The 112,561-nt window shown below is 66.1% G+C and carries 112 protein-coding genes (2 of these 112 only partly in view); 76 read left to right on the top strand and 36 right to left on the bottom strand.

What is annotated here, in order from left to right; translation table 11 throughout:
- The 3 genes from ACTDXD_RS25840 to bioD form a co-directional block, all read left to right on the top strand.
- On the top strand, nucleotides 1-740 hold the 3' portion of the coding sequence (locus tag ACTDXD_RS25840; RefSeq protein WP_440124996.1) for an adenosylmethionine--8-amino-7-oxononanoate transaminase. Its footprint begins 541 nt before the window's first position; the window shows 740 of its 1,281 coding nt (coding positions 542-1,281); its start codon lies off the left edge, out of view; its stop codon occupies nucleotides 738-740.
- Between the two features lie 96 nt (nucleotides 741-836).
- Nucleotides 837-1,976 (top strand): 8-amino-7-oxononanoate synthase, encoded by a 1,140-nt coding sequence (locus ACTDXD_RS25835; RefSeq protein ID WP_440124995.1) that lies wholly within the window; start codon nucleotides 837-839, stop codon nucleotides 1,974-1,976.
- Nucleotides 1,973-2,683, top strand: coding sequence for a dethiobiotin synthase (gene bioD, locus ACTDXD_RS25830; protein ID WP_440124994.1), 711 nt, complete (start codon nucleotides 1,973-1,975; stop codon nucleotides 2,681-2,683). The genes ACTDXD_RS25835 and bioD overlap by 4 nt, the downstream gene beginning before the upstream one ends.
- A gap of 12 nt (nucleotides 2,684-2,695) precedes the next feature.
- Here bioD and ACTDXD_RS25825 read toward each other — a convergent pair whose 3' ends face one another.
- Nucleotides 2,696-3,328, bottom strand: a complete 633-nt coding sequence (locus tag ACTDXD_RS25825; RefSeq protein ID WP_440124993.1) for a class I SAM-dependent methyltransferase — start codon at nucleotides 3,326-3,328, stop codon at nucleotides 2,696-2,698.
- 119 nt (nucleotides 3,329-3,447) lie between these two features.
- Between ACTDXD_RS25825 and ACTDXD_RS25820 the strand changes: the two genes are divergently transcribed.
- The 5 genes from ACTDXD_RS25820 to ACTDXD_RS25800 are packed head-to-tail and all read left to right on the top strand — an operon-like array spanning nucleotide 3,448 to nucleotide 7,960.
- On the top strand, nucleotides 3,448-3,735 hold the full coding sequence (locus ACTDXD_RS25820; protein WP_440124992.1) for a hypothetical protein: 288 nt from the start codon (nucleotides 3,448-3,450) through the stop codon (nucleotides 3,733-3,735).
- The gene (locus ACTDXD_RS25815; RefSeq protein ID WP_440124991.1) at nucleotides 3,732-4,541 is read left to right on the top strand and encodes a hypothetical protein; all 810 of its coding nucleotides are present in this window, start codon (nucleotides 3,732-3,734) and stop codon (nucleotides 4,539-4,541) included. The genes ACTDXD_RS25820 and ACTDXD_RS25815 overlap by 4 nt, the downstream gene beginning before the upstream one ends.
- A 40-nt stretch (nucleotides 4,542-4,581) precedes the next feature.
- Nucleotides 4,582-6,513, top strand: a complete 1,932-nt coding sequence (locus ACTDXD_RS25810; protein WP_440124990.1) for a fumarate reductase/succinate dehydrogenase flavoprotein subunit — start codon at nucleotides 4,582-4,584, stop codon at nucleotides 6,511-6,513.
- A gap of 1 nt (nucleotide 6,514) precedes the next feature.
- Complete coding sequence (locus tag ACTDXD_RS25805; RefSeq protein ID WP_440124989.1) at nucleotides 6,515-7,261, top strand: succinate dehydrogenase/fumarate reductase iron-sulfur subunit; 747 nt, start codon at nucleotides 6,515-6,517, stop codon at nucleotides 7,259-7,261.
- A gap of 60 nt (nucleotides 7,262-7,321) precedes the next feature.
- The gene (locus ACTDXD_RS25800) at nucleotides 7,322-7,960 is read left to right on the top strand and encodes an MSMEG_1061 family FMN-dependent PPOX-type flavoprotein (RefSeq protein WP_440124988.1); all 639 of its coding nucleotides are present in this window, start codon (nucleotides 7,322-7,324) and stop codon (nucleotides 7,958-7,960) included.
- Between the two features lie 32 nt (nucleotides 7,961-7,992).
- On the opposite strand, the gene ACTDXD_RS25795 is transcribed toward ACTDXD_RS25800, so the two are convergent.
- From ACTDXD_RS25795 to ACTDXD_RS25765, 7 genes are all read right to left on the bottom strand, one after another.
- Nucleotides 7,993-8,976, bottom strand: coding sequence for an iron-siderophore ABC transporter substrate-binding protein (locus tag ACTDXD_RS25795; protein WP_440124987.1), 984 nt, complete (start codon nucleotides 8,974-8,976; stop codon nucleotides 7,993-7,995).
- 82 nt (nucleotides 8,977-9,058) lie between these two features.
- Nucleotides 9,059-10,189, bottom strand: coding sequence for a VWA domain-containing protein (locus ACTDXD_RS25790; RefSeq protein ID WP_440127804.1), 1,131 nt, complete (start codon nucleotides 10,187-10,189; stop codon nucleotides 9,059-9,061).
- A gap of 98 nt (nucleotides 10,190-10,287) precedes the next feature.
- Nucleotides 10,288-12,477, bottom strand: coding sequence for a DUF5682 family protein (locus tag ACTDXD_RS25785; protein WP_440124986.1), 2,190 nt, complete (start codon nucleotides 12,475-12,477; stop codon nucleotides 10,288-10,290).
- The gene (locus ACTDXD_RS25780) at nucleotides 12,474-13,547 is read right to left on the bottom strand and encodes an ATP-binding protein (protein ID WP_440127803.1); all 1,074 of its coding nucleotides are present in this window, start codon (nucleotides 13,545-13,547) and stop codon (nucleotides 12,474-12,476) included. Before ACTDXD_RS25780 ends, ACTDXD_RS25785 begins: the two co-directional genes overlap by 4 nt.
- Nucleotides 13,548-13,573: 26 nt before the next feature.
- On the bottom strand, nucleotides 13,574-15,007 hold the full coding sequence (locus ACTDXD_RS25775; protein WP_440124985.1) for a DUF5691 domain-containing protein: 1,434 nt from the start codon (nucleotides 15,005-15,007) through the stop codon (nucleotides 13,574-13,576).
- Nucleotides 15,004-16,320, bottom strand: a complete 1,317-nt coding sequence (locus ACTDXD_RS25770; RefSeq protein WP_440124984.1) for an SWIM zinc finger family protein — start codon at nucleotides 16,318-16,320, stop codon at nucleotides 15,004-15,006. Before ACTDXD_RS25770 ends, ACTDXD_RS25775 begins: the two co-directional genes overlap by 4 nt.
- 43 nt (nucleotides 16,321-16,363) lie before the next feature.
- Entirely contained in the window at nucleotides 16,364-16,990 is a 627-nt protein-coding gene (locus ACTDXD_RS25765; RefSeq protein ID WP_440124983.1) for a TetR/AcrR family transcriptional regulator C-terminal domain-containing protein, read from the bottom strand.
- 111 nt (nucleotides 16,991-17,101) lie between these two features.
- On the opposite strand from ACTDXD_RS25765, the gene bioB reads away from it, so the two are divergent.
- Both bioB and bsaP read left to right on the top strand, forming a co-directional pair.
- Entirely contained in the window at nucleotides 17,102-18,115 is a 1,014-nt protein-coding gene (bioB, locus tag ACTDXD_RS25760; protein ID WP_440124982.1) for a biotin synthase BioB, read from the top strand.
- Nucleotides 18,116-18,117: 2 nt separating this feature from the next.
- Nucleotides 18,118-18,318, top strand: a complete 201-nt coding sequence (bsaP, locus tag ACTDXD_RS25755) for a biotin synthase auxiliary protein BsaP (protein ID WP_440124981.1) — start codon at nucleotides 18,118-18,120, stop codon at nucleotides 18,316-18,318.
- A 48-nt stretch (nucleotides 18,319-18,366) separates the two neighbouring features.
- Here bsaP and ACTDXD_RS25750 read toward each other — a convergent pair whose 3' ends face one another.
- Both ACTDXD_RS25750 and ACTDXD_RS25745 read right to left on the bottom strand, forming a co-directional pair.
- The gene (locus tag ACTDXD_RS25750) at nucleotides 18,367-18,885 is read right to left on the bottom strand and encodes a nuclear transport factor 2 family protein (protein WP_440124980.1); all 519 of its coding nucleotides are present in this window, start codon (nucleotides 18,883-18,885) and stop codon (nucleotides 18,367-18,369) included.
- 148 nt (nucleotides 18,886-19,033) lie between these two features.
- A complete protein-coding gene (locus tag ACTDXD_RS25745; RefSeq protein WP_440124979.1) occupies nucleotides 19,034-19,468 on the bottom strand; it encodes a nuclear transport factor 2 family protein in 435 nt (144 codons plus the stop codon).
- Between the two features lie 217 nt (nucleotides 19,469-19,685).
- Here ACTDXD_RS25745 and ACTDXD_RS25740 point away from each other — a divergent pair, with 217 nt between their 5' ends.
- Genes ACTDXD_RS25740 through ACTDXD_RS25720 form a run of 5 tightly spaced genes read left to right on the top strand, consistent with a single transcriptional unit; the run spans nucleotide 19,686 to nucleotide 24,613 of the window.
- Nucleotides 19,686-20,852: an acyl-CoA dehydrogenase family protein gene (locus ACTDXD_RS25740; RefSeq protein WP_440124978.1), complete on the top strand. Its 1,167-nt coding sequence runs from the start codon at nucleotides 19,686-19,688 to the stop codon at nucleotides 20,850-20,852.
- The gene (locus tag ACTDXD_RS25735) at nucleotides 20,849-21,886 is read left to right on the top strand and encodes a bifunctional MaoC family dehydratase N-terminal/OB-fold nucleic acid binding domain-containing protein (RefSeq protein WP_440124977.1); all 1,038 of its coding nucleotides are present in this window, start codon (nucleotides 20,849-20,851) and stop codon (nucleotides 21,884-21,886) included. The genes ACTDXD_RS25740 and ACTDXD_RS25735 overlap by 4 nt, the downstream gene beginning before the upstream one ends.
- Nucleotides 21,886-22,998, top strand: a complete 1,113-nt coding sequence (locus ACTDXD_RS25730; RefSeq protein ID WP_169686534.1) for an acyl-CoA dehydrogenase family protein — start codon at nucleotides 21,886-21,888, stop codon at nucleotides 22,996-22,998. Before ACTDXD_RS25735 ends, ACTDXD_RS25730 begins: the two co-directional genes overlap by 1 nt.
- Nucleotides 22,995-23,435 (top strand): MaoC family dehydratase, encoded by a 441-nt coding sequence (locus ACTDXD_RS25725; RefSeq protein WP_440124976.1) that lies wholly within the window; start codon nucleotides 22,995-22,997, stop codon nucleotides 23,433-23,435. Before ACTDXD_RS25730 ends, ACTDXD_RS25725 begins: the two co-directional genes overlap by 4 nt.
- Entirely contained in the window at nucleotides 23,435-24,613 is a 1,179-nt protein-coding gene (locus ACTDXD_RS25720; RefSeq protein WP_440124975.1) for a lipid-transfer protein, read from the top strand. The genes ACTDXD_RS25725 and ACTDXD_RS25720 overlap by 1 nt, the downstream gene beginning before the upstream one ends.
- 72 nt (nucleotides 24,614-24,685) lie before the next feature.
- Here the strand turns inward: ACTDXD_RS25720 and ACTDXD_RS25715 are convergent, their stop codons facing one another.
- Complete coding sequence (locus ACTDXD_RS25715; RefSeq protein ID WP_440124974.1) at nucleotides 24,686-25,633, bottom strand: aldo/keto reductase; 948 nt, start codon at nucleotides 25,631-25,633, stop codon at nucleotides 24,686-24,688.
- A 69-nt stretch (nucleotides 25,634-25,702) separates the two neighbouring features.
- On the bottom strand, nucleotides 25,703-26,413 hold the full coding sequence (locus ACTDXD_RS25710) for an NUDIX hydrolase (RefSeq protein ID WP_440124973.1): 711 nt from the start codon (nucleotides 26,411-26,413) through the stop codon (nucleotides 25,703-25,705).
- Between the two features lie 83 nt (nucleotides 26,414-26,496).
- Here ACTDXD_RS25710 and nadA point away from each other — a divergent pair, with 83 nt between their 5' ends.
- From nadA to ACTDXD_RS25690, 4 genes are all read left to right on the top strand, one after another.
- Nucleotides 26,497-27,528 carry a quinolinate synthase NadA gene (nadA, locus tag ACTDXD_RS25705; protein ID WP_440124972.1) on the top strand — a complete coding sequence of 344 codons (1,032 nt, stop codon included), beginning with the start codon at nucleotides 26,497-26,499 and terminating at the stop codon, nucleotides 27,526-27,528.
- Complete coding sequence (locus ACTDXD_RS25700; protein WP_440124971.1) at nucleotides 27,525-29,099, top strand: L-aspartate oxidase; 1,575 nt, start codon at nucleotides 27,525-27,527, stop codon at nucleotides 29,097-29,099. The genes nadA and ACTDXD_RS25700 overlap by 4 nt, the downstream gene beginning before the upstream one ends.
- Nucleotide 29,100: 1 nt before the next feature.
- The gene (gene nadC, locus ACTDXD_RS25695; protein ID WP_440124970.1) at nucleotides 29,101-29,967 is read left to right on the top strand and encodes a carboxylating nicotinate-nucleotide diphosphorylase; all 867 of its coding nucleotides are present in this window, start codon (nucleotides 29,101-29,103) and stop codon (nucleotides 29,965-29,967) included.
- Between the two features lie 96 nt (nucleotides 29,968-30,063).
- Nucleotides 30,064-30,543 (top strand): GNAT family N-acetyltransferase, encoded by a 480-nt coding sequence (locus ACTDXD_RS25690; protein ID WP_220667266.1) that lies wholly within the window; start codon nucleotides 30,064-30,066, stop codon nucleotides 30,541-30,543.
- Between the two features lie 18 nt (nucleotides 30,544-30,561).
- Here the strand turns inward: ACTDXD_RS25690 and ACTDXD_RS25685 are convergent, their stop codons facing one another.
- Nucleotides 30,562-31,755, bottom strand: coding sequence for an IS110 family transposase (locus tag ACTDXD_RS25685; RefSeq protein WP_220667265.1), 1,194 nt, complete (start codon nucleotides 31,753-31,755; stop codon nucleotides 30,562-30,564).
- A gap of 372 nt (nucleotides 31,756-32,127) precedes the next feature.
- Between ACTDXD_RS25685 and ACTDXD_RS25680 the strand changes: the two genes are divergently transcribed.
- Entirely contained in the window at nucleotides 32,128-33,546 is a 1,419-nt protein-coding gene (locus ACTDXD_RS25680) for a WS/DGAT/MGAT family O-acyltransferase (protein ID WP_440124969.1), read from the top strand.
- Nucleotides 33,527-33,772 carry a hypothetical protein gene (locus tag ACTDXD_RS25675; RefSeq protein ID WP_440124968.1) on the top strand — a complete coding sequence of 82 codons (246 nt, stop codon included), beginning with the start codon at nucleotides 33,527-33,529 and terminating at the stop codon, nucleotides 33,770-33,772. Before ACTDXD_RS25680 ends, ACTDXD_RS25675 begins: the two co-directional genes overlap by 20 nt.
- Before the next feature lie 45 nt (nucleotides 33,773-33,817).
- Here ACTDXD_RS25675 and ACTDXD_RS25670 read toward each other — a convergent pair whose 3' ends face one another.
- The 5 genes from ACTDXD_RS25670 to ACTDXD_RS25650 form a co-directional block, all read right to left on the bottom strand.
- Nucleotides 33,818-35,008, bottom strand: coding sequence for a glycoside hydrolase family 1 protein (locus tag ACTDXD_RS25670; RefSeq protein WP_440124967.1), 1,191 nt, complete (start codon nucleotides 35,006-35,008; stop codon nucleotides 33,818-33,820).
- 7 nt (nucleotides 35,009-35,015) lie between these two features.
- A complete protein-coding gene (locus ACTDXD_RS25665) occupies nucleotides 35,016-36,137 on the bottom strand; it encodes an alpha/beta fold hydrolase (protein WP_440124966.1) in 1,122 nt (373 codons plus the stop codon).
- A gap of 66 nt (nucleotides 36,138-36,203) precedes the next feature.
- A complete protein-coding gene (locus ACTDXD_RS25660; RefSeq protein ID WP_440124965.1) occupies nucleotides 36,204-36,626 on the bottom strand; it encodes a hypothetical protein in 423 nt (140 codons plus the stop codon).
- A 104-nt stretch (nucleotides 36,627-36,730) separates the two neighbouring features.
- Nucleotides 36,731-38,419: a PHA/PHB synthase family protein gene (locus ACTDXD_RS25655; protein ID WP_440124964.1), complete on the bottom strand. Its 1,689-nt coding sequence runs from the start codon at nucleotides 38,417-38,419 to the stop codon at nucleotides 36,731-36,733.
- Between the two features lie 176 nt (nucleotides 38,420-38,595).
- A complete protein-coding gene (locus ACTDXD_RS25650; protein WP_440124963.1) occupies nucleotides 38,596-38,982 on the bottom strand; it encodes a helix-turn-helix domain-containing protein in 387 nt (128 codons plus the stop codon).
- A gap of 140 nt (nucleotides 38,983-39,122) precedes the next feature.
- Here ACTDXD_RS25650 and hisD point away from each other — a divergent pair, with 140 nt between their 5' ends.
- The 8 genes from hisD (at nucleotide 39,123) to helR (ending at nucleotide 46,773) form a co-directional block, all read left to right on the top strand.
- Entirely contained in the window at nucleotides 39,123-40,445 is a 1,323-nt protein-coding gene (hisD, locus tag ACTDXD_RS25645; RefSeq protein ID WP_440124962.1) for a histidinol dehydrogenase, read from the top strand.
- Nucleotides 40,442-41,572 (top strand): histidinol-phosphate transaminase, encoded by a 1,131-nt coding sequence (locus ACTDXD_RS25640; protein WP_440124961.1) that lies wholly within the window; start codon nucleotides 40,442-40,444, stop codon nucleotides 41,570-41,572. Before hisD ends, ACTDXD_RS25640 begins: the two co-directional genes overlap by 4 nt.
- Nucleotides 41,569-42,183 carry an imidazoleglycerol-phosphate dehydratase HisB gene (gene hisB / locus ACTDXD_RS25635; RefSeq protein WP_440124960.1) on the top strand — a complete coding sequence of 205 codons (615 nt, stop codon included), beginning with the start codon at nucleotides 41,569-41,571 and terminating at the stop codon, nucleotides 42,181-42,183. Before ACTDXD_RS25640 ends, hisB begins: the two co-directional genes overlap by 4 nt.
- 3 nt (nucleotides 42,184-42,186) lie before the next feature.
- Nucleotides 42,187-42,342, top strand: coding sequence for a hypothetical protein (locus ACTDXD_RS25630; protein WP_440124959.1), 156 nt, complete (start codon nucleotides 42,187-42,189; stop codon nucleotides 42,340-42,342).
- Nucleotides 42,343-42,373: 31 nt separating this feature from the next.
- Nucleotides 42,374-43,504 (top strand): MFS transporter, encoded by a 1,131-nt coding sequence (locus ACTDXD_RS25625; protein WP_440127802.1) that lies wholly within the window; start codon nucleotides 42,374-42,376, stop codon nucleotides 43,502-43,504.
- Nucleotides 43,505-43,514: 10 nt separating this feature from the next.
- Nucleotides 43,515-44,150, top strand: coding sequence for an imidazole glycerol phosphate synthase subunit HisH (gene hisH, locus ACTDXD_RS25620; RefSeq protein WP_440124958.1), 636 nt, complete (start codon nucleotides 43,515-43,517; stop codon nucleotides 44,148-44,150).
- Nucleotides 44,147-44,398 (top strand): hypothetical protein, encoded by a 252-nt coding sequence (locus ACTDXD_RS25615; RefSeq protein ID WP_440124957.1) that lies wholly within the window; start codon nucleotides 44,147-44,149, stop codon nucleotides 44,396-44,398. The genes hisH and ACTDXD_RS25615 overlap by 4 nt, the downstream gene beginning before the upstream one ends.
- Before the next feature lie 161 nt (nucleotides 44,399-44,559).
- Nucleotides 44,560-46,773 carry an RNA polymerase recycling motor ATPase HelR gene (gene helR, locus ACTDXD_RS25610; RefSeq protein WP_440124956.1) on the top strand — a complete coding sequence of 738 codons (2,214 nt, stop codon included), beginning with the start codon at nucleotides 44,560-44,562 and terminating at the stop codon, nucleotides 46,771-46,773.
- Between the two features lie 19 nt (nucleotides 46,774-46,792).
- On the opposite strand, the gene ACTDXD_RS25605 is transcribed toward helR, so the two are convergent.
- The 3 genes from ACTDXD_RS25605 to ACTDXD_RS25595 are packed head-to-tail and all read right to left on the bottom strand — an operon-like array spanning nucleotide 46,793 to nucleotide 48,692.
- On the bottom strand, nucleotides 46,793-47,230 hold the full coding sequence (locus ACTDXD_RS25605) for a MaoC/PaaZ C-terminal domain-containing protein (protein ID WP_440124955.1): 438 nt from the start codon (nucleotides 47,228-47,230) through the stop codon (nucleotides 46,793-46,795).
- Nucleotides 47,227-47,673 (bottom strand): FAS1-like dehydratase domain-containing protein, encoded by a 447-nt coding sequence (locus ACTDXD_RS25600; protein ID WP_440124954.1) that lies wholly within the window; start codon nucleotides 47,671-47,673, stop codon nucleotides 47,227-47,229. The genes ACTDXD_RS25605 and ACTDXD_RS25600 overlap by 4 nt, the downstream gene beginning before the upstream one ends.
- Nucleotides 47,661-48,692: a helix-turn-helix transcriptional regulator gene (locus ACTDXD_RS25595; RefSeq protein ID WP_440124953.1), complete on the bottom strand. Its 1,032-nt coding sequence runs from the start codon at nucleotides 48,690-48,692 to the stop codon at nucleotides 47,661-47,663. Before ACTDXD_RS25595 ends, ACTDXD_RS25600 begins: the two co-directional genes overlap by 13 nt.
- Before the next feature lie 61 nt (nucleotides 48,693-48,753).
- On the opposite strand from ACTDXD_RS25595, the gene ACTDXD_RS25590 reads away from it, so the two are divergent.
- The 7 genes from ACTDXD_RS25590 to ACTDXD_RS25560 all read left to right on the top strand — a co-directional run bounded on the left by ACTDXD_RS25590 (nucleotide 48,754) and on the right by ACTDXD_RS25560 (nucleotide 55,472).
- Nucleotides 48,754-51,000 (top strand): ATP-binding cassette domain-containing protein, encoded by a 2,247-nt coding sequence (locus tag ACTDXD_RS25590; protein ID WP_440124952.1) that lies wholly within the window; start codon nucleotides 48,754-48,756, stop codon nucleotides 50,998-51,000.
- 110 nt (nucleotides 51,001-51,110) lie between these two features.
- On the top strand, nucleotides 51,111-51,845 hold the full coding sequence (priA, locus tag ACTDXD_RS25585; protein ID WP_440124951.1) for a bifunctional 1-(5-phosphoribosyl)-5-((5-phosphoribosylamino)methylideneamino)imidazole-4-carboxamide isomerase/phosphoribosylanthranilate isomerase PriA: 735 nt from the start codon (nucleotides 51,111-51,113) through the stop codon (nucleotides 51,843-51,845).
- 5 nt (nucleotides 51,846-51,850) lie between these two features.
- Entirely contained in the window at nucleotides 51,851-52,678 is an 828-nt protein-coding gene (locus ACTDXD_RS25580; protein ID WP_440124950.1) for an inositol monophosphatase family protein, read from the top strand.
- Nucleotides 52,675-53,448 (top strand): imidazole glycerol phosphate synthase subunit HisF, encoded by a 774-nt coding sequence (gene hisF / locus ACTDXD_RS25575; RefSeq protein ID WP_440124949.1) that lies wholly within the window; start codon nucleotides 52,675-52,677, stop codon nucleotides 53,446-53,448. Before ACTDXD_RS25580 ends, hisF begins: the two co-directional genes overlap by 4 nt.
- Complete coding sequence (gene hisI / locus ACTDXD_RS25570; protein WP_440124948.1) at nucleotides 53,445-53,786, top strand: phosphoribosyl-AMP cyclohydrolase; 342 nt, start codon at nucleotides 53,445-53,447, stop codon at nucleotides 53,784-53,786. The genes hisF and hisI overlap by 4 nt, the downstream gene beginning before the upstream one ends.
- A 626-nt stretch (nucleotides 53,787-54,412) precedes the next feature.
- The gene (locus ACTDXD_RS25565; RefSeq protein WP_440124947.1) at nucleotides 54,413-55,243 is read left to right on the top strand and encodes a glycoside hydrolase family 19 protein; all 831 of its coding nucleotides are present in this window, start codon (nucleotides 54,413-54,415) and stop codon (nucleotides 55,241-55,243) included.
- A gap of 49 nt (nucleotides 55,244-55,292) precedes the next feature.
- Complete coding sequence (locus tag ACTDXD_RS25560; protein WP_440124946.1) at nucleotides 55,293-55,472, top strand: tautomerase family protein; 180 nt, start codon at nucleotides 55,293-55,295, stop codon at nucleotides 55,470-55,472.
- 38 nt (nucleotides 55,473-55,510) lie between these two features.
- Here the strand turns inward: ACTDXD_RS25560 and ACTDXD_RS25555 are convergent, their stop codons facing one another.
- Nucleotides 55,511-56,149: a GNAT family N-acetyltransferase gene (locus tag ACTDXD_RS25555; protein ID WP_440124945.1), complete on the bottom strand. Its 639-nt coding sequence runs from the start codon at nucleotides 56,147-56,149 to the stop codon at nucleotides 55,511-55,513.
- A 21-nt stretch (nucleotides 56,150-56,170) separates the two neighbouring features.
- Entirely contained in the window at nucleotides 56,171-56,656 is a 486-nt protein-coding gene (locus ACTDXD_RS25550; RefSeq protein WP_440124944.1) for a MarR family winged helix-turn-helix transcriptional regulator, read from the bottom strand.
- A 139-nt stretch (nucleotides 56,657-56,795) separates the two neighbouring features.
- Here ACTDXD_RS25550 and ACTDXD_RS25545 point away from each other — a divergent pair, with 139 nt between their 5' ends.
- From ACTDXD_RS25545 to ACTDXD_RS25500, 10 genes are all read left to right on the top strand, one after another.
- Nucleotides 56,796-57,572: a dioxygenase family protein gene (locus ACTDXD_RS25545; RefSeq protein WP_440124943.1), complete on the top strand. Its 777-nt coding sequence runs from the start codon at nucleotides 56,796-56,798 to the stop codon at nucleotides 57,570-57,572.
- 66 nt (nucleotides 57,573-57,638) lie between these two features.
- The gene (locus ACTDXD_RS25540; RefSeq protein WP_440124942.1) at nucleotides 57,639-59,222 is read left to right on the top strand and encodes an anthranilate synthase component I; all 1,584 of its coding nucleotides are present in this window, start codon (nucleotides 57,639-57,641) and stop codon (nucleotides 59,220-59,222) included.
- Nucleotides 59,222-59,938: a TIGR02234 family membrane protein gene (locus tag ACTDXD_RS25535; protein ID WP_440124941.1), complete on the top strand. Its 717-nt coding sequence runs from the start codon at nucleotides 59,222-59,224 to the stop codon at nucleotides 59,936-59,938. Before ACTDXD_RS25540 ends, ACTDXD_RS25535 begins: the two co-directional genes overlap by 1 nt.
- Before the next feature lie 90 nt (nucleotides 59,939-60,028).
- Nucleotides 60,029-60,838 carry an indole-3-glycerol phosphate synthase TrpC gene (gene trpC / locus ACTDXD_RS25530; protein WP_440124940.1) on the top strand — a complete coding sequence of 270 codons (810 nt, stop codon included), beginning with the start codon at nucleotides 60,029-60,031 and terminating at the stop codon, nucleotides 60,836-60,838.
- Between the two features lie 137 nt (nucleotides 60,839-60,975).
- Complete coding sequence (gene trpB / locus ACTDXD_RS25525; protein ID WP_440127801.1) at nucleotides 60,976-62,229, top strand: tryptophan synthase subunit beta; 1,254 nt, start codon at nucleotides 60,976-60,978, stop codon at nucleotides 62,227-62,229.
- The gene (trpA, locus tag ACTDXD_RS25520) at nucleotides 62,226-63,029 is read left to right on the top strand and encodes a tryptophan synthase subunit alpha (RefSeq protein ID WP_440124939.1); all 804 of its coding nucleotides are present in this window, start codon (nucleotides 62,226-62,228) and stop codon (nucleotides 63,027-63,029) included. Before trpB ends, trpA begins: the two co-directional genes overlap by 4 nt.
- Entirely contained in the window at nucleotides 63,026-64,117 is a 1,092-nt protein-coding gene (lgt, locus tag ACTDXD_RS25515; RefSeq protein ID WP_440124937.1) for a prolipoprotein diacylglyceryl transferase, read from the top strand. Before trpA ends, lgt begins: the two co-directional genes overlap by 4 nt.
- Nucleotides 64,114-64,971 carry an NINE protein gene (locus tag ACTDXD_RS25510; RefSeq protein ID WP_440124936.1) on the top strand — a complete coding sequence of 286 codons (858 nt, stop codon included), beginning with the start codon at nucleotides 64,114-64,116 and terminating at the stop codon, nucleotides 64,969-64,971. Before lgt ends, ACTDXD_RS25510 begins: the two co-directional genes overlap by 4 nt.
- Before the next feature lie 68 nt (nucleotides 64,972-65,039).
- A complete protein-coding gene (gene pyk, locus ACTDXD_RS25505) occupies nucleotides 65,040-66,461 on the top strand; it encodes a pyruvate kinase (protein WP_440124935.1) in 1,422 nt (473 codons plus the stop codon).
- Nucleotides 66,458-67,345 (top strand): acyl-CoA thioesterase, encoded by an 888-nt coding sequence (locus ACTDXD_RS25500; RefSeq protein ID WP_440124934.1) that lies wholly within the window; start codon nucleotides 66,458-66,460, stop codon nucleotides 67,343-67,345. Before pyk ends, ACTDXD_RS25500 begins: the two co-directional genes overlap by 4 nt.
- Nucleotides 67,346-67,364: 19 nt before the next feature.
- On the opposite strand, the gene ACTDXD_RS25495 is transcribed toward ACTDXD_RS25500, so the two are convergent.
- Together ACTDXD_RS25495 and ACTDXD_RS25490 are read right to left on the bottom strand one after the other, a co-directional pair.
- Nucleotides 67,365-67,820, bottom strand: coding sequence for a MarR family winged helix-turn-helix transcriptional regulator (locus ACTDXD_RS25495; protein ID WP_440124933.1), 456 nt, complete (start codon nucleotides 67,818-67,820; stop codon nucleotides 67,365-67,367).
- A complete protein-coding gene (locus ACTDXD_RS25490; protein ID WP_440124932.1) occupies nucleotides 67,817-68,449 on the bottom strand; it encodes a DJ-1/PfpI family protein in 633 nt (210 codons plus the stop codon). The genes ACTDXD_RS25495 and ACTDXD_RS25490 overlap by 4 nt, the downstream gene beginning before the upstream one ends.
- A gap of 330 nt (nucleotides 68,450-68,779) precedes the next feature.
- Here ACTDXD_RS25490 and ACTDXD_RS25485 point away from each other — a divergent pair, with 330 nt between their 5' ends.
- The 7 genes from ACTDXD_RS25485 to ACTDXD_RS25455 all read left to right on the top strand — a co-directional run bounded on the left by ACTDXD_RS25485 (nucleotide 68,780) and on the right by ACTDXD_RS25455 (nucleotide 74,430).
- Nucleotides 68,780-69,802: an isopenicillin N synthase family dioxygenase gene (locus ACTDXD_RS25485; RefSeq protein ID WP_440124931.1), complete on the top strand. Its 1,023-nt coding sequence runs from the start codon at nucleotides 68,780-68,782 to the stop codon at nucleotides 69,800-69,802.
- Nucleotides 69,803-69,866: 64 nt separating this feature from the next.
- Nucleotides 69,867-70,703 carry a MetQ/NlpA family ABC transporter substrate-binding protein gene (locus ACTDXD_RS25480; RefSeq protein WP_440124930.1) on the top strand — a complete coding sequence of 279 codons (837 nt, stop codon included), beginning with the start codon at nucleotides 69,867-69,869 and terminating at the stop codon, nucleotides 70,701-70,703.
- Entirely contained in the window at nucleotides 70,649-71,722 is a 1,074-nt protein-coding gene (locus tag ACTDXD_RS25475; protein ID WP_440124929.1) for a methionine ABC transporter ATP-binding protein, read from the top strand. The genes ACTDXD_RS25480 and ACTDXD_RS25475 overlap by 55 nt, the downstream gene beginning before the upstream one ends.
- Nucleotides 71,719-72,387 carry a methionine ABC transporter permease gene (locus tag ACTDXD_RS25470; RefSeq protein ID WP_440124928.1) on the top strand — a complete coding sequence of 223 codons (669 nt, stop codon included), beginning with the start codon at nucleotides 71,719-71,721 and terminating at the stop codon, nucleotides 72,385-72,387. Before ACTDXD_RS25475 ends, ACTDXD_RS25470 begins: the two co-directional genes overlap by 4 nt.
- A gap of 22 nt (nucleotides 72,388-72,409) precedes the next feature.
- Nucleotides 72,410-73,189: a 2-phosphosulfolactate phosphatase gene (locus tag ACTDXD_RS25465; RefSeq protein WP_440124927.1), complete on the top strand. Its 780-nt coding sequence runs from the start codon at nucleotides 72,410-72,412 to the stop codon at nucleotides 73,187-73,189.
- Nucleotides 73,190-73,282: 93 nt separating this feature from the next.
- Nucleotides 73,283-73,708, top strand: a complete 426-nt coding sequence (locus tag ACTDXD_RS25460; RefSeq protein ID WP_440124926.1) for a helix-turn-helix domain-containing protein — start codon at nucleotides 73,283-73,285, stop codon at nucleotides 73,706-73,708.
- Nucleotides 73,696-74,430, top strand: a complete 735-nt coding sequence (locus ACTDXD_RS25455) for an RNA-guided endonuclease InsQ/TnpB family protein (RefSeq protein WP_440124925.1) — start codon at nucleotides 73,696-73,698, stop codon at nucleotides 74,428-74,430. The genes ACTDXD_RS25460 and ACTDXD_RS25455 overlap by 13 nt, the downstream gene beginning before the upstream one ends.
- A 103-nt stretch (nucleotides 74,431-74,533) precedes the next feature.
- Here the strand turns inward: ACTDXD_RS25455 and ACTDXD_RS25450 are convergent, their stop codons facing one another.
- Entirely contained in the window at nucleotides 74,534-75,076 is a 543-nt protein-coding gene (locus ACTDXD_RS25450; protein WP_440124924.1) for a hypothetical protein, read from the bottom strand.
- Between the two features lie 86 nt (nucleotides 75,077-75,162).
- Between ACTDXD_RS25450 and ACTDXD_RS25445 the strand changes: the two genes are divergently transcribed.
- A complete protein-coding gene (locus ACTDXD_RS25445) occupies nucleotides 75,163-75,657 on the top strand; it encodes a GbsR/MarR family transcriptional regulator (RefSeq protein ID WP_440124923.1) in 495 nt (164 codons plus the stop codon).
- A 44-nt stretch (nucleotides 75,658-75,701) separates the two neighbouring features.
- On the opposite strand, the gene ACTDXD_RS25440 is transcribed toward ACTDXD_RS25445, so the two are convergent.
- On the bottom strand, nucleotides 75,702-76,760 hold the full coding sequence (locus tag ACTDXD_RS25440) for an iron-siderophore ABC transporter substrate-binding protein (RefSeq protein ID WP_440124922.1): 1,059 nt from the start codon (nucleotides 76,758-76,760) through the stop codon (nucleotides 75,702-75,704).
- Nucleotides 76,761-76,941: 181 nt separating this feature from the next.
- On the opposite strand from ACTDXD_RS25440, the gene ACTDXD_RS25435 reads away from it, so the two are divergent.
- From ACTDXD_RS25435 to nuoN, 19 genes are all read left to right on the top strand, one after another.
- The gene (locus ACTDXD_RS25435; RefSeq protein WP_440127800.1) at nucleotides 76,942-78,645 is read left to right on the top strand and encodes an ABC transporter ATP-binding protein; all 1,704 of its coding nucleotides are present in this window, start codon (nucleotides 76,942-76,944) and stop codon (nucleotides 78,643-78,645) included.
- Complete coding sequence (locus ACTDXD_RS25430; RefSeq protein WP_440124921.1) at nucleotides 78,642-80,441, top strand: ABC transporter ATP-binding protein; 1,800 nt, start codon at nucleotides 78,642-78,644, stop codon at nucleotides 80,439-80,441. Before ACTDXD_RS25435 ends, ACTDXD_RS25430 begins: the two co-directional genes overlap by 4 nt.
- Before the next feature lie 230 nt (nucleotides 80,442-80,671).
- The gene (locus ACTDXD_RS25425; protein ID WP_440124920.1) at nucleotides 80,672-80,974 is read left to right on the top strand and encodes a hypothetical protein; all 303 of its coding nucleotides are present in this window, start codon (nucleotides 80,672-80,674) and stop codon (nucleotides 80,972-80,974) included.
- 114 nt (nucleotides 80,975-81,088) lie between these two features.
- On the top strand, nucleotides 81,089-83,452 hold the full coding sequence (locus ACTDXD_RS25420; RefSeq protein WP_440124919.1) for an Hsp70 family protein: 2,364 nt from the start codon (nucleotides 81,089-81,091) through the stop codon (nucleotides 83,450-83,452).
- Between the two features lie 141 nt (nucleotides 83,453-83,593).
- Nucleotides 83,594-85,408 (top strand): Hsp70 family protein, encoded by a 1,815-nt coding sequence (locus tag ACTDXD_RS25415; protein WP_440124918.1) that lies wholly within the window; start codon nucleotides 83,594-83,596, stop codon nucleotides 85,406-85,408.
- 84 nt (nucleotides 85,409-85,492) lie between these two features.
- Nucleotides 85,493-85,918, top strand: coding sequence for an Rv3143 family two-component system response regulator (locus ACTDXD_RS25410; protein ID WP_440124917.1), 426 nt, complete (start codon nucleotides 85,493-85,495; stop codon nucleotides 85,916-85,918).
- A gap of 200 nt (nucleotides 85,919-86,118) precedes the next feature.
- Entirely contained in the window at nucleotides 86,119-86,478 is a 360-nt protein-coding gene (locus ACTDXD_RS25405; protein ID WP_440127799.1) for an NADH-quinone oxidoreductase subunit A, read from the top strand.
- A gap of 84 nt (nucleotides 86,479-86,562) precedes the next feature.
- A complete protein-coding gene (locus ACTDXD_RS25400; protein WP_440124916.1) occupies nucleotides 86,563-87,117 on the top strand; it encodes a NuoB/complex I 20 kDa subunit family protein in 555 nt (184 codons plus the stop codon).
- The gene (locus tag ACTDXD_RS25395) at nucleotides 87,114-87,809 is read left to right on the top strand and encodes an NADH-quinone oxidoreductase subunit C (protein WP_440124915.1); all 696 of its coding nucleotides are present in this window, start codon (nucleotides 87,114-87,116) and stop codon (nucleotides 87,807-87,809) included. The genes ACTDXD_RS25400 and ACTDXD_RS25395 overlap by 4 nt, the downstream gene beginning before the upstream one ends.
- 14 nt (nucleotides 87,810-87,823) lie before the next feature.
- Nucleotides 87,824-89,125, top strand: a complete 1,302-nt coding sequence (gene nuoD / locus ACTDXD_RS25390; protein ID WP_440127798.1) for an NADH dehydrogenase (quinone) subunit D — start codon at nucleotides 87,824-87,826, stop codon at nucleotides 89,123-89,125.
- Nucleotides 89,122-91,236: an NADH-quinone oxidoreductase subunit NuoF gene (gene nuoF, locus ACTDXD_RS25385; RefSeq protein WP_440124914.1), complete on the top strand. Its 2,115-nt coding sequence runs from the start codon at nucleotides 89,122-89,124 to the stop codon at nucleotides 91,234-91,236. The genes nuoD and nuoF overlap by 4 nt, the downstream gene beginning before the upstream one ends.
- The gene (locus ACTDXD_RS25380) at nucleotides 91,233-93,683 is read left to right on the top strand and encodes an NADH-quinone oxidoreductase subunit G (RefSeq protein WP_440124913.1); all 2,451 of its coding nucleotides are present in this window, start codon (nucleotides 91,233-91,235) and stop codon (nucleotides 93,681-93,683) included. Before nuoF ends, ACTDXD_RS25380 begins: the two co-directional genes overlap by 4 nt.
- Nucleotides 93,680-94,975, top strand: a complete 1,296-nt coding sequence (gene nuoH / locus ACTDXD_RS25375) for an NADH-quinone oxidoreductase subunit NuoH (protein WP_440124912.1) — start codon at nucleotides 93,680-93,682, stop codon at nucleotides 94,973-94,975. The genes ACTDXD_RS25380 and nuoH overlap by 4 nt, the downstream gene beginning before the upstream one ends.
- Nucleotides 94,968-95,522 (top strand): NADH-quinone oxidoreductase subunit NuoI, encoded by a 555-nt coding sequence (gene nuoI, locus ACTDXD_RS25370; RefSeq protein ID WP_440124911.1) that lies wholly within the window; start codon nucleotides 94,968-94,970, stop codon nucleotides 95,520-95,522. Before nuoH ends, nuoI begins: the two co-directional genes overlap by 8 nt.
- Nucleotides 95,519-96,352 carry an NADH-quinone oxidoreductase subunit J gene (locus ACTDXD_RS25365; RefSeq protein ID WP_440124910.1) on the top strand — a complete coding sequence of 278 codons (834 nt, stop codon included), beginning with the start codon at nucleotides 95,519-95,521 and terminating at the stop codon, nucleotides 96,350-96,352. The genes nuoI and ACTDXD_RS25365 overlap by 4 nt, the downstream gene beginning before the upstream one ends.
- Complete coding sequence (nuoK, locus tag ACTDXD_RS25360; protein WP_440124909.1) at nucleotides 96,349-96,648, top strand: NADH-quinone oxidoreductase subunit NuoK; 300 nt, start codon at nucleotides 96,349-96,351, stop codon at nucleotides 96,646-96,648. Before ACTDXD_RS25365 ends, nuoK begins: the two co-directional genes overlap by 4 nt.
- A 53-nt stretch (nucleotides 96,649-96,701) precedes the next feature.
- Nucleotides 96,702-98,594, top strand: a complete 1,893-nt coding sequence (gene nuoL, locus ACTDXD_RS25355; RefSeq protein ID WP_440124908.1) for an NADH-quinone oxidoreductase subunit L — start codon at nucleotides 96,702-96,704, stop codon at nucleotides 98,592-98,594.
- A 15-nt stretch (nucleotides 98,595-98,609) separates the two neighbouring features.
- Nucleotides 98,610-100,310 carry an NADH-quinone oxidoreductase subunit M gene (locus ACTDXD_RS25350; protein ID WP_440124907.1) on the top strand — a complete coding sequence of 567 codons (1,701 nt, stop codon included), beginning with the start codon at nucleotides 98,610-98,612 and terminating at the stop codon, nucleotides 100,308-100,310.
- A complete protein-coding gene (gene nuoN / locus ACTDXD_RS25345) occupies nucleotides 100,307-101,956 on the top strand; it encodes an NADH-quinone oxidoreductase subunit NuoN (protein ID WP_440124906.1) in 1,650 nt (549 codons plus the stop codon). Before ACTDXD_RS25350 ends, nuoN begins: the two co-directional genes overlap by 4 nt.
- Before the next feature lie 19 nt (nucleotides 101,957-101,975).
- Here nuoN and ACTDXD_RS25340 read toward each other — a convergent pair whose 3' ends face one another.
- From ACTDXD_RS25340 to ACTDXD_RS25325, 4 genes are read right to left on the bottom strand one after another with little or no spacing between them, the layout of a single operon-like run.
- A complete protein-coding gene (locus ACTDXD_RS25340; protein WP_440124905.1) occupies nucleotides 101,976-102,752 on the bottom strand; it encodes a glycerophosphodiester phosphodiesterase in 777 nt (258 codons plus the stop codon).
- A complete protein-coding gene (locus ACTDXD_RS25335) occupies nucleotides 102,752-104,140 on the bottom strand; it encodes an ABC transporter substrate-binding protein (RefSeq protein ID WP_440124904.1) in 1,389 nt (462 codons plus the stop codon). Before ACTDXD_RS25335 ends, ACTDXD_RS25340 begins: the two co-directional genes overlap by 1 nt.
- Nucleotides 104,141-104,193: 53 nt before the next feature.
- Nucleotides 104,194-105,093 carry a carbohydrate ABC transporter permease gene (locus tag ACTDXD_RS25330; RefSeq protein ID WP_440124903.1) on the bottom strand — a complete coding sequence of 300 codons (900 nt, stop codon included), beginning with the start codon at nucleotides 105,091-105,093 and terminating at the stop codon, nucleotides 104,194-104,196.
- Complete coding sequence (locus ACTDXD_RS25325; protein ID WP_440127797.1) at nucleotides 105,090-106,052, bottom strand: carbohydrate ABC transporter permease; 963 nt, start codon at nucleotides 106,050-106,052, stop codon at nucleotides 105,090-105,092. Before ACTDXD_RS25325 ends, ACTDXD_RS25330 begins: the two co-directional genes overlap by 4 nt.
- A 318-nt stretch (nucleotides 106,053-106,370) precedes the next feature.
- Between ACTDXD_RS25325 and ACTDXD_RS25320 the strand changes: the two genes are divergently transcribed.
- A complete protein-coding gene (locus ACTDXD_RS25320) occupies nucleotides 106,371-107,219 on the top strand; it encodes a DeoR/GlpR family DNA-binding transcription regulator (protein ID WP_440124902.1) in 849 nt (282 codons plus the stop codon).
- Nucleotides 107,220-107,227: 8 nt separating this feature from the next.
- Complete coding sequence (locus ACTDXD_RS25315) at nucleotides 107,228-107,899, top strand: HAD family hydrolase (protein WP_440127796.1); 672 nt, start codon at nucleotides 107,228-107,230, stop codon at nucleotides 107,897-107,899.
- 65 nt (nucleotides 107,900-107,964) lie between these two features.
- Here ACTDXD_RS25315 and ACTDXD_RS25310 read toward each other — a convergent pair whose 3' ends face one another.
- The gene (locus ACTDXD_RS25310; protein ID WP_440124901.1) at nucleotides 107,965-109,047 is read right to left on the bottom strand and encodes an ABC transporter ATP-binding protein; all 1,083 of its coding nucleotides are present in this window, start codon (nucleotides 109,045-109,047) and stop codon (nucleotides 107,965-107,967) included.
- A 211-nt stretch (nucleotides 109,048-109,258) separates the two neighbouring features.
- On the opposite strand from ACTDXD_RS25310, the gene ACTDXD_RS25305 reads away from it, so the two are divergent.
- Nucleotides 109,259-110,131 (top strand): helix-turn-helix domain-containing protein, encoded by an 873-nt coding sequence (locus tag ACTDXD_RS25305; RefSeq protein ID WP_440124900.1) that lies wholly within the window; start codon nucleotides 109,259-109,261, stop codon nucleotides 110,129-110,131.
- On the opposite strand, the gene ACTDXD_RS25300 is transcribed toward ACTDXD_RS25305, so the two are convergent.
- From ACTDXD_RS25300 to ACTDXD_RS25285, 4 genes are all read right to left on the bottom strand, one after another.
- Entirely contained in the window at nucleotides 110,132-110,863 is a 732-nt protein-coding gene (locus ACTDXD_RS25300; protein WP_440124899.1) for an SDR family oxidoreductase, read from the bottom strand.
- Nucleotides 110,860-111,126, bottom strand: coding sequence for an Atu4866 domain-containing protein (locus ACTDXD_RS25295; protein ID WP_440124898.1), 267 nt, complete (start codon nucleotides 111,124-111,126; stop codon nucleotides 110,860-110,862). The genes ACTDXD_RS25300 and ACTDXD_RS25295 overlap by 4 nt, the downstream gene beginning before the upstream one ends.
- Nucleotides 111,127-111,229: 103 nt before the next feature.
- Nucleotides 111,230-111,802: a hypothetical protein gene (locus tag ACTDXD_RS25290; protein ID WP_440124897.1), complete on the bottom strand. Its 573-nt coding sequence runs from the start codon at nucleotides 111,800-111,802 to the stop codon at nucleotides 111,230-111,232.
- Between the two features lie 242 nt (nucleotides 111,803-112,044).
- Nucleotides 112,045-112,561: the 3' portion of a methylamine utilization protein gene (locus ACTDXD_RS25285; protein ID WP_440124896.1), read on the bottom strand. Its footprint extends 320 nt past the window's final position; 517 of the gene's 837 nt are visible here — the last part of the coding sequence; its start codon lies beyond the right edge, outside the window; it ends in the stop codon at nucleotides 112,045-112,047.

The following is a 112,561-nucleotide window of genomic DNA, read 5'->3' as shown; positions in this document are numbered from 1 at the left end:
TCGCACCTGCGCCACCGGCCGAGTTCGACGAGACATACGTCGAGACCTTCGAATCGATCCTCACCGAGCATGCCGACGAACTCGCTGCGGTGATCGTGGAACCGGTCGTGCAGGGGGCCGGTGGAATGCGTTTCCACGACCCCGCCTATCTGCGTGAACTTCGCCGCATGTGCGATGAGCACGGTGTACTGCTGATCTTCGACGAGATCGCGACCGGATTCGGCCGCACCGGCGAGCTGTTCGCTGCGGACCACGCAGGTGTGTCGCCGGACATCCTGTGTGTCGGCAAGGCCCTCACCGGTGGCTACCTGACCTTGGCAGCTGTCCTGTGTACGTCGGCGATTGCCGAGACGATCAGCGCGGGAGAAGGCGGCGGCGTCATGCACGGCCCGACCTTCATGGGCAATCCACTCGCGTGCGCTGTGGCGGTCGCATCCACAGAGCTGTTGCTCGCACGCGACTGGCGTGGCGAGGTCGGCGCGCTGGCAGCGGGACTCGAAGCCGGTCTCGCGCCTGCGCGGGATCTACCCGGTGTTGTCGACGTCCGGGTTCTCGGGGGAATCGGCGTAGTGGAACTCGCCGACCCCGTGGACATGCGTGCTGCAACCGATGCGGCAGTCGGCGCCGGAGTGTGGCTCCGGCCGTTCCGCAACCTCGTCTACGCCATGCCGCCGTATGTGTGCACTGCCGACGACGTGGCACAGATCTGCGACGGCATGCTCGCCGCCGCCCGCAGCTGACCGCGACGATCGCTCGAACGCACCGTGGTGGTCATGGCCGGGTTCCAGTAGGCCTCCACTCGACTACTTGAACGGTGTTCAAGTATGGTGCCGACCATGACTGCAACCGCTGCGCTCGCGTGGCTCGACACCGCCGCCGAGACTCGGCGCCGCGATGGACTGCACCGAGACCTGATTCCACGCACGCCCTCGGCGAGGGTCGTCGATCTCGCCTCCAACGACTATCTCGGACTCGTCCGCCATCCCGAGGTGCTCGCGGGCGCCACTGCCTCGCTACGTCGCTGGGGCGGGGGCGCCACCGGGTCCAGACTGGTCACCGGAACCACGGCCGAACACGAACTGCTCGAACGTGAACTCGCGGAGTTCATCGGTGCCGAGACCGGGCTGGTGTTCTCCAGCGGCTACGCCGCCAATCTCGGTGCGGTCACGGCGCTCGCGGGACGCGACACCCTCGTCGTATCCGACGCCGGATGTCACGCCTCCCTCGTCGATGCGTGCCGATTGTCGCGCTCACGCATCCAGGTGGTTCCGCACAACGACGTCGACGCCGTTGCTGCGGCCCTCGCTACACGCACCGAATCCCGCGCACTCGTTCTCACCGACTCGGTGTTCAGCGCAGAAGGAGATCTCGCGCCGCTGCTCGCATTGCACAAGGTGTGCCGCGAGCACTGCGCGATACTGCTCGTCGACGAGGCCCACGGGGTGGGGGTTCGCGGCGCAGGCGGCCGCGGACTGGTCCACGAGGTGGGCCTCGCCGGTGAGCCGGATGTGATCGTGACGGCGACACTGTCGAAATCGCTCGCTTCCCAGGGTGGCATGGTGCTCGCCGATGCCCGCGTCCGGGAACACCTCATCGACACTGCCCGCACCTTCATCTTCGACACCGGTCTCGCGCCCGCCGCAGTCGGCGCTGCGCGAGGTGCTCTGAAGGTGCTCCGCGCCGAGCCGGAACGGAAAGGGGCGGTTCTGGACCGGGCACGTCACCTTGCCGCCACGACGGCGGCGGCAGTCCCGGAATCGGCCGTCGTCTCGGTGATCCTCGGCGATCCCCACGTTGCGGTCGGTGCCGCCCGCGAGTGCCGTGAGCGGGGCCTGCACGTCGGCTGCTTCCGTCCGCCGTCAGTGCCTGCCGGAACGTCGCGGCTTCGGCTGACCGCCCGCGCCGACCTCACCGGCGACGACCTGGAGTTGATCGACCAGGTGCTCACCGACGTCCTGGCGGGAGCGCGGTCGTGAGCATGTTGTGCGTTACGGGCACCTCGACCGATGTCGGGAAGACCGTGGCGACCGCCGCACTGGCGGCGCTCGCGCTGGCGTCGGGAAAAACCGTGGCAGTGTGCAAGCCCGCGCAGACCGGAATGGCAGACGGGGAACCCGGAGATCTGCGCGAGATCGAACGGCTCACCGGGTCGAGGGTCGATGTTCTCGAACTTGCTCGCTACCCGGAACCACTCGCGCCCGACACCGCGGCGCGCCGAAGCGGTCGCCCGCCCCTGGAACTCGCCGATGTCGTCCAGGCGATCAGAGGACTCGACGCGACCCACGACCTGACCCTCGTCGAAGGCGCTGGGGGAGTGCTCGTGCGACTCGGCGCCGACGGATTCACTCTCGCCGACGTCGCGGCCGCGTTGGAAGCGCCCGCGGTGATCGTGGCGACGCCCGGGCTCGGCACTCTCAATCACACCGCGCTCACGGTTGCTGCTCTGCGTGCCGCAGGGGTGGACTGCGCCGGGGTGATCGTCGGATCGTGGCCGGCCGAACCGGGTCTCGCGGAACGGTGCAACCTCGACGACCTTCCCGATGTGGCGGGGGCTCCATTGCTCGGCCGCATTCCCGAGTACAGCGGCAGGCTCGCGCCCGAGAATTTCCGTGCCGGTGCTCGGACTTGGTTCGACGAACGACTGCAGACCGTGGTGGGCAATCCTCTGCGCGCCTGGCTTTGACGAACGAACCGTTCAGCCGGGCTTGTGAGCGAGGATCCGGAAGCAGATGCCGCGCAGACCGGTTCGGTCGACTGTGTCGATGACGAAGCCTGCATCCTCGAGGTAGGGGACAGGGTCACGCACGAGATTGTCGGCCATGAACTTCAGGGTCAAGGGCTCGATCGCGCGCATGATCCGGGTCAGGAGCCGATTGGTGGAGGGGCCGTGTTCGACGAGCACGAATCGGCCCTGCGGCACGAGCACCCGCATGGCTTCGGCGCAGGCCGCTGCGGGATCGGGGATCGTGCAATACGACAGGGTCGAGACTACGGTGTCGACCGACTCGTCCTCGAGGTCCAATGCCTGAGCGTCGCCTCGTCGCACCTCGCAGTGCGCGAGCCCGTGATCGGCGATGCGCTGCTGCGCGTGTGCGAGCATCCCCGATGAGAGGTCGATCCCTGTCACCGCAGTGACATCCGGACTGTACAGCGGAAGATTCAGTCCCGTACCGACCGCAATCTCGAGGACGCGTCCCGAGGCGTGTCCGACGGCCCACTTGCGTGGATTTCCGAGCAGCCGTCGCTCCGAGAGCCGGATCTGCCTGTCGTATCTCGGTGCTGTCGCGTCGAAGAGCTCAGCGATTCGGGCGTTGTCGGGTCTTGTCACGGAGGTCCTCCACTCGGTGGCGCGAAACCACGTTCGGTGACGGCGGATCTATCGTACTGTGAAGGATGTCACATCGTCGGCCGGCGTCGACGTGCCGACCGCTGGGTCCGGAGGTACGGATGTCCACCACCGAAATGCGGGAAATGCAACGCACTATCGGTCACCTGCGTCAATGCGTCGGTTCGCTGCGCTCACGCTATGGCGACGTTGCCGCAGTGCAGCGGCTTTCGAACGATCTCGAACGACTCGACATCGACGCGCGTGACCTCGCGCAGCGACCGCCGGCCGAGGTCCAGGCACTTTCGGGTGAACGGATTCCGGTTCCCAACGAGCCGTACGACGACTCGTTGTTCCGCGGGGCGGATGTGGACGACGAAGGCCTCGGCGGACTGCACGGAGATCGGTGAACGCGCCGGCGGCGGGGGGAGTGCGATCGGCTACCCGCGCCCGGATCGCGGCTCGAACGCTCCGAACGGACCGGTGGTGGCAGACACCGCTGCTGACCGTTGCCGGTCTTCTGATCTTCATCGTCTACGCCACGGTGCGCTCGTTCGTCCGCTCGTCATACTACGTCGAGGACTACCACTATCTGACGCCGTTCTACTCGCCGTGTGTGAGTGACTCGTGTGTCGAAGGGGCCCGGCACTTCGGTACCTGGGTCGGCGAACTCCCGATGTGGATACCCCTCGCATTCCTGTCGTTGCCGTTCCTGCTCGGCTTCCGACTGACTTGCTATTACTACCGCAAGGCCTACTACAGATCGTTCTGGCTGGCGCCTGCCGCATGCGCGGTCGCGGAACCGCATGCCCGCTATACGGGCGAGACGCGGCTTCCGCTGATCCTGCAGAATGCGCACCGCTACTTCTTCTACGCGGGTGTCGTCATCTCCCTGATCAACACCTACGACATGGTGGTGGCGTTCCAGAGCCCGAGTGGGTTCGGGTTCGGTCTCGGAAACGTGATCCTGCTGGTCAACGTGATCCTCCTGTGGGGATACACGTTGTCGTGTCACTCATGTCGGCACGTCACTGGAGGACGGCTCAAACACTTCTCGGAACACCCTGTGCGGTACAGGATCTGGACGTTCGTATCGAAGCTCAACACCCGGCACATGCAGTTCGCGTGGATCACACTGGGCACCCTGATGATCACGGACTTCTACATCATGCTCGTGGCCAGCGGAACCATCTCGGACCTGCGGTTCGTCGGCTGACGAACGGTCCGGACACACGTCGACACAGGGGAGGTCACGGATGGCGGAAGTCGAACGGCACAAGGTCGACGTGGTGGTGATCGGGGCAGGCGGAGCCGGACTGCGCGCCGTCATCGAGGCCCGTCAGCGGGGCCTCTCCGTCGCGGTCGTGTGCAAATCCCTGTTCGGCAAGGCCCACACCGTCATGGCCGAAGGCGGGTGTGCGGCCGCCATGGGCAACGCCAATTCGCACGACTCGTGGCAGGTGCACTTTCAGGACACGATGCGGGGCGGCAAGTTCCTCAACAACTGGCGGATGGCCGAACTGCATGCGCGAGAAGCCCCCGACCGGGTGTGGGAACTCGAAACCTACGGGGCGTTGTTCGACCGTACCCCCGACGGGCGCATCAGTCAGCGAAACTTCGGTGGGCACACCTACCCACGCCTCGCACACGTCGGCGACCGCACCGGCCTCGAACTGATCCGCACCATGCAGCAGAAGATCGTGTCGTTGCAGCAGGAGGATCGCGCCGAGTACGGCGACTACGAGGCGCGGGTGAAGGTCTACGCCGAATGCACGATCACCGAGCTGCTGAAGGATCCCGAGGGGCGCATCGCCGGGGCCTTCGGATACTGGCGCGAGACCGGACGGTTCGTGTTGTTCGAGGCTCCCGCTGTCGTCGTGGCAACCGGCGGTATCGGCAAGTCCTGGAAGGTGACCTCCAACTCGTGGGAGTACACCGGCGACGGGCATGCCCTCGCGCTTCGGGCAGGCGCCGCGCTGATCAACATGGAGTTCGTCCAGTTCCATCCGACCGGCATGATCTGGCCGCCCAGCGTGAAAGGGATTCTCGTCACCGAAGGCGTGCGCGGAGACGGCGGGGTCCTGAAGAACACCGACGGAGATCGCTTCATGTTCTCGTACATCCCGCCGGTGTTCAAAGGCCAGTACGCCGAAACGGAGGAGGAAGCCGACCGCTGGTACGACGATCAGGAGAACAATCGCCGCACACCCGACCTGCTGCCACGTGACGAGGTGGCCCGCGCGATCAACTCCGAGGTCAAAGAAGGGCGCGGGACACCCCACGGTGGTGTCTTCCTCGACATTGCATCCCGGATGCCCGCGGCCGAGATCATGCGGCGACTGCCGTCGATGCACCACCAGTTCAAGGAACTCGCGGACGTCGACATCACCGCCGAGGCGATGGAGGTCGGACCCACCTGCCACTACGTCATGGGCGGGATCGAGGTCGATCCGGATACCGGTGCCGCATCGGTGCCGGGTCTGTTCGCCGCCGGGGAGTGCTCCGGAGGAATGCACGGTTCGAACCGGCTCGGCGGCAACTCGCTGTCGGATCTGCTGGTGTTCGGCCGGCGAGCGGGCCTCGGTGCGGCCGACTACGTGCTGGGACTGAGCTCCCGACCCAGGGTCTCCGATGATGATGTCACCGCAGCGTCGCGCGTCGCGTTGGTTCCCTTCGACGCAGCCGATGATGAACCCGGGACTCCCGGCGCCGTCGAGAATCCGTACACCCTGCACACCGAGCTTCAGCAGTCGATGCACGACCTCGTGGGGATCATCCGCCGCGCCGACGAGATCGAGCGTGCGCTCGGCGAACTGCAGACGCTGCGCGCCAGAATTCGCCGTGTCGCAGTGGAGGGACACCGGCAGTTCAATCCCGGCTGGCATCTCGCGGTCGACCTGCGCAACATGCTGCTGGTGTGTGAATGTGTGGCCCAGGCCGCCTTGCGACGCACCGAAAGTCGTGGTGGCCACACCCGCGACGACCATCCGTCGATGGACCCGCAGTGGCGTCGCACCCTCCTCGTGTGCCGTGTGAGCGGTGGCGATCCCGTGATTCCCGATGTGTCGGTGACCGCGCATCTGCAGGAGGCGATGCGCCCGGATCTGCTCGAACTGTTCGACATCGACGAACTCGGGAAGTACTACACCGACGAGGAACTCGCGGACCATCCGGGACGGAAGGGCTGACATGGGTTATCGAGCGGCGTTCAGGATATGGCGCGGGGATGTCGGCGGCGGCGACCTTCAGGACTACACCGTCGAGGTGAACGAGGGCGAGGTAGTGCTCGATATCCTGCATCGACTCCAGGCCACACAGACCCCGGACCTCGCGGTGCGGTGGAACTGCAAGGCCGGCAAGTGCGGATCGTGCTCGGCCGAGGTCAACGGTCGCCCTCGGCTCACCTGCATGACGCGGATGTCGGTATTCGACCCGGACGAGACCGTGACCGTGACCCCGATGCGCACCTTCCCGATCATTCGCGACCTGGTGACCGACGTGTCGTTCAACTACGCGAAGGCCAGAGAGATTCCCTCGTTCACACCGCCTGCGGATCTGGCACCGGGGGAGTACCGCATGCAGCAGATCGATGTGCAGCGGTCCCAGGAATTCCGCAAATGCATCGAATGCTTCCTGTGCCAGAACGTGTGCCACGTCGTGCGTGACCACGAAGAGAACAAGGAAGCGTTCGCCGGTCCGCGCTTCTTCATCCGGCTCGCGGAGCTCGAAATGCATCCGCTCGACGTGGCCGACCGCCGAGATGCTGCACAGGACGAGGACGGACTCGGGTTGTGCAACATCACCAAGTGCTGTACCGAGGTATGCCCGGAGAACATCCACATCACCGACAACGCGATCATCCCCATGAAGGAACGTGTCGCCGGTCGCCGTTACGATCCGATCGTCTGGTTGGGCAACAAACTCTTTCGCCGCTGACGGTGCTGGACGATCTGCGCACCGGACCGTTGGGTATCGTCCGGGGTGGAGGTGGCGCCCGTGGAGGCAAGCAGGATCGATGATCTCGTCCGCGAGAGAATCACTACGATCGAACAGCTCGAGGCAGCGGTCGGCGAACCGTTTCCGGCGATGAAAGAGAAAACGACGCCGTTCACGACGCCGCTGATACGCGAGTTCATCGCACAGGCGCGGTTCTTCGTGCTCGCAACATCCGACGCGGCGGGCAACTGCGACAGCTCACCGCGCGGGGACCTGGTCAGCACGGTGCTCTTCCCCGACGAGCGGACGCTGATTCTTCCGGACCGCCCAGGGAATCGCCGCGCAGATTCGTACCGGAACATTCTCGAGAATCCGCACGTGGGAATTCTGTTCATCGTCCCGGGCAACGAAGAGGTCGTCCGGGTCAACGGCACCGCGTCGCTGTCGACGGAGCCGGATTTGCTTGCGGAACTGGCGATGTCCGGCAAACCTGCCCAGCTCGCGGTGATCGTGAGGATCGACGAGGCCTACCTGCACTGTGCACGGGCGTTGCTCCGTGCGAAGGTGTGGGAGCCGTCGACGTGGCCCTCCCAGGAGTCCGTGCCCGCGATCCGCGAGATGATCGCCGAGCAGCACCACCTCGATATCGAGACACTCGAACCGGCCCGGCAGGAGTCGTACCGCGAACTGCTGTACTGACCCCCGCCGGGGCCGGGACGAAGCTGCCGAGGTCAGGCGCCGACGCGCTCGGTCACCTGCGGCAGGAGGTTCTCGAGGGCGAACGGGATCGACAACGCGGTGTTCACCGACATCGCGTTCGCGATGTCGGATCCGCTGTCGAGCACGATCGCTCGTCCGTCGCGCACCGCAGGAATCTGCTGGAACAACGGATTGTCGGTCACTTCGGCGGAGTCGACGTAGATCGGCATCACGATCAGCAGGTCGGAGTCGAGCATGCCGAGGTTCTCGTCCGAGATCGGGATGAAGAAGTTCTCGGTCGCGGTGGCCTCGACCTCCGGATTGTTTACGAACCCGAGATCCTGCATGAACTGCACACGGGCGTCCCGTGAGACGTAGGCGCCCCACCCGTCGGCGGTGTACGACGCAACCGTGACCGTCTTGCCCTCGAACTCAGGGTGCTCGGCCGCGGCCTGCGCGAACTGCGCATCGATCTCGCTGATCAGTTCGTCGCCCTTGTCCGGAACGCCGAGCGCGGTCGCGACCATCGTGATCTGGTCGTCGCGGGGCGTCAGATACGCCGTGGCCCCCTCCGGCGGCCCGATTGTCGGCGCGATCTGGGAAAGCGTGTCGTATCGTGCCTGCTCGCCCGAACCGGCCACGTCGAGTATCACGTCGGGAGCGACCGTCGCGATCTGCTCGAACGACGGCTCGATGGTTCCGATGATCTCCGGGGACTCGGTGTAGAGGCCGTCGGCCCAAGGACCGACCCCGTCGCCGCCGAAGGCAAGCCAGTCGCTCGCCGCGACGGGCTGAACGCCGAGCGCGAGCGCGGTTTCCGCGTCGCCCCACCCGAGTGCCGCCACCCGCTCGGGTGCGGATTCGACGGTGATCGCGCCGAACATCGTTTCGATGGTGGCGGGGAATGCGCCGTCCCCGGCAGTCGCGGTGTCGCCGGAGGGCTCGTCGCCGCCGGAACCGCAGCCGGCCACGATCAGAGCCGCGGCGGCGATGAAGGCCGCACTTCGAAGTTTCACGGGTGTCCTCGTTCCGTCGACCAAGTCAGAGTGGGATAGGTCAGGACATCCTAACTCCACGGTCGGTGCCATCGAGGTGAGGTCACAGAGACTGCGCCCACCTACCGATGTCGCCGCGTTCGAGCGCGAGAGCCAACAGCTCCGGGAACTTGTCCGGTGTGCACGCAAACGCCGGAATCCCGAGTCCGGCCAGCGCCAGCGCGTTGTCGCGGTCGAACGACGGAGCACCGTCGTCGGACAACGCGAGCAGCACCACCACCTGGACTCCCGCGTCCTTCATCGCCGCCATCCGTGTGAGCATCTCCGCGCGGATACCACCTTCGTACAGGTCGGAAATGAGCACGAACATCGACTCGGAGGGGCGTGTGATCAGTGACTGGCTGTACGCGATTGCCCGATTGATGTCGGTACCGCCGCCGAGCTGGGTTCCGAACAACACATCGACCGGATCGGCCAGCTTGTCGGTCAGATCCACCACGGCGGTATCGAACACGACCATCGATGTCCGGAGCGCCCGCATCGACGCGAGCACCGCACCGAACACGGACGCATACACCACGCTCGACGCCATCGACCCCGATTGGTCGATCGCCAGCACCACGTCTCGCTGTACCGCCTGCGATCGTCGTCCGTAGCCGACGAGACGCTCCGGGACCACAGTTCTATGTTCCGGCAGATAGTGAGCGAGATTCGCGCGAATCGTGCGGTTCCAGTCGATGTCCCGCAGCTTCGGGTTCGTCGTGCGCGCGGAGCGATTCAATGCGCCTGTCACTGCTGTACGGGTGTTCTGGGCGATACGTTCCTCGATTGCGCGGACCACCTTCTCGACCACCGACCGCGCGGTGGCCTTGGTGGTCTCGGGCATGACCCGATTCAGGCTGAGCAGGGTTCCCACGAGATGAACGTCCGGTTCGACGGCGTCGAGCATCTCGGGTTCGAGCAACAGCTGGGTCAGACTCAGCCTGTCCATCGCGTCGCGCTGCATCACCTGCACGACCGAGGTGGGGAAGTAGGCTCGGATGTCGCCGAGCCACCGTGCGACCCGTGGCGCCGACGAGCCGAGCCCAGCGCTCCGCGGACCGTTTCCTTCGCCGGAGTCGCGACGGTCGTAGAGGGCGGCGAGGGCACTGTCCATCGCGGCATCGCTCGACGATCCGAGGGCACATGTCGATTCCTGCGCGGCCTCGCCGAGGAGCAGCCGCCATCGGCGCATCCGCTCCTGGCCTGCTGTTCCTGCAGCGACCGGGGGCGCAGAACTCTCCGGTGTCACTGCATCGACCGGTCCGGCGGGCGTCGAAGGTGTTGTCATGCTCACACTCCCAGGATCAGGGCCGTTGCGGCGGTGGCCCGCGTGCCGCGTTCGACATCGACAGCGGCGGTTGCGCGGACCGCTGCCCCACCACGCAGGATGGCGCCGAGTGTCGCCCGTTCGGCCGATTCGAATCCCCCGAACGTGCGCCGCAATACCGGCAGGATGTCGACGAAGTCTTGTTTGTGCAGCCCCGACACCCAGCGGTCGATCAGGGTCAGCAATCCTCGATCATGGATGAGCAACAGCGCGCCATCGCCGACGAATCCGTCGATCCAGCGTGCTTTGGCCGCGGGTTCGCTGCCGATCGACAACGCACGGGACACACGCACCGCGGTGTCCTGTTCGTCGATGCGACCCATATCGCGCAGTAGTCGGGCGGTCCGGCCGGTGAGCATGCCATCGACCTCGTCGCGATCGGCGATGCCGGTGAGGGTGTCGAGCCAGCGCCTCGTGGATGCGGCGTCATCACGCAATGCGAGCGCGGAGTGGACCGCATCGATCTCGCGCCGGAGTACGTCGGCCGCGTCGGTGTCGAGACCGGCCGTCGCAGCGGGCAGGCCCGCGCAGATCCGCACGAGGAGAGCATCGGCAACGTGCGAGAGCGACGACAGGTCGGTGCCGCGTACGTCGCCGTACCGCAAAGTGCGGATCAATGTGGGCAAGGCCGCCATCAGGTGCGCGATGTCGTGATCGAGCGCCGCTGCGGTGTCGATCGACCGGAGGAGTTCGGGAATCGCGTCGCGCAGATCGGCGAGAAGCGCCTCGTCGAGGAGAACCACCACCTGTGCCAGAGTGACGTCGCGGTCGCAGGCACGCTCGAGAACGAGCGCGTGGGCCGCTGATTCGACAGTGGTGCCCCAACGGGACGCCTCCACGATCGAGACCGACAACTCGGGTTCCCACTGCAGCGTCCAACTCTCACGAAACGTACCAGTCGATCGCACATCGCTGACCCGCGGCGTGCCCCAGGGGATTCCGAGTACCCGCAATCGGTGCAGCAGCCGCGAGCGCGCCAGGTCGGTCTGTTTGCGCAGATCCAGATCGAGAGCCTTGCTGTGCGCAGAGCGCTTGAGCCGCAGCGTCTTCGAGGTGGCCTGTAGATCGGCATCGAGAGGCACCGTGGGAGTGGTGTCGGGGACACTGCCGAGGGCCTCTCCGACGACGAGCGTGCGGGTGACGAAGTCGAGCAGCACATCGTCGCCGTCGCAGAGCACCGCGCGGGTGGCTTCGGTGACCTCGGCGAGTCCGGCCAGCGGTCGATTGCGCAACGCCGCGAGGGATCCGGCCAGCCGGGTTGCTTCGATCACGTGTGCGCTCGACACCGGAAGGTCGTGTTCTCGCAATGTCCACGCGACCCGGGTGAGCCACCGTGTGACCGTGTCCTCCTGCTGGGTGAACAGATGGTGATACCAGCCGGGGGAGGTGATGCCTGCGCCGTAACCCGAGGCCGATGCCAGTCGCGAATGAGTCCACGGAACCCACGTCAGCGATGTTCTGACCTTGGGCAGACCCTTGAGCAGCCGCACATCAGGCGCCGCCGGACCGAGTGCGCCCGTCAGCGCGGGAGCGTGCATCGCACCGCAGACCACCGCGATCTTCAACGCTCCGGCCTTGACGGTGCTGCGCAGCACCTGGCGCATGTGCGCCTCGCGCCGCGCCGTGTGGCCGTCGAGTTCGATGTCCTCGCGGAGCGCGCCCATGGCTTCCGCGATCGCGTCGAAATCGGCCGAATGGTCGTGGTCGCCGTCCGTCGTTCCCGACTCGATGACGGTGTCCCACCACTGTTCGAAGTCGTCGTATCCACCGGCAGCCGCGAGCGCACCGAGCGGATCCGGCCGATCCTGTCCCGGCTCCCTGTCGAGGGCGAGCTGCTGTGTCGCTGGCAGGTCGCAGAATCGCACGTCGGCGTCGTGCATGATTGCCCAGCGCAGCGCCTGCCATTCCGGTGAGAATGCGGCAAACGGCCAGAACGCTGAGTTTGCGGGCTCGCCTGTGGCATAGGCGAGCAACGCCACAGGGGGTTGCATATCGTCGGAGGCGATCAGTGCAGCCAGCGGATCGGCATCTGACGGACCCTCGATGAGGACGGTATCGGGTTCGAATTCGGCGAGGGCGCGCATGACCGCGCGGGCGGAACCGGGGCCGTGATGACGGATACCGAATACGCGTACCTGAGCAGACTCCGTCACCCGGTGACCTCACGGCAGGCCCGGTAGAAGCCGGCCCAGTCCTCGCGCTCACGGACCACGGCCTCGAGGTATTCGATCCACACCTGCCGGTCGGCGGTCGGGTCCTTCACGACCGCACCGAGGATCCCCGCCGCGACGTCGGACGGGCGCAGTACACCGTCGCCGAAATGCGCCGAGAGTGCAAGACCGTTGGTGACCACCGAGATCGCTTCGGCAGTGGACAGCGTGCCCGACGGAGACTTGAGCTTGGTACGTCCGTCGGTGGTCACGCCTGAGCGCAACTCCCTGAAGACGGTCACGACGCGGCGGATCTCCTCCGCGGCAGCAGGTACCCGGGGAAGCTCGAGCGACATTCCGAGTTGCTCTACTCGGCGTGTGACGATCGCGACCTCGTCCTCTTCGCTGCCGGGCAACGGCAGGACGACGGTATTGAATCGTCGGCGCAATGCGGAGGACAGATCGTTGACTCCGCGGTCGCGATCGTTGGCAGTGGCAATGACATTGAATCCCTTGGCCGCTTGCACTTCCATGTTGAGCTCGGGTACCGGCAACGTCTTCTCCGACAGCACGGTGATCAGCGCGTCCTGCACGTCCGCCGGTATGCGAGTGAGCTCCTCGACGCGTGCGATCGCGCCGTCGCGCATCGCGGTCATGATCGGTGACGGCACGAGCGCTGCCGGAGACGGTCCCTCGGCGAGTAGCCGCGCATAGTTCCAGCCGTACCGGATCGCTTCTTCTGAGGTGCCTGCAGTGCCCTGCACCAGCCGGGTCGACGATCCGGAGACGGCCGCCGCGAGGTGTTCCGAGACCCAGGTCTTCGCTGTGCCGGGAACGCCGAGGAGCAGCAACGCGCGATCGGTCGCGAGGGTTGCCACGGCGACCTCCATCAGGCGTCGCGGCCCGACGTACTTCGGCGAGATCACCGTGCCGTCGGAGAGCTCGCCTCCGAGCAGATAGGTCACGACCGCCCACGGGGACAGTTGCCACGACGGTGGGCGCGGGCGGTCGTCGAGCCGGGCGAGTGCCGCGAGTTCGTCTGCGTACTGCTGTTCCGCATGGGGACGCAGCATGCTCTGTTCGTCGATGACGTTGTCGGTCAACTCAACTCCTCGTGAAGGGTACGGCGTTGGCTCAGGATGTCTGCGGCGGTGGCGAAGCGGTTCAGCCGGTCGAGATCGTCGGTGCGGGTCGCGGCGTCGGCGAACAGATCGCCGACCTCGTAGGGCGCGCGGTGTGCCAGAAGGGCAGTCAGCGAACGAAAGGTGTTCGACTTCGGCGCCGCGGCGGAGTAGAGCGCTGCGAGAACCTTCTCGGCGACATCGGTCGGCCACGGAGCAGGGAGCGCGTCGAGCAGGATCGTGTCGAGCAACTGCTCGCCGGAGCTCCGGCGCAGGTGCTCGACGAGAACGGGGCGGGGGAGTGCCTCGGCAACGTGATCGCCGACCTTCCCGTCGCGGTGGAGCATCGCACTCGCCCATTGTTCATTGCGGTGGCAGGCGGTGGCGGTCTCCCAGCCTCTTCGAAGTGGGACGTCGAGACCGTCGGCGACCTGCAAAGCGAGGACCTCGGTGGGGGTGCGGTCGGAGTCGCACCATGCCGAGAGCGGCGCTGACGCCGCCAGCGACCACAGTCGATGTGCGGCGACCGTCGCCAGACCGCCCGGGCCTCGGAGATCGAGGCCGTCCCGGACGGCGTCGGCGTCGAGGGTCTCGGGGACAGCGATCTGCAGGGTCGAGCCGCACACCTGTGCCCAGTCGCGTACGCGCTGCGTCATGCGGCGACCGAACGCGGAGTCGGGTAGTCGGCGCAGGAACCGGATGGCAACCTCGCGGACTCTTCCGCTGCGATCGTCCAGGGCTCGTTCGAGCAACTCTTCGTCGTAGGGGCCGAGTCCGGGGGACAGTGCTTCGAGCAGGGCGAGTCGTGTCGCTGCGTTCTCCGATTTCCACACGGCTGCCAGCCGTGCGGTGGCACAGGCAGGGTCGGCTGCGCGCAGGTTCTCGAACCACGAGCGCCGCTTGGCCGGAGTGCCGTGCAGCCACGGGTCGTCGTCGGTCAAATCGGGTGCGACCAGCGGCGCCCACGCCGGATTCTGTGCCGCGACCCATTGGCCGCGTGGGCCTGCAAGTGCGAGCAACGCTGCGCGGTGGGTGCTGCCTCCGAGCGAGGCTCCACTGAGCAGATCCACGATGAGTTCGGCGGGAGCCTTGAATCGTTCTGCAGCACAGAACCATTCGTCCAGCAGATCGGATCGGACGGTGAGCAGGCCGCGTAGTCTCTCCGTCGCTGCGGGTGGAAGTTCGGGGCGAGGATCGTCGGGGGCGGACGCGGGGCGCGGGTGCGGGGTCGGCAGGGTTCCGCCTGCGAGAAACACCGCTTCGAGTGCTGCGGCGGCGAGCAGTCGGTGCTCGGCAGTACCGATCACCGCACCTGCAGCGTCGGCGGTGTACAGGGCATCGAAGGTAGATGTTGCGCGCGCGGTACCGAGAAGGGCAGTCGTGGTGAGTGTTTCGATACCGGTACTGCTCACGGCGTTGACCCTTCGGCGGTGGTGGACAGGCGGGTGGGGGTGAACATCGTGGCGGGGACAACACTGCGACCGTCCCAATCGCCACACACCGTCAACGGGCGTCCGCCCGCGACCGCGAGTAGCCGCCACCGGTCGGTGTCGTCGCCTCCGAGGGGCAGTGCCCTGCCGTGCTCGTCGACGAGATGCCAGCCGTCGTCGGTGTGGGTGGGGGTCACGGCATCGAGAAGCATGGGCCACGACCGGGTCCATGGATCTGCGGCGAGCGCATCGGCGTAGTCGGCCAGAGCCTCGTCGAGATCGGTCCCCGGTAGCGTCGAGATCGACGCCGGTGGCCCGTGGCGGGTTCCGAGCTGAGCGCGCAGGGGCGCGCCGGCGGGATGGAAGTGCAGGTCGGCATCGATGGTGGTACCGACCACAGGAGCCGCGTCCGGGAACCGTTGTGTGCCGTGGGTGAAGTCGAGCAGGATCGCCCAGCGTCTGCTGTCCCGCCCGCGCAGCCAGACCTTCCTGGTGTACACCCGGCTGTCCTCGGTGACGCGACATGCCAGTACGTGCCAGTGGTCGCGGACGGCCGGCTCCCGGCGAACCTCGTCGATCTTCGTCGGGAAACCGAGATGGCTGTGCACCGACCGGGCCAGCGGCTCCGGGAGTGAGTCCACATCGAGGTATGCGCGGATGAGCAGGTAGATGCGGCTGTACTCGGCCAGTAGTCGTGTCGGCCAGTCGGTTCCGGACGTCGCAACACCCGGCAGGGTGCGCAACATCGCAGCGACTCCCGGCGCCTGGGCGTCGACCATCCGCGAGGCGACGGTCTCGTAGGTGGCGTAGTCGTGCGCAACCGAGCCGAGTCCGCTACGGATCCGGTCTGTGAGCCAGCGTTCTAGGTCGGTGAGCCCTGCCGTGACGCGCTCGGCGCGCCGCAGGGCTGTCGCGGGGTCGGGTGTCTTGGACGTGCCCCCGGAGTCGGTTGCGGTGGTCGTTCTGCCGGCCTTCTCGGCTCGCGTGTCGAGCCACTCCGCTACGTCCTCGGGTTCCGGACTCTCCGGAAGGTTGTCTGCTGCCCACTGGGTCAGGAGGCTCAGAGCGTGCTTGCAGGGGAACTTGCGGCTCGGGCACGTGCACCGGAACGCGGGGCCGGTGAGATCGACCGCGGTGGTGTAGGGCTTCGATCCGCTGCCGCGACACAGTCCCCAGAGTGACCGCTCGGAACGTCCGGTGCCGGACCATACGGCCGAGAGTCGACGGGCTGCTGACATCGACGCCGGATCCGGGGCCGCTGCGGTGATCTGTTCGAGGGACCAGGGGACTGTCACGGTCAACGAACGTACGGCAGAGCTCCGACAGAGTCGTAACCGATCAGGACGTTGCGTGCTCGGTACGGCGCCGACGGATCCCGTCCACGAACAAGGTCAGCCCGAAATCGAACCGGACCGCCGGATCGCCGTCGAGCAGGTCGTCGTCCGACGTCGCGACCTCCTCCGCCGTCGCGCCCGGGGTGAGCGGCGAGCGAGTGAGAGCGCCGAGTTCCGTCAGTTGGAGGCGAGACTGCTCGTCGACGGTGTGGCCGAGGACATAGTGCAGCAGCGTGTAGCCGGTGAGTTCGGCGTGTGCGCGGGACAGGCCCGCGCGCAGAGCGGCAGAGACGAAACTGTCGCGGGCACCGGAGGTGGTCAAGCGTGAGGCATAGGTCGCGGCGACCAATTCCGCACCGTCGCGGTGGGCGAGTAGTGCGCCCCGGAAGCGGTAGGCGAGTTCGGTGAGCGCGCCGTCCCATGTGTCGGCGGCGGGTGGGGCATCGACGCCATCGAGGATGCGGTCGGCCATCGCGCCGAGCAGGGTCTGTTTGTTGGGGAAGTGCCAGTACAGAGCCCCGGGCTGTACCCCGAGTGAGGTGGCGAGTTTGCGCATGGTCAGGTCGCCCAGGCCGTACTCGTCGAGTATCGCCATGGCGCCGTCGAGGACGTCGCCGCGTCGCAGCTGCACCGGAGTCCGCTCCTGTCTCGTTGTGGTCTGCGTTGACACTATCGGACCTCAACCCTAACCTGAACGGTGTTCAAGTGAACGGTGTTCAAGTTTTGATCCTCAGGAGTCCCAGTGACGCAAGCCCCCGCCCGAGTCGACATCCTCGAACAGGCACGTGACCAAGTACTCCGACGTGGACTCGGACTCGACCGAGCACAGACGCTCGAGGTGCTCCGCCTGCACGATGACCGGCTCGATGAGCTGCTGTCCTTGGCCCATGAGGTGCGGATGACGTGGTGCGGACCCGAAGTGGAGGTCGAGGGCATCATCAGCCTCAAGACCGGCGGGTGCCCGGAAGACTGCCATTTCTGTTCCCAGTCCGGACTGTTCGCCTCCCCGGTCCGCTCGGCCTGGCTCGACATTCCCGCGCTGGTCGAGGCTGCCAAGCAGACTGCAAAGACCGGAGCGACCGAGTTCTGCATCGTCGCCGCGGTCCGCGGCCCCGATGCCCGCTTGATGGCGCAGGTCGCGGCGGGCGTGGAGGCGATACGTGGGGAGGTCGACATCCAGGTCGCGTGCTCATTGGGCATGCTCACCCAGGACCAGGTCGATCAGCTCGCCGCCCTCGGCGTGCACCGCTACAACCACAACCTCGAGACCGCGAAATCCTTCTTCCCCAACGTCGTTACCACGCACACGTGGGAAGAGCGGTGGGAGACGTTGCGCATGGTCCGCGAGGCCGGCATGGAAGTCTGCTGCGGCGGGATCCTCGGCATGGGCGAAACCCTCGAACAGCGTGCCGAGTTCGCTGCAGACCTTGCGGCGCTCGAACCCGACGAAGTTCCCCTCAACTTCCTCAACCCGCGACCCGGTACGCCGTTCGGCGACCTCGACGTTCTCCCTGCCTCGGAGGCGCTCAAAGCCGTTGCGGCATTCCGCCTCGCCTTACCGCGCACGATTCTCCGCTTCGCCGGGGGACGAGAACTCACTCTCGGCGACCTCGGCGCGAAGCAGGGCATCCTCGGCGGGATCAACGCCGTCATCGTCGGAAACTACCTGACGACACTCGGTCGACGGGCCGAGACCGATCTCGACCTGCTCGGCGAACTGAAGATGCCGATCAAAGCACTCGGCGAGAGCATCTGACCATGTTCGATGCCTTCACCGGTGCCGAGAGCGCCGTGGCCGACCCGACACAGCGACCCGTTGCCGCAGTAATGGGTCTCGAGCCGCCCCGCTACTGCACGCAGTGCGGACGCCGGATGATCGTGCAGATCGCACCGGACGGGTGGTGGGCGCGATGTTCCCGACACGGGACGATCGACTCGTGGCGTGACGAGCAACGCTGAGTTCGACCCGGACCGACTCCGCGACCGCATCACCGGTCCGGGGTGAGGTCACATCCGGTTCGCGATGCGGGACCGTAGAACGGTCAGCAGGTCCGATGAGTCCCGGCTTCCGCGCGGACCGCGTCCCTCCGGGGTGATCATCCGGCCCGCGTCCGAGCGGGTCCACTCCCGCACCGCCCACCGTTCGGCGATCGCCCAGCGCCCGTCCCTTCGTTCCATCCGGTCGACGAAACGCGCGCCACTGGTGAAATCGTCGCGATCCGGGTGTCCCCAGTGGGTGTTGGTGGAGTACGCCTCGCTGATCGCGACGTCGCCGAACAATTCGACGAAGTGGTTGCCGACGTGGTGCATCGTGCCCCCCAGCAGCTTCAGTCTCGGTTCCACCCAGGCGATGTACTCGTCCACGTTGCCGTCGAATCCGGTGTGATGATCGATCCCGTCCGGGTGATAACACTCGCGCACCAACTCGAAGTCGAGCCGGTCGATGCCACGGCAGTACTTCAGCACTACCTCCCGGATCTCCTGCTTGTCGACAAGATCCTGTAGTGCTCGTTCTGCGTCGGTCATTGCGATCCCTCCTCGAGCCCGACCATCCGGTCGAGTGGATCCGGCATGCGGTCCGAGTCGATTCCGAACGCCTGCGGATTTCTGCGAAGGATCACACTGGTGCGTCCACGTGCGGAAGCTACTTCCACTGAACGGGACTCGGCCGCCGTCAGAGTCCGGGCACGGTGACCGCGTGGTCCTCGATGTAATCGACGACGAGTTCCCGGCGCGCAATCTTCCAGCTGCCATCCACCTGCCTGTAGTGGTCCCGGTAACGGATGGCGATCGCATTGTCGCGCATGCCGTCGCGACCTCGATACAGGTGATGAGCCATGCAGTACACCGACCCGGATGCCGTGTCGCCGTCGATGTCGACCACCGTCTGGTGCACAGTGTGGTGCGTGGCATGCAGGTGGGCGGTGCCGTCGAGTACGACCGCGACGATCGCGTCGGCCCCGACTGTGACCACGTTCTCGTTTCCGCGGGTCACCGAAGGAGGTTGCACGAATTCGGCGTCCGCGGTGAACAGGGAGATCAAGACGACGCGGTCGCGATCGTCGACTGCAAGTGCGTAGCGACCGGCCAGATCCGATGGATGGTTCATGGCGACGAGTATGCAGTCGGCCGATTTGTCGGTTGCCGTCGAACCCGCTCAGCGGAACCGGGTATCGAGCAGCCGACCGATGCGGCCGTGCGGCTGTTCCGTGCCGGAACGTGACTCGGACGCGAGAATCTACCGCTCAGTGAGACCGGGCGGTACCCGCTGCGAATACCTCCTTAGCGTCCGAGTTTCGCGGATTGCGATGAATGGGAGTGCATCGATGGAGTTGAGGGAGTCGCCGGAGCAGCTCGAGCTGCGACGGGAATTGCGCGCGTACTTCGCGGGCCTGTTACCGGAAGAGAAGCGCCGCAGAGCCGGTGAACAGGGCGTGGGTGGCGAGTATTTTCGCGAAGTCGTCAAACTGCTGGGCCAGGACGGCTGGCTGGGTATCGGCTGGCCCGAGGAATACGGTGGGCAGGGCCGGTCCATCGAGGAGCAGTTCGTGTTCTTCGATGAGGTACAGCGTGCAGGCCTCCCGTTCCCCTTTGTCACCGTCAATACCGTCGGCCCGACCCTGATGAAGTACGGGACCGAGGAGCAGAAGGCACGCTTCCTGCCGGGAATTCTCGCAGGCGACATAGTCTTTGCGATCGGCTACACCGAGCCCGAAGCGGGTACCGATCTGGCATCGCTCAGGACGCGTGCCGTCCTCGACGGTGACGAGTGGGTGGTCGACGGCAACAAGATCTTCACCTCCGGTGCGAACACCGCCGACTTCGTGTGGCTCGCCTGCCGCACCGATCCCGAGGCTCCCAAACACAAGGGCATTTCGATCCTGGTCGTACCCACCGACGATGAAGGATTCTCGTGGTCGCCGATCGACACGGTCGGTGGGCTGATGGTGACCTCCACCTACTACAGCGGAATCCGCATCGGCGCCGAGAACGTGATCGGCGATATCAACGGGGGCTGGCAGTTGATTGCTGCGCAGCTCAACCACGAGCGCATCGGCCTCGCGGCAATCGGGGGGCGTACGTACGGACTCTGGCATCAGGCACTCGAGTGGGCCAGGGAGAACGGTGTCATCGAGATACCTTGGGTACAACAGGAATTCGCACGTACCCACGCCAGGCTTGAAGCGATGCGCCTGTTGAACTGGAAAATGACGGCATCGGTCGCGGCGGATACGCTCTCCGGCGCGGATGCGGGTGCCACGAAGGCTTATGGCACCGAAACCCACATCGACGTCTACCGCACATTGCTCGCGATCCTCGGGGCTGCGGGGCGGATCCGGCCGGAGTCGCCGGGTGCGCTGCTGGCCGGCCAGATCGAACAGATCTCCCGGCAGGGCATGGTCAACACCTTCGGTGGCGGGGTCAACGAGGTGCTGCGCGACATGGTGGGCACGATGGGTCTCGGGCTCGTGCGGGAGAAGAGGGTAAAGTGAGCGAATTCCTCACCAAGCTCGGCACTTTCGAGGGGAAAGTCCTCACCCCTACCGTCTGGGCCCCCGACGAGGTCAACATACCGATGATCCGGCACTGGATCGAGACGATGGGGGACACGAACCCCATCTACCTCGACGACGGCGCTGCTCGCGCCACCGGTCGGGACGGAGTCGTCGCCCCGGCGCTGATGGCGCAGGTGTGGACGATGCGGACGTTCGCCGATAAGATGGCGAACAACGATCCGTCGCAGGTGTGGACCGATCTGATCGCGACGCTCGACTCCGCGGGCTTCACCTCTGTCGTCGCGACCGACTCGGACTTCGAATTCTTCGTGGAACTGCGTCCCGGCGAACGGGTATCGCTCACCGAGGTGATCGAGGACATCTCCGAGGAGAAGAAGACGGGTCTCGGTGTCGGACACTTCGTCACGACCCTCAAGACGTATCGCCGCGGCGGCGGTGCCGCGAGTTCGCACGGCGGCGGTGCCGCGAGTTCGCACCGCGGCGGTGCCGACGCGGATTCGCACGGTGGTGATGACGAGATCGTCGCAACTCAACGCTGGCGCACCCTGCGTTTCAGGCCGAAGGGAAGCGAGACCGCTGAGAAGCCTGCGGCCCAGATCCCGGGCCTGCGCCCACGTCCTGCGCTCAACGCGGACAACGCTTTCTGGTTCGAGGCTGCCAAGGATCACCGCTTGGTGATCCAGCGCTGCACCGACTGTGGTGCGCTTCGCCACCCCACTGGACCGATGTGCGGGGCGTGTCGGTCGCTCGAGTGGGACACTGTCGATGCTTCGGGCCGGGGCACCGTGTACAGCTTTGTCGTCAACCACCACCCTCGTATCCCCGGATTCGAGTACCCGCTCATTGTGGCCACGATCGAACTCGAAGAGGGCACGCGACTCATCGCGAACATGACCGGCATCGCACCGGAGGATGTCGAGATCGATATGCCGGTGGAATTGGACTGGATCGACGCCGACCCGGATCTGACGCTTCCCGCGTTTCGGCCGGCAGCACGGGAGGAGCACTGATGGACTTCAACTTCAGCGAAGAGCAAGAGGCGATTCGCAACCTCGCCGATGAGGTCTTCACCAGCAAAGCCGACATCGAGCGCGTCAAACAGGTCGAACTCGGCGACGAGCGTATCGACCGGGACCTGTGGCGCGAACTCGCGAACACGGGTCTGCTCGGAATCGCGCTGCCCGAGGATCTGGGAGGCGGTGGCCTGGGCCTGTCCGAGCTGTACGTCCTGCTCGAGCAGCAGGGGCGGCACGTCGCGCCGGTGCCGATCTGGCAGTCGGCCCTCGCAGCCCTTGCGGTCGCCGAGTTCGGCACCGACGCCCAGCGCGCGGCGCTGGTTCCCGGTGTCGCCGAGGGCAGCAGTTTCCTGACGATCGGGCTCGAAGAGTTCGGTCCGTACGTCGATGATGAACCGAGGACCACCGCCACCGAGGTCGACGGTCAGTGGACCCTGAGCGGCGCCAAGGCCGTCGTCCCGGTCACGCACGTCGCAGACCATGCAATCGTCGCGGCGACCACTCCCGACGGTGCGGCACTGTTCGTGGTGGATCTGGCCGGTGCGGGTGTTGCGGTGGAGCAGACGCAGTCCACCAACTGGGAGATCTGCGGCAACGTCACACTGGAGTCGGCTCCCGCTGAACTGCTCGGTTCTGTCGACGGCAGCACTGTGCGGTGGCTTCTCGACCGCGTCGAGCTGGCACTGGCCGCGATCCAGATCGGTGTGGGCTCCGGCGCTGTGCAGCAGGCCGTCACCTACCTCAACGGCCGGCACCAGTTCGGCAGGCCGCTCGCGACGTTCCAGGCCGTCAATCATCAACTGGCCGACTGTTACATCGACCTCGAGGCGATGCGTGTCACGCTGTGGCAGGCGGCATGGTTGCTGGCCGAGGGGCACGATCCCGGAACGTCGGTGCTCGTCGCCAAGTGGTGGGCGACCGACGGTGGCCAGCGCATCGTGCACCGTACTACCCATCTGCATGGCGGGATGGGTGTCGACACCGACTACCCTGTGCACCGGCATCTGCTGTGGGGCAAGCAGATCGGTGCAACTCTCGGTGGCTCCGCCTCCGACTTGGCCCGTCTGGGCGCGCTGCTCGCTTCCGGCGTCGAGGTGGTCGCATGACGGCCACCGCCTCGGGCCGGAGCTACGACGACATCGTCGTCGGCGAGGTGCTGCCGGATCTCGCGATTCCGCTGACCCGCACGCTGATCGTGTCCACCGCGATCGCGACCCGCGACTTCCAGGATGTGCACCACGATCCGGAGCTGGCGCGTGAGCGCGGTTCGAAGGACGTGTTCATGAACATTCTCACCAGCAACGGGTTGGCCGGCCGGTTCGTGACGGACTGGGCCGGACCACACCCGACGCTGCGTCGGGTGAAGATCCGTCTCGGTGCCCCGAACTACCCGGGCGACACCATGACCATGACCGGTGAGGTGGTCTCGAAGGACAACGGCCTCGTCGAGGTGAAGGTCGTGGGCGCGAACAGTCTCGGCAACCACCTCGCCGGTACTGTCACCGTCGCCTACTCCGCTTCCGGGGAAGGGAAGGTTTCCTGATGGCTGTCAGTCCGCTCTCGGGTGCCGCCGCGATCGTCGGTATCGGCGCCACCGAGTTTTCGAAGAAGTCAGGTCGCTCCGAGCTGCAACTCGCGTGCGAGGCCGTCACCGCAGCCCTCACGGATGCGGGAATCGACCCGTCCGAGGTCGACGGTCTGACGACGTTCACGATGGAGACCAACGGGGAGATCCTCGTGGCCCGCAACTGTGGACTCGGGGAGCTGAAGTTCTTCTCCCGGATCGGGTACGGCGGCGGTGCCGCGTGTGCGTCGGTGCAGCAGGCGGCAATGGCTGTCGCGACCGGCGTCGCCGACGTGGTGGTGGTCTACCGGGCGTTCAACGAGCGTTCCGGAATGCGCTTCGGCGCAGGTCAGCACGACCGTCCGATGGATTCGACCGCGGACCGCGCAGCCTATGCGTGGCTGACTCCGCAGGGACTGGCGACGCCGGCCCAGTGGGTCGCGATGTTCGCTCGACGGTACATGCACCAGTACGGTGCCACGAGTGAGGATTTCGGCCGGGTCGCGGTCGTGGCGCGCAAGCACGCCGCGAAGAACCCGAATGCGTGGTTCTACGGCAAGCCGATCACGCTGGAGGACCACCAGAACTCCCGGTGGATTGCCGAGCCGCTGCATCTGCTCGATTGCTGTCAGGAGACGGACGGTGGTCAGGCCCTCGTGATCGTCTCTGCCGAGCGCGCCGCGAGCCTGCGTCAGAAGCCTGCGATCATCAAGGGCGCCGCGCAGGGCAGCGGCAAGGATCAGCACATGATGGCGAGCTACTACCGTCCCGACATCACCGGTATTCCGGAAATGGGTCTGGTCGGACGTCAGCTCTATGCGCAGGCCGGTCTGTCGCCGGACGACATCGACGCCGCGATCCTCTACGACCACTTCACCCCGCTGGTGCTTCCACAGCTCGAGGAACTCGGCTTCTGCGGCGTGGGTGAGGCCAAGGACTTCATCCGCGAGGGCAATCTGGAGATCGGTGGACGGCTGCCGAGCAATACACACGGCGGTCAGGTGGGGGAGGCATACCTGCACGGTGTCAACGGCATCGCCGAGGCGGTTCGGTTGTTGCGGGGCACCTCCACCAACCAGCCGGCACACGCCGAGAATGTGGTCGTGACGGCGGGAACCGCGGTTCCCACGAGCGGACTGATTCTCGGCGCCGCCTGAGCAGGAGCATCACCGGAACGGTATGTGTCGACGGCGCCCCGAAAGGGGGCGCTGCGACGCATACCGTTCTGCTTATGCGTCGACGGCGTTCGACAATGAGGTGAGGCGATCGAATTCGAGGTCGGTGAGAACGAGCCTGGTGGAGTCGAGCATTGCCGGAAGCTGCTCGATGCGGCTGGCACTCGCGATCGGCGCGACGATACCGGGTCGCTTCGACAGCCACATGAGCGCGACGGTCGGTATCTCGACGGCGTGCACGGTTGCGATCTCGGCGAGCGCGTCGATCACGGCGAGCCCCGAGGCGGAAAAGTACTGCGATGCCATACGCGCGCGAATGCCGGAGTCGAGATCTGCTGCCGTTCGATACTTTCCGGTGAGGAAGCCGGAGGCGAGTGCGAAGTAGGGCAGGACACCCAGGTTGTGTTCGGCGACCAGGGGTGCGTACTCCCGCTCGTATTCTGCGCGGTGCACGAGGTTGTAGTGCGGCTGAAGCGAGACGGGCCGTGCAAAGCCGCCGTCGTCAGCGATCGCCAGCCATTCGGCGATACGGGAGGGGGAGTAGTTGGACAGACCGATGTATCGGACCTTGCCGCTTCGGACGAGCGCGTCGAATGCTTCGACCGTCTCCTCCAGCGGTGTCTCCGGATCATCGGCATGCGCGTAGTACAGATCGATGTGATCGGACTGCAGGCGCTTGAGCGACGCGTCGGCGGCAGCCGCGACGTTCTGCGGGGCCAGGCCCGCGAACTCGGGGTGCTGCCCGACCTTCGTGGCCACCAGGACCTCGTTGCCGATGCCGCGCGCGGCCTTCCAGTTGCCGATGATGGTCTCGGATTCGCCGCCCGAGTTGCCGGGTGCGAACGCCGAATACGAGTCGGCGGAGTCCACGAAGTTGCCGCCCGCCGCCATGAATGCGTCCAGAATCTCGAACGACGTAGCTTCGTCCGCCGTCCATCCGAGCGTGTTACCGCCCAGCGCGAGGGGGAAGATCTCGAGGTCGGAATTACCGATTGTTGCCACTGCGCTCCCGTCGTAGGTGTTGTGATGTTCTCGCGCACCCTATCCGGAGGTCCGCTCGGGCACCGTTGATCATCCCGGTGGGCGCAATGCGGCAAACTCGTCGGTAACCCGCAGGCGCGAGTCGGTGAATCGATACAGCGCGGGTGGCCGGCCCCCGCTTTTGCCCGACGGAGCGGTGTTGCCGGTTCGGGTGAGGACGTCTCGGCGGGCGAGGACTCGCTGAAGATTTGTGGCATCGACCTGGTAACCGAGTGCAGCGCAATAGATGTCACGCAACGTGGACATGGAGAACTCGGCGGGGGTGAGCCCGTAGGCAATGTTGGTGTACGACAGTTTCGCAGCGAGGCGTGCGTGTGCGTTGGTGACCATGACTCGGTGATCGAACGACATCTCGGGGAGGTCGGCCACGGGATGCCATGCCGTGTCGTCGGGTAGCTGGGGATCGGAGGTGATCGGCACGAGGCCGAGGTAGGTCGATGCGATGGTGCGATCGCCGGGTATCCGATCCGGGGCCGAGAACACCGAGAGCTGCTCGAGATGTGCAACTTCGCGCACGTCGACCTTCTCGGCGAGCTGGCGCCTGGCCGAGGACGTGAGGTCCTCGTCGTCGCGGAGTCGGCCGCCCGGGAGCGACCAGGTACCGGACTGTGGGTCGAGTGCGCGTTGCCATAGCAGAACGCCGAGTTCGGGCCCTGGTCGGGGGGTGTCCGGGGTGGCCGGGAAGTGGCGAACCTGGAACACCGCGATGAGCACTTCGTGACCGGTGTTACTATACGACATGTTTTCGACCCTAAGTCGAAAACCCCGAGAACGGAAATCCGAGCACAGCCCGCCCGGATTGCACTCCACGAAGGAGCAACGCCATGACCACGACCGAGTGGGCAGGAACCGCCGCAATCGTCGACGGACCGAATGGCTACTCCGGCATCGAGGCGACGCCGGAGTGGGCCGACGAAGTTCGCAGGCTCGCCCGCGAACGGAACGCGACACTGCTCGCGCACAACTACCAGCTGCCTGCCATCCAGGACATCGCCGACCATGTCGGCGACTCCCTGGCGCTCTCGCGCATCGCCGCGGAGGCCGAAGAGAGCACCATCGTGTTCTGCGGGGTGCACTTCATGGCGGAGACCGCCAAGATCCTCAGCCCGGACAAGACCGTGCTGATCCCCGACGAGCGGGCCGGGTGTTCACTGGCCGATTCCATCGACGCCGATCAGCTGCGTGAGTGGAAGGCGGACCACCCGGACGCCGTCGTCGTGTCCTACGTCAACACGACCGCCGAGGTGAAGGGTCTGACGGACATCTGCTGCACGTCGTCGAACGCCGTCGACGTCGTCGCGTCCATCGACCCCGACCGCGAGGTGCTGTTCCTGCCCGACCAGTTCCTCGGCGCACACGTCAAGCGGATCACCGGCCGGGACAACATCCACATCTGGGCGGGTGAATGCCATGTGCACGCGGGTATCAACGGCGACGAACTCGCCGCCCAAGCCCGGTCACACCCCGACGCCGACCTGTTCGTCCACCCCGAGTGCGGCTGCGCCACCTCGGCGCTCTACCTCGCGGGTGAAGGATTCGTGCCCGACGACAAGGTCAGAATCCTCTCGACCGGTGGCATGATCGACGCCGCTCGTGAGACCGGCGCCAAGCAGGTCCTCGTGGCAACCGAGGTCGGCATGCTGCACCAGCTGCGCAAGGCTGCGCCCGGCATAGACTTCCAGCCGGTCAACGATCGCGCATCGTGCCCCTACATGAAGATGATCACCCCGGCCGCGTTGCTGCGCTGCCTCCGTGAAGGTAGGGACGAGGTCCACGTCGACCCGCAGGTCGCGCAGCGGGCCCGCCTTTCGGTGCAGCGGATGATCTCCATCGGTAACCCGGGCAGCGGAGAGTGACGTCCACCGTGAGCGCCGGTGTGTGCTGGGAAGAGCACGCCGACCTCGTCGTGGTCGGCGGTGGTGTCGCCGGGCTCACCGCCGCACGCGCCGCCTCCCGGCGAGGCCTGCGGGTGCTCACGGTGAGCAAGGGCGGGCCGACCGACACCGCGACGCAATACGCCCAGGGCGGCATCGCCGTCGTCGCACCGACCGGCGACAGTGTCGGATCCCACGTCGCGGACACCCTCGCCGCAGGCGGCGGGATCTGTGATGAGAACGCGGTCCGCTCGATCGTGACAGCCGGACCCGCCGCGATCGCCGCTCTGACCGATCTCGGAGCAGTCTTCGATCGCGGGCGCGACGGCGATGTCTCCAGGACCAGGGAGGGCGGGCACAGTACCCGCCGGATCATCCATTCCGGTGGCGACGCCACCGGAGCCGAAGTCCAGCGGGCTCTCGGATCCGCCGGGCTCCCGGTTCTGTTCGGCGCCGCCGTCGCACGGGTACTGACCGACGAGCGCGGTGTCACCGGAGTACTCGTCCTCGATGAACGTGGATTCGGTGTCGTCCACGCTCCCGCGGTGCTCCTCGCGACCGGCGGGCTCGGACAACTGTACGCGTGCAGTACGAACCCTTCCGGTGCGACCGCCGACGGAATCGCCCTCGCATTGCACGCGGGCGCGCGGGTCGCCGACATCGAGTTCGTGCAGTTCCACCCCACGGTACTGTTCGCCGCGGACGGCCGCGGGCGCCGTCCACTCATCAGCGAGGCGGTCCGAGGGGAGGGTGCAACCCTGGTGGACTCGCGTGGTCGCTCCGTCACCGACGGCGTGCACCCACTCGGCGATCTCGCCCCACGTGATGTGGTCTCCCGAGCAATCGCCGAGCGTCTCGCCGCACTCGGCGAAGACCACGTGTTCCTCGATGCGCGTGACCTGCAGGGATTCGCAGAGCGGTTCCCGACCATCACCGCGTACTGCGCTGAGGCCGGACTGGATCCCGCGCGGGACCTACTGCCGGTCGCACCGGCAGCGCACTATTCGTGCGGCGGCGTCGTCACCGACGTGCACGGTCGAACAGACACTCCAGGTCTGTACGCGGCGGGCGAGCTCGCGCGCACCGGGCTGCACGGCGCCAACCGTCTCGCGTCCAACAGTCTGCTCGAAGGCCTCGTCGTGGGAGAGCGCGCAGGCGCCGCCGCGGCTGCAGAACGCGGCGGACTGCGCGTCGAAGCTCTCGACGCGACGGCGCCGGTGCTCCCGCGTCTCGAACGCGCCGAACTGCAGCGCGCGATGACGCGTGATGCCCTCGTCGTCCGCGACGAAACCGGTCTCCTCGCGGCGACCACGGCCCTGTCGGGGGCTCGCACACAGCTGTGCGCCAGCGTCTCCGATCTCGAGGATGCCGCACTCACGCTTGCGGCCCGGGCCCTCGTCGGTGCGGCGCTGCGCCGCACCGAGTCGCGCGGCTGTCACACTCGACGCGACCATCCGGCTCCGGATCCCGCGCAGGCCTGGTCCGCCGACCAGCGCCTGGATGACGAGGGAGAACTCGTCCTGACCACACCTCAACTCACAGGAGCGAACTGACATGGCCACCGTGCTGCCCGCCGGGCTCGACATCGATGAGACCCGCGCACTCGTGCGACAGGCACTCGACGAGGACCTGCGGTACGGACCGGACGTCACCACCGACGCGACTGTTCCGGCCGACGCGGTCGCCGTCGCGACGATGGCGCCCCGGCAAGCGGGCACCGTCGCGGGCCTGGACGTGGCCTTGCTCGTGCTCGACGAGGTGCTCGGCACCGGCCGCTACACGGTGCGCAGCCGTGTCGAGGACGGGCACCGCGTGGTCGCAGGCGAGCCCGTACTCACCCTCGAGGCGCCTACACGCGGCCTTCTCACCGCCGAACGCACCATGCTCAACCTCGTGTGCCACCTGTCGGGGATCGCCACCACCACGTCGCACTGGGTCGACGCGGTCGCGGGCACAGAGGCGAAGATCCGGGACAGCCGCAAGACCCTTCCTGGTCTGCGGGCGTTGCAGAAATACGCGGTGCGTGTCGGTGGGGGCGTCAATCACCGGATGGGGCTCGGCGACGAGGCCCTGATCAAGGACAATCACGTGGCCGCCGCCGGGTCGGTCGTCGCTGCGCTGCGCGCGGTGCGGGCGCACGCCCCCGGCATCGCCTGCGAGGTCGAGGTCGACAGCCTCGAGCAGTTCGACGAGGTCCTGGCCGAGAACGTGGAATTGATCCTGCTCGACAACTTTCCGTTGTGGCAGACGCAGATCGCAGTGCAGCGCCGCAACACCCATGCGCCCGGCACGCGACTGGAATCGTCGGGCGGCCTCACCCTCGAAGTCGCAGCGGACTACGCGCGCACCGGCGTCGATTACCTGGCGGTCGGCGCGTTGACCCATTCGGTCACCGTGCTCGATCTCGGCCTGGACATGTAGGGGCCTGCTGCCCCGGGGGGGTGTCCCTATGTTGGTGTCAACCGCTCGGGATGCCACTGGAGTGCGGTCGGGTAGGGGCTGGAATAGTCGACGCGCATGGAATCCGTTGTGACGCTGTCGGGTGGGGACGCGGGTGAGCTGCTGACGTTGCAGCGGGCTGCGTATGTGACTGAGGCTCAGGCCCACGAGGACGTGAACCTTCCCCCGTTGATGCAGTCCCTCGACGAGGTGGTGAGCGAATTGGCGAAGCCCGACGTGATCGCGTTCGGGTTGCGCGATGACTCCCGGCGTCTCGTCGCTGCCGTGCGGGTGTACCTCTCTCTGACGGACCCCCACACCGCCGAGTTGGGAAGGCTGGTCGTGGCCCCGGACATGCAGGGTCGAGGTCGGGGCAGTCGGCTGCTCGAGTTGGTGGAAGAGCGACTGCCTGAGCAGATCACTGATCTGCAGTTGTTCACCGGTGAGCGCAGCCTCGGCAACCTGCGGCTCTACTCTCGGTTCGGGTATCAGGAAACGCACCGAACTCCGACGCCGGGTGGCTATGCGCTTGTCCATCTGGCGAAGCGAGTGCGTTAGCGTGCCTGCTGGGCGTGGTTACGCTGCTTCTGCGGTTGGTGGCCGGTAGAGGGTCTTGTTCTTGAGCATGGCGTGGAGGACGTCGCAGCGGCGTCGGGCCAGGCAGATCAGGGCGGCGTTGTGTCTCTTGCCTTCGGCTCGTTTGCGGTCGTAGTAGGTGCGGCTGGTCGGGTCGTGCAGGGCCGCGAACGCCGACAGGAACAGGGCGCGTTTGAGTTTCCGGTTGCCCGAGCGGGCCGGGTGTTCACCGCGGATCGAGGTGCCGGAGCGGTGGGTGACCGGGGCGATGCCGGCGTAGGCGGCGAGGTGCCCGGCCGTGGCGAAGCCCGAGCCGTCACCGATCTCGATGAGGATGCGCGCGGCGGTCCTGACACCGATGCCGGGCATCGAGGTCAGGACCTGGGAAAGAGGGTGATCGTCGAGAATCCTCTCGACGTCGTCCCCGATGGTTCTGCGTTGATGCAGCACCTCTTTGAGCGAGTCGGCGAGTTTCGGCAACACGATCTCGGCGGCCTTGCTGCCGGGAACCGTCACGGTCTGGGCGTCCAGGGCGGCGAAGATCTCCTCGGCCAGTCGGGTGCCCATCCGCGGTGCGTGTTTGACCGCGAGGGTGGTGATCCGGCGTTTGCCGGCCTGCCGGATCCCGACCGGTCCGCCGTAGCGAGACAGGATCTCGAGGACAGCGGGGTGGCTGATCCGGGGTCCCAGAACTCGTTCGAGGGCGGGGTGGATGCCGGTGAGCAGGCCGCGGATGCGGTTGCTGATGCGGGTGGCTTCACCGGCGAGGTCGTCGTCGAACCCGATGAGCACTCCGAGTTCGGCCAGGGCCTCGTCACCGACGTCGACCCGGCGCAGTGTGTGAGGCATGGTGCGGGCAGTGTCGGCGATGATGAACGCGTCGCGGGCATCGGTTTTCGCCTGCCCCGGATACAGGTCAGCGACCCGGCGCATCGACAGTCCCGGCAGGTAGGCGACGTCGTGGCCGCAGGCGCGGGCGACGGTGACCGGCAGCGCGCCGATCGTGTTCGGTTGATCGACGACCACCAGGATCGGTCCGTGCGCGGCCAGATCAGCGAACACAGCACGCAAGCGGGCTTCGTCGTTCGGCAGTGCCTTGTCGAACAGTCGGCTGCCGGCGGCGTCCAACCCGACCGCGTGATGATCGCTTTTACCCACGTCGATGCCGCAAAACACGGCGTAACTCGTGTCCATGAAGCAGTCTTTCGTCCGGTCCAACCGGTCGCCGATCCAGCATCGATACCCGGCACCCACGTTACAAAGAGACCTACCGTAAATCTGGTGGCCCTGTCCCTATCAGCGGTCCATCGACGCCACCAGGCTCGGCGACACCACCCCCCGGATCATTCGAGAGACAGGGGTAGGAAGTCATACCGAACTTGGCGACCGTGGCCCCGCGGTGCGGGACTACGAAGAAGGTAACGGGGGTGAGCTCGACCTGTGGGTTTCGGGTGGCGCAGCGGGTGACCATGACGTAGAACTACGAGTGGGTCCCGCGTGAGTTCGCTCACCGGAGCTATCGGCGGGTCAGGGGGCTCGCCGCACAGGGGAGTAGAAGGACGAAGCATGCGGCTGCCGATGTCACCGACGGATTCGATGTTCCTGCTCGGTGAGACTCGCGAGCACCCGATGCATGTCGGTGGTCTCGTCATGTTCGAACCGCCCGAGGGACGCACCGCGAGCGATCTGCGGCAGATGTTCGTCGATGCGATCGCCCGGAGCGATGTCGAGGACGCTGCACCGCTGTGGCGTAAGCGGGCGGTACGTACGCTGGCCACTTTCGGTCAATGGGCGTGGGAGGACGACCCGTCGTTCGACCTCGAATATCACGTGAGGTTCACCGCCCTACCGCGCCCGGGTTCCACCGTCGAGTTGCGCGAGCTGGTTTCTCGCCTGCATGCGCCGTTGCTCGATCGTAGTCGTGCCCTGTGGGAGATGTACCTGATCGAAGGGCTCGCCGACGGCAGGTACGGGCTCTACATGAAGATGCATCACGCACTCGCCGACGGCGTGGGCGCGATGCGGCTGCTCCGTCGTGCATTGAGCACGGATCCCCACGAAACGGGTATGCCGGCGCCGTGGGCGGCTTCCGATACCTCGGACCCCCAGCGCTCCGTCATCGGTACCGCCCTCGAAATGCCGGGTACGGCGCTGCGCGCTGCCCGCGGAGTGATCTCGGAGGCGCTCGGGCTCGTGCCCGCGATCGTCGGCACCGTGGACCGTGCCATGCACGATCGGGGTGGATCATTGTCGCTCGCAGCTCCGCAGACGATTCTCAACGTGCCCATCGCCGGATCGCGACGGTTCGCCGCGCGCGCCTGGCAACTCGAGCGCCTTCGATCGGTTGCCAAGGCATCCGATTCGTCCCTCAACGATGTGGTGCTCGCGATGTGTTCGGGAGCGCTGCGAGCATTCCTGGCCGAGCGAGATTCGCTTCCCGATGAATCGTTGGTCGCGATGGTGCCCGTCGCACTGCGCAACGGCAAGGACACCGGGAACGACCTCGGTGTGCTGGTGTGCTCACTCGGCACCGACCGGCCCGAGGCAGCGAAGCGACTCGACGGGGTACGGGCCTCGATGTCGGAAGGGAAGAAGTCGATGAGTGGGATGTCGACCGCGTCCCGTCTCGCCGCCAGCGCAGTCGGAGTGGTTCCGTTGGCGTTGGGTGTACTGACCGGGAATCGTGTGTTGTCGCGTCCCGGGTTCAACGTCATCATTTCGAACGTGCCCGGCCCCGCCACCGCACTTTATTGGAACGGTGCCCGGGTGGACGCGGTGTACCCGCTCTCGGTCCCGCTCGACGGGCAGGCTCTGAACATCACATGTACGAGCACCGATGATCGGATTGCTTTCGGACTCACCGCATGTCGGCGTACCATTCCGGATCTGGGGACACTGCTCGATCACCTCGACGCCGAACTTGCCGCGCTCGAGCAGGCAGTCGGGATCCCGGCAGTGGTGGACATTGCCGAAGTGGGCGTCTGATCCGGTCTCGCGCGCAGCAGTCGGGCCGAGCCCTCAACTCCTCGTCGGATTCTTCGACGTCAGCGACGTCAGCGATCCGGTGACCGCGGGGTCGGGAACCCCGGGGTCGACGGGAAGTGGGCAACCGCAGAGCCTTCGGGATCATGGTGACCAGCTGATCGAGCTTGGTCTCGGATTCGCCCGTGCGCCGCGAGGCTTCGACGCCGGTGTCGCCGAAACCGGGTGAACAGCGACAGCGCCACCCGGTAGCGGACCTCGACCATGGCGCGCGCTACGGGAAGGGAGTCTCGGCGATGATCGTCCTGTAGGTTTCGACGGCGTCGGTCGGTCGGCGGGTGAGGCTCGGATCGCTCTGTACATCGACGGTGTACAGGCCGAATCGCTGTGTGTAGGTTCCCCACTCGTAGTTGTCGGTGAGAGACCAGTAGTTGTATCCGAACACCGGGGCGCCGTCGGCGATTGCGCGGCCCATCGCGTCGACGTGTTCACGCAGGTGTCGCGATCGGGTCCAGCCGTCGGTCCTCGGGGCGCCGTCGGCGGTCGCCATCCCGTTCTCCACGACATACAGCGGGACACCCGGGTAGCGGCGGGTGTAGTCCATGAGGGCGTCGTACATGCCCTGAGGGTGCGGCACCACCGACGAGTAGTCGCCGACTGCAGCATGGACCGCCGTAGGATTCTGCGCCGACACCCCGTAGTAGTAGTCGATGCCGACGTAGTCGAGGTCGGTGCGCACTCGATCGAGAAACCACGTGTCGAGATACGGCTGTGCGCCAGGGATGTACGCGGCATTCGAGGTCACCCACGCATCCGGATCCGCACGGTGGATCGCTGCGTACGCGCCGCGGTGAGCATCGACCAGTCGATCGAACATCGTCGGCACGTCGCGCGGTGCGAGACCGCCGTTCGCCACCTCTTGCCACACGTACTGGCTCGGCTCGTTGAACGTCACCCACAGGGCATCTGCGTCGGCGTAGCGTTCGGCGACCTTCTCTGCATGGACACCCCACGCGCGCACCGTGTCCGGATCCGCCCAGCCGCCGCGGTCGGCGATCCAGCCGGGATACACCCAGTGATCGAGTGTGAGCATCGGCCTCATGCCGTGGGCTCGGATCGTTTCCACCACGTCGTCGTAGTAGGCGAGTTCCGTCTCGTCCCAGCCGTGCGGGGTGGGTTGGATGCGAGCCCACTCCACGGAGATCCGGTAGACGTCCACGCCGAGTTCCGCGGCACGGGCGATGTCCTCACGGTAGCGGTACCGGAAATCGACGGCCGACCCGACCGGATCGTGGTGTGAGTCGTTCGAGTACCGCAGCCAGTTGCTGTCGGGTGGGTAGCCTTCGGTCTGGAACCCGGAACTCGCCACGCCCCAGAGAAATTCGTTCGTCTGAGAATGGGCGAGTGGGGCATGTGGAATGCCGAGTACTGCGATGAGAGCGAGTACCGCGAGGAACGCTCTCATCGCCGTGTCACGAGATCGCGGCGAGCGATCGGGCGAACGGAGTCCATACGTCCGCCAGGGACCGCCGCCCGATGAACAGCCCGATGTGGCCGGTGTCGACGATCGTCGTCACGATCTCCGACGGCGGGGTGGATACCTGCTTCGCCAGCGCGGTCACCTGCACCGGAGTTGCCATCGGATCGGCGTTGCCTGCGATCAGTCGCAGCGGGCACTCGATCGCCGCGAGATCCACGGTGCGTCCCTCTGCCACGAGCGTGCCTGCGATCAGTTCGTTCCCTACGAACAGGCGACGCATGATCCATTCGCGGAACGTGGCGGGAACCTCCTGACGCCACGCGAACCAGCGCCGCTCGGTCTCCATGCGTGAGACTTCGTCGGGGTCGTCGAGGGCTCCGAGCAGGGCCAATGCACGCTCGATCTCGCCGACCGGGTCGGTGGACTGCACACCGGCGGCGCGTGCGGTCCCGTAGAAGAAGTCGACCACGGACGCCGCAGCGCCGGCCGGAGCCTGCGCGAGCGCGGCGAGCGCAGGTTGCTCGGCGTGGAAATCGATGGGGGAGCCGGCGACGGTGAGGGTGCGCACCGCCTCAGGGTGGAGCGCCGCGTAGATCGTGCCGAGCCACCCGCCCTGGCTGTCGCCGACGATGTTCACCAGTCCGCCGAGGTGGGCGACGGCGTCGGCTACCACGGCCAGGTGCTCGTCGATCGAGGCGAAATCCGTACCGGCATTCGCCGGTGTCCAGTCGAGGCAGTACAGGCGGGTGAGGCCTCCGGCGCGCAGTGCTTCGACCTGACTTCGGCCGGGTGTGTGGTCGACGATGCACGAGTGGGTGCCGGCCTGAGGTGGCAGTAACAGTGTGGGCACCGATTCCCGGTCGACGGCATCGCGATCGCTGCAGTCACGTAGAGCCGCGAGCGGCGACCGCCGGGCGACGGGCCACGCGTGTGCCCAGGTCGGCGGGGTGTTGTCGGTCAGAGCTCCGTAGTAGCGGCCGATGTCCGATGCGATGGTCCACGGTGTGGGTCCGCGGCGTGCGAGTCCGAGGAGGTACGAGCTCCAACCGGCGATCGCCGCGGCCCCGATACGTATCGGGGCCGCGGCGATCTGTGTATGCGTCACCGGAGCCATGTACCGCACCGTAGAGCGCCGATCGGGCGCATGGGCGCGATTGCGGTCCGCAAGTGGGATCGTGTCCTACTTGAGAAGGTCGCGTGCCGTGCTGGTGACCGTGCTGGTGAGCTCACGGGCGAAGGAGACCTGCGCCTTGGTGATGTCGGCGACCCACTCGACGGGGGTGGCCTCGGCGAACTTCTCCTGCAGGTCGAGGAGGCTCGTGACGGCCTTCTCGTAGGTGTCGACACCGAGGTTGCCGCTCTGCTTGGCAGCCTCGACGAACTTGCTGTTGAACTCGTTGACGCGCTCGGTGGTCTCGTCGACGACCTTGGTGAAGTCGGCGGCGGCCTTGTCGGCTGCGGCGGTGGCGCTCTCGGTGAGCTTCTCGGCGGTCTTCTGTGCCGTCGCGGCGGCGTCGGTCGCAGCCTTGCTGGCGGCGTCGGTCGCCTTCGCTGCGGCGTCGTTGGCCTTGGCGGCGGGGATGGGCTTGGCGGGAGCAGTCATGGTGTTTCCCTTCGTGGAGCGCGGGGTGGAGCGCTGTAGCAGGTCGGTGCGCCGCGATCGACGCTGTTAGCAGGTTAGCAGAATGAATGCTAACGCGCAACGGGTCAGCTGAAGACGTACGTCCCGGGTGCATCGTCGAGGACGGGATGCTCCTTGCTTCCCATGGATGGAGGTGCAACCAGGGTGCCTGCACGCTTGGTCGACCACACCGTCCAGTCCTCCCACCACGATGCGGCCGCGTGGCGAGTGGCCTTCTCATGCCACGACTTCGGATCCGAGGGAAGTGCGACCGGTTCGTCGTCCGGGGCACCGACAGCCTCGAACCAGGCCTTCGGATTGGGCGGATTGACCGCGCCTGCAACGTGTCCGCCGCTCGTGAGTACGTACCGCACATCGCCACCGAGCAGGTTCACGGCCTTGTACGACGACGTCCACGGCACGATATGGTCGTTGATCGCACCCACGATGTACGTGTCGCAGGTGACATCCGACAGATCGAGGACGGACCCGTCCAGCTCGTACTTCTTCTCGGCGAGTTCGTTGCGCCCGTAGAGGGTTCGCAAATAATGCGAGTGCATCGTCGCGGGCATGCGAGTGCTGTCTTCGTTCCACGCGAGGATGTCGAATGCCGCAGGCTTCTCGCCCTTCATCCACCGGGACACCCAGTAGTTGAAGATCAGGTCCTTCGCGCGGATCATGTCGAAGGTGCCGCCCATCTCCGACCCGGACAGGAATCCCTGCCTGCTCATGCGGAATTCGACCTTGTCGAGAGTCGCAGGATCGGTCAGCAGGGCGAGTTCGCCGACCTCGCTGTAGTCGAGAAGAGTGTTGAGCATCGTGAACGCGCTGATCCGCTTGTCGCCGATCGCGCCCATCTTCGCCGCGGCCATCGCCGCTACCGCCCCCCCGAGGCAGATCGAGAGCACCTCGATCCGCGAGGCGCCGGTGATCTCCTCGACGACGTCCAGGGCGGTGGCGATGCCCAGCCGGTAGTAGTCGTCCATCGTGATGTCCTGCATCGTCTCGTCCGGGTTGCGGTACGAGATCATGAACACCGTGCGATTGCGCTGGATCGCCCACTCTGCCAGGCTGCGCCCAGGCGCGAGGTCGAGGATGTAGTACTTGTTGATCCATGGCGGCGCTGCCAGGATCGGGATCTCATGGACCTTCTCGGTCTGCGGTGCGTACTGGATCACTTCGATCAGATCGTTGCGGAACACGACTTTGCCCGCGGTGGCTGCCATGTTCTCGCCGAGGGTGAACGCCCCACGATCCACCTTCAGTGGAATTCCCTTGCGATGCACCAGATCATCCACGGCAAACTTCGCCCCGCGGAACAGGCTTGCGCCACCGGTGTCGAGTGCGCGCACGAGCACACCGGGATTGATCAGGAAGTTCGACGGTGCCAGCGCATCGAACATCAGATTCGCGAACTGGCGTGCCTTGGCGTCGGCCAGTGCATCACCCTCGCCTGCGTCGACGAGGTCTTCGACGTATTCGCGGGTGGCGAGGTAGCTCTGCAGCAACGAGAAGTACGCGGGATTCTCTTTCCAGGCCGCATCGGAGAAGCGTCGATCCTTCGGGTCCGGCGGCACCGGGGCCTGGGGCTCGCTCGCATTCCACACGCGGGTCGCCGCCGCCGGGATATGCGCGAGACGGTTGGCGTACTCCGTGGTTGCGTCGGCGATCGCACGCGGATTCTTCGCGGCGCGGCCGGCGACGGACGCGACCGCCGGCCCCCACCCGATGGGATCGAGCGACGACGAGATCTTCTTCTGCAGATTGTTGAGCACCGGGGCAACTCCAGAACTGGGTCGGTTGTTACCTCGAGGCTGACACCTCCGCGGCGGCCGCGCACCTTACCGCAAGGTACATGCCGAGTGCACGTTGGGGTCGGCACGGCCCATACCGTCCTGACCTGCCGCCCAACCGTGAGCGAAAGCCCTGACCTGCACAAATGTGAATCTGCTCACTCGGAGTCGGAGTTCGCCGATCCGCCACCGCGTCGTCGCTTTGCAACCGTGACCTCCCGGAACGCGTCGTACATCTCTTCGAGGGACCGCCGCTGGGCATTGGTCAGATCCGGATCCTCGCGAAGTGCCTTGGTCACCGCCGACTCTCCGTCTGTATCCGGCGTCACCTGCGACACCAGTGCATCCGCCGACATGTGCAACTGTTCGGCAATCGCATGGAGGACGCGATCGCTCGGCGCCCGCAGGTTTCGTTCGATCTGCGACAGATACGGATTCGAGATGCCCACCATCGACGCCAATTGGCGCATCGGGAGTTCCGCGAGTTCACGCTGGCGTCGGATGAGTTCGCCCAGAGTGGTCGGGCGCTCGTCGTCCTGGTTCATTCCGCCAGCATAAGGTCGGTGCGGAAACGAACCGGCCGGTCGGGTGACCCACTCGCGCGGGCGCCGCACCCGCGTGTGCTCTATTTACTGTCTATGCGGATAATAGACAGTGCTCCCTGATCAGCGAGAGAGGACACCTCATGCTTGCCCGCACCGACCTGCGCGGTCGTACTCCCACCACTGCGGAGCTGAGGGGCGCACTGCCCCGCGGCGGAGTGGACGTGGACGCGGTGCTGCATCACGTTCGTCCCGTTGTCGAGGACATCCGCGACCGCGGCGCCGACGCCGCACTCGACTACTGCGAGAAGTTCGACGGAGTGCGCCCCGACAGCGTCCGCGTACCCGAGGCCGAGCTGGAACGGGCCCTCGCCGAGATCGATCCCGCGGTACGCGCGGCCCTCGAGGTTGCCATCGAACGCACCCGTAAGGTGCACGCCGACCAGCGACGCGCCGACACCGTCACCGAGGTGGTGCCGGGCGGCACCGTCACTGAACGCTGGGTGCCGGTCGACCGGGTCGGGCTGTACGTACCCGGCGGAAACGCCGTGTACCCGTCGTCCGTCGTTATGAACGTCGTCCCCGCGCAGGCTGCGGGCGTCGAATCGCTCGTGATCGCGTCGCCGCCGCAGAAGAACTTCGGCGGCCTGCCCCACCCGACCATCCTCGCGGCGGCCGCACTGCTCGGCGTCGACGAGGTCTGGGCCGTCGGCGGCGGTCAGGGCATCGCATTGCTGTCCTACGGCGGCACCGACACCGACGGCGCCGAACTCGCGCCCGTCGACATGATCACCGGCCCCGGCAACATCTACGTCACCGCCGCCAAGCGACTATGCCGCTCCGTGGTCGGCATCGATGCCGAGGCGGGCCCCACCGAGATCGCGATCCTCGCCGACCACACGGCCGACGCCGTGCACGTCGCAGCCGACATGATCAGCCAGGCCGAGCACGACGTCATGGCCGCGTCCGTGCTGGTGACCACGAGCCCCGAGCTCGCTGACGCCGTAGACGTTGCGCTCGCCGCACAGCTCGAACTCACGAAGCACCGCGAACGTGTCGCCACCGCACTGTCCGGAAGCCAGTCCGGCATCGTGCTGGTCGACGACATCGCGCAGGGCCTGAACGTGGTCAACGCCTACGCGGCCGAACACCTCGAGATCCAGACGGAGAACGCGTCGGACGTCGCCGCGCAGGTCCGGGCCGCCGGAGCGATCTTCGTCGGCCCGTGGGCCCCGGTCTCACTCGGCGACTACTGCGCCGGCTCGAACCATGTACTGCCCACGGCCGGGTGCGCGCGGCACCAGTCCGGGCTGAGCGTGCAGACGTTCCTACGCGGAATCCACGTCGTCGAGTACGACGAGGCGGCTCTGAAAGACGTGTCCGGCCACGTGATCACCCTCGCGAACGCCGAGGACCTGCCCGCACACGGCGAGGCCGTGCGACTGCGCTTCGAGGCTCTCAAGTGAGCGCGGCGATCCCGGGCGGCGCAATCACACTCGACGATCTGCCGCTGCGCGAGAACCTGCGTGGTAAATCGCCGTACGGTGCTCCGCAGCTGACGGTGCCGGTCCAGCTCAACACGAACGAGAACCCGCACCCGCCGACGAAGGCACTCGTCGACGACGTCGCAGAATCGGTTCGTGAGGCAGCGACACAACTGCACCGCTATCCCGACCGCGACGCCGTCGCCCTGCGCACCGATCTCGCCGCGTACCTCACTCGGCAGACCGGTATCACGGTGGGTCTCGAGAATGTCTGGGCGGCAAACGGATCCAACGAGGTGCTGCAGCAGATCCTGCAGGCGTTCGGCGGACCGGGCCGCAGCGCAATGGGGTTCGTGCCGTCGTATTCGATGCACCCGATCATCGCTGACGGAACACAAACCGAATGGCTGCCCACCTACCGGCGCGACGACTTCACCCTCGACATCGAGGCCTCCGTCACCGCGATCCGCGACCGGCAGCCCGACGTCGTGTTCGTCACGAGCCCCAACAATCCGACGGGCCACAGCATCCCGCTCGACGAGCTGCGCCCGATCCTCGACGCCGCCCCGGGCATCGTGATCGTCGACGAGGCATATGCCGAGTTCTCCGCCGTGCCGAGTGCGCTGGCGCTGATCGACGAGTACCCGGCGAAGATCATCGTCTCGCGAACCATGAGCAAGGCCTTTGCCTTCGCCGGTGGTCGGCTCGGCTACCTCGCGGCGGCCCCGGCGGTGATCGACGCGTTGCTGCTGGTTCGCCTGCCGTACCACCTTTCGGTGATCACACAGGCCGCCGCCCGGGCGGCATTACGGCACGCCGACGCCACGCTCGGGTCCGTCGCCGAACTGGCTGCGCAACGTGACCGCGTCGCAGCCGAACTCGCCCGGTTCGGATACGACGTGATCCCGTCCGATTCCAACTTCATCCTGTTCGGCCGTTTCGCAGACGCCGCCACCACATGGCAGCGGTACCTCGACCACGGCGTCCTGATCCGGGACGTCGGCATCCCGGGGTACTTGCGCACCACAATCGGACTCGCACACGAGAACGACGAACTTCTGCGGGTCAGTGAGATACTCGCCGCAACCGAAATCGAGGTAACCCGATGAGCGACCGCATCGCCAAGGTCGAACGCACCACGAGAGAATCGAGCATCACCGTCGAGGTGAACCTCGACGGCAGCGGACGCACCGACATCGCGACGGGAATTCCGTTCTACGACCACATGCTCACCGCGCTCGGTCAGCACGGCTCGTTCGACCTGACCGTGCACGCCAAGGGCGACGTCGAGATCGAAGCGCATCACACCGTCGAGGACACCGCGATCGTGCTGGGCCAGGCCTTCAACGAGGCTCTCGGCGAGAAGCGTGGTATCCGTCGGTTCGGCGACTGCTTCATTCCGATGGACGAGACCCTTGCGCACGCGTCCGTCGACGTCTCCGGACGACCGTACTGCGTGTTCACCGGCGAACCCGACTACATGGTGCATTCGGTGATCGGCGGCTACCCGGGCGTGCCCTACTCGACCGTCATCAACCGGCACGTGTTCGAATCCTTCGCATTCCACGCGCGCATCGCATTACACGTGCGCGTGCTCTACGGCCGCGATCCGCATCACATCACCGAGGCCGAGTTCAAGGCTGTTGCACGCGCACTGCGTGAGGCCGTCGAACCGGATCCCCGCGTAACCGGTGTGCCGTCGACCAAGGGCAGTCTGTAAGCGATGGATGTTGTCCTCACCTACGCCTGTTTCCTCGCCGCGGGGATCACGGCCGGCGGCACCTGGTCGATGTGGAAGTCCCGGAATCTCCTGTTCGCCGGGGTTCTCCTTGCAATCACGGTGCTTGCCGTGATCGCGGGTGTGCTCAGGTTGGTCTGACGTGACGCAGGACGGTCCGGCACTGCTTCGCGTGCGCGGGCTCCCTGCGGCGTGGATACTGGCTGCCGCAGCGTTCGGCGGATTCTCCCTGCTGCTGCCCGTCGTCCCCTGGGCCATCGCCGAAGCCGGCGGATCCGACACGCTCGCCGGGTCGGTGACGGCGGTGTTCATGCTCACCACGGTTCTCACTCAGATCGCCATGCCGCGACTGATGCGGACGTACGGTCACCGTGCCACGCTCATCGCCGGCTGCCTGCTGCTCGGTCCGCCGTCGTTGCTGTTTCTCCTGTCGGTGGCTCCGGCCGCTGTCCTCGGGATCTCCGCGGTGCGCGGGATCGGATTCGGCATGATCACCGTCGCGGCGTCCGCACTCGTGGGCGAACTCGCCCCTCCACGCCTGCTCGGCCGGGCGACGGGGGCGCTCGGTGTCGGGATCGCTGCGTCGCAGATGATCGGCCTGCCCGCCGGCCTGGCGATCGCCGAACGTTACTCCACCACACCGGTGTTCCTCCTCGGGGCGATCGTCACTTCGGCCGCTCTCATCGCGGCGTTCCGGCTACCGCAGACACCGAAGCGCGCTGCCACGCCGAGCGGCCGCATCCCGCTGCGGGTGCTGCTGTTTCCCATGGTTGCGGTCGGAGCGGGGGCCATCGCCTACGGCGGACTGACCTCACTCCTGCGCATTGCCGTCGCCGATCTCCCCGTCCCGACCGCGCTGGCCGTGCTCAGCGCGTCCACGCTCGTCGGACGTTTCGGCGCGGGTGCCCTCGCCGACCGCTTCGGTGCGGGCAGGATGCTGCCCGTCGGCCTCGGTCTCGCCGCCGTGGCGATGGTGCCGTTCGCTCTCATCGCCGACGACCGAGCGGGCGCAGGAGCCCTGATCGGAGCCTCGGTGTGCTTCGGGCTCGGCTTCGGCATCGTGCAGAACGAGGCACTGCTCGTCGCGTTCCGGCGCGCCGGCTCCGAGCACATCGGATCCGCGAGTGCCGCATGGAACATCGGCTTCGACGCGGGCACCGGCGCCGGATCCTTCGCGCTCGGCGCAGTGGCCGCCGCATCCGGATACCCGGCGGCCTTCGCGGTCGCCGCGCTGCTGGTCCCCACGCTCCCATTGCTCGCGAGGCTCGCCGGCCCGTCCGAACGTCCCCGTCCCTCCACATAGAATCGACAACATGAGCGCAACCACGGTGGCCGTCCTCGACTACGGCTCGGGAAATCTCCACTCCGCGACCCGGGCTCTGGCCCGCACCGGCGCGCACGTCGAGGTCACTTCCGATCCCAAGGTCGCGCTCGCCGCGGACGGTCTCGTCGTCCCCGGCGTCGGCGCATTCGACGCCTGCATGCGGGGCCTGCGCAGCGTAGGCGGCGAGAAGATCATCGGTACCCGGCTGGCCGGGGGACGCCCGGTACTCGGCATCTGCGTCGGCATGCAGATCCTGTTCGAGAAAGGCGTCGAACACGGCATCGAGACCGAAGGCTGCGGCGAATGGCCCGGTACCGTCGAGCGTCTCGACGCCCCCGTTCTGCCCCACATGGGCTGGAACACCGTCGAGGGGGCGAAGGACTCCGTCTTGTTCGCTGGAATGGACGCCGACACGCGTTTCTACTTCGTCCACACCTACGCGGCGCAGACGTGGGAACTGCCCGAACCCGAACGACTCGCACCGCCCCGCCTGACCTGGGCCGAGCACGGCAGCAGGTTCCTCGCCGCGGTCGAGAACGGTCCGCTCTCGGCGACGCAGTTCCACCCGGAGAAGTCCGGTGACGCGGGCGCCGTGCTGCTGCGCAACTGGGTGGGCTCCTTGTGACCACGCCCGACGAGGGGGAGCGGCCGGACGAGCCGACCGGAGACCTTTCGCTCGGCAAGCTCGCGATGTCCTCGCTCGGCGCGGCCGCAGCGGTGCTGCTCGTCGCTGCCCTTGTCATCGTGTTGCTGAAGCCGGAACCGGTGATCGGTCTGATGGTGGCCCTCGTCGGAGTGGTCGGCGCGATTGCTGTGATGGGGATCGTGTCGAAGCGGATGACGCGGAAAGCGTTCGGTCCGGAAAAGAAATAGGACGTTGCACGGGGCAATTCCCACTGCTACGTCCTTCCCTCTCCAAGATATATCTCACTCGGGGGCTTGCGGCAAGACCCCCGGTGTACCCCAGAATCATCCTCCTGGCCGGATCCGTGCACGTCACGGTTGTGCCCGGCCGGGAGAGGGGAAACATCGTCATGACGCTCGACGACATACACACGACTCGACACGAACAGCAGGAGAGGCACGAGAAGGAGCTGAACTCCGAACGGCGGTACGTGGCACGGCTCCACGCACAGCTGGATTCGGAACGGGCCGACGCATCGGCACGATACGAGGCGGCGCTGCGTGACAGCGGGTACTCACCGATGGAACGCGACGTCGAGGTACGCTCGCAGGCCCGGGCGATCGCACGATTGGACGTGGCAGACGCCGGACTGTGCTTCGGCCGGTTGGACGCAGCGTCAGGCGAGCGCTCGTACATCGGCAGGATCGGGCTCCTCGACGAGGCAAACGACTACGAGTCGTTGCTGCTCGACTGGCGGGCGCCGGCTGCACGTCCGTTCTACGTGGCAACCGCGGCGAGTTCCGAGGGCATGCGTCGACGCCGCCAGTTCCACACCCGTGGACGGGAGATCGTCGACTTCACCGATGAATCGCTCGGGCGTCCGTCGGACGACGACACCGGGGACTCGGCGCTGCTTGCCGCGGTGACCGCGCCGCGCGGCGAGGGAATGCGCGACATCGTGGCGACGATCCAGGCTGAACAGGACGCGATCATCCGACTCGACCACCCGGGCGTACTCGTCATCGAGGGAGGGCCGGGCACCGGCAAGACGGTGGTGGCGCTGCATCGTGTGGCCTACTTGCTCTACACCCAGCGCGAACGGATGGAACGCCACGGCGTGCTCGTCGTCGGACCCAACCCGGAGTTCCTGCGGCACATCGGGCACGTGCTGCCGTCGCTCGGTGAGACCGACGTGGTGTTCGCGACCACGGGAGACCTGGTTCCCGGACTGCACGTCACCGCAGAGGACGCGCCGGACGTGGCGCGGCTCAAGGGATCGTCGACAATTCTCGACGTGCTCGCCGCAGCGATCACCGACAGACAACGGCAACCGCACGACCCGATCATGATCGAGTTGACCGACGTCACGGTGCGGATCGACGCCGACACCACCGAATGGGCGATCGACGAAGCGCGGGCGAGCGGCCTGCCGCACAACGAGGCACGCGCGGTCTTCACCGAGATCATCACGTGGGTACCCACCGAACGGGCCATCGCACGGATCGGCCGCGGATGGCTGGACCGGTCTGACAAGCAGGCATGGGAGGACATGCGCTCGGATCTGAGCGTCGAACTCGAAGAGCACGAACGGTTTACGGCCGCGTTGGACGAACTCTGGCCGATCGTCACGCCGGAGGAGTTGTTGGCGCAGCTCTACACGTCGGAGGCACGGCTCCGCGCAGCCGGTGCCGATCAGGCGCTGTGGCGCGCCGACGGCCACGCGTGGACGGTCTCCGACGTGCCGCTGCTCGACGAACTCGTCGATCTCCTCGGACGCGCCGGCCCCGTCGATGACACCGCGGAACGCGAACTCGCGGCCGAGGCCGACTACGCAGCGGGAGTGCTGGACGTCCTGGTGAACCGTGAAGACCACATGGACGACGAAGACCACCTGTTCGCGCAGGACATGCTCTACGGCTCCGATCTGGCGGGGCGCTTCACCGAGCGCGACACCCGCGACCTTGCCGAACGCGCGGCAGCGGATCGGGAATGGACCTACCGGCACGTCGTCGTCGACGAAGCGCAGGAACTGTCCGAGATGGATTGGCGGGTGCTGATGCGTCGCTGTCCGGGACGCTCGTTCACAATCGTCGGTGATCTCGCTCAGTGCCGATCGGCGGCGGGAGCGACGTCGTGGAGCGAGATGCTCGAGCCGTACGTCCCTGGACGGTGGGTGTACCGATCGTTGACCGTGAACTACCGGACACCCGCCGAAATCATGACCGTTGCCGCCGGTGTGCTCGCCGAGTTCGCGCCTGGTATCGCACCGCCGGAGTCGGTCCGTGAGGCGGGGGTGGCACCCTGGTCCAGGCTGGTGAGTAGCGACGAACTAGGCGGCGCCGTAGAGGAATTCGTGCGTGTCGAAGCCCTCGAAGAAGGAACGAGCGTCGTGATCGGACCGTCGGACGTCCCCGGCGCGGTCCTGCCCTCGGAGACCAAGGGCCTCGAATTCGACGCGGTCCTCATCGTCGAACCCGAACGGATCCTCGCCGACGGACCGCGCGGGGCAGCGGACTTGTATGTTGCGCTGACCCGTGCCACCCAGCGTCTCGGGGTCCTGCACCGCGCACCGTTGCCAGAGATCCTGTCCGGTCTCATGGACCGCGCCCCGCTCACACAATGAACTTCGACCGAGCCTCGGGTCAGGCCGGGAGCCGGACCTGGGCCTGCGTCTTTCCGAGGACGGTGCGGCCCTCGCAGCTCACCGTGATGTCGATCCGCGCCGTGTGTTCGTCGGGGTCGAGTCGGGCGACCTTGGCGGAGATCGACAGGGTGGCGCCGTCGACCGGATCGACGACAACGGGACGTGTGAACCTCGTCTCGTACGAGATCACCGCGGTGGGATCGCCGATCCAGTCCACCACCGCCTGCAGCGCAAGGCCCGCAGTGAGCATCCCGTGCGCGAGCACCCCCGGAAGACCGACCTCGACAGCTGTGACCTCGTTGTAGTGGATCGGATTCAAATCGACCGATGCGCCCGCATAGCGAACCAGGTCGTCGCGAGTGATCCTCGGTTCGGCCTTGGCGACGACGGCACCGACCTCGAGGTCGCCGAACGCGCGGCGGGTGGGCAGGCTCATGCGTCGCCTCGATGCAGGAAACTCGAGGTCACCGTTGCGACCAGCGCGCCGGTCTCGTCGCAGACCTCGCAGATCGTCGAGAGGAAGGAATTACCCGCGCGCTCGGACACGTCGACGATGGTCAACGTCGTCGACAGCTCGTCGCCTGCGACGATGGGACGGCGGTATTCGATCTTCTCCGAACCGTGGACGACCCGATGCAGCTCGATGCCGGTGCCGGGGGACTCCATCAGCTGGGTCACGGCCGGACCCAGCACCACGGTGCTGAAGGTCGGTGGTGCGACCACATCGGCGAACCCGGCTGCGCGGGATGTCTCGACGTCGTGATGGAGCGGGTTCGTCGAGCGCACGGCGCGGGCGAATTCACGGATCTTCTCGCGGCCGACGAGATAGTTCGTCGGTGGGAATACCCGACCTGCGAGATCAGGGTTCAGTGGTGCCATCCGCCGAGCTTATCGGGCAGCAAGGCCGGGTCGGTGCGGGAATCGTCCGTTGCGGCAGACAATCGCTGCGCGAACAGCCGGCACGAGCGTAGAAGAGCCTCGCTGCCATCGATCCTGAAGTCGGCATCGACGAAGGCGAGGATGAGGACGAGCCACTGCCACGAGTCCACATCGAGGCCGACAGCGGTGCAATCGTCGTTCGCGGAGCGGACCCGGGCTTCCTGGAACTTCAGTGTGTCGGCGACGTGCTCGACCGGCGCGTCGACCAGCAGATCCACCGGTTCCTTGCCTCGGCGAAGGCTATGGCGAAGGTATTCCGACGCAGAGTCGGCCGGCAGATCCCGTATCGGGTAGCGGTGGCCGGTACGGACCGGTTCGTGCAGGCGGTCGACCCGGAAGACGCGCCAGTCCTTGCGGCGGGTGTCCCATGCCAACAGGTACCAGCGCAGGAGGTGGTGGATCTGGCGGTACGGGTCGACGCGTCGCTCGGTGGTGTTACTCGCTGCGTCGACATAACGGAAGGTGATCGTCTCCCGGCGCGTGATGGCCTCGGCGATGGTGCTCAGGTGCTGTGCGGTCACCGTCGGTGCCTGCTGGGGACTGGTCTCCAGTCCGGCACGGATGGCGGTGAGCAGCGGTCGGAGTCGAGTGGGAAGGAACTGGTCGAGTTTGCCGTACGCGCGGGTTGCCGCATCGTCGATGCCGTCTGTCGCCGCATCGTCGATGCCACCTTCCTCGGGCCCCACAGCGGCCAGTGCGGCGAGTGCCAGCAGTGTGGCGACGGCCTCGTCGTCGTCGAGAACGAGCGGTGGCATCGTTCGCCCGGCGGCGAGTCGGTAGAAACCGCCGGGACCGGGCTGCGTCTCGACCGGGTACCCGTACCCGCGGAGGCGGTCGACGTCGCGGCGCAGCGTCCGCGGACTGACTTCGAGCCGGCGTGCGAGTTCGTTGCCACCGATCGCGCGACCGGTCTGCAGGAGGGACAGCAACTCGAGCATCCGTTCCGTCACGTCGGCCATGTCCCGATTCTCCCCGAAAATGCGGTCAGGATCCGACCGCATCCGGTCGTACCGTCGAGGTATGGCAGCAACGCGACACATCACCGTTCGCAGGGCACACACCAACAACCTGGCCGACCTCGACCTCGACATCCCGCGCCACCGGCTGGTCGTCGTCGTCGGGGTGTCCGGCTCGGGTAAATCCTCCCTGGTGTTCGACACGATCGCCGCCGAAGCGGGATATCAGCTGGGCGAGACGTTCCCGCCGTTCACCAGGAACCGACTGCCGAAATGGGCCCGGCCCGCCGCCGAACACATCGCAGGCCTGACCCCGGTGATCGTCATCGATCAGCGCAGGATCGGCGGAAACGCCCGCTCGACCGTCGGCACCATCACCGACACGTGGACCTACCTGCGATTGCTGTACTCGCGCATCGGGACACCTCACGTGGGCGAATCGAATCGCTTCTCGTTCAACGACCCCGCGGGAATGTGCCCCACCTGCTCGGGCCTGGGGGAAGTCGTCGCCAGTGCGGTCGAACGCTTCCTCGAGGTCGACAAGTCGCTCGCCGACGGCGCCATCGTGCTCCCGGGTTTCGGCCACGGCGGGTACTGGTACTCGTTGTACGCCGACATCGGCACGTTCGACGCCCATACCCCGCTGCGGCAGTGGAGCGAGGCCGAACGCGACGCACTCTTGTACGGCGGTGAGGCCGCGGCGAAACTGGGCCGCAGGACGCCGAAGGAGTACGAGGGCGTCGTCCCGCGATTCGAACGCATCTACCTGCACACCTCCGACAATCTGTCCGAACGCAAGCAGGACACCATCCGCCGCTTCACGAGATCGCAGACCTGTCCCGAGTGCGACGGCGACCGGCTGAACAAAGCCGCCCGCACCGCGGTCGTGCTCGGCCGTACCCCCGGCGAGATGTCCCGTCTCGAGATTGCCGAACTCCTCGACCTCGTCCGCACTATCGATTCAGCCCATGTCGCGCCGGTCGTCGCCGCGCTGACGGAACGGCTCGACGCCATGGTGAAGATCGGACTCGGGTACCTGACACTCGCCCGCCCGACCACAAGCCTGTCCGGCGGCGAATCCCAGCGCATCAAGACGGTCCGACATCTCGGATCGAGCCTGACCGAGATGACCTACGTGGTCGACGAACCGACAGTGGGGCTGCACCCGAGCGATGTCGAGTCGATGGTCGAACTGCTCGAACACCTCTGCAGCAGTGGTAACAGCGTGCTGGTCGTCGAACACGATCCCGCGGTGATGGCCCGGGCGGACGAGGTGATCGAGATCGGCCCGGGCGCCGGCGCGGCCGGCGGCCGACTTGTGTTCCAAGGGGCATTCGACGACCTGCGCCGCGCCGATACTCCGACCGGACGTGCCCTGCGTCGACGAGCACTGCCCGAGCGTGCGCCACGGCTCGCGGCCGGGTGCCTCACCGTCGCCGACGCACGACGCAACAATCTGCAGCATCTCACCGTGCAGATCCCCAGAGGCGTGATGACCGTGCTCACCGGCGTTGCGGGATCCGGGAAGTCCAGTCTGGCCACGGAACTCGTCGACCAACACGAGGCAATCGTGATCGACCAGAAGCCCGTGAGCACCAACCGGCGCTCCACCCCGATCACCTACACCGGCATCGCACCCGCAATCCGGAGACTGTTCGCGCGCCGCAACGACGTGCCCTCGGCTCTGTTCAGTGCCAACTCCGACGGCGGGTGCCCGGATTGCAAGGGCACCGGTGTCATCTACACCGATCTCGCGTTCATGGAGGGACAGGAAGTCGTGTGCGAGACGTGCCACGGACGTCGATTCACACCCGAGGTCCTCGCGCACACTGTCGACGGGCTGTCCATCGCGGACGTCGAGGATCTGACCGTCGAGCAGGCCGTTGCCCGGTTGCCCGACAAGGGCATCGCTCGCGCGCTGGAACAGCTCGCGGCGGTCGGCCTGGGCTATCTGCGTCTGGGGCAGTCGTTGAGCACGCTCTCGGGAGGCGAATGCCAGCGAGTCAAGATCGCCAAGGAACTGCGGCAGGTGGAACAGACCACCACCTATGTCCTCGACGAACCGACCACCGGGCTGCACATGAGCGACATCGACGCCTTGCTGCACGTTCTCGACACGCTCGTCGAGCTGGGGAACGATGTGGTGGTTATCGAGCACAACCTCGACGTCGTCCGCCGCGCCGACTGGCTGATCGACCTCGGCCCCGGGCCCGGCCGACACGGCGGGACCGTCCTGTTCCAGGGACACGTGGCCGACTACACGGGATACGACACGCCCACGTGTCGTGCACTGACGGACGCACTCGAATGAGCCCCGGCGCGCACGCGTCGGTGACGTCGGGCCCGGTGGCGGTCTCCGGTGGTTCGATCCCCGCCGAGTCGCTTTCGAGGTTCGACACGACAGGCACTACTGTAGGCGCAGTGAGCCTGGTCCTTTTGCCTGCAGTCGACGTAGCCAACGGTGAAGCAGTTCGCCTCGTCCAGGGAGAGGCGGGCAGCGAAACCGGCTACGGTTCTCCGCGCGACGCCGCCTTCGAATGGCAGAACGCCGGTGCCGAATGGGTGCACATGGTCGACCTCGACGCGGCGTTCGGCCGCGGCGACAACCGTCAACTGATCGCGCAGGTCGTCGGCGAACTCGATGTGAAGGTCGAACTGTCCGGTGGTATCCGTGACGACGCGACCCTCGCAGCGGCCCTTGCGACCGGCTGCGCGCGGGTGAACCTCGGCACCGCCGCCATCGAGAATCCCGAGTGGTGTGCACGGGTCATCGGTGAGCACGGCGACCGCATCGCCGTCGGCCTGGACGTCAAGCTCATGGACGGCGAATGGCGTCTGCGTGGGCGCGGGTGGGTGTCCGACGGCGGCGACCTGTGGGAGACGCTCGAGCGGCTCAACAGCGAGGGTTGTTCCCGGTACGTCGTCACGGACGTGACCAAGGACGGCACCCTCAGCGGGCCCAACCTCGATCTGCTCGGCTCGGTGTGCAACGCCACCGACGCTCCCGTCGTTGCCTCCGGCGGCGTCTCGACCGTCGACGATCTGCGCGCGATCGCCACGCTCGTCGACGAAGGCATCGAGGGCGCGATCATCGGCAAAGCGCTCTACGCAGGCCGCTTCACTCTGCCCGAAGCACTCGACGCGGTTTCACGCTGACGTCGATGGCCGCGAACACGGACCGCGATCACCTCCTCGCTGTTGCGAGCGAGGTGCTCGACGGTGTGTCCGGGCGGTTCGTCACCGGCCATGGAGCACCGCGGTCGGTGGACAAGGGGCGCAACGACTTCGCGACCGACCTCGATCTCGAACTCGAACGCCGCATCAGTGGTGAGCTCGCCGAGCGCACGGGTATCGCTGTGCACGGCGAGGAGTTCGGGGGGCCATCGGCGAGCAGCGGGACAGTGTGGCTGCTCGATCCCATCGACGGCACCGTCAACTATTCGGCCGGACTCCCCACCGCGGGAATCCTGCTGTCGCTCGTCGAGGACGGCGAACCGGTGCTGGGCTTGACATGGATGCCGCTGATCGGCCACAGGTTCTCCGCGGTGGTCGACGGTCCGCTGCTGTTCAACGGTGAGCCTCGCAAGCGCCTCGAACCTCAGCGGCTCGAGGATCACATGATCGCCGTAGGCAGTTTCGACGTCGACAGTCGCGGTCGTGTTCCCGGACGCACCCGGCTGTCCGTCATCACCGAACTGAGTCGCCGGGTCGCGCGGCTGCGGATGCACGGCTCGACAGGTATCGATCTCGCCTACACGGCGGCGGGGGCGCTCGGCGGAGCGGTCGTGTTCGGTCACCATCCGTGGGACAACGCGGCCGGGGTGGCCCTCGTCCGCGCGGCAGGCGGGATCGCCACCGACTTCGAGGGCAAGCCCTGGCGCATCGGAAGCGGATCGGTACTGGCAGCAGCTCCCGGAATCCACGACGAAATATCGGACATTCTGAGATCCGTGAGGACGGAGTCTCGTTCAGAAGGAGAATCCCAATGACGCTCGCCGTGCGAGTGATCCCCTGCCTCGATGTCGACGCCGGACGGGTCGTCAAGGGAGTCAACTTCGAGAACCTGCGCGATGCCGGCGACCCCGTCGAACTTGCCGCCCTCTACGACGCCCAGGGCGCGGACGAACTGACCTTCCTCGATGTCACCGCCTCGAGCGGTGATCGCGGCACGATGCTCGACGTCGTCACCCGTACCGCCGAGCAGGTCTTCATTCCGCTCACAGTCGGCGGCGGTGTCCGCACGGTCGACGACGTCGACCGCCTGTTGCGGGCGGGTGCCGACAAGGTCTCGGTGAATACTGCGGCGATCGCGCGCCCGGATGTGCTGCGCGAGATGTCCGAGCGATTCGGCTCCCAGTGCATCGTGCTGTCGGTCGACGCCCGCACTGTTCCGGACGGTCAGGAACCCACCCCGTCGGGCTGGGAGGTCACCACCCACGGTGGTCGCCGCGGGACGGGTATCGACGCGGTCCAGTGGGCTCGGCGCGGTGAAGAACTGGGGGTGGGGGAGATCCTGCTCAACTCGATGGACGCCGATGGGACCAAGGCCGGGTTCGATCTGAAGATCATCGAATCCGTTCGTGCGGCGGTGCACGTCCCCGTCATCGCATCCGGCGGCGCCGGTGCGGTAGAGCACTTCGCACCGGCCGTACAGGCGGGTGCGGACGCGGTGCTCGCGGCGAGCGTGTTCCACTTCCGTGAACTCACGATCGGGCAGGTCAAGGACGCGATGCGCGCGGAAGGAATTGTGGTCCGATGAGCAACATCCTGAACCCGGAGATCGCGGCCAGGCTCAAGCGTAACGAGGACGGTCTGTTCGCCGCGGTCGTGCAGGAGAAATCCACCGGGGCGGTCCTGATGATGGCGTGGATGGACGACGAGGCGCTCGCGCGCACGCTCGCCACACGCAAGGCCACTTATTACTCGAGATCGCGCAACCAGTACTGGGTCAAGGGTGAGACATCGGGACACACCCAATACGTGCACGAGGTCCGGCTCGACTGCGATGGTGACACCGTATTGCTCGTCGTCGACCAGGTGGGTGCGGCATGCCATACCGGTACGCACACGTGTTTCGACACCGACGTGCTGCTCTAGCCCGAGAAGAGTACTTCTCCGAAGACGGTGCCCGATTGCCCGCGATGCGGGGTCGGGCACCTTCGTCGTGCGCCGTTCGCGGGCGAAACCTTGTCATTGTTCTGTGATGACGCGTCATGGGCGAGGGGATTTGATCTGTGTGATGTGACACAGAGCAGTGCTGATCGGTGTCTCCGCTCGTCCATGCGGGATCCGGATCCGATGGGGGTGGGCCGGGACGGCACGTGCTGGCACCGCTGTCGGTCGGGGAATGCGGCCCAGTCGTCGACGTCGTTCGATGTTTGGCTGAATTGCTTTGCGGCACAATCGATGATTCCACCTCGGTCGCTCGGGAGCGCGTCCGGAGCGGGCGTGCGGGGTGCTGTGACGCGCAGCGTCCGGACGGTGCATCGGATGTCGCTGATGTGAATGATGGGTCGGGCGTGTGGGGTGGAGCACTTTCGTGGCGTCGAAGTGGGCTCGGGCACGATTGCTTGAAGGTCTTGCCATCTGCGGCGTTACCTGGTTGTGACCTCAAGGCCGCCGAATTGTGATCCGCCGTGGATGGACGACTTCCTTCGGTGAACGTGCGTGGCCCCCATCCCCGGAGGCCGAACCGAATTCGGTCGAATTTTGGAGCACGACCCATGTCACTTACATGCTTGCGGCATGCCCGTGTCGCGATCGCGGCGGCGGCGCTGATCGGTACGGCAACCTCTGCTGTTCTCGGTTTCGGCGCGTCCGATGCCCACGCTACTCCGATGGCTTCGGCGCACACTCGGTACGAAGCGTCGAGCAACGTGCTCGAGGTGCTGGAGCTTTCCACCCTTGCCGAGAGCGGGTGGTCCGTCGCCGACGACTCTTCGGCCCCGGTTCCGGCCGAGGCCTCGGATGCCTCTGCCGGCGCGTCGGAGGCTGCCCCGCCGGAGGCTCCTGCCCCCGCACCACCGGCTGTCACCACCGACGACCTGAGGATGATCGTGCCGGAAATCTCAGCCGAGAGGATCGACCAGTACATCGCTCCGTTGAATGAGGCGATGACACGCAACGGTATCGACACACCGGTCCGCCAGGCGGCGTTCATCGCACAACTCGCGGTCGAGTCCGACTCCTTCCGGACCTTCGAGGAGTATGCGTCCGGTCGTGCCTATGAGGGCAGGGCCGATCTCGGCAACGTTCATCCCGGAGACGGTGAGCGGTACAAGGGCAGGGGAGCGATCCAGGTCACCGGTCGTCACAACTACGAGGAGCTGAGTCGGCACACAGGGGTGGATTTCGTCACGAACCCCGAGTTGCTCGCCGCGCCGGAGAACGCTTTCGTCAGTGCCGCCTGGTACTGGACGTCGCGCAATCTCAACCAGGTTGCGGACACTGCGGGGATCGTGCGGGTATCGGAGGTCGTCAACGGCGGTCACCATGCCCTCACCCGTCGAATCGCAGATTTCGAGCGGGGCTTGCACGTCTTGCTCGCGCCGTAGTCGTCACTCGAGTGTCACCGAGTCGTCTGCGCGTGGTTAGAGTGCGTTCATGCCTCTGATTCGGATCAGTCAGACTCCCGGCCTCACGAGTGAGCAGAAGGCCGAGGTGATCGCCGCGGTGACCCGCGCCTATGCGGAGACTGCAGGCAAGAGCGAGTCGTCGGTGTGGGTGACCATCACCGAGGTGCCGCGCGAGAACTGGGGTGTCGGCGGGACGCCGCTGGGGTGATCGGGTCGGGGCGCCGCTGGGGTGAGGGCGGGTAACGGTCACAACGATCGCACCATGGTGAGTTGGTGCACCCGGGCACCTCTGTAACGAAGTCCGGGAACCGGGAGGGTGCCGCCGTGCGGTGTGAATCCCATCCGTTCGAAGAACCTTGCTGCCCTTGTATTTTCGACCAGCGTCTGCAGGTGGCATCCGGGTATCTGTTCGGAGCGTAGGCGTTCGAACCAGGCATCCATCAGTCCTGATGCTGCTCCGGTGCCGCGTGCTTCCGGCGCAACGTTGACGTGCAGGTGTGCGGGCCACCGGGGGTCGCGGATCTGGCCTGCCGTCGGTGTGCGGAGGATCGCTGCTGCGGCCGCGTCGATCATGCTGCGGCCGAAGAAGGCCACGGCCTGCCTGCTCCGAAACGGCCTGAATCGACGGATCGCGTCGGCGATGAGTGTGTCCTCGCTCGGGAATGCCTCGGTGTCGACGCATCCGGCGAGGTAGCCGACGAGCGCTCCTTTCTGCTCGGCGACGAACAGGGAGGCGGGTTCGAGGTCCATGTACGGATCGAGGTAGACCGCTGCTTCGGAATCGGTGTGACCCCACAGTGTTTCGGTGGGGGACCCTTGCCCCGCGCGTTCGAACAACGTGCGCAGGGCGGCGCGATCGTTGTCGGTGAATGTCCGAATTCGCATTCGGAGAAGCTACCGCAACGCTCAGGCCTTGCCGGTGCCTTCGGCGATGCCTTTGTCGAGTTGCGTCAGCAGGGCGGTTCCGATTGCTTCGAGGGTGCTCACCTGTCCGTCGTCGAGACCGTCGAAGACGAGTCGCTGGACCGTGTCGACATGTGCGGGCGCGGTCTCGACGACCTTGGTGTAGCCGGCGTCGGTGAGGACGGCATATGAGCCGCGGCTGTGTGGGATCGCCTCCCGGCAGACCCAGCCGCGTTTGGTGAGCCGGGTGATCACGTGCGAGAGCCGTGACAACGATGCGTTGGCTTCTTCTGCCAGGGTGGATAGTTGTAGTCGGCGGCCCGGGGCCTCCGACAGGACGGCGAGGACGAAGTACTCGAAGTGGGTGAGGTCGGCGTCGCGCTGCATCTGGGTGTCCAGTGCTGCGGGCAACCGGGTGATCACTGCCACGAGCGAGCGCCAGGCTTTCTGTTGCCGGTGGTCGAGCCACCGGGGTTCGTCGCCGCTCATGCTCAACAGGCCTCTCTCCGAGTCATCGTGATTCGTCCACCTTGCCAAACGGGAGCGCCGTATCTCGCGGTGGGGAATGAAATCGGTTCGGCGCAGTGTTCCCTGTATGATACTTGAAGCTTCAATATGAGGAGAATATGTGACCGCGACGCCCGCCCTGTTCGTCAGCCACGGCGCCCCGCCTCTCGTCGACAGCGCGCTGTGGGTATCCCAATTGCAGACGTGGTCGTCGAATCTGCCGCGTCCCACCGCGATCCTGGTGGTCTCTGCGCACTGGGAATCGGCGCCGCTCACCATCGGCGCGACCACCACGGGCACTCCTTTGGTGTACGACTTCGGTGGCTTCCCGCGTCGGTTCTACGAAGTCACCTACGACTCGCCCGGTGCACCAGACCTGGCCCGCAAGGTGGCGGCCCTCATGCCCGATGACGAGCCGGTAGTGCAGCAACCCCGTCGCGGACTCGACCACGGCGCATACGTCCCCCTCACCGTGATGTATCCGGCCGCCGATATCCCCGTGCTGCAGATCTCGCTGCCCAGCCTCGATCCGAAGCGGCTGCTGGCACTGGGGGAGCGGCTGCGTCCTCTGCGCGACGAGGGAGTCTTGATCATCGGGTCGGGTTTTACCACCCACGGGTTACCGTTCCTGAGGGATATGCGTCCGGAGGCGCCCGCACCGGACTGGTCGGCCGAATTCGACCACTGGACTGCCGAAAGTCTTGCCGCCGGAGACATCGATTCACTGCTCGACTTCCAGCGCCGGGCACCGGGGATGCCGTATGCCCACCCGTCCACCGAGCATTTCGCGCCGCTGTTCGTGACCCTCGGTGCGTCCAGTGACCCCGGGCAGCGACCCGACCAGGTCATCGACGGTTTCTGGCTCGGTCTGGCGAAACGCTCGTTCCAGGTCGGATAGGCCTGTCGACGCGCCGCAGCCACCCGCGGCGCAGCCCCTCTGCTCGGTGCCTGGGATGATGGGCGCATGTCCGGCGAGCCCACCACCATTCCCTCAGCCACCACGACCGCGTCCGCCGGGGGGCGGTCCGATACGACGACCTCCCGTGCGCAGTTCAGGGCCCTCGCAGCCGAGCACCGCGTGGTCCCGGTGACCCGCAAGGTGCTCGCCGACGCGGAGACTCCGCTGTCGGCCTACCGGAAACTCGCGGCCGACCGGCCCGGCACCTTCCTGCTCGAGTCCGCCGAAAACGGCCGGTCCTGGTCTCGCTGGTCGTTCATCGGCGCGGGGAGTCCGGCTGCGCTGACCGTCGTCGACGGTCAGGCTGCATGGTTCGGTCACGTACCCAGTGGTGCGCCATCGGGTGGGAATCCGATCGAGGTGCTCCAGGAAACCCTCTCGTTGCTGCACACGGACCGCCTGCACGGCCTGCCGCCGCTCACCGGCGGCATGGTCGGCTATCTCGGCTACGATATCGTCCGTCATCTCGAGAAGCTGCCCACGCTCGCGGTCGACGATCTTCGAATCCCCGAGATGGTCATGCTGCTGGCGACCGATCTCGCGGCGGTCGACCACCACGAGGGCACGATCTGGCTGATTGCGAACGCGGTCAACTGGGACGGCTCCGACGAGCGCGTGGACGAGGCCTACGACGATGCGCTCGCGCGACTCGACCGCATGACCGCCGACCTGGCGGCACCCGCGCGCTCGACCGTTGCGACCTTCTCGAAGCCGGAACCCGACTACCGGCGTCAGCGCACCACCGAGTCGTTCTGTACGGACGTGCGCAAGCTCATCGGAGATATCGAAGCGGGTGAGGCATTTCAAGTCGTACTCTCGCAGAGATTCGAAATCGATTGTGAAGCAGAACCGTTCGACGTGTACCGAATGTTGCGTGCCTCGAACCCGAGTCCGTACATGTTCCTGATGCACATCCCCGACGCCGATGGCCGAACGGCGTTCTCGATCGTCGGATCGAGCCCCGAGGCGCTCGTGACCGTTACCGACGGCGTTGCCACCACCCATCCCATCGCAGGCACTCGCTGGCGCGGTAAGGACGAAGAGGAAGACATCCTTCTCGAGAAGGACCTCATCGCCGACGAGAAGGAGAACGCCGAGCACCTCATGCTCGTCGATCTCGGCCGCAACGACCTGGGGCGCGTGTGTGAGCCCGGCACCGTCAAAGTGCACGATTACCGGCACATCGAGCGCTACAGCCACGTCATGCATCTCGTGTCGACCGTGACGGGACATCTTGCCGAGGGCAGACACGCCCTCGACGCGGTGACCGCGTGTTTCCCCGCCGGAACGTTGTCGGGCGCGCCCAAGGTGCGCGCTATGGAACTGATCGAGGAACTCGAACCGACCCGCCGCGGCATCTACGGCGGGATCGTCGGATATCTCGACTTCGCGGGTGATGCCGACACCGCCATCGCGATCCGCTCGGCCCTCGTCAAGAACGGCGTCGCCTATGTGCAAGCCGGCGCCGGTGTGGTGGCCGATTCCGTACCGGGGGCGGAGGACACCGAAGCGCGGAACAAGGCGATGTCCGCGCTCGCCGCGGTGGCCGCAGCGGCCACAGTGGCCCCATTCGGAGGCGACGCCGAGTGATGGACCGGGAACCTACGCAGCCGGAACCGGCACCCACCGCAGGCGCCGGTCGGCCGGTGAGGCGCCGTTCACCCGCGCTGGCAGCGCTGCTCCTCGTCGTAGCGGCCGCGGCATTGTGGGCGTCGAGTCGTATGACCTGGGTGCAGGTGGACTCGGCCGATGGCCTCGGAGCCGACCGGGTCACCGACCTGGACGGCGGCACCTGGGCGGCCGCGACCACTCCGCTGGCTCTGGCGCTGCTCGCCGCGGTGGCCGCGGCATTCGCGGTGCGTGGTCGCGCGGTTCGTATCGTGGCGGGCGCAGTGGCGCTGGTGGCGGTGGCGGCGGCGATTCCGGTGGTGCAGTTGCTCGGCTCGGGGGTGGATCCGGACGCTGCCGCGCAGGTTGCCGGCCTCCCCGACCGGGCCACGGTGGTCGCCACCGAGATCTTCCCGCTGCCCGCCATCCTCGCGTGCCTCGGTGCGTGCGTGGCACTCGCGGCGGCTGTCGCACTGTGGCGCACCCCGAGCGCTCGGACCGGTCTGTCCTCGAAGTACGACGCTCCGGCCGCACGCCGTGAAGCCGCCGCGCGCGGCGCCGCGGCGGACGAGCCGATGACCGAGCGAACCCTGTGGGACAGCATCGATGCGGGGCACGATCCGACTGTCGGCGACGAGGATACCGACGCCGATAACGGCGCCGATGAGGATTCGGGCGAATCGGGGACCCGCCGCTGAGTCCTGTCGCGAGACGGACTAGGCTGGGCAGTACTTCCGATGAAGTTGATCACATCGGGATTGACATGGGGCGAAAGGACTCGAGCCACGATGACAGTTCTCGACTCGATTCTCGAAGGAGTGCGCGCAGACGTCGCAGCTCGGGAGGCGGCCGTCGATTTCGCTTCCGTCAAAGCCGCCGCAGCCGCCGCGCCCTCGCCGATCGACGCCAAGGCAGCGTTGCTCGAACCGGGCATCGCGGTTATTGCCGAGGTGAAACGTGCGAGCCCGTCGAAGGGTGCGCTCGCCGATATCGGCGATCCGGCCGAGCTGGCGAAGGCGTACGAGGCCGGTGGTGCACGCGCGATCAGCGTGCTGACGGAGGAGCGTCGCTTCCGCGGTAGTCTCGCCGACCTCGACGCGGTGCGTCGCGCTGTGCGTATTCCGGTGCTGCGCAAGGATTTCGTGGTTGGTCCTTACCAGATTCACGAGGCCCGCGCCCACGGTGCCGACATCGTGTTGCTGATTGTCGCCGCGCTCGAACAGACCGTGCTGCACTCGCTCATCGAGCGCGTCGAATCACTCGGGATGACCGCCCTGGTCGAAGCGCACACCGAGGAGGAGGCCGACCGCGCCCTCGAAGCCGGTGCCAGTGTCATCGGCATCAATGCCCGCAATCTCAAGACCCTCGAGGTCGACAAGAACACCTTCGGCCGCATCGCGCCCGGATTACCCTCCGATGTCCTCAAGATCGCCGAGTCCGGCGTTCGAGGGCCGGCCGACCTGCTCGCGTACGCGGGTGCGGGGGCGGACGCAGTGCTCGTAGGTGAAGGTCTCGTCACCAGCGGGGATCCTCGTCAGGCCGTTGCGGAACTCGTCACGGTGGGCACCCATCCGTCGTGCCCGAAGCCGGCGCGCTGAGCGCAGGCCAGGCCCGGACAATTCGCCGGAACGGACCGGCGCAACCCGGCGGTGAACATGCACCGCCGGTGGGGCAGACTGGATGTGTGACTGCAGACGATCCCGCCCTGTCCGCCGAAGGTCGCGGACTTCCCCTCATGAGCGAAGCCGTCTCGACTTCGACCGCGCATGAACCCGATGCCGGTGGGCATTTCGGTGTATTCGGCGGACGCTACGTCCCAGAAGCGCTCATGGCGGTCATCGAGGAGGTCACCGCAGCGTTCGAGAAGGAGCGCACCGACCCGGGGTTCCTCGCGGAGCTCGACCGCCTCCAGCGCGACTACACCGGACGCCCCTCACCGCTCTACGAAGCCACTCGTCTGAGCGAGCACGCCGGGGGAGCCCGGATCTTCCTCAAGCGTGAAGATCTCAACCACACCGGCTCGCACAAGATCAATAACGTGCTTGGCCAGGTGCTGCTCGCCAAACGCATGGGCAAGACCCGCGTCATCGCCGAGACGGGAGCGGGTCAGCACGGTGTCGCAACTGCGACTGCGTGTGCGTTGCTCGGGCTCGATTGCCTCGTGTACATGGGTGAGGTCGACACCGAACGCCAGGCACTCAACGTCGCCCGTATGCGTCTGCTCGGCGCCGAGGTCATCGCCGCAAAGACCGGTTCGCGCACCCTCAAGGATGCGATCAACGAGGCGATGCGCGACTGGGTCACCAACGCCGACAACACCTACTACTGCTTCGGTACAGCCGCGGGACCCCACCCGTTCCCCGCGATGGTCCGAGATTTCCAGCGCATCATCGGCCTCGAGGCGCGCGCGCAGGTCCGCGAGCAGACCGGCCGCCTGCCCGACGCTGTTGTGGCATGCGTCGGCGGCGGCTCCAACGCAATCGGAATCTTCCACCCCTTCATCGACGACCCGTCGGTCAAGCTGGTCGGATTCGAAGCAGGTGGCGACGGAGTCGAGACCGGCCGTCACGCCGCGACCATCGGCGGTGGTACCCACGGGGCGCTCCACGGTGCGTACTCGTATCTGCTGCAGGACGAGGACGGCCAGACCATCGAATCGCACTCGATCTCGGCGGGGCTCGACTACCCCGGCGTCGGGCCCGAACATTCGTGGCTCAACGACACCGGTCGTGCGGAATACCGAGCGATCACCGACGCGGAAGCAATGAACGCATTCGGACTGCTGTGCCGCACCGAGGGGATCATCCCCGCGATCGAGTCCGCACACGCCGTCGCCGGTGCGCTGAAGTTGGGCCCCGAACTGGGCGCGGGAGCGATCGTCCTCGTGAACCTGTCCGGTCGCGGCGACAAGGACGTCGACACCGCAGCCAAGTGGTTCGGGTACCTGCCCGCCGGCAACGACACCAGCACCGAAGGAGCAGCGCAGTGAGCGCCCCGCACGAACGCCTCAGCGAGATCTTCGCGACCTGCCGCGCCGAGAAGCGTGCTGCACTCGTCGGATACCTGCCCGTCGGATACCCCACGGTCGGCAAGTCGATCGAGGCCATGGGCACCCTCGTCGAGGGCGGGTGCGACCTCATCGAGGTCGGCATCCCCTACAGCGATCCGGTGATGGACGGCACCACCATTCAGGACGCCGCGTTCGAGGCGATCGCCAACGGCGTGCGGGTCCGTGACGTATTCACCGCAGTCGAGGCCATCAGTGCAGCCGGCGGCGCAGCCGTTGTCATGACCTACTGGAACCTGGTGGTCAGATACGGGGTGGAGAAGTTCGCCCGCGACCTGGCCGCGGCCGGTGGACTCGGCATCATCACCCCGGACCTGATCCCGGACGAGGCCGCCGACTGGATCGCGGCCTCCGACAAGTACGGACTCGGACGCACCTTCCTCGTGGCGCCGTCGTCGACGACCGAGCGTCTGGTGAGCACCCTCGAGCAGTGCCGCGGATTCGTCTATGCCACCTCCACGATGGGGGTCACGGGTGCCCGCGACGCCGTCGACAATCGTGCGCCCGAGCTCGTCGCCCGGGTTCGTGCGCACTCCGACATCCCGGTCGGGGTCGGACTCGGTGTCCGCAACGGTGCTCAGGCCGCCGAGATCGCCGCCTACGCAGACGGTGTCATCGTCGGATCGGCGCTCGTCACCGCTGTTGCTCAGGGGCCCGACGCGCTGCTGGCCCTGACGCAGGATCTCGCGAAGGGCGTGCGCTCCGCTACCGTGGCGTCGTGACTTCGACCGCAACAGTCCTGGCCTACCTGCCCAGCCCACCGCAAGGCGTCTGGTACGTGGGGCCGTTGGCCCTCCGTGCCTACGCGCTCTGCATCATCGTCGGCATCATCGTCGCGATCTGGTGGGGTGATCGCCGTTGGGTCGCCCGAGGCGGCCGGGCAGGAACCGTCCTCGACATCGCTGTGTGGGCGGTGCCCTTCGGTCTGATCGGCGGTCGCCTCTACCACGTCGCGACCGACTGGCAGAAGTACTTCGGTGAGGACGGCGAGCCCATCGATGCCTTGAAGATCTGGGAAGGTGGCCTCGGGATCTGGGGTGCGGTGGCGTTCGGCGCGGTCGGCGCCTGGATCGGCTGCCGTCGACGGGGAATTCCGTTGCCTGCCTTCGGCGACGCCCTCGCCCCCGCGATCCTCCTTGCGCAGGCCATCGGACGGCTCGGAAACTGGTTCAATCAGGAGCTCTACGGTCGTGAGACCACGGTGTGGTGGGGTCTCGAAATCTACGAGCGCACCGACGATGCCGGCCGGAGCGCACCGGGGCTGATCGACGGCACCTCGACCGGTGAGGTCGCATTCGTGGTGCACCCCACGTTCCTCTACGAACTACTGTGGAACGTGGCGATCGTCGTCCTGCTCGTCCTCGTCGATCGCAAGTTCGCGATCGGTCACGGTCGTCTCTTCGCGTTGTACGTTGCGGGGTACTGCGCCGGACGATTCTGGATCGAACTCATGCGCGCCGACACCGCGACCGAGATCGCAGGTATCCGTATCAACACCTTCACCTCCGGCATCGTGTTCGTCCTTGCCGTCGCGTATGTGGTCTTCGCACGCAAGGGCAGGGAAGCACCCGAGACTCTCGACCCCTCTGCATCGAAGTCCGACGATGCCGCAGTGAGCAGCACGGCGACCGGGGACGGGCGCGCCGGCGAAGACGGGGACGCAGGTAGGGACGACACCGATACCGAGAAGACCGATCGCGGGCAGCAGCACTCGAACACGAGGGCCGAGACACCGGATCCGGACAAGTCCGATTCCGCCGGTAAGGTCGGGAACGGCACGCCCGGCACCAGCAAGGGGGAGACTCAGTGACCACACCCGATCCCGGTAACTCGGACAAGCACGGCGACTCGTCGGAGCGCGATTCCGTCGACAGGCCGGATCTGCATAAGAAGAGTGATTCCGCCTCGCAGTCGCCTTCGGAGAACTCTGCCGAGGTCACCCACGAGTTCGGCCGGACCTTCGACTACGACGCGACCGCGCAGGCATCACTGTCCGAGCAGCCGCCCACCCCGGAATCACTCGGTGGATCAGTCGGTACGCCGGGGCCGGGGTGGGATACCTACTCGGGAATGGGCAACGGGCCGGGGTGGGGCACTACGCCGAGCTACCCGCCGCCGTCGGAGAACCCGCAATCCGACTATCCTGCGCCCGGAAGCGCAGAGTTCGGTGCTGCTGCACCACACTCGTACTCGAACGGTCCGCAGCAGGGGTTCACGCCCCAGTACGGCACGCCGGGTCCGGTCTACGGCACCCCCGATCCGCAGTACCCGATCGGCGGCGCCCCCGGGTTTTCGCCGCCGAACCCGCTCGGTGTCCCGCAGGATCCCTACGGCAACCCGCAACCATACGGTGCGTACGGGCCACCGCCCGCCTACCCCGGCGGACCGGCCGGATTCGTCGATCCATCTGCCCCCTACGGCCGCGATCCCTACACAGGTGAGCCGTTCTCCGACAAATCGAAGGTCACAGCGGGTCTTCTCGAGATTCTGCTCGGCGCATTCGGTGCCGGCCGCTTCTACCTCGACCAGCCCGGGATGGCGATCGCCCAGATCGCTGTCACGTGGCTGACCTGCGGTATCGGCGGCATCTGGCCGCTGATCGACGGCATCATGATGCTCACCGGCAAGGTACGCGACAACCATGGACGTCCGCTGCAACCTTAGTGAAGTGGCTACCAGCCGGTAACCGATGCGAAATGGTGGCGCAGGATAGAGGGGACTAGGCTCGTGTCGTGACCCGACGCACCAAGATTGTTTGCACCATGGGGCCCGCGACTGCCGATCCCGATGTTCTCCGAGAACTCGTAGATGCCGGCATGAACGTGGCCCGACTCAACTTCAGCCACGGAGAACATTCAGAACACGAGGGCCACTTCAACCGCGTCCGCGCGGCCGCCGAGGCCACCGGGAACGCAGTGGGTGTCCTCGCCGACCTGCAGGGCCCGAAGATCCGCCTCGGACGCTTCGCCGAGGGGCGCACCTTGTGGGAGAACGGCGAGATCGTGCGCATCACCGTCGACGATGTCGAGGGCACGCACGATCGGGTGTCGACCACCTACAAGCAACTCGCGGCGGACGCTGTCGCGGGTGACCGGCTCCTCGTCGACGACGGCAAGGTCGGTCTCGTCGTCGAGTCCGTCGAGGGCAACGACGTGATCTGCCGCGTCACCGAGGGCGGACCGGTCAGCAACAACAAGGGCGTGTCCCTTCCCGGGATGAACGTGTCAGTTCCGGCGTTGTCGGAGAAGGACATTGCCGATCTCGAGTTCGCGCTCCGGCTCGGAGTCGACTTCATTGCCCTCTCGTTCGTCCGCTCCCCGGCGGATATCGAACTCGTGCACGAGGTCATGGACCGGGTCGGGCTTCGCCTCCCGGTCATCGCCAAGCTCGAGAAGCCCGAAGCGATCGAGAACCTCGAGGCCGTGGTTCTTGCCTTCGATGCGGTGATGGTGGCGCGCGGTGACCTCGGTGTGGAGCTTCCCCTCGAGGAGGTGCCGCTGGTGCAGAAGCGCGCCATCCAGATCGCGCGCGAGAACGCCAAGCCGGTCATCGTCGCGACACAGATGCTCGAGTCGATGATCGAGAATTCTCGGCCGACCCGCGCCGAGGCATCGGATGTCGCCAACGCGGTGCTCGACGGTGCCGACGCAGTCATGCTCTCCGGTGAGACCTCTGTCGGCAAGTTTCCGATCGAGACGGTCAAGACCATGGCTCGGATCGTCTCCGCGGTCGAGTCGGACTCGACGGACGTGCCTGCGCTGACCCACGTGCCGCGCACCAAACGCGGCGTGATCTCCTACGCGGCGCGCGACATCGGTGAGCGCCTCGACGCGAAGGCTCTTGTGGCGTTCACGCAGTCGGGCGACACCGTTCGCCGCCTCGCGCGCTTGCACACCCGGCTGCCTCTGCTTGCGTTCACGCCCGTACCGCACATCCGCAATCAGCTCGCGCTGACGTGGGGCACCGAGACGTTCTCGGTCGAACCGGTGGACACCACCGATCAGATGGTCGAACAGGTCGACCTCGCGTTGCTGTCGCTCGGTCGGTACCAACGCGGCGACCTCGTCGTGATCGTCGCCGGTGCGCCCCCCGGGCGATCCGGGTCGACGAACCTCATCCACGTGCACCGACTGGGGGAGAAGGACACTCGGTGACGGACCAGGAGTCCAACGGGAACGCCTCCCGTGACCTCGATGTGCTCCTCGGTCTGCTCGATCTCGAGCAGACCGAGGAGCACATCTTCGTGGGGCAGCACCCGAAGCAGACCGGGGCCCGTACGTTCGGGGGTCAACTCGTCGCGCAGGGGCTCATCGCCGCGGGGCGCACAGTCGGCGATCGGCCGGTGCATGCGCTCAACGCCCATTTCATCCGGGGTGGCGATGTCAAAGCACCGATCGAATACCACGTCACCTCGCATCGTGACGGCCGCGATTTCGCCAACCGTATGGTCACCGCCGTGCAGGACGACCGTGAGCTGTGTGTGATGCTCGTGGCGTTCCAGCGCTGGGGCAAAGGTCTCGAGCATTCGGTCGAGGTACCCGAAGTGCCTATGCCGGAAGCTCTTCCGCCGATCGGCGACCGGCTTCGCGGCTACGAAGAGCAGCTGCCGCACTTTGTCGGCGCGCTCAAGCCCATCGACATGCGCTACGCCAACGACCCGGCGTGGGTGCTTCGGGGCACCGGCGAACGCTTGAACCACAACCGGGTGTGGATGCGCTCCGACGGCGACCTCCCCGACGATCCGATGCTCCATGTCGCAACGCTCGCCTACGGGTCCGACACCACGGTGCTCGATTCGATTCTGACGACGCACGGGCTGTCGTGGGGCCTGGACCGCATCGTTGCCGCCACGGTCAATCATTCGATCTGGTTTCACCGCCCACTATGTTTCGAGAACTGGCATCTGTACGCCACGGAGTCTCCGGTGGCCGCAGGTTCGCGAGGTATGGCGACGGGCCGCTACTTCACCCTCGACGGCGAGCTGGTGGCGACCGTCGTGCAGGAAGGGCTCGTGCGGCACTTCCCACGTCGTTCATGATCGCTGTCGCTGATCCGGATCAGTCCTCGGCGATCGAGTCGAGGGCCGAGCTGAGTCGCCGCATCGAGTCGAGCGCCGCGTCCAGTTCGTCCCTTCCCATCAGCTCGGCGAGTCGCGCGGCGGCGGCCGCGTGAGCGGGGTCCAGCGCGGTGACGGCGTCGAGCCCGGTCTGGGTCGGTGCCACGAGCTTTGCGCGTCGGTGCGCGGGATTCGGCCGGTACTCGGCCATGCCGCGGTCGACGAGTAGATCGGCGATACGCTGCACGCTCTGCCTGGTGATACCCATCTCGCGTGCGATCGAGGCAACGGGCAACGGCTCGCGCAGGATCGCTCCGAGGACCTGCCACCAGGCCGCGGTCAGGCCGACGGGTCGCGCCAGCGTTTCAGCGAGTGCCAGGAACTGACCGTTGAGGCGGAAGGATGTGAGTGCGACACCGCTGAGCAGGTCTTGGTCGGTACGGATGCGGGCGGTCACTGCTGCCGTTCCATCAGCGTGTAGAAGCCTGCGGGATTGCGGTCTGCGTACAGGGCGAACCATGCGTCGAGTACCTCCGGTTCGTAGAGGTCGAGTTGCTCGAAGATGGCTCGCGCGAAATGGATCGGTGCAATCCCGGTCGCGGTGATCAGAGTACCGTCCGTCACTGCCGGCTCGTTGCGGTAGAGGTGGCTGCCCGCGTAGCCGACGTCGTCGAGGAACTCCGCAGCGTTGCTGGTGTGAGCGCGCTCGTCGAGAAGTCCGGCGGCGGCAAGGGCGCCGGTGGCGCCGCAGATCGCAGCGACCGGGACTTCGGCGTCGAGGAAGTCGCGTGCCTTGTCGGTGAACGAGGTGAAGCTATCGGTGTTCCAGATTTCGTTGCCCGGGAGGATCAGCATGGCGCTGTCGCTCGGTCGGATCTCGTCGAGCGTCAGGTCCGGAACGATCCGCAGGCCGCCTTTCGTCGTGATCGGAGCGCGTGTCGCGCCGACCGTGGCCACCGTGAAGTGTCCCGGTCGCTTCTGGAATTCGGGATCGTTGATTCCCGCGACGGCGTATCCGTATTCCCAGTCGGCGAGAGTGTCGTACAGGGCAAGGTGAACTGTCCGTGGTGCGTCGCCATCAGTCATGACAGCAGTCTGTCAAAAAAGCAGCATGCTGTCAATCTGGAGTGAGGTGAACGCGACAATTTGCCCTCGAGTTGTTCCTCGGATTAGCCTTGACCACCATGTTCGGCAATGATCTCGCGCAGTTGGTGAGCGCACGCAGGGTAGGCGTCCATGCCCCCGCGTGTTGTTGTCGCAGTCTCTGATGGTGCCTCCCGGGGCGATTCCAGGATCTCCTCGACGTTCCGGTTCCGCCCGCAGTCATCCGTGCCCCGTATTCGTCCACGGAATGAACCCGCTGCCGAACCCGTTCCTGCATGCGACGGCGCGTCGCGTCCAGAAAGGATCCATCTCATGCCCGACTCGGCAACATTGCCCATCATCGACCTCGCAGACCTCGACCGAGACGGCGACACGCGCACTGCGCTCCTCGACCGGCTGCGAACTGTCACCCACGAGATCGGTTTCTTCCACCTCGCCGGACACGACATCGACGAGTCGAGCGCGCGCCGCCTGATCACCTCGTCGCGAGAATTCTTCGCGTTGCCCGAAGCGGACAAACTCGAGATCGAGAACTCGCGTTCGCCCCATTTCCGCGGTTACACCCGTATCGGCGGCGAACACACCCAGGGATACATCGACTGGCGCGAACAACTCGACATCGGCCCTGAGCGCGACGCCGTCACCGACATCGATCCGGCGCGACCATGGGAGGTGCTGCACGGACCCAACCAGTGGCCCACCCAGGTACCGCACCTTCGCGAAGAGTCCCTCGCCTGGATCACCCGCTGCAGCAACGTCGGGATGCGCCTGCTTCGTGCCTGGGCCGAATCACTAGGAGCCCCAGCCGATTTCTTCGACGATGCGTTCGCCGAGTCGGATCCGCTCCTCAAGATCGCTCGATACCCCGGCCACGACCTGACCGTCACCGGCCAGGGCGTCGGCAGTCACAAGGACGTCGGTGCGCTGACCCTGCTGTATCCCGAACACGGCAGCACCGGATTCCAGGTCGAACGCGACGGCGAATGGGTCGACATCGATCCGATTCCAGGACACTTCATCGTCAACATCGGCGAACTCCTCGAAGTCGCCACCGGCGGGTACCTCAAAGCAACGGTGCACCGGGTCTTACCACCGGCCGCCGGATCCGACCGCGTCTCGCTGCCGTTCTTTCTCAATCCGGGTCTCGACAAGGCGCTGCCCATCGTCGACCTGCCCACAGACCTCGCCGCCGCCGCAAAAGGTGTGGGCACCGACGCCCACGGCGGTACTTTGCATTCTGTGTACGGACTCAACGCCCTGAAGTCGAGGCTGCGGGCACACCCCAACGTCACCGAGCGGTTCCACGCAGAATTGGCACGCTCGTTCGACAGGTGATCCACAGCCGGCTCCACCCGGTACCGCGCCGCGGGCCGGTCTCCACCCATGGAAGGTAGAAACGATGTTCCTGCGCCGCACCGCCGCCGCTTCGGCAGCTGTTGTCCTCGGTCTGGGCCTGGCAGCCTGTGGTTCGTCGGGTGGTGACGAGAACACCCTGGTCATCTCCGCGTCCTCCACGCCGCATGTCGAAATCCTCGAGCAAGTCGTGAGCAGCGGTGCCCTCGGCGATTATTCGCTCGACATCCGCGAGGTCACCGGTGAGATCGATCCCAACGAGCTGCTCTCCGCCGGCGATGTCGACGCGAACTTCTTCCAGCACGAGCCGTACCTCGTGGACTGGCAGAAGCAGAACGGAGTCGACAACCTCGTCGCCGTTGCCGACGTGCACCTCGAACCGATCAGCCTCTACTCGAACAAGGTCACCTCGCTCGACGAGCTCGCCGACGGCGACTCGATCGCGGTCCCGCGCGACACCACGAACTACGCTCGCGCGCTGTACCTTCTCGAATCCGCAGGCCTGATCAAGATGGACGTGCCCTTCACCGAGGCCGACCTGTCCGTCGTCACCGAGGCGAACATCACCGAGAACCCGAAGAACCTGCAGTTCATCCCGATCGAGCGCCCCCAGCTCGCGCGCCAGCTCGACGACCCGCAGGTCACCGCCGCGGTGATCAACTCCAACTACGCGCTCGAAGCAGGGCTCACCCCGGCCGACGATTCCATCTACACCGAAGAGGTCGAGGGCAACCCGTTCTCCAACCTCCTCGTGGTCCGCGCCGAGAACGAGAACGACCCGATCGTGGTTGCGCTCGCCGACGCACTCGAATCCCCCGAGACCGCCGCATGGATCAACGAAACCTACTCGGGTTCCGTGGTCCCCGTGCACCCGGCCAACTGATGATCGTCGTCGACTCCCTCGTCAAGACCTTCCCCGGCGCGGGTGGCGCCGAGGAGGTCGCGGCACTACGCGGCATCGACCTAGAGATCAGCGACGGCGAGATCTTCGGGGTCGTCGGACCGTCGGGGTCAGGCAAATCCACGCTGCTGCGATGCCTCAACCTTCTGGAGAACCCCACCTCGGGGCGGATCCTTCTCGGCGGCGACGACCTGTCGACATTGTCGGGAAGCGAGTTGCGGTCGGCGCGACGCCGCATCGGGACGGTCTTCCAGCAGTTCAACCTGCTGCACTCGCGCACCGTGGTCGGCAACATCGAGTTCCCGCTCGAAGTCGCCGGAGTCGGCAAAGCCGACCGACGGGCACGTGCCAAGGCGCTCATCGATCTCGTGGGCCTCACAGGCAAAGAGAAGTCGTACCCCTCGCAACTGTCCGGTGGACAGCAGCAACGCGTGGGCATCGCGCGCGCGCTCGCCGCCGAACCCGATGTGTTGTTGTGCGACGAAGCGACCAGCGCGCTCGACCCCGACACCACCGACCAGATCCTCGATCTCGTCGCGGAGATCAACCGCCGTCTCGGGGTCACCGTCGTCATCATCACCCACGAACTCGGTGTACTCCGGCGTGTATGTACCTCCGCGGCAAGGCTCGAAGCCGGCCGCATCGTCGAAACCGGCCGCATCTCCGACCTCGTCGCAGACCCCGGCTCGGCGCTCGGCGCCGCGATCGTACCTGTGGGCGACGATCCGTCGGCCGGGGCGATCAGCGACACTGCGCTCGTCACCGCGATCGGCGACTACGCACACGGGCCATGGCTCTCGGAGATGATCCGCGAGCTCGGCACCGACATCGCTGTCGTCGGCGGTCGTGTCGAGAAGGTCGGCGACGTGACGGTCGGCCGCCTCCGGCTGCGCTTCGATGCCGGCGCCGATCGTGACCGCATCGCTCGGTTCGTCGACGAGCGTGAACACCTGACCCTGTCGTGGGGAACCGACACCGACCTCGAGGGGTTGTCCGAATGAACAAGACCGCCTGGTACGAGGTCTTTCCCGAAGTCTGGGTCGCCACACTCGAGACTCTCTACATGGTCGGGGTCTCGTTCGTGCTCACCGTGATCGGGGGAATACTCGTCGGGATCATCCTGCAGATCACCGGGCCGAGCGGCCTGTGGCCCCAGCGTCTGATCAACGGTGTACTCGGAGTGATCGTCAACCTGTTTCGTTCGCTGCCCTTTCTCATCCTGCTCATCGCGCTGATCGGCGTGACGCGGTTCATCGTCGGCACGGCAATCGGCCCCACCGCCGCGATCGTGCCGCTCACCATCGGCGCGATCCCGTTCTTCGCACGCATTGTCGAATCCGCTTTACGCGAAGTGCCACGCGGGCGTGTGGACGCCGCGGAGGCAATGGGCGCAACGAACATCCAGATCGTGCGTAAGGTGCTGTTGCCCGAAGCGACGACCGCACTCGTGGCCGGTGCGACGCTGACGCTCGTGCTTCTCGTCGGTTACTCCGCCATGGCCGGTGTGATCGGGGCCGGTGGCCTCGGCGACTTTGCGCTCGTCTACGGCTACCAGCGCTTCAACACGCCGGTACTGCTCGTTGCCGTGGTCGTGCTGATCGTGATGGTGCAGATCATGCAGTCGATCGGCGACACGATCATCAAACGGATGGCGCACCGACGTTGACGGTCGGATGAACGACAGTCGGATGAACACTGCACACCGTCAGCGTGATTCCCGGATCCGATTCGACTGGGGGCTGCGGGGCGCCGCGGCAATCGCCGAGGGCGCGGATGTAGCGGTCGTAGTGGATGTCCTGTCGTTCACCACCACACTTTCTGTCGCGCTCGACGCCGGCATCGACGTCCTGCCCTATCGGTGGCGCGACGAGACTGCAGCGGCCCATGCGGCCGCACACGACGCGGTGCTCGCGGTGGGGCGGCGGGACGCGACCCCCGGCGAAGTGAGCCTGTCGCCCGGCACGATCAGGTCCGTGCGCAACGTGGAGCGGATGGTGCTGCCCTCACCGAACGGGTCGTCGATCGCATATGACCTGGATTCGCGGGCCTCGACGTGCCTCGGTGCGTCGCTGCGGAACTCCCATGCCGTGGCCGAGTGGATCGCTCGGCATCATCCGACCGCGGTGGTCGCCGTCGTCGCGGCGGGCGAGAAGTGGCCGGACGGCTCTCTGCGGCCGGCAGTGGAAGATCTGTGGGGCGCGGGCGCGGTGATCGCCGAGTTGGTGGAGACATTCGGACCGGAGTCGTTGTCGCCCGAAGCCGATCAAGCACGCTGCGCATGGGTCGCGGTCGCCGATCGGGTCGCCGGTGCTCTGCGGGACTGTGCGTCGGGTCGCGAGCTTGCCCAGATCGGATTCGCCCGCGACGTGGAGATCGCGTCCGAGGTGCGGAGCAGCGACTGCGTTCCGGTCCTTATCGATCACCGGTTCGTCGACGCCGACTCGCCTTCTTTCGCGGACGGCTCGTGACCGCACTATCTTCGGCGCAAGCCCGGTCGTTCACGGCCGGGACAGCCGATCCCTCGAGCGGTGTGTGTCGGTGGTCGCTTGTACGGTGCGGGCGTGCAACTCAGATACCGCTACCGCGTGTATCCGACGCCCGGCCAGCAGGACATGCTGGCCCGGTCGTTCGGATGCGCGCGGGTGGTGTTCAACGATGCGTTGCGCTCCCGGCAGGACGCGTATGCGGCCGGGGTGAAGATCTCGGACACCGCCGTGCAGAAACGGGTGGTCACCGAGGCGAAGAAGACTCCGCAGCGGGTGTGGCTGTCCGAGGTGGCGTCGGTGGTGTTGGTCCAAGCCTGTCAGGACGCGCGTCGCGCGTATCGGAATTGGTTCGAGTCGCTGTCCGGGAAGCGGAAGGGTCGCAGGGTGGGGGCTCCGCGGTTCCGGTCTCGCAAGGGCACTCGGCAGTCGATCCGGCTGACCCGGAACGGGTTCGGTATCCGAGCAACCAGAGGCTGTATATCGCGAAGGTGGGCGAGCTGAAAGTCGCCTGGTCACGGGAGTTGCCGTCGGAACCGTCGAGTGTGTCGATCATCAAGGATGCGGCGGGCCGCTATTTCGTGTCGTTCGTGGTGGAGACCACCGACGAGCCGCTCTCGGAGTGCGACACCGAGGTGGGGATCGACCTCGGGCTCGCCACGTTCGCGGTGCTCTCGGACGGGAAGGTCATCGAGTCCCCGAGGTTCTTCCGACGCGCCGAACGCAGACTCCGCAGGGCGCAGCAGAATCTGTCTCGCAAGGACAAGGGCAGCAAGAACCGGGCAAAGGCCCGCCTCGAGGTCGTCAGAGCTCACGCGAGGGTGGCCGATGCCCGCAGCGGGTGGGCGCACACACATTCCACGATGATCGTCCGCGAGAATCAAGCGGTGTTCGTCGAGGATCTGTGCGTGAAGGGTGTGGCACGGACGCGGTTGGCGAAGTCGGTGCACGATGCCGGGTGGGGCATGTTCACCCGGTTGTTGGAGGAGAAGGCCGCCCGGTATGGGCGGGTGTTGGTGAAGGTGGATCGGTGGTTTCCGTCGTCGCAGCTGTGTTCGGCGTGCGGGCGGGTCGACGGATCGAAGCCGTTGTCGGTGCGGGAGTGGACCTGTCGGGGGTGTGGTGTGGTCCACGATCGCGATGTCAATGCAGCACGAAATATCCTCGCCGCTGGACGGGCGGAGGGGCGAAACGCCTGTGGAGAGATGGTAGGTCTTCCTGTTTAGTGGGGAGCGTGGCTCGATGAAACAGGAACCCACCGAAAGCGCCCAGCGGGCGCTGGTAGGAATCTCGGTCGTTCACGGCCGGGAGGACGTCAACGTCCGCTGATCACCACATCAGGGTCTCGTCGCCCACGCGCACTCTGCCGAAGAAGCGTGTGCCTATGTCGGAGCCGTCGTGGTTGTATCCGTTCATGAGGTCGGCGAGGTCGTCGACGAGTGCTCGGAGCGCCGAACTCGGGGTGTCGATTCCGAATTCCGACACCCACCCCCAATCCTGCGGGACATTCTCCAGAGTGATCACGACCTCGGAATCATGGGGTGTCCGCACGGTATAGGTGACGTCGGCAGGCGCATCTGCAATCGGGTCGTGCACGGCGGGTCGGGACGGCTGTGTCGACGGTGCGAATACGACTCGCGCGAAAGCGATGTCCTCGCGGATCATCTCCGCGATGCGCGACAGGTTCGAGTGTCGGCCGACACGGTGGTACCGGGCACCGTACGTCCGGTCTCCGGAGCGCCGAGGGCTGCGTGACACGGTCAGGGTCCTGTCGAGCATGCGCTGTGCTGCGGCGCGTTCACCGTCACCGGTGCCGGGGTGGTCTATCAGTGTCCGCAGACGCATGATCCGAAGGGCCACGTTGCCTGCCATGCACGCACACTAGCGCTTTCCGTCGATGGCCCACAGACGTACCCACCCGCACAACGGACGAGAAGTGGGTTGCGACAATGGCTGCCATGAGCAGTTCCCGCGGGGCGGACGGCACCGACGTCAGGTCGTGGTTCGTCGAACGATTCGCCGACTATTGGCAGACAGGTGGAGCATCGAGAATTGAAGGGCGCATCGCGGGATACCTCCTCGTCGACGAATCCGGTGGGGTCAGCGCCGACGAACTCGCCCGCGCTCTGGGAACCAGTCGAGGCTCGGTATCGACGTACACACGGCGTCTCGTCGCGCGCGGGTTCGTGCAACGGGTCCGGCGTGCGGGGGAGCGCGCCCACTATTTCGTCATGGCCGACGACGTGTGGGGCGGCTTCCTCGACATCGAGGAAGAGTATCTGCGCAGCCAACGGTCCCTCGCGGAAGAGGCACTCGCGCGGGTGGACCCGGATTCAGCGGCGCACATCCGGGTCGAGAACATGCGCGACTACATGGGATGGTTGCTCGACAACCGGAAACTCGGCGCGGAGTGGAAGCGGTTCAAAGCCGCGCGCGACGACGGAAGAGGGTGAGGGCGGACCATTGTCCGCCCTCACCCTTTCGGTATGTCCGCCTGTTACCGGTCGAGGTTCGAGATCGCCTCGTCGACGAGTGGGACGTAACGGTCGAGGGCCCACGGCACCGTGAGCGGGTTGATGATCGACGACCCGGTGACGAACGGTTGTTCTTCGGGTGCCACGATCGACCCTCGCGAGATCGCCGGGATCTGCTGGTAAACGGGCTGCGCCTCGATCTCTGCGCGGTTGTCCGGGTCGCTGTAGAAGGTGAAGATCAGGTCCGAGTCGGCGAGCAGATGCGCGTTCTCGAGGCCGATGACCGATGAGTCGGTGCCCTCGGTCTCCTCGAGTGTGTCGACAACCGGGTCGACGGTGAGCCCGAGTCCGCGGACCATCGCGACACGCTGCTCGTTCGCGAGGAAGACGCCGAGGGTGGCGGGGCCGGTGTTGTAGATGTAGGAGAAGCTCACGTCCTGGTATTCGGGATGCTCGGCGCGTGCCTTCGCGAAAGTGTCGTCGATCTCGGCGATGAGATCGAGGGCCTCATCGTGCTTGCCCATTGCGGTGCCGATCGTCTCGATCTGCTCTTGCCACGTGATGGTCCACGGCAGTTCCGGGTAGGCGACGGTCGGCGCGATACCGTCGAGCATGTCGTACTGATCCTGGGTGACCCCGGACCACGGAGCGAGAATCAGATCGGGTTCCGCAGCGGCGATCGCTTCGATGTCGACCTCGGTTCCACCGGTGAACTGGACAGGCAGTTCTTCGCCGCGCTCGGTGATCTCTTCGTGGATCCACGGCAGGTAGCCGGTCTCGTCGCTGCCCCACGGATACTCCTCGATCGCCACAGGAACTGTGCCGAGTGCGAGCACGGTCTCCGCCGATCCCATACCGAGGGTAACGATGCGTTCGGGGGCCTCGGTGATCTCGGCTGTGCCGAGAGCGTGTTCGATGGTCACCGGTTCGAAGTCGCCGGACGCGGCGGTATCGGGTTCGCCGGACGCGGCGGTGTCGGATCCGCTGTCGTCGCTCGAGCATGCCCCGAGCAGGAGTGCACCGGCCGCGACCATCGCGATGAGCTGGGGCCGGCGCAGGGCACGGCCGAGTCTGTTGTGCATGGATACCTTTCGACGGGGCGGGGCGAGGGGACGTCCCACCGAACTGTCGGGTCAGCCTAGCCTTACCTAGCTATGACTTTCAAAAATTCTGAAACTTCAGGTGGCGGACGAGTCCTCGGCAACGTCCTCACCTAGGGTGAACCCGGCACAGACAGGAGATTCGGTGGACAAGCGGCACCAGATGTTGCGCGGAAACGCGCTGATGTGGCGGATACTGCGTCGACACCGCGCACGCATGACCGTTGCCGTGGTGCTGTGCGGACTGCACCAGTTGTTCGAGGCACTCGTCCCGGTCGTCATCGGCGCGATCGTCGCGAACGCCATTGCCCCGGGCGACCGGACCGCGATGGTGGCCTGGTTGATCGCACTCGCACTGCTGTTCACTGCCCTCACCTACTCGTGGCGGCTCGGTGCGCGCCTCGTCGTTGCAGCGATGGAAGGTGAAGGCCACCGGCTCCGCGTCGAGGTCACCGACACACTCCTGCGCCCGCGCGGTGTCCGCACCGAGATGCGCGCGGGAGAACTGCTTTCCGTCGCCACCTCGGACGCCGATCGCACAACATGGATCCTCGACCTCGTCGCCCGGGCTGTTGCGAGCGCGGTCGCGGTGATCGCGACGGCAGTGATCCTGTTCGTGATCGATGTGCCGCTCGGGCTCGGCGTTCTGGTCGGCACGGCCGCGCTCCTGGCTGCACTGCACTTCGCCGCACCTGTCATCGCACACCGCACGGCCGAGCAGCAGGCCCGCATCGGAACCGCGTCGGCCGTCGCGACAGACCTCGTCACCGGACTGCGTCCGCTACGCGGCATCGGTGGTGAGACCGTAGCGGGGGAGCGGTTCCGTGCTGTCAGCGCCGACGCTCTGACCGCCACGCTCAGCGCGGCGAAGGTCCGCTCGCTGTTCGCGGGTGTCTCTACCACCTCGAGCGCATTGCTCGCAGTAGCGGTCGCAGGCTGGGCGGGGTGGCTGGCACTCAGCGGCCGGATCGGCCTCGCCGAGGTGATCACGGTCGTGGGTCTTGCTCAATTCCTGATAGAGCCGCTCACCACCTTGGCTCGGGTCCCAGCGATCGTCGCAGCGTCACGAGGGTCGGCCGACCGCGTGGCGCGCGTGCTCGACAGCGCGCCGCTGCTGCACCCCGGCAACAACGACGTGACCCACAGTGAGCGGGGCCCGGTGCTCGAACTCACCGATCTCCGGTACCGGACGCTAGAGGGACTCGACCTCACCGTCGAACGCGGCGAGTTCGTCGGAATCGTGGCATACCGGCCGGAGGACGCCGACGCAGTGTTCGCGCTGCTGTCCTCGCAGGTCCCTGCTGACGACTACACCGGCACGTTCACTGTCGGATCGGTGCTCGCCCGCGATCTTCCGATCGAGCTCGCCCGCACCCTGATCCTTGCCGAACCGCACGATACCTTCCTGTTCGCGGGCACCCTGGGGTCCAACATCACCGCGGGACGCGGTCCTTCCGCGTCGATCGACCTCGAACGCGCGCTCGACGCATCCGCTGCCCGTGACGTCGTGGACCTGCATCCCGCTGGTCTCGATCACCCGGTCGGCGACGACGGCACGACGCTGTCCGGCGGTCAGCGGCAGCGCATCGCACTGGCGCGGGCGCTCGTCGCCGACCCGCCGGTGCTTGTCCTGCACGACCCCACCACCGCGGTGGACTCGGTCACCGAACTGAACATCGCGGAGGGCCTCCTCCAACTCCGGCACGGAACCGACCCGCGTACCACGATCGTCCTCACCTCGAGCCCCGCGCTTCTCGCCGCCGCCGACCGTGTCGTCGTGATCGACGACGGTCGCGCCGTTGTCACCGAGACTCATCACCGACTCGCCGAGACCGACGCGGTCTACCAGGCGGCGGTGATTCGATGACCGAGATGATCCCCGACGCCGACCGCCGCATACTTCCGGTCGCTACCGCCCGCGAATCGTGGGCCTGGCTCGGCCGGGCGGTTCGCCGGAAATCAGCCGTCGCTGCAGCGGCGGTCGTCACGGCCGCGCTGGGCGCCGCAGCCACCGTGCTACCCGTCTACATGTTCGGGGTACTCGTCGACCGCGTTCGAGAGTCGGCGCCGATGTCCGCACTCGGCGGGATCGTCGCGATCATCGCGGTTGCGGCGATCGCAGCGGGCGTATTCACCGGCCTTGCCGGATATTTCGTCGCGGTGCTGGGATCCACTGTGCTTGCGCGCCTGCGCGAAGCGGCGGTGATACGCGCACTGGGGCTACCGATGCGCACAGTCGAGCAGGCAGGCAAGGGCGACGTACTCGCCCGTGTCGGCGACGACGTCGCCGTGATCGACAAGGCGGTCTCCGAGGCCGTTCCGCCGGTGATCTCCGCGCTGTTCCTCGTCGTGGTGAGCCTGACGACGATGGTCGGAATCGACTGGCGCCTGGGACTGGCTGGCGCGATCGCAGTCCCGATGTACACGTTGGCGCTGCGGTGGTACCTGCCCCGGTCCGCTCCTCGATACGCCGCGCAGCGTGTCGCGATGGGAGCGCGATCCCAGGCTCTGATCAGCAGTATCCAGGGTCAGCGCACCGTTCGAGCTTACGGGGCCGAAGCTGTACACCGAGACCTCGTGGACCAGGCATCCGACCGCGCGCGGCTGCTCGGCATCGATGTGTTCTCGATCTTCGCGCGCTTTGCGAGCCGCGGAAATCGCGCCGAGTACGTGAGCCTGGCGTGCATCCTGGCCGCGGGCTTCGTCCTCGTCGACGACGGGTCGGTCTCGGTCGGCCAGGTCACCGCCGCGGCGCTCCTTTTCCACCAGTTGTTCAATCCTCTCGGTGCGATCCTGTTCACCTTCGACGAAGTGCAGTCGGCCGGTGCGAGTCTGGCGCGGCTGGTCGGCGTCGTCTCGATCCAGGACACGCCTCCGGTGGCCGACCCTCGCGTACCCTCCGATTCGGGCCTGCGACTGAGCGGTATCCGCCACGGTTACGACGGACACGAGGTACTTCACGGCATCGACCTGACGATTGCCCCTGGTGAGCGGATCGCGCTGGTCGGCCCGACCGGGTCGGGCAAGAGCACGCTCGCGGCGATTGCGGCAGGCAGCATGACCCCGGACTCCGGTGAGGTGTTGCTGGGCGGCGTGCCGCTCGCCGAGTTCGCAGCAACGCTCCGCGATCGTCTCGTGATCGTGACCCAGGAGGTACACACCTTCGCAGGCACACTGCGCGACGACCTGCGACTTGCCGTGCCGCACGCCGACGATCGGGCGGTCGAGGCTGCGCTCGCCGAGGTGGGTGCGTCCGGCTGGGTCCGCGCACTGCCCGGCGGCATCGACACGGTGGTGGGCGAGGGCGGTCATCGGCTCACTGCCGCACAAGCGCAGCAACTCGCGCTCGCCCGCGTCCTTCTTGCCGACCCCGCGATCGTGATTCTCGACGAGGCGACCGCCGAAGCCGGAAGTGCCGGGGCCAGGGATCTCGAGAGTTCGGCGGCCGTCACGGTGCTCGGCCGGACCTCGTTGGTGGTGGCGCACCGGCTCACCCAGGCGGTCACCGCGGACCGGGTCGTCGTGCTCGAGCACGGTCTCGTCTGCGAGTCGGGAACCCACGAAGAATTGATTGCGGCAGGAGGGCAATATGCGCGGCTGTGGGCCACCTGGTCGGGCAACGATGCGCCCGAGGGCAGGACGTCCGCGGACGGCGACGAATAGGGTCGGTCTTCCCCCCGATGCAACAGCTTGGTGACGCACCACAGGCCAGTTGCGAGATTTTCATCACATTTGGTAGTGTTTTGTTACCCGCTACGATGCCGGCCCGGGCGTAGCGGGTGAAGAGCGGAACTTTCGGTCCATTCGGATACCGCGGTCGCGCGTCGGTCAGGCTCGGTTCTGTCGACGAGATGCGATCGAGTCCGCTCCGGGGTGGGAAACGGGAGGAAATCATGGGCGAACATCGCGCCGAGTCGGGGGACCGGTCGTCACAGGGCAGAGCGTTGGCCATTCTCGTTCTGTCCGCAGCACTCATTGTCGGAACAACGGTGGTCATGGTCACCGGATCGGTTGTGGCCGGTGTTCTCTACGGTGCGCTCACGGGTGTGTGCGTCATCGTGGCGCACCTGATGATCACGCCGGGGCCGGCAGCAGGTCGGCTGCACACCGCTGGCGAGCGAGTCCGGAACCTGCGCCGAACGCACCCGCGGGGAGCCGTCGCAGTACGGGAGCGTGGCAAACACTCCGTCGCCTAGCCACACCGCAGCGGCCGGGGAGAGTCGCCGTGACGCAGCAACGCTCGGTCAGTGTTTCGCGCCCGGGCGCCGCTGGGTCGTATGGTCGCGTGCCCTCGCCTACTCTCGTGAGCCATGAGCATCGGACAATGGTCGCTGGCGATCGATTTCGGTACGTCCAACACAGCTGCGGCCGTGACCGATGCGCGAACCGGCATCCACACGCTCTCGTTGACGCATCAAAGCAATCTCATGGTGTCGTCCGTCTTCGTCCGGTCGGTGCCGGTGCGGTCGCTCGGCGACATCCTCGTCGGCGATGCCGCGGTCAATGCTGCTGATTCGGACCCGGGAGCGTTCGTTCCGTCACCGAAACGACTCGTGAGTCTGCCTGCCGTCTCGGTTCGTGGCACGCCCGTTCCCCGCGCAGCGCTGTTCGCAGCAGTAATCGGCACTGTCTACCACCGCGCACTGCGTCACAGCAACAGCGTCCCGCCCTCCCGCGTCGTACTCACGCACCCCGAAGGATGGTCGGCGGACGTGGTTGCTGTGCTCACCGACGCCGCCGCGCAGGCAGGCATCGATCCATCGACGGTGGTGACGGTGTCCGAACCACGCGCCGCCGCGCACTTCTACTCCCGCAGCACTCCCGTCCGGGCAGGATCCGCGATCGCCGTGTTCGACTTCGGCGGCGGCACCGTCGACGTAGCGATCCTGCGAAGTACCCCGGATGCCGAATTCGAGGTCGTCACCGCCATCGGCGACAATGGACTCGGCGGTAAGAACTTCGACGCACTCGTCCGCAACTGGGCAGAGTCCCAGCTCGCTGATCTCAACCCTGAACTCGCCGAGTACCTGCGCGGCTCCGGCCCCGATCAGTTGCAGGCGCGAAGGGCCCTGGAGGAGTCCGCGCGCCGCGCCAAGGAAGTGCTTTCCGACGCACCGTCCGCGACGGTGTCGGCCGCAGGCGGACCGTGGCGCGAGAACCTGCTCCTGACCCGTGGGGAGTTCGAAGACCTGATCGCCCCCCAGATCGAGCAGGCTACCGCGCTCGTCCGCGCCGCACTGACCCAGGGGCGCGTCCCGCATGATCAGTTGCAGGCGATCTATCTCACTGGTGGTTCCTCGCGGATCCCGTTGGTGCACAGCCTACTCGGGCAGGTCGGCCCCGTTGCGACCCTCGACGACCCGAAAACCGTGGTCGCGCGTGGAGCGCTCGCCGCCACCGGCCGCTCCGGCAGGCCTGCGGCTGCCCCCACCGTGCCGGTGCGTGCGCCCCGGCGGGCGGAAACATCGAACCGTAACCGCATCTCAGGCCGAGCTCTCACGGCGCTCGGTGCGGTGGTGGCGGTGATCGCGGCCGCCGTCGGTGTCGCGGTCTATTGGCCTGATTCCGACGACGGTGAAGGCGCCGTGGCGAGCGGAGGGTCTGCGTCCACGCCTGCGCAGAACGACGTGTTCACGGTCTCCGCAGGCGGGTGGTTCACGTGCGCAGATTCTCGTGGTGATGTCAGTTGCTGGGGACTCAACGCCTCCGGTCAACTCGGAGACGGAACCACCGATTCGCGATATTCACCGGTGCCGGTCGAGCTTCCCTCTCCCGCATCCGCGCTCGGAACGGGCCGTGAGCATGCCTGCGCTGCCCTCGACGACGGCACGACCTACTGTTGGGGCTACAACACTTTCGGTCAGCTCGGCGTGGGTACCACCGACCCCAGCACCGAGCCGGTGCGGATCGACATGCCTGCCTCTGTGACCGCGCTGAGCGCCGGCGAGGACCACACGTGCGCCCTGACGGACGGCGGTGAAGGCTATTGCTGGGGACGCAACACCAACGGACAGGCCGGTGAGGAGGGAACCGAGCTGATCGAATCGCCTCGGCGTATCGACCTGCCCACGATGACGTCGCTGGCTGCCGGAGGAAACCACACCTGCGCCTCCACTGTCGTCGGAGATGTCTTCTGTTGGGGCGCGAACACCTCCGGCCAGCTGGGACGCGGATACACCAACGATTCCGACGTCGCGATCGCTGATCCACTGCAGGTGAAGCTTCCCGCCGCGGCAACCTTCGTCGTGGCAGGGCGCGGGCATACCTGCGCTGCCCTCGAGGACGACCGGACGTACTGCTGGGGTGAGAACGGCTGGGGCCAGCTCGGGGACGGCACCACCGACTCGCGATCCGAACCCGTGCAGGCTTCGCTGTCCGGGGCCGTCGCGCTCGCGGCTTCCCTGCGGCACACCTGCGCGGTGACTGACGACGGTGCCGTCTCGTGCTGGGGTACGACGGACTGGGGTCAGCACACCAGCGCGCCCGGCAGTGTGTCGACCGAAGCGACCTCGGTGACACTGCCCGCGGCGGCAACGACCCTCACCACCGGGGCTGTTCACACCTGCGCGACCACCGTGGACGAGCAGGTGTTCTGCTGGGGAGAGAACGGAAACGGGGAGCTCGGCAACGAATCGACGACGGCGAGTGCGGTACCGGTGCGGGTCCCTGTCTGACCACGTGAAGTACCGGGCCACTGCTACCGACGCTTCGAGGCTTTCCCCCGATCGCGCGGGTCACCGTTGCCTCACGACCCACGGCAACCCGGGCAACGGGAGGAAAGTTCCGTGCGGGGTGTAGTACTAGTCTCCTGAATCATGAGTGATGAACGATGGTGGCTCGCGATCGATTTCGGGACGTCGAACACAGCCGCCGCACACACCCGGACAGGCGACGGTTCGATCCATCCGGTGTCGCTCACCCATCGGTCCAACCTGTTGCCCTCGGCGGTGTTCGTACGCGCGGACAGCGAGATTCTCACCGGCGACGCCGCCCAGAATGCGGCAGCTGTCCACCCGGAGGGTTTCGTGCCCGCGCCCAAACGCCTGATCTTGCAGCCGTTCATCCGGACCGGCCATGTGGACCTGACGCCGCCACAGATGATCGCGGCAGTGTTGCGCAGCGTGATGCGTCGGGCGGCGGTACTGCACAACGACGTGCCGCCCGAGCGTGTCGTACTCACCCACCCCGAAGCGTGGTCGCATGCCACCGTCGCGGTGCTGGTCGACGCGGCCTCGCGTGGGGGAATCGAACCGTCCACGATCACCACCGTGTCGGAACCCCGCGCGGCGGCCTACTACTACACCCGCACCGCTCGGCTGCCGCCTGGTACTTCGATCGCCGTGTTCGACTTCGGCGGGGGAACCGCTGACGTCGCGGTACTGCGGATCGCAGACTCCGGGGCGTTCGACGTCGTGGCCGCGCGGGGCGACAACGCTCTAGGAGGCAAGAACTTCGACGCACTCATCCGACGCTGGGCTCTCGACCACGTGGCCGACCGCGACGCCACAACACGCGCCGAATTCGCCGACGGGGCGCCCGGAAGCATCGAGGCGATCCGTGCTCTCGACGAGGCCGCTCGCGGCGCCAAGGAAGTGCTCTCCGAGACACCCTCGGCTACGATAGCGGTCGTCGGATCCAGATCCCGGACGACTCTGTCGCTGACCCGGCCGGAGTTCGATTCGCTGATCACGCCGCAGGTCGAGTCGGCGGTGGACCTCGTCCGAGACACGCTCGCCGATGCCGGTATCGCGCCCGGTTCCCTGCACGCCCTCTACCTGACCGGCGGATCGTCGCGGATTCCGCTTGTGCACCAGGAACTGTCGCGGATAGCTCGGGTCGCGACCCTCGACGATCCCAAGATCGTGGTGGCGCAGGGTGCTCTGATCGCTGCGCGGCACATGTTCGCGTCGGATAATGACGCTGCAACGGACCGGGACCCGGGTGTAGTCGCGAGTCGTGTCGGCGCCCGACAGTCCACGAACCCAGGGGCGGGTCCGAACGTTCCCGAGCGGTCGTCCATTGCTTCCGCGCGCAACCGTCGTCGAGGACTGATCGCGGGCGCGGTCGCCGCGCTCGTCGCCGTCGGTGTCGTGATCGCGTGGGTCGGTACGCGAAGCGATTCGGACGATCCGCAGACGATTGCCGGTCCATCGACGGGCGTCAGCACAGTGACGGTTGCCCAGGAACCCACGACAACGCGCGCCCCCACGACGACACTTGTGTCGACCACCAGCACCCCACTCACGACCGCATACGTCACCACGGCACGGACCACCAGCGCGAGATCCCCGCGGGGAGCCGTCACGGTGGCCGACGCGGACGCGCAGGGATTCGTCGACGAGGTGGGTCCGCGGTGCAACGCGGACAACGAGGCGCTCGGTATCGCACGCACCGCGGACTCGCTCATCGTCGTGTGCAGGACCGGCGTCGACCGCCTCTACTACAAGGGGATCAGGGTCGAGGACGGATCCGGCATCGAGATCGACGACCCGATCGTGGTCGCGGACGGATTCGAAGTCACCAACGCCGGAGTGACCTACCGGTTCGACGACAGGGTCCTGCTCATCACCGAAGGCGGAACGGAACTGGCGCGAGAACCCATGCTCGAATTCTGGTCGGTATACAACTGAGCAGACCGACCGGTTCGGCACGACACGCCGTACGGGTCCGACCGAACGGTCCGGTGACGTCGGTGACGATCTAGCATCGGGCCCGTGAGTGATGCCGAGAGCCGTCCCGCAACTCTGAAGATCCTCGTGTACAGCGACGACGCCACTGTGCGCAGCCGCGTACAGGCCGCATTGGGCACGATGCTGCACCCGGACCTTCCACCCCTCGAGTACATCGAAGTCGCCACCGCCCCCGTCGTCCTCTCGCACCTCGACGCGGGCGGGATCGATCTGGTGATTCTGGACGGTGAGACCGCGCCCGCCGGTGGTCTGGGAATTGCGAAGCAACTCAAGGACGAAATCGACCCGTGCCCGCCGGTCGTTGTGATCATCGGGCGTCCCGACGACACCTGGCTCGCATCGTGGGCGCGGGCCGAGGCCGTCGTGGCGCACCCGATCGACCCGATGAAGCTCGGCCGCGAGGTCGTCAGGCTCCTGCTACCCGGCGCCGATCCGGCACCCGCACGCTGATCCGATCCGCCCTTGTCGGGGCGCAGAGACTACTCCTCATGAGGGGCTCGAACAGGCGGACACGCCGCGCCGAAGAATGCGTGTCGAATCCTGGACAAGTCCCGCGTCATCAGCACTAGTGTGTGTGCCGTGGCTCACAGGATGTCCGAATGTCCGACGGCCACACGACCGGGGTTCGACGTTCGGAACCGGAGGTGCCGATGAACGTCTACGTGCCGATTCTGGTGCTCGGCGCAGTTGCGCTCGCATTCGCGCTCTTCTCCGTGGTGGTAGCGAGCATCGCCGGTCCGAGTCGCTACAACCGGGCGAAGCTCGACGCCTACGAATGCGGCATCGATCCGACACCGCAGCCCACCGGAGGCGGCCGATTTCCGGTCAAGTACTACCTGACGGCCATGCTGTTCATCATCTTCGACATCGAAATCGTGTTCCTGTACCCCTGGGCGATCCATTTCGATGCACTCGGGATGTTCGGCCTGCTCGCCATGGCCCTGTTCATGTTCAACGTGTTCGTTGCATATGCCTACGAGTGGAGGCGGGGTGGCCTGACATGGGATTGACGGACGACCTCCGAAGAATCACTCCGTAAATCGATTGCGCCCGAATAAGATCCACAATCTTGTCGAAGGTGGTACGAGTCGGATATGGGTCTCGAAGAGAAGGTCCCGAGCGGATTTCTGCTCAGCACGGTCGAAGTCCTCGCCGGCTTCGCCCGTAAAGGGTCGTTGTGGCCCGCCTCGTTCGGTCTCGCATGCTGCGCCATCGAGATGATGTCGACCGCGGGGGGACGCTTCGACATCGCCCGATTCGGTATGGAGGCCTTCCGTGCATCACCGCGTCAGGCCGACGTGATGATCGTCGCCGGACGTGTCAGCCAGAAGATGGCACCGGCTCTCCGCCAGGTCTACGACCAGATGGTCGAACCGAAATGGGTTCTGTCGATGGGCGTGTGCGCATCATCAGGAGGCATGTTCAACAACTACGCGATTGTGCAGGGCGTCGACCATGTGGTGCCGGTCGACATCTACCTGCCGGGATGTCCACCGCGCCCCGAGATGCTGATCAACGCGATTCTCGCGCTGCACGACAAGATCCAGCACATGCCGCTCGGAGTCAACCGTGAAGAAGCGGTGCGCGCGGCAGAACAGGCCGTGCTCGCGCAGCGTCCGCTCATCGAGCTGAAGGTGCCGCGCCGATGACCGACCTCAACCCACCGGATTCGGCTGCGCCGGAGGTCATCGCGCAGCGCCGCGGGATGTTCGGTATCCGCGGGAGCGGGGATACCAGCGGATACGGCCGGCTCGTGCGCCGTATCTCTCTGCCGGGCAGCAGCCCGAGGCCGTTCGGCGGTTACCTCGACGATCTCGCCGACACCATCGAGGATGCCCTCGACGACGTGGAGCCCGACGGATTCGTGGCCGCCGTGGAGAAGATCGTCGTGTTCCGGGGAGAGATGACCGTGCACGTGCGCCGCGAGCACCTCCCACCGGTCGCGCGCACCCTACGCGACCATCCCGCACTACGCTTCGAACTGTGCCTCGGCGTCAGCGGCGTGCACTACCCCGAGGACACCGGCCGTGAGCTACACGCGGTGTATCCCCTGATGTCGATCACCCACAACCGTCGCATCCTCGTCGAGGTCACCGCGCCCGACACCGATCCTCACATTCCGTCCCTCCACGCCGTCTACCCGACAACTGACTGGCACGAACGTGAGGCCTACGACTTCTTCGGTCTGGTCTTCGACGGTCATCCGGCCCTCACCCGGATCCAGATGCCCGACGACTGGAACGGACACCCGCAACGCAAGGACTATCCCCTCGGCGGAATCCCCGTCGAGTACAAGGGCGCACAGATCCCGCCACCGGACGAGCGGAGGGCCTACAGTTGACGAACGACGCTGCGATGGAGTCGGATACGGGAACAACCGTCTACGACGCGGTGGGCCAGGACTGGGACGAGATCAGTGCTGCAGCACGCGCCGCAGGAGAAGACCACATCGTGGTCAACATGGGCCCGCAGCACCCGTCCACCCACGGCGTACTGCGTCTGATACTCGAGATCGACGGCGAGATGGTGACCGAAGCCAGATGCGGAATCGGCTATCTCCACACCGGAATCGAGAAGAATCTCGAGTTCCGCAACTGGACGCAAGGCGTCACGTTCGTGACCCGCATGGATTACCTGTCGCCGTTCTTCAACGAGAGCGCCTACTGCCTCGGTGTCGAGAAGCTCCTCGGCATCACCGACCTGATCCCCGAACGCGCGTCGATCATCCGTGTGATGCTCATGGAACTCAACCGCATCTCGTCTCACCTGGTAGCCCTCGCCACCGGTGGCATGGAACTCGGTGCCACCACACCGATGTTGTTCGGGTTCCGTGAACGCGAACTCGTCCTCGAAGTGTTCGAGATCGTCACCGGCCTTCGCATGAACCACGCCTACATCAGGCCCGGTGGTCTCGTGCAGGACCTCCCCTCCGAGGCCGTACCCAAAATCCGCGACCTGCTGAAACTCATGCCGATCCGATTGCGCGACATGGAGCTACTACTCAACGACAATCCGATCTGGAAGGCGCGGACCGAGGGGATCGGATACCTCGACCTCACCGGGTGCATGGCGCTCGGGGTCACCGGCCCCGTTCTGCGCGCCACAGGACTCCCGCACGATCTGCGCCGGGCACAACCGTACTGCGGATACGAGAATTACGAATTCGATGTCGTCACCCACACCGGAAACGACTGCTACGGTCGCTACCTGATCCGGGTAGGGGAGATGTGGGAGTCCCTCAAGATCGTCGAACAGTGTCTCGATCGGCTGCGGCCAGGGCCGGTGATGGTCCAGGACAGGAAGATCGCGTGGCCGGCGCAACTGGCGCTCGGCCCCGACGGTCTCGGCAACTCGCTCGAATACATCCGCACCATCATGGGCACCTCGATGGAAGATCTCATCCATCATTTCAAACTCGTCACCGAAGGCATCCGGGTGCCCGCCGGTCAGGTCTACGTTGCGGTCGAGTCGCCCCGTGGCGAACTCGGAGTGCACATGGTCAGCGACGGCGGTACCCGCCCCTATCGAGTGCACTACCGCGACCCGTCGTTCACGAATCTGCAGGCGGTCGCCGCGATGTGCGAGGGCGGCATGATCTCCGACGTGATTGCAGCGGTCGCCAGCATCGACCCGGTGATGGGGGGAGTGGACAGATGAGCAGCACTGAGCACATCGTGCCGGCGACGGCCGAACCGGTGTTCGTTCCGCTCGGCCCGCGCCCGGAGGAAGACGTCCTGCTCGTACGGCCCGGAGATCGCCGTAGCTACCCCGACGATGTCCGCGTGCGCCTCGACAGCGACGCCCTGCAGATCATCGCCCGATACCCGCAGAGCAGGTCGGCGCTGCTGCCGCTGCTGCACCTCGTGCAGTCCGAAGACGGTTACGTCTCCCCGGCGGGTATCGAGTTCTGTGCCGGACATCTCGGATTGACCGGGGCCGAGGTAGCCGCCGTCGCCACGTTCTACACGATGTACCGCCGATCTCCGACCGGTACCTACCACGTCGGTGTGTGCACCAACGCGTTGTGCGCGACCATGGGCGGCGACGACATCTACGCCACGCTCTGCGATCGCCTCGGTGTGGACCACGGCGGCACCACATCCGACGGCGCGATCACGCTCGAACACATCGAATGCAATGCCGCATGCGACTACGCGCCGGTGATGACCGTCAACTGGGAACTGTTCGACAATCGCACCGTCGACTCCGCAACGGCGCTCGTCGACGATCTGCTGGCCGGGGCGCCCCCCGAGCCCACGCGCGGCGCGCCGTTGCGGACCTTCCGCGACACGGCGCGTCTCCTTGCAGGGTTCCCGGATGCTCGCCCAGGGGCGCTCGAAGCCGGAGGGAGTGCTGGTAAGCCGTCGGTCGTCGGTCTGCGCGTCGCTCGCGACAAGAACATGAAGGCGCCTCCCGTCACCGACGACCCCGTCGTGCACGATGAGCCACTCGACTCCACCCTGACTCCCGTGCTCACCGAATACTGGGACGAGGACCGGTCCTGGACTCTCGAGACGTACCGGCGCCACAGCGGGTACGAGGCACTGCAGATCGCGCTGCACAAGGATCCCGACGAGATCATCGACGACGTCAAACAATCCGGTCTGCGTGGACGCGGTGGGGCCGGATTCTCGACCGGCACCAAGTGGTCGTTCATTCCTCAGGGCGACGGAAAGCCGCACTACCTCGTCGTCAACGCGGACGAATCGGAACCGGGCACCTGCAAGGACATACCCCTGATGCTCGCGACCCCGCACGCGCTCATCGAAGGTGTCATCATCTCGGCGTACGCGATCCGCGCTGAGCACGCCTTCATCTATCTACGCGGTGAGGCGGTACCGGTGCTGCGCCGACTGCAGGCCGCCGTCGCCGAAGCCTACGACGCCGGATATATCGGCCGCGACATTCTCGGATCCGGATTCGACCTCGAACTGGTTGTACATGCGGGTGCCGGCGCGTACATCTGCGGGGAGGAAACCGCCCTGCTCGACTCCCTCGAAGGCCGCCGCGGACAGCCACGTCTGCGACCGCCGTTCCCCGCCGTCGCGGGTCTGTACGCATGCCCGACCGTGGTCAACAATGTCGAATCCATCGCGAACGTGCCACCGATCATCCGCAACGGCGTCGAGTGGTATCGCTCGATGGGTACCGAGAAATCCCCTGGCTTCGCCATGTTCTCGCTGTCGGGCCACGTCGACAACCCCGGCCAGTACGAGGCCCCGCTCGGTATCACCCTGCGCGAACTACTCGACCTCGCCGGCGGCGTGCGTCACGGGCACCGCCTCAAATTCTGGACACCCGGGGGCTCGTCCACCCCGATTTTCACCGACGAACACCTCGACGTCCCACTCGATTACGAGAGTGTGGGGGCTGCCGGGTCGATGCTCGGCACCCGCGCACTGCAGATTTTCGACGACACCACGTGCGTCGTACGCACCGTGTTGAGGTGGACGGAGTTCTACGCGCACGAGTCGTGTGGCAAGTGCACCCCGTGCCGCGAGGGGACGTACTGGCTCGAACAGATCCTGCACCGGCTCGAACACGGACGCGGCACCGAAGCCGACCTCGAGAAACTACTCGACATCGCCGACAACATCCTCGGCCGGGCCTTCTGTGCGCTCGGTGACGGCGCCACCAGCCCGATCACGTCCTCCCTCGCCTACTTCCGCGACGAATACGTCGCACATTTCGAACACGGAGGATGCCCGTTCGACCCCCACCTGGCAACGCTGCCCGGTGTGCACGCGATCGGAGGAGAAGGCCGATGACCGCCGCAGCCGAGACGGGAGCCGACGGCACGACCCCCGTCGACCTCGTCACCGCCACCATCGACGGAAGCGAGATCACAGTCCCCAAGGGGACTCTGGTCATCAGGGCCGCCGAGCTCATCGGTATCCAGATACCCCGGTTCTGCGACCACCCGCTTCTCGACCCGGTCGGGGCGTGCCGACAGTGTCTCGTCGAAGTCGAAGGACAGCGTAAGCCGCTCGCCTCGTGCACCACTGTCGTCACCGACGGGATGATCGTGCGGACTCAGGCCACATCGCCCGTGGCCGACAAAGCGCAGCAGGGGGTGATGGAACTCCTGCTGATCAACCACCCTCTAGACTGCCCGGTTTGCGACAAGGGTGGTGAATGCCCGCTCCAGAACCAGGCGATGTCCAACGGCCGACCTCAGACCCGCTTCGACGACGTCAAACGCACCTATCCCAAACCGATCGGCATCTCGTCGCAGGTTCTCCTCGACCGGGAACGATGTGTGCTCTGCGCCCGGTGCACCCGGTTCTCCGATCAGATCGCCGGCGACCGCTTCATCGACATGCTCGAGCGAGGTGCCCTGCAGCAAGTCGGCATCTACACCGAGGAACCATTCGAATCGTACTTCTCCGGCAACACCGTGCAGGTCTGCCCCGTCGGAGCGCTCACCGGCAGTGCGTACCGATTCCGGGCCCGGCCGTTCGATCTCGTCTCGACCCCGAGCGTGTGCGAACACTGCGCCGGAGGCTGCGCGCAACGCACCGACCACCGTCGCGGATCCGTGATGCGCCGTCTCGCCGGCGACGACCCGGAGGTCAACGAGGAATGGAACTGCGACAAGGGTCGGTGGGCGTTCACCTACGCCACCGAACCGGACCGTCTCACCGGTCCGATGATCCGCGACTCCGCAGGGGTGCTGGTTCCGGCGTCGTGGCCTGCCGCGCTCACCGTTGCGGCCAGGGGGCTTACTGCCGCCCGTGGCAATGCGGGCGTGCTGACCGGCGGACGCCTCACCTGGGAAGAGTCCTACGCATACGCCAAGTTCGCACGCACTGCGCTCGGGACCAACGACATCGACTTCCGGGCACGCGCACACACCGGAGAGGAGACCGCGTTCCTCGGGAGCAGGATCGCAGGAACACGAATGTCCGTGACCTACAGCGACCTCGAGAAGGCCCCGGTCGTGCTCCTCGCCGGCCTCGAACCGGAAGAGGAATCACCCCTGATCTTCCTGCGGTTGCGCAAGGCCGTCCGAAAGCGGGGGACGGCGGTGTGGTCGGTGGCGTCGTATGCGAGCCGAGGGCTGGAGAAGATGTCCGGCACCCTTCTCGAATGTGTCCCCGGCGACGAGGCCCGAGTGTTCGACGACCTGCGCTCCGGTGGGCGTCCGGAACTCGACGGGCAGCTGCGGGAGGATGGCGCGATCATTCTGGTAGGGGAGCGGCTCGCCGCAGCGCCCGGCGCACTGAGCGAGATCGTGCGCCTCGCCGACGTCACCGGGGCGCGGCTGGCGTGGGTACCCCGTCGCGCGGGCGACCGAGGCGCGCTCGAAGCAGGCGCTTTCCCGACGCTCCTTCCCGGGGGGCGCGCAGTCACCGATGCCGAAGCGCGGCGCGAAGTCGAATCGGTTTGGGGCACAGGCCCCGACACACACCCGATACCCGAGGTGCCCGGTCGCGACACTGCGGGCATCCTCGCCGCCGCGGCAGCCGGGGACCTCTCCGCGTTGGTGGTCGCAGGTGTCGATGTCACCGACCTACCCGATCCGCACGCTGTCCGCACCGCACTCGACTCCGCGGCGTTCGTGGTGAGCCTCGACATCCGGCGCAGCGACATCACTGACCGGGCCGACGTCGTTTTCCCCGTCGCCCCCGTCGTCGAGAAAGCCGGAACCTTCCTCGACTGGGAAGGACGTGAGCGGCTGTTCCCGGTCGCGCTACCCGACACCGGGGCACTCTCCGACCTCCGCATCCTCGACGCACTTGCCGAGGCGATGGGCGTCCCGCTCGGCATTCGCGATGAGGCATCGGCCCGAGCCGAACTCGTCGAATTGGGGCAACGGCGCAGTGCCCACATCGAACTCTCTCCGGCAACGCCGGTAGAGGAACCGAAACCTGTTCTGGGTGAGGCGGTTCTGGCGACGTGGCGGATGCTCCTCGACGCCGGACGCATGCAGGACGGCGAACCGCACCTTGCCGGGACCGCGCGGCCACCCGTCGCGCGCATGTCCGCCGCGACCGCTGCCGAGGTGGGTGTGCGTGAGGGCGACCCACTGACGGTGTCGACGGAGCGCGGCGAGATCACCCTTCCGTTGGTGATCGAGGCCCTCCCTGACCGCGTCGTGTGGATTCCCCTCCGCACTGCCGGGTCGGAAGTACACGAACGACTCGCCGTCGACGCGGGAGCGATCGTGCGGATCCGCGCCGCAGCAGCCGTCGGTGAGGGGGCACGACAATGACCGTCGGAGCATCCCCGACCATCAGCGCGCACGATGTCGACCTGTCGATGTTCGGCATCGATCCGTGGTGGCTCGTGATCGCCAAGGCGATCGCGATCTTCGCGTTCCTCGTTCTCACAACGCTCGTGCTGATCCTCGCCGAACGCAAAGTCATGGCCTGGATGCAGATGAGGGTGGGGCCCGACCGGGTCGGCCCGAAAGGTCTGCTCCAAACCGTCGCGGACGGCATCAAACTCGGCCTCAAGGAAGGCATCACACCCACCGGCGTCGACAAGCCGATCTACTTGCTGGCACCGGTCATCGCGACCGCACCCGCGTTCATGGCCTTCGCAGTGATCCCGTTCGGTCCCTCGGTGTCGGTGTTCGGACACCTCACACCGTTGCAGTTGACCGATCTTCCGGTCGCCGTCCTCTACATCCTGGCTGTCACCTCGATCGGGGTCTACGGCATCGTCCTCGCAGGCTGGGCGTCCGGGTCCACATACCCGCTCCTCGGTGGGCTGCGTTCGACGGCGCAGGTGATCTCCTACGAGATTGCGATGGGCCTGACCTTCGCGGCTGTGTTTCTGCTGTCCGGCACGATGTCGACCTCGGGTATCGTCGCCGCGCAGGACGGTCTGTGGTACATCGTGCTGCTGATTCCGTCGTTCCTGATCTATTCGGTGTCGATGGTCGGCGAAACCAACCGTGCACCGTTCGATCTCCCCGAGGCCGAAGGCGAACTCGTCGGAGGTTTCCACACCGAATACTCATCGCTGCGCTTCGCGATGTTCATGCTCGCGGAGTACGTGAACATGATCACCGTCTCGGCGCTGGCGACCACGATGTTCCTGGGCGGTTGGCACGCACCGTGGCCGTTCAACATGGGCGCATGGGCGAATTCCGGCTGGTGGCCGGTGCTGTGGTTCGTCCTCAAGGTGTGGGGTGTGCTGTTCGTCTTCGTGTGGTTGCGCAGTACCCTCCCACGCTTGCGATACGACCAATTCATGGCGCTGGGATGGAAACTGCTCATCCCCGTCGCCGTGATCTGGGTGATGGTCGTCGCCGTCGTGCGGCAACTCGCCGCCGACGATGTCGTACCGGAATCGGCCACCCTCGTCGTCGCAGGTGCGCTCCTCACCGTAGCGCTGTTCGTCTACTTGACGATCCGTTCCCGCCGCCGCGACAGAACACGGCACACCACCGCCCCACCGGCCGGGTCCGCTTTCGACCCGATGGCCGGAGGATTCCCGGTGCCGCCGATCCCGGTCCGCGCTGCACCATCCACATCCAAGGAGTCGAGCGATGTCTGAATTCCTGGGCCCGCTGGCGGGTTTCGGCGTGACCCTGTCGACGATGTTCAAAAAGCCCAACACCGAGTTCTATCCCGAGGTCAAGACACCCACCGCGCCCCGCTTCCACGGCAGGCACCAACTCAACCGCTACGCCGACGGACTGGAGAAGTGCATCGGCTGTGAGTTGTGCGCATGGGCCTGTCCCGCCGACGCGATTTTCGTCGAAGGCGCCGACAACACCGAGACCGAACGCTACTCGCCGGGCGAACGATACGGGCTCGACTACCAGATCAACTACCTCCGCTGCATCGGCTGCGGACTGTGCATCGAAGCGTGCCCCACCCGTGCATTGACCATGACCAACGACTACGAGATGGTCGATGACAACCGCACCGACCTCATCTACACCAAAGACAGGTTGCTCGCGCCCCTCGAACCCGGAATGCAGGCCCCACCGCACCCGATGGCGCAGGGAGCAACCGACGACGACTACTACCGCGGCACCGTGCCTGCGCCCGACGCCTCCCGAAGCAGAGCCGACGGTGACGCGGAGCAGGCATCGTGACCGCCGCTGCGCTCGCGGCCGACACGACGTCGACCGGGGAGGCGGTGCAGTTCTGGATCCTCGGCACGGTCGCTGTGATCGGGGCGCTCGGTGTGGTCGGCGCAGCGAAAGCGGTCTACTCCGCGATCTTCCTCGCCATGACCATGATCGTTCTCGCGATCTTCTACATCGCCCAGGGCGCGTTGTTCCTCGGCGTAGTCCAGGTGGTCGTCTACACCGGTGCCGTCATGATGCTGTTCCTGTTCGTACTCATGCTGGTCGGTATCGACTCATCCGACTCACTCGTGGAAACCCTGCGGGCGCAACGCGTACTCGCCATCGTGGTCGGACTCGGATTCGGGATCCTGCTCATCGGCGGTCTCGGTAGCGCTGCGACCACAGCAATGGTCGGTCTCGACGACGCGAACGCGGCGGGCAACGTCGAAGCGCTCGCCGAACTGCTCTTCCTCGACTACGTGTGGGCCTTCGAACTCACCGGCGCGCTCCTGATCACCGCAACGGTCGGTGCGATGGTGCTTGCACACCGCGAACGCATCAGGCCTCGGGAAACGCAACGGGAACTGGCAGAGCGCCGGTTCCGCGAAGGCGGTCGGGTCACCCCGCTGCCCTCGCCGGGTGTGTATGCACGGCACAACGCCGCCGACGTCCCGGCACTGCTGCCCGACGGCTCCTTCTCCGACGAGTCCGTCGGTCCACTGCTCCGGCGGATCGGCCGCGGCTGGGAACCAACAGATCTGGGTGTACCCGGTCCGACGACGCTTCGGGAGAGGGGACGTTCCCAGGAGGAAGACCCGGTCCGGAAGACCACGGAGAAGGGGGGTCAGGTGTGAATCCGGAGAACTACCTGTATCTGTCCGCACTGCTGTTCACGATCGGCGCATCCGGAGTGCTGCTGCGGCGCAGCGCGATCGTCGTGTTCATGAGCATCGAACTGATGCTCAACGCCGCCAATCTGGCATTCGTCACGTTCGCCCGGATGCATGGCAATCTGCACGGCCAGGTGTTCGCGTTCTTCACGATGGTCGTGGCCGCCGCGGAAGTGGTGGTGGGACTGGCGATCATCGTCACGATCTTCCGGAGCCGCCGTTCGGCGTCCGTCGACAACGCCAACCTCCTCAAGTACTGACCGTCAGGACGGGTGAGTGTGACTCCACATGAAGCGACGAGAGGACGTGCGTCATGAGCTCGTCGATCGCCACGATCATCTGGCTGATTCCGGCTCTGCCACTCGTGGGCGCCGCCGTACTGCTGCTGGCCGGGCGCCGCAGTGACCCGTGGGGGCATCTGCTCGGATGCGCCACCGCGCTCGCCTCGTTCGTACTCGGACTCGTCGCCTTCGCCGACATGCTCGGCGCCGCGACCGCGGAACGCACAGCACAGAAGACCCTGTTCGTGTGGGTCCCGGTGGAGAGCCTGCAGGTCGACTTCGGGTTGCAGCTCGATCAGCTGTCGATGTGCTTCGTCCTGCTGATCACAGGGGTGGGCTCGCTGATCCACTTCTACTCGATCGGCTACATGGCGCACGACGCCGCCCGGCGTCGTTTCTTCGCGTACCTGAACCTCTTTCTCGCCGCGATGCTGCTGCTCGTGCTCGCCGACAACTTCCTCGGCCTCTATCTCGGCTGGGAAGGCGTCGGATTGGCGTCGTACCTTCTCATCGGGTTCTGGCAGCACAAACCCACCGCCGCGACCGCGGCGAAGAAGGCATTCGTGGTCAACCGTGTCGGCGATATCGGTCTGCTCGTTGCCCTCATGGTGATGTTCGCGACTTTCGGCACGCTGTCGTACGACGAGGTGTTCGCAGCAGTTCCTTTCGCGGACCAAGGCACGATCACTGCACTCGGCTTGGCGTTGCTGCTCGCCGCATGCGCGAAATCCGCACAATTGCCGCTGCAGTCGTGGCTCGGCGACGCGATGGAAGGGCCCACACCGGTGTCGGCTCTGATCCACGCCGCGACGATGGTCACCGCAGGTGTCTACCTCATCACCCGTGCCCACACGGTTTTCGATGCGGCACCCGTGGCGCAACTCGCGGTTGTCGTCGTGGGCACCGCAACCCTCCTGTTCGGCGCGATCATCGGCTGCGCGAAGGACGACATCAAGAAGGCGCTCGCAGCGTCGACGATGAGCCAGATCGGATATATGGTGCTCGCGGCGGGGCTCGGTCCGGCCGGCTACGCCTTTGCGATCCTGCATCTGCTCACTCACGGATTCTTCAAGGCCGGGCTGTTTCTCGGCGCCGGATCGGTGATGCACGGGATGAACGACGAGACCGATATGCGACGCTACGGCGGTCTGCGCACACTCATGCCGCTCACGTTCATCACATTCGGGCTCGGGTATCTCGCGATCATCGGTATCCCTCCCTTCGCAGGCTTCTTCTCCAAGGACAAGATCATCGAAGTGGCGTTCGCCGAGCCGGGCGCGAAGGGCGTGATCCTCGGTGTCGCCACTTTGCTCGGCGCAGGCCTGACCGCCTTCTACATGAGCCGCGTGATGATCATGACGTTCTTCGGGGAACGTCGTTGGAGTGAGGATGCCGATCCCCACGAATCCCCGGGCATCATGGTGTGGCCGATGATCCTGCTCGCCGTGGGCTCGGTTGCCGCCGGTGCTCTGCTCGTTCTCGGTGGGTCGCTGCAGCATTGGCTCGAACCGGTCGTCGGATCCGCGCACCACGAGGGTGGTCTGCCGGTATGGCTGGTCACGCTCATGACACTCGCGGTGGTCCTCGCCGGTGTCGGGGCCGCCTACCGGCAGTACGCGACCCGCCAGATCCCCGACACGGCTCCCGACGATGTGTCGGCGCTGACCGTGGCCGCGCGCAACGACCTCTACGGAGATGCGTTCGACGAAGCGGCGTTCATGCGCCCCGGTCAGGGAATGGTGCGCACGCTGGTCGCAGTCGAGAACACCGGTGTGACCGGCGGCGTCTCCGGAATCTCGAGCGCCGTCGGGACGCTCTCGGGTTCGTTGCGACGCCTGCAGACAGGCTTCGTCCGTTCGTACGCCCTGTACATGTTCGCCGGTGCGGCCGTCGTGGTCGCAGCGCTGATGCTGGTGCGGTTGTGAGGGGGTGAACCGAGCATGAACGAATTTCCGTGGTTGACGATTCTGTGGGTGCTCCCGGTTGCCGGTGCCGTCGTCGTTCTCGCGTTGCCCGCGCGGATGCGGACCCTCGCCAAGAGCGTCGCCGTCGTCGCAGGTCTGCTGACCCTCGCGGTTGCGGTGGTGCTTGCGGTGATGTTCGAACCCGGCGGAGAACAGTTCCAGTTCGTCGAATCACACTCGTGGATTCCGGCTTTCGGGGCCGGGTACACGCTCGGAATCGATGGCATCGCGTTGGTGCTCGTGCTGTTGACCACGGTGCTGGTGCCGCTGCTCCTCATCGCCGGATGGCACGACGACCGGCATGCCGTCGTCGAGGCTGCTCCCGCATCCCGCCGTCGAGCCGCTCACACCTATACGGCGTTGATCCTGCTCGTCGAGGCGATGGTGCTCATCTCTTTCGTCTCGCTCGACATTCTCCTGTTCTACGTGTTCTTCGAAGCGATGCTCATCCCGATGTATTTCCTCATCGGTGGGTTCGGCGGTCGCGGCAGCGAACGGGCCCAACGCTCCAGAGCCGCGGTGAAGTTCCTGATCTACAACCTGTTCGGCGGTCTGATCATGCTTGCCGCGGTCATCGGGCTGTATGTGGTCACCGAGCAGGCGGGGCTGGGGGAGTCGGGCACCGTTGGTACCTTCGACTTCCGGCGCATCGTCGACGCAGCCTCCTCGGGTGAGCTCGGCGCGACCCCCGCCGTTCTCAATGCGCTGTTTCTCGGATTCATGTTCGCGTTCGCCGTCAAGGCGCCGCTGTGGCCGCTGCACAGCTGGCTACCCGACGCCGCGGTGCAGACGACCCCGGTGTCCGCGGTGCTGATGATGGCGGTGGTCGACAAGGTCGGTACATTCGGGATGCTGCGGTACTGCCTGCAACTGTTCCCCGACGCCTCGGTCTACTTCGCACCGCTGGTCGTGACCCTGTCGGTGATCGGCATCGTCTACGGCGCGATGCTCGCGATCGGGCAGACCGACGTGATGCGACTGATCGCATACACCTCCATCTCGCATTTCGGCTTCATCATTCTGGGGATCTTCGCGATGACCAGTCAGGGCCAGGCGGGGTCGACGCTATACATGGTCAATCACGGCATCTCCACCGCTGCGCTGTTCCTGATCGCAGGGTTCCTGGTCGCGCGGCGCGGATCCCGTGCGATCGCGGCGTACGGCGGAGTCCAGAAGATCGCTCCGATTCTCGCAGGCACGTTCCTCATCGCGGGTCTCGCCACGTTGTCGTTACCGGGCCTCGCGCCATTCGTCAGCGAGTTCCTCGTCTTCGTCGGCACCTATCCGCGCTACCAGGTCGCAGCGATCATCGCCACCATCGCGCTTGTTCTGTCCGCGCTGTACGTGCTGTGGCTCTACCAGCGCATGATGGGCGGACCGGTGCTCGCCGACCCCGGACCGTCGCCGGGTGATCCTCTGGGCGAGGGTTCGGGTGAGAGACACGGAACTTCGATCACTGATCTCGTACCCCGCGAAATCCTCGTGGTCGCACCCTTGATCGCCCTGCTGATCGTCCTCGGGGTCTATCCGAGACCAGTGCTGGACGTGATCACTCCAGCTGTGGACCACACGCTCGTGACGGTCGGCGAGCAGGATCCCGTACCGCTCGTTCCACCCGAGACACCAGTGGCCGAAGGTGAGACCGTCGTCGGCTCCGGAGGAGGTACGCACAGGTGAGATCCTTCGACAATCTCGACCACACTGCGGTTCTCGCTCAGGCGCTTCCCGCGCCCGATATCGACTACGGCGTGCTCAGCCCGATGCTCATCGTGTTCGGGGTCGCGGTGGTGGGTGTCGTCGTCGAGGCGTTCGCACCCGCCCGCGCACGCTACGCGAGCCACGTGGTGTTGGCCTTCGCGGGCCTGTTGGCGGCGCTCGTTGCGGTCGTCCTGCTTGCGGGAACCGAGACCACCACCGCCGCCGGGGCGGTCGTGATCGACGGCCCGGCTCTGTACCTGCAGGCCGCGATCCTGGTCGTATCGATTCTCGCGGTCGCGCTCATCGCCGAGCGTGGTGTCGAGGGTGCACGAACGACGGTGGATGCTGCGGTGGCCCTGGATACCGCGGGAGCCGCGGTCGGTCCGGGATCGACCCGGACGAGAACAGACGCGTTTGCTCCGCAGGCCGCAGCGGTACCCGGCAGCGCCGCCGAACGTGAAGCCACCGATGCGGGCATTGCACGCACCGAAGTGTTCCCGCTGGCGTTGTTCGCAGTCGGTGGCATGATGCTTTTCCCCGCCTCGGATGACCTGTTGACGATGTTCATCGCACTCGAAGTGCTCTCACTGCCGCTGTATCTGCTGTGTGGGCTGTCGCGGCGACGTCGTTTGCTGTCGCAGGAGGCAGCACTCAAATACTTTCTCCTCGGTGCGTTTTCGTCGGCGTTCTTCCTCTACGGTGTCGCGTTGCTCTACGGCTACGCGGGAACGATCTCGCTGGCGGGAATTGCCGACACCGTGGAGTCCGGTGGTGGCAGCGACATCACCGCCCTGATCGGTGTCGGTCTGCTGTCGGTGGGCCTGCTGTTCAAGATCGGTGCGGTGCCGTTCCACTCGTGGACACCCGACGTCTATCAGGGGGCGCCCACCGCGGTGACCGCATTCATGGCCGCGGCAACGAAGATTGCGGCGTTCGGAGCGCTGCTGCGAGTGCTCTACGTCGCGGTGCCGGGCCTGAGCGGCGAGTGGCGCCCGATCTTGTGGGCCGTGGCCATCGCCACGATGCTGGTCGGTGCCGTTCTCGCGGTGACGCAGACCGATGTCAAACGGATGCTGGCGTATTCGGCGATCAGCCATACCGGCTTCGTGCTCACCGGTGTCGTCGCCGCCAATGAGCAGGGCATCTCGTCGACGCTGTTCTATCTGGCCGTCTACGGGATCGGCACCATCGGTGTGTTCGCGGTGGTCACCTTGATCCGCGACTCCGACGGCGAAGCCTGGAACCTGTCGCGCTGGGAGGGAATGGGACGTCGTTCACCGGTGCTCGGCGGCGTGTTCGCGCTGTTCCTGTTGTCGATGGCAGGGATCCCACTCACCGGCGGTTTCATCGCAAAGCTGAGCGTGTTCAGCGCTGCGATCTCGGGCGGCGCGGTGCCGCTGGTGATCGTCGGCGTGGTCGCGAGCGCGATCGCCGCCTACTTCTACGTTCGGGTGATCGTGCTCATGTTCTTCCGCGACCCACCGTCCGCTGCGCCCGCGATCGTGATGCCGAGCGTGCTCACGACGGTCACCATCGCGGTGACCGCCGTGATCACGCTACTGCTCGGGATTCTCCCGCAACCGTTGCTCGATCTGGTCGGGCAGGCAGCGCACTTCCTGTCCTGACCGAGGTCGCGGGCGTCCGTCAGTTCGGCAGCTGTGCGCGGGCCTGCGCGAGCCACTCGACGCCCGCGCGCGGGTCGTCGACGGTGCCGCCGTTGAAACCGAGTTCGAGTCCGCGGCGCACCTCGTCGAGGCTCCGGACCGGCCACGCTGCCATCTCGTAGCCGGCGTCGTAAATCCGTTCGACGAGTGTGTCGGTCAGACCGTCCCAACCGCAGTAGAACGCGGCTGCCCCCACCTCGGCGAGGACCCGCTCGATGCCGTTCGGGTGATGCTCGGTGTCCGGGTAGCCGTGCGTGATCAACCCGCGCGTGATATCCGGTACGAGGGAACGCATGCGGCGCAGCGCCTCCGGCTGGAAGCTCGTGAACCGGATGCGTTCGGCGTCGGCCGGATGTACTCCGTCGACGACCCGGGCGATCTCGTCGCACGCGTCGACGGCCTTGATCTCGACCTGCAGCGGCACCGTCGTCGCGGCAATCACCTCCGCCAGGGTCGGCACGTGGCGTCCGGCACCGACATCGACCGCTGCGATCTGCTCGTACGTCAGGTCTGCGACGGGGCCGAGGCCACGCCCGTCCTCGGACGCTGCGGTGCGGTCGAGGGTCGCGTCGTGCAGCACGATCGCGACACCGTCGGCGGACAACCGGATGTCGAATTCGAGTTCGTCGACCCCGATCTCCTCGGCGAGCCGGAACGATTCGAGGGTGTTCTCAGGCGACAGATCCCGTGCACCGCGATGTCCGACAACGGCATACGTGTCGCGCCGGCCGTTCTGTGTGAATGTCTGCAAGGTCATCAAGCCACCAGCTCCTCGTACTGCGGACGGACGTCTTCGATGTCGCGGCGAATGACCGCGGCGGCAGCACCGAGTGCGGCTGCCGGATCGGCGTTCTCGGTGTAGAGCTTCTGGATGACGGTGCGCATCTCGAGGATGGTCGAGCCCACGTACAGACGGGCGGGGTCGGGCTGACGAGCCCGGTCCAGCTGGGCCACGGCCAGTCCGTAGTTGGGGTCCTCGGCGATGCGGGTCGTGACGATCGGCGATTGGGTGGCACCCTTCGTCGCGGGCAGATAGCCGGTGCCGACGGCCCACTCGGCGGCCTCGTCGTCACCCGCGAGGAACTCGATCACCTTCGCAGCAGCGGCCTTGCGTTCCGGGTCGGCGTTCTTGAGGATGCCCAGGCCGGCGCCGCCGGTCGGGACACCCGTGTCCGTGGCGACCGGCAGGAAACCGGCACCGAGCTCGAATCCTGCAGCTTCGGAGCCCTTGCTCAGGCCGGTGAGCGATCCCGTGGAGTTGGTGATCGTCGCGACGAGACCATTGGTGAAGTCGGTGTTGATCTCCTGGGCGAGGTACCCGATCTTGTCGTCGTTGACGCACGCGCGGTCGAACTCGGCGGCCGCGATCGCACGGGCGGAGTCGACCATGACATCCAAACCCTCGGACATCGCTCCACCGTAGTTCCACAGCAGTCCCTGGAAGTACCAGTCGTCGGAACCGGTGTACGCGCGCATCATCAGTTTGTTGCCCCGGTAGTCGCGCCCCGTGATCCGGTTGCCCCAGTCCCGGAATTCGTCCCACGTCTCGGGTGCGCGGTCGGGAAGACCGGCCTGCGAGAAGATCTCTTTGTTGTAATAGAACAGCGGAGTCGAGCGGCCGAACGGGAGCCAGTACGGCTCCTCGCGCACCACACCCTCGGCGTAGAGGCGGTCGTGGTAGGTGTCGGCGTTCCACGAATCGGTGAAGTAACTGCTGAGCGGCTCCATGTGACCCGACAGAAAGAACTTGTTCCACGACACATCGGAGAAGATGGCGAGCTCGGGAACCTGCCGTGCCTGCAGTCCGGCGGACAGTTTCTCGGTCAGTCCGTCGTAGCCCTGGAACACCTGGACCTCGACGTAGATGTCCGACTGGGACTCGTTGAACTTGTTGATGAGATTCGCGAGGACCTCACCGTTGGTGCCCGACCATCCGCTCCAGAACACGACATTCGTGCGTCCTGCGAACTGCGCGGGGGGAGAGACATCCGGCTGCGCGAACCCGCCCGACGACGGGCCGCCCCCGGGCGCACCACACGCCGCGAGGATCGGAATCGATGCGGCGGCGCCGCCTGCGATGGTCAGGAAACGGCGGCGGCTGAGCTGTGACGCACTCAGCGAGTGTCCTCTGGTGAACAGCGACATGGGATTTCTCCTCGGTTTCGAAAGGTGGCGGAAGCGTGGGGAGGGGAAAGTGGTCAACGTCGAACTGCGGCGCCGGCAAGACCGTCGACGATGTAACGCTGCGCGAACAGGAACAACAGCAGCATCGGTAGGATGACGAGGCTCGTGCCCGCCATGATCGGACCCCACTGGTCGACGCCCTCGGTTTCCTTCAGGAACATCAGACCGATCGGAAGAGTGCGTGCCTGAAGGGTGTTGGTGACCAGCAGTGGCCAGATGAAGTCGTTCCACTCGTCGATCACCGCGATCAGCGCAACCGTCACCACCGCGGGTTTCGACATCGGCAGCACGAAATGGACGAGTCGGCGCAGGTGGCCACAGCCGTCGAGTTCGGCGGCCTCGAGGACTTCCTTGGGGAGGGACAGGAAGTGCTGCCGCAACAGGAACGTCCCGAATGCGCTTGCCAGGCCCGGCAGGAAGATGCCCGCGTAGGTGTTGATCAGGCCGAGATTGCCGATCGTGATGTAGTTGATCAGCAACGTGACATGCCCGGGCACCATCAGAGCGCCGAGCACCGCGAAGAACACCACCTTCTTGCCCGGGAATCGCAGGAACGCGAACGCATACGCACTGAACACCGCGAGCAGGACCTTGAGTGTCGAACCCGCCGCGGTCACGATGACGGAATTGACGAAGAACTGCCCGAACGGGACGGCCTCCCACGCACGTACGAAGTGGTCGAACGTGACTGTGGTGGGAATCCACTGCAGGGGCCAACGGTAGATTTCGGTCTCCGGTTTGAATGCCGACGACAGCATCCAATAGAACGGGATGAGGAACACGAGGCCGACGGCGATCAAGCCGAGCGTGGCACCGAGAGTGCGGGGCGGGACCAGGCGCTGACGTCGTGCACCCGAGTGCGCGGGCGTGGTCTGCGGTGATTGCTGCGACTGGGATTCGATCGTGGCGGTCACCGGTAATGCACCTTCTTCTCGACGAATCGCATCTGGACCACCGTGACGACCATCAGCAGAACGAACATGATCATTGCGCCTGCGGCCGCGGATCCCGCCTTGAACTGCCGGAATCCCTCGTTGTAGATGAACCAGCTCAACGTGGTGGTCGCGCCGGCGGGCCCGCCACCGGTCATCATGGCGATGAGGTCGAACGACTGGAACGCCGCGATCACCTGGGTGACCAGGAGGAACAGCGTGGTCGGCGACAGTAACGGCAGCTTCACATACCGGAACACCTGCCAGCGATTGGCGCCATCGAGCTTCGCCGCTTCGAGGACATCTCCGGGAAGGGACTGCAGCGCAGACAGATACACGATGGCGACGAAGCCCACGCCCTTCCAGATCGACACGATGATCAGCGCAGGCAAGGCCCACTGGCCGGATGTCGTCCAATGCGGTGAATCCAGCCCGAACAGGGAGAACAGGGCGCGCGAGAGTCCGTAATTGGGATCGAAGAGGAACAGCCACACCGCGGCGACCGCGGCCCCCGACAGGATGTGCGGGGAGAAGGCGAGCGCCGAGGCTGCCGATCGGCCGCGTGCTGCGGTGGTGAAGAGCAGTGCCAGGGCGAGACCACCGATCAGACTCACTCCCACGACCACGACAACCCAGATAACGGTGATGCGCAGTACCCGAAGGAACGACGGGTCGGTGAGCAAGTGGATGTAGTTTTCGAATCCCACGAAGGTGGGGCTCGGCGCGATCATGTCCCAGCGCGTCAGACTCAGGTATGCGTTGCCGATGACGGGCCAGTACGCGAACACCGCAATCAGTGCCAGGTTCGGAAACGCGAACAGGGCGAACAGCAGGTACTCCCGTCGCAGGCGTCGGGATCGGTTGCGATGCTGCACCGGCTCCGCGCCGGGGCGCTCACGAGGCTTCGCCGATGTCGTGGGCACAGGGCGCTCGGCTGTCATGGACACGTCCACCCTCCTTTCACATATCACTCGATTGTTATAAGTACCGTCGACGCGATCATGTTGGCACTCGGCAACGGAACCGTCAAAGCGCCTCCCCCGAGGGTGGAACATGCCGACTCTTGCGGCAGTACTGATTTAAAAAGACTGGTACACAATGTAATTAAGTCATTTATGTGGGTCGGCCCAGAGGGGTGGAATGTGTATGGTTCGGGTGAAATCCGGCAATTCTTCGACATCTGTTCATGGACCGTTAATCACACTTCAAGTGATATAAACAGTGTCGACGACACCAGCGCAGCGGAAGGCCGACCGACAATGTCGCAACGGATCATCAGTCACTCCCGACGGGGACGCCTCGACGCGATCCTCGAATGCCTGCTCGCCGACGAGACCGAATCGGCGCAGTCGCTTGCGACACGGTTCGGGGTCTCGCTCATGACGGTGCACCGCGACCTCGACGAACTGCAGCGGCGCGGTGTCGTCCGTAAGTTCCGGGGCGGGGTCAGCGTGGCGCGCACCAGCACGTACGAGATCAGCGCACCGCTTCGACGGCTCGTGGCGGTACCGCAGAAGAAGGCCATCGCCGCGGCAGCCGCGCGGATGGTCGGACCGGGCCAGTCCGTGCTTCTCGACGATTCGACCACCGTCGCAATGACGCTCGACCATCTGCTCGGGATCGAAGAACTGCACATCGTGACCAACTACCTCCCGACGCTGACACGCATTGCGCACGAGGGCGGCCCCACCGTCGCAGCGATCGGTGGAACGTTCGATGTCGGACACGAATCGTTCCTCGGGGTGGGCGCCGTGGGCGCGATCCGGGCATTGCGTGTCGACACCGCGTTCCTCTCGACCACCACTGCGGACGCCGACGGCCTCTACCACCAAGAGGAATCGATCGTCGCGGTGAAGTCCGAGATGCTGCGCTCCGCGCGCCGACGGGTGCTCCTCGTCGATTCCGGCAAACTCGGCGACACGTCGCTGCACCAGATCTCGGAGTGGGATGCGGTGGACGACCTCATCACCGACGTCGATGCGCCCGCAGACCTGCTCGACGCGTTGCGGTCGCGCGGAGTGACCGTCACCGTAGTCGACCCGGCCCCGCACACCACAGAACCCGCACCCGGCACCGAGGCCGCGGATCAGCACAACGAGGAGAAGTAGTGATTCAGATGGAGACCGGCGTGCACGCCGTCTTGTGGGACATGGACGGCACACTCGTCGACACCGAACCGTACTGGTTCCGGGCCGAAACGGAACTCTGTGCGGCATACGGGATTCCATGGAGCGACAAACAGGCCTCTGCTCTCGTCGGCAATGCGCTTCCGACGTCGGCTGCGGTCTTGCGCGATGCCGGCGTGGGCCTCGATGTCCGGGCAATAATCGATATGCTCCTCGAATCCGTCATCGAGCAGGTTCGGCAGGCAGTCCCGTGGCGGCCGGGTGCTCGCGAACTCCTCGCAGAAGTGCGCGGTGCCGGCATCCCCTGTGCGATGGTGACGATGAGTGAGCAGCGCCTCGCGTCGGAGATCGTCGACCTGCTTCCCGCAGAAACATTCGAATTCCTGGTCACCGGGGACATGGTCGGTCGAGGCAAACCCGATCCCGAACCGTACCGGATCGCGGTGGAGAACCTTCGAGCCATCCGGGGCGATCTGTCGCTCGATCGAATCGTGGCGATCGAGGATTCGCTGCCGGGCCTGGCTTCGGCCACCGCTGCCGGTGTCGTCACCATCGGCGTGCCCAACATGGTGTCGCTGCCCGACGGTCCCGGTCATATCGTATGGTCGACCCTCGAAGGGCGGGGCGTCGCGCACCTGACGGAGCTCGTCGGAGCACACTGACGACCGCTCTGCTCCAGCACGTCGAGCGGGTGGATCCGGATCGACCGGATCCACCCGCTCGCGCGTCAGGCGCTCAGACGTAGCCCGGTCTTGTTGTCGAACACGTGCAGACCCGCCGTATCGGGACGCACCCGCACGACCGCATCGGCGGAGGGGACAGCGGCGCCGTCGGTGCGGACGGTGACCTGATGACGCGAACCTCCTACGTTCATGTGTCCGTACAGATATGCGTCGGCACCCAGTTCCTCCACCACGTCGACGATCATCTCGATGCCGTCCCGGCCGCCGGTCAATCGCAGCGACTCCGGCCGGACGCCGATCGTCACGGAATCAGTGTGGACAGCACCGAGTATCGACCGTTCGACGGGAACGGTGACGCCGGCGAAATCGACTCCGCCGTCGACGATCGGAAGATCGAGAAGGCTCATCGCCGGTGATCCGATGAACCCGGCGACGAACCGGTTCGCAGGACGCGCATAGAGATTTCGCGGGGTGTCGATCTGCTGGAGCACACCGCCGTCGAGCACCGCAACGCGATCGCCCATCGTCATGGCTTCGACCTGATCGTGGGTGACGTACATCGTGGTCACGCCGAGTGCACGTGTGAGTCGCGCGATCTCGTTGCGTGTCTGCACGCGCAGCTTCGCATCCAGGTTCGACAACGGCTCGTCCATCAGGAATACCTGCGGGTTGCGCACGACTGCCCGGCCCATCGCCACCCTCTGACGTTGCCCCCCGGACAGCGCCTTCGGCTTGCGATCCAGATACGGATCGAGATCCAGCATCCGTGCAGCTTCGGCGATACGACGATCGCGCTCCTGTTTCGACACTCCGCCGATCTTCAGCGCGAAACCCATGTTCTCGGCGACGGTCATATGCGGGTAGAGCGCATAGTTCTGGAAGACCATCGCGATATCGCGATCTTTCGAATCGACGTCGGTCACATCGGTGTCGCCGATGAACAGTCTGCCGTCGTCGATTTCTTCGAGGCCCGCGAGCATGCGCAATGTGGTGGTCTTCCCGCAGCCGGACGGGCCGACGAGAACCAGGAACTCGCCGTCGGCGATCTCGAGGTCGAGTCGGTCGACCGCGGCGCGATCGGAATCAGGGTAGCGACGAGTGACGCCGTCGAAAGTAACTGTGGCCATGAGGGCTCCCTTTCACGGGCAGGAACGTGCCCGACGATCCGTGGTGAAGGGACGAGCGTCCGATCCCTTGGATCTCACTCTGTGTGCGTGAACGGATGCCGCTTCGATGGTGAACGGGTGGTGTCGCACTCGACGACAATTCGAGGCGTCGTCGCTGGGTGGGTGCAGTGCACCCACCCGTGACCGACGGACACGGAACTACCATCGGAACATGCCTTCCAGTGAACTCGGCGATTTCCTTCGGTCACGTCGCGCGCAGATCTCTCCGTTGGAGGTGGGGCTTCGCAGCTACGGCACTCGGCGGGTCCGGGGACTTCGGCGTGAGGAAGTTGCGATCACCGGTGGGCTCAGTTCCGACTACTACACCCGATTGGAGCAGGGGCGAGAACGACACCCCTCCGTGCAAGTTCTCGACGCCCTGTCTCGTGCGTTGCGGCTCGACGCAGACCAGGAGATGCACCTGTACAGGCTGGCAGGGCTGGTGCCGAGCATCCACGGGTCAGGTGCGCCCGAATCCGTCGGTGCCGCACTCCTCCAGTTGATGGATACATTCGATTCCACCCCGGCATTCGTACTGAATCGGACGCTCGACATCGTGGCATGCAACCCGCTCGCCGTGGCACTCTTCTCGCCGTTCGCCAGTGCCGACAACCTGGTGCGGATGGTGTTCACCGATCCGGCGGGCATCTTGTTCTACGCCGACTGGCGTCGCGCGGCCCAGGCCACGGTCGCGACGCTCAGGTTGGCCGTCGGGCATGATTCGCATGATGCGCGTCTGGCGCGCTTGGTCGACGAGGTCTCGGCGGTGAGTCCTGAGTTCCGGCAACTCTGGGATGAAGGGGAGGTGCGAGGCAAAACCATGGAAGCGAAGAAGTTCGTTCACCCCCAAGTGGGTGCGTTGACATTGACCTTCCATGCGTTCGATGTGCGCGAACAACCTGGTCTGCAGATGGTGATCTACCGGGCGGAACGGGGATCTCCGAGCGATGAGGCGCTGCGGCTGCTCGGCTCCCTCATTGCGACGAGCGACCGGGAACGAGAGAACGCAACTGCAGGGAGCGATCTCCCGTCCCGGCCGGCCTGATTACTGTGCGCTGGCGGCGGGGCGCACGATGATCTCGTTCACATCGACGTCTGCCGGTTGGCCGATTGCGTACGCGATCGCGCGGGAAATCGCCTCGGCAGGAAGTGCAACAGCACGGTACGCTCTCATCTCCTCGCGGGCAGACTCATCCGAAATGCTCTCCGCCAATTCGGATTCCGTCACCCCGGGAGAGACAACGGTGACACGCACCTCCCCGGACGATTCCTGGCGCAGTCCCTCGGAGATCGCCCACACCGCGTGCTTGGTCGCGCAGTAGACGGCCCCCGTCGGAACCACTTCGTGCGCGCCGACCGACGCGATGTTGACGATATGTCCGCGCCCTTGCGCCTGCATCACGGGTAGTGCTGCGGCGATGCCGTTGAGAACGCCACGAATGTTCACGTCGATCATCCGGCTCCATTCGTCGACCTTCAGGGCCGCGAGCGGAGACAACGGCATGACGCCGGCATTGTTCACCAACACGTCGACGCGACCGAAATGTTCATGCGCCGACGAGACGAACGAGCGGACATCGGTTGTGTCCGTGACGTCGACTCTGCGACACGCTGCGACGCCGCCAGCAGCGATGATCTCCTGCACCAGGTGCTCGAGGTGTTCGGTACGCCGCGCACCGAGAAACACCTGGTGGCCATCGTCGGCGAGGGCGCGTGCGGTCGCGGCGCCGATCCCGCTGCTCGCTCCCGTGATCAGGACTGTTTTGGGTTCGATCACGACAGTGTGCCCTCTCGGTACAGGACGAGATGCTCGTGAAAGAGCACCCCGTCGCGAAGATCTCCGGTTGCGGTGAAACCGCTGTCGTCGACGTACTCGAGATGACTCCCTGCCACGGTGTAATTTCCGGTGTACGCACTCCGCCGTGCGCCACGTGCCTCGTCGTAGCGCCCATCGGACCGCAACTCCTGGCGAATGAATCCGTCTGCTGTCACCCACATGCCGACGACGTCGGCCTGGCTCTCGGTTTCCGTTTGCTCCATCACTACCCTTTCTCGACTCGGTGATCCGAGTCTTGCGAGATTCAGGGCGCGTGGGCAGGACGTGGTGAGACCGGGTGCCGCGCACCCTGCCTGGCCACAGACGTCATCCTCCGTGACCGAGTGGATTCCGATACACGCTGGAGCAGCCGTTCTCGCGTACGAGAACATCGTCGAACGCGGCGATCAGGCCGTCCGGGAACCACCGCGCGCCATGATCGCTGCTGGTCGCGACGACGGTGAGGTTGCGTGCGTGAGCAGTGGTCACCAGGTCCGTCAATCGCTCGCGGTCGGGGAGATCCAATTTCGCGATCGTCGTCGAGAGTCCCGCGAGTAGCAACAGCCGCCGAGGCCCGGCGGCTGCTGAGTCCAACTCGGCGAGCATTCGGCCGATCCGCTCCGGAGTGTCCGCCCACGAGGCGTCCCATTCGGTTGCCTTCGGGGACCCGGCGAGCCAGTGGTGGCGATGATGCGGATCGGCGACGAACAATTCGTGGGTGCCTCTGGACAGCACGCCCGTTGCGACGAGGGTGAGTGGCAGGTTGGGAAAGTTCTCCGTGTCGCGTTGATGCACGAGAAGGTTGCGTCCGGCAGTCACTGCCCACGCCACGCTGTTGCCGTTGCCGTCGCGCCCGAAGGGGATGACGAGACCGCCCGCACGATCCTGCGAACGGCACACCGCGCGAACCCGGGCGTGGTCGCCGCGGGGCCGGCCGGAATGCGACCGAACCGCGTTTGAACAGCTTCGATGCGTGGGCGGGATGACGGGATGCGCCATGTCGTGGTCCGTTCCATGTCGGCGATGTCCGAATCTGTGTTCGATACCGCAGTCAGGCTAACCGCACCCACCGACAGACAGGTGTGCCCCGGGCTCATGAAGCCCGGGGCACAGGTCCCGGCATCCGCGTGGATCGGAATCGATCAGATCAGCGCAACGCCCGCGAACACGGCGAGGCCCGCCAGAGCAGCGCCGGTCACGGCCTGCACCCGGCGATCGACGACGCACATCACCGACAGGAAACCGGGCATCGATCCACCGCGGCGAGTGTGTGCGATGGCCGCGACGCTCGGCATGCACCGGCCGAGTGACACGACGGTGAACATCGCGGCACCGAGCGCCGGCGATCCGGCCGCGAGCACCCCGAGCACCAGCAGGTAGTACGCGCTGGACCGGATGAAGATCAGGAAACCGGGGCCGATGATCGCGCCGAACAGTAGCGACACCTTCCACGGAGCCATTGTCCGACGAAGGTGCCGGGGCAACTGCTGCCGTCGCATCGGTGTGGGCATCGTCAGAACACCGATCTCGTGCAGTCCGTACGCCAGCGCGAACACTGCCCATCCGGCGAGCAGCCACAAGGGCGACAGCGTCGCAGCGGTCACCGAGCCGATCGTGCCGAGCAGCGCACCGGTCACGGCACCCGTACCGACAGAGCCG

Origin of the sequence: Rhodococcus sp. SJ-3, assembly GCF_051918125.1 — a bacterium.
GTDB lineage: Bacteria > Actinomycetota > Actinomycetes > Mycobacteriales > Mycobacteriaceae > Rhodococcus.
The sequence above is the reverse complement of the archived record's forward strand: the minus strand, read 5'-3'. Positions and strand labels throughout refer to the sequence as shown.

What these genes read in the sequence shown, in the direction of transcription:
- ACTDXD_RS25440 (WP_440124922.1), bottom strand. Translation starts at nt 76,760, where the DNA reads ATGCACAACAGACTCGGCCGTGCCCTGCGCCGGCCCCAGCTCATCGCG.
- hisH (WP_440124958.1), top strand. Translation starts at nt 43,515, where the DNA reads ATGAGCGCAACCACGGTGGCCGTCCTCGACTACGGCTCGGGAAATCTC.
- ACTDXD_RS25490 (WP_440124932.1), bottom strand. Translation starts at nt 68,449, where the DNA reads ATGACTGATGGCGACGCACCACGGACAGTTCACCTTGCCCTGTACGAC.
- ACTDXD_RS25325 (WP_440127797.1), bottom strand. Translation starts at nt 106,052, where the DNA reads ATGACAGCCGAGCGCCCTGTGCCCACGACATCGGCGAAGCCTCGTGAG.
- ACTDXD_RS25550 (WP_440124944.1), bottom strand. Translation starts at nt 56,656, where the DNA reads ATGAGCGGCGACGAACCCCGGTGGCTCGACCACCGGCAACAGAAAGCC.
- ACTDXD_RS25485 (WP_440124931.1), top strand. Translation starts at nt 68,780, where the DNA reads ATGCCCGACTCGGCAACATTGCCCATCATCGACCTCGCAGACCTCGAC.
- ACTDXD_RS25605 (WP_440124955.1), bottom strand. Translation starts at nt 47,230, where the DNA reads ATGAGCCTGCCCACCCGCCGCGCGTTCGGCGACCTCGAGGTCGGTGCC.
- ACTDXD_RS25780 (WP_440127803.1), bottom strand. Translation starts at nt 13,547, where the DNA reads ATGCTGCGTCCCCATGCGGAACAGCAGTACGCAGACGAACTCGCGGCA.
- ACTDXD_RS25630 (WP_440124959.1), top strand. Translation starts at nt 42,187, where the DNA reads ATGGATGTTGTCCTCACCTACGCCTGTTTCCTCGCCGCGGGGATCACG.
- ACTDXD_RS25810 (WP_440124990.1), top strand. Translation starts at nt 4,582, where the DNA reads ATGGCGGAAGTCGAACGGCACAAGGTCGACGTGGTGGTGATCGGGGCA.
- ACTDXD_RS25430 (WP_440124921.1), top strand. Translation starts at nt 78,642, where the DNA reads ATGACCGAGATGATCCCCGACGCCGACCGCCGCATACTTCCGGTCGCT.
- nadA (WP_440124972.1), top strand. Translation starts at nt 26,497, where the DNA reads ATGACCACGACCGAGTGGGCAGGAACCGCCGCAATCGTCGACGGACCG.
- ACTDXD_RS25435 (WP_440127800.1), top strand. Translation starts at nt 76,942, where the DNA reads ATGTTGCGCGGAAACGCGCTGATGTGGCGGATACTGCGTCGACACCGC.
- ACTDXD_RS25415 (WP_440124918.1), top strand. Translation starts at nt 83,594, where the DNA reads ATGAGTGATGAACGATGGTGGCTCGCGATCGATTTCGGGACGTCGAAC.
- ACTDXD_RS25600 (WP_440124954.1), bottom strand. Translation starts at nt 47,673, where the DNA reads ATGGCACCACTGAACCCTGATCTCGCAGGTCGGGTATTCCCACCGACG.
- ACTDXD_RS25730 (WP_169686534.1), top strand. Translation starts at nt 21,886, where the DNA reads ATGGACTTCAACTTCAGCGAAGAGCAAGAGGCGATTCGCAACCTCGCC.
- ACTDXD_RS25305 (WP_440124900.1), top strand. Translation starts at nt 109,259, where the DNA reads ATGCCTTCCAGTGAACTCGGCGATTTCCTTCGGTCACGTCGCGCGCAG.
- hisF (WP_440124949.1), top strand. Translation starts at nt 52,675, where the DNA reads ATGACGCTCGCCGTGCGAGTGATCCCCTGCCTCGATGTCGACGCCGGA.
- nuoH (WP_440124912.1), top strand. Translation starts at nt 93,680, where the DNA reads ATGACCGTCGGAGCATCCCCGACCATCAGCGCGCACGATGTCGACCTG.
- ACTDXD_RS25560 (WP_440124946.1), top strand. Translation starts at nt 55,293, where the DNA reads ATGCCTCTGATTCGGATCAGTCAGACTCCCGGCCTCACGAGTGAGCAG.
- ACTDXD_RS25475 (WP_440124929.1), top strand. Translation starts at nt 70,649, where the DNA reads ATGGATCAACGAAACCTACTCGGGTTCCGTGGTCCCCGTGCACCCGGC.
- ACTDXD_RS25310 (WP_440124901.1), bottom strand. Translation starts at nt 109,047, where the DNA reads ATGGCCACAGTTACTTTCGACGGCGTCACTCGTCGCTACCCTGATTCC.
- ACTDXD_RS25745 (WP_440124979.1), bottom strand. Translation starts at nt 19,468, where the DNA reads ATGAACCATCCATCGGATCTGGCCGGTCGCTACGCACTTGCAGTCGAC.
- nuoL (WP_440124908.1), top strand. Translation starts at nt 96,702, where the DNA reads ATGAGCTCGTCGATCGCCACGATCATCTGGCTGATTCCGGCTCTGCCA.
- ACTDXD_RS25540 (WP_440124942.1), top strand. Translation starts at nt 57,639, where the DNA reads ATGTCCGGCGAGCCCACCACCATTCCCTCAGCCACCACGACCGCGTCC.
- nuoI (WP_440124911.1), top strand. Translation starts at nt 94,968, where the DNA reads ATGTCTGAATTCCTGGGCCCGCTGGCGGGTTTCGGCGTGACCCTGTCG.
- trpC (WP_440124940.1), top strand. Translation starts at nt 60,029, where the DNA reads ATGACAGTTCTCGACTCGATTCTCGAAGGAGTGCGCGCAGACGTCGCA.
- hisD (WP_440124962.1), top strand. Translation starts at nt 39,123, where the DNA reads ATGCTTGCCCGCACCGACCTGCGCGGTCGTACTCCCACCACTGCGGAG.
- ACTDXD_RS25805 (WP_440124989.1), top strand. Translation starts at nt 6,515, where the DNA reads ATGGGTTATCGAGCGGCGTTCAGGATATGGCGCGGGGATGTCGGCGGC.
- ACTDXD_RS25790 (WP_440127804.1), bottom strand. Translation starts at nt 10,189, where the DNA reads ATGCGCCGATGGCGGCTGCTCCTCGGCGAGGCCGCGCAGGAATCGACA.
- ACTDXD_RS25400 (WP_440124916.1), top strand. Translation starts at nt 86,563, where the DNA reads ATGGGTCTCGAAGAGAAGGTCCCGAGCGGATTTCTGCTCAGCACGGTC.
- ACTDXD_RS25315 (WP_440127796.1), top strand. Translation starts at nt 107,228, where the DNA reads ATGGAGACCGGCGTGCACGCCGTCTTGTGGGACATGGACGGCACACTC.
- ACTDXD_RS25680 (WP_440124969.1), top strand. Translation starts at nt 32,128, where the DNA reads ATGCGGCTGCCGATGTCACCGACGGATTCGATGTTCCTGCTCGGTGAG.
- ACTDXD_RS25750 (WP_440124980.1), bottom strand. Translation starts at nt 18,885, where the DNA reads ATGACCGACGCAGAACGAGCACTACAGGATCTTGTCGACAAGCAGGAG.
- ACTDXD_RS25335 (WP_440124904.1), bottom strand. Translation starts at nt 104,140, where the DNA reads ATGTCGCTGTTCACCAGAGGACACTCGCTGAGTGCGTCACAGCTCAGC.
- hisB (WP_440124960.1), top strand. Translation starts at nt 41,569, where the DNA reads ATGAGCGACCGCATCGCCAAGGTCGAACGCACCACGAGAGAATCGAGC.
- ACTDXD_RS25425 (WP_440124920.1), top strand. Translation starts at nt 80,672, where the DNA reads ATGGGCGAACATCGCGCCGAGTCGGGGGACCGGTCGTCACAGGGCAGA.
- bsaP (WP_440124981.1), top strand. Translation starts at nt 18,118, where the DNA reads ATGTTCGATGCCTTCACCGGTGCCGAGAGCGCCGTGGCCGACCCGACA.
- ACTDXD_RS25565 (WP_440124947.1), top strand. Translation starts at nt 54,413, where the DNA reads ATGTCACTTACATGCTTGCGGCATGCCCGTGTCGCGATCGCGGCGGCG.
- ACTDXD_RS25395 (WP_440124915.1), top strand. Translation starts at nt 87,114, where the DNA reads ATGACCGACCTCAACCCACCGGATTCGGCTGCGCCGGAGGTCATCGCG.
- ACTDXD_RS25470 (WP_440124928.1), top strand. Translation starts at nt 71,719, where the DNA reads ATGAACAAGACCGCCTGGTACGAGGTCTTTCCCGAAGTCTGGGTCGCC.
- ACTDXD_RS25740 (WP_440124978.1), top strand. Translation starts at nt 19,686, where the DNA reads ATGGAGTTGAGGGAGTCGCCGGAGCAGCTCGAGCTGCGACGGGAATTG.
- ACTDXD_RS25690 (WP_220667266.1), top strand. Translation starts at nt 30,064, where the DNA reads ATGGAATCCGTTGTGACGCTGTCGGGTGGGGACGCGGGTGAGCTGCTG.
- ACTDXD_RS25685 (WP_220667265.1), bottom strand. Translation starts at nt 31,755, where the DNA reads ATGGACACGAGTTACGCCGTGTTTTGCGGCATCGACGTGGGTAAAAGC.
- ACTDXD_RS25820 (WP_440124992.1), top strand. Translation starts at nt 3,448, where the DNA reads ATGTCCACCACCGAAATGCGGGAAATGCAACGCACTATCGGTCACCTG.
- ACTDXD_RS25650 (WP_440124963.1), bottom strand. Translation starts at nt 38,982, where the DNA reads ATGAACCAGGACGACGAGCGCCCGACCACTCTGGGCGAACTCATCCGA.
- ACTDXD_RS25295 (WP_440124898.1), bottom strand. Translation starts at nt 111,126, where the DNA reads ATGGAGCAAACGGAAACCGAGAGCCAGGCCGACGTCGTCGGCATGTGG.
- ACTDXD_RS25350 (WP_440124907.1), top strand. Translation starts at nt 98,610, where the DNA reads ATGAACGAATTTCCGTGGTTGACGATTCTGTGGGTGCTCCCGGTTGCC.
- ACTDXD_RS25450 (WP_440124924.1), bottom strand. Translation starts at nt 75,076, where the DNA reads ATGGCAGGCAACGTGGCCCTTCGGATCATGCGTCTGCGGACACTGATA.
- nadC (WP_440124970.1), top strand. Translation starts at nt 29,101, where the DNA reads ATGGCCACCGTGCTGCCCGCCGGGCTCGACATCGATGAGACCCGCGCA.
- trpB (WP_440127801.1), top strand. Translation starts at nt 60,976, where the DNA reads ATGAGCGAAGCCGTCTCGACTTCGACCGCGCATGAACCCGATGCCGGT.
- ACTDXD_RS25555 (WP_440124945.1), bottom strand. Translation starts at nt 56,149, where the DNA reads ATGCGAATTCGGACATTCACCGACAACGATCGCGCCGCCCTGCGCACG.
- ACTDXD_RS25380 (WP_440124913.1), top strand. Translation starts at nt 91,233, where the DNA reads ATGACCGCCGCAGCCGAGACGGGAGCCGACGGCACGACCCCCGTCGAC.
- ACTDXD_RS25465 (WP_440124927.1), top strand. Translation starts at nt 72,410, where the DNA reads ATGAACACTGCACACCGTCAGCGTGATTCCCGGATCCGATTCGACTGG.
- ACTDXD_RS25445 (WP_440124923.1), top strand. Translation starts at nt 75,163, where the DNA reads ATGAGCAGTTCCCGCGGGGCGGACGGCACCGACGTCAGGTCGTGGTTC.
- ACTDXD_RS25340 (WP_440124905.1), bottom strand. Translation starts at nt 102,752, where the DNA reads ATGACCTTGCAGACATTCACACAGAACGGCCGGCGCGACACGTATGCC.
- helR (WP_440124956.1), top strand. Translation starts at nt 44,560, where the DNA reads ATGACGCTCGACGACATACACACGACTCGACACGAACAGCAGGAGAGG.
- nuoD (WP_440127798.1), top strand. Translation starts at nt 87,824, where the DNA reads ATGGAGTCGGATACGGGAACAACCGTCTACGACGCGGTGGGCCAGGAC.
- ACTDXD_RS25670 (WP_440124967.1), bottom strand. Translation starts at nt 35,008, where the DNA reads ATGAGAGCGTTCCTCGCGGTACTCGCTCTCATCGCAGTACTCGGCATT.
- nuoF (WP_440124914.1), top strand. Translation starts at nt 89,122, where the DNA reads ATGAGCAGCACTGAGCACATCGTGCCGGCGACGGCCGAACCGGTGTTC.
- ACTDXD_RS25665 (WP_440124966.1), bottom strand. Translation starts at nt 36,137, where the DNA reads ATGGCTCCGGTGACGCATACACAGATCGCCGCGGCCCCGATACGTATC.
- ACTDXD_RS25710 (WP_440124973.1), bottom strand. Translation starts at nt 26,413, where the DNA reads ATGTCGTATAGTAACACCGGTCACGAAGTGCTCATCGCGGTGTTCCAG.
- ACTDXD_RS25660 (WP_440124965.1), bottom strand. Translation starts at nt 36,626, where the DNA reads ATGACTGCTCCCGCCAAGCCCATCCCCGCCGCCAAGGCCAACGACGCC.
- ACTDXD_RS25835 (WP_440124995.1), top strand. Translation starts at nt 837, where the DNA reads ATGACTGCAACCGCTGCGCTCGCGTGGCTCGACACCGCCGCCGAGACT.
- ACTDXD_RS25480 (WP_440124930.1), top strand. Translation starts at nt 69,867, where the DNA reads ATGTTCCTGCGCCGCACCGCCGCCGCTTCGGCAGCTGTTGTCCTCGGT.
- ACTDXD_RS25590 (WP_440124952.1), top strand. Translation starts at nt 48,754, where the DNA reads ATGGCAGCAACGCGACACATCACCGTTCGCAGGGCACACACCAACAAC.
- ACTDXD_RS25720 (WP_440124975.1), top strand. Translation starts at nt 23,435, where the DNA reads ATGGCTGTCAGTCCGCTCTCGGGTGCCGCCGCGATCGTCGGTATCGGC.
- ACTDXD_RS25405 (WP_440127799.1), top strand. Translation starts at nt 86,119, where the DNA reads ATGAACGTCTACGTGCCGATTCTGGTGCTCGGCGCAGTTGCGCTCGCA.
- ACTDXD_RS25595 (WP_440124953.1), bottom strand. Translation starts at nt 48,692, where the DNA reads ATGGCCGACGTGACGGAACGGATGCTCGAGTTGCTGTCCCTCCTGCAG.
- ACTDXD_RS25725 (WP_440124976.1), top strand. Translation starts at nt 22,995, where the DNA reads ATGACGGCCACCGCCTCGGGCCGGAGCTACGACGACATCGTCGTCGGC.
- ACTDXD_RS25535 (WP_440124941.1), top strand. Translation starts at nt 59,222, where the DNA reads ATGGACCGGGAACCTACGCAGCCGGAACCGGCACCCACCGCAGGCGCC.
- hisI (WP_440124948.1), top strand. Translation starts at nt 53,445, where the DNA reads ATGAGCAACATCCTGAACCCGGAGATCGCGGCCAGGCTCAAGCGTAAC.
- ACTDXD_RS25320 (WP_440124902.1), top strand. Translation starts at nt 106,371, where the DNA reads ATGTCGCAACGGATCATCAGTCACTCCCGACGGGGACGCCTCGACGCG.
- ACTDXD_RS25580 (WP_440124950.1), top strand. Translation starts at nt 51,851, where the DNA reads ATGGCCGCGAACACGGACCGCGATCACCTCCTCGCTGTTGCGAGCGAG.
- ACTDXD_RS25420 (WP_440124919.1), top strand. Translation starts at nt 81,089, where the DNA reads ATGAGCATCGGACAATGGTCGCTGGCGATCGATTTCGGTACGTCCAAC.